The sequence below is a fragment of the Streptomyces sp. NPDC005263 genome, from assembly GCF_042872365.1.
Classification (GTDB): domain Bacteria; phylum Actinomycetota; class Actinomycetes; order Streptomycetales; family Streptomycetaceae; genus Streptomyces.
In genome coordinates this window covers 171,024-286,366 of record NZ_JBIAKJ010000006.1, presented here as the reverse complement: position 1 = coordinate 286,366, position 115,343 = coordinate 171,024, and the positions used below count along the sequence as shown (strand labels likewise).

Annotated in this window: 83 protein-coding genes and 1 pseudogene (2 of these 84 cut by a window edge); 49 read left to right on the top strand and 35 right to left on the bottom strand. The window is 71.5% G+C overall.

The window, feature by feature from the left end:
* Window positions 1-584 carry the 3' portion of an SDR family oxidoreductase gene (locus tag ACFYRY_RS27285; RefSeq protein WP_389150907.1) on the top strand. It extends 103 nt beyond the left edge of the window, so 584 of the gene's 687 nt are visible here — the last part of the coding sequence; its start codon lies off the left edge, out of view; the stop codon is at window positions 582-584.
* A 128-nt stretch (window positions 585-712) separates the two neighbouring features.
* On the opposite strand, the gene ACFYRY_RS27280 is transcribed toward ACFYRY_RS27285, so the two are convergent.
* Window positions 713-2,056 (bottom strand): glycoside hydrolase family 32 protein, encoded by a 1,344-nt coding sequence (locus ACFYRY_RS27280; protein WP_389150904.1) that lies wholly within the window; start codon window positions 2,054-2,056, stop codon window positions 713-715.
* 103 nt (window positions 2,057-2,159) lie between these two features.
* Between ACFYRY_RS27280 and ACFYRY_RS27275 the strand changes: the two genes are divergently transcribed.
* From ACFYRY_RS27275 to ACFYRY_RS27245, 7 genes are all read left to right on the top strand, one after another.
* Window positions 2,160-3,218 (top strand): LacI family DNA-binding transcriptional regulator, encoded by a 1,059-nt coding sequence (locus ACFYRY_RS27275; protein WP_389150902.1) that lies wholly within the window; start codon window positions 2,160-2,162, stop codon window positions 3,216-3,218.
* Window positions 3,219-3,432: 214 nt separating this feature from the next.
* Complete coding sequence (locus tag ACFYRY_RS27270) at window positions 3,433-4,725, top strand: ABC transporter substrate-binding protein (protein ID WP_389150900.1); 1,293 nt, start codon at window positions 3,433-3,435, stop codon at window positions 4,723-4,725.
* Between the two features lie 85 nt (window positions 4,726-4,810).
* Window positions 4,811-5,791 carry a sugar ABC transporter permease gene (locus ACFYRY_RS27265; RefSeq protein ID WP_356762902.1) on the top strand — a complete coding sequence of 327 codons (981 nt, stop codon included), beginning with the start codon at window positions 4,811-4,813 and terminating at the stop codon, window positions 5,789-5,791.
* The gene (locus tag ACFYRY_RS27260) at window positions 5,788-6,714 is read left to right on the top strand and encodes a carbohydrate ABC transporter permease (RefSeq protein WP_389150896.1); all 927 of its coding nucleotides are present in this window, start codon (window positions 5,788-5,790) and stop codon (window positions 6,712-6,714) included. The genes ACFYRY_RS27265 and ACFYRY_RS27260 overlap by 4 nt, the downstream gene beginning before the upstream one ends.
* Window positions 6,715-6,786: 72 nt before the next feature.
* Window positions 6,787-8,418: a glycoside hydrolase family 13 protein gene (locus ACFYRY_RS27255; protein WP_389150893.1), complete on the top strand. Its 1,632-nt coding sequence runs from the start codon at window positions 6,787-6,789 to the stop codon at window positions 8,416-8,418.
* Between the two features lie 416 nt (window positions 8,419-8,834).
* Window positions 8,835-9,155, top strand: a complete 321-nt coding sequence (locus tag ACFYRY_RS27250) for a carboxymuconolactone decarboxylase family protein (protein WP_389150890.1) — start codon at window positions 8,835-8,837, stop codon at window positions 9,153-9,155.
* Between the two features lie 56 nt (window positions 9,156-9,211).
* Window positions 9,212-9,625 carry a cupin domain-containing protein gene (locus ACFYRY_RS27245; RefSeq protein ID WP_389150888.1) on the top strand — a complete coding sequence of 138 codons (414 nt, stop codon included), beginning with the start codon at window positions 9,212-9,214 and terminating at the stop codon, window positions 9,623-9,625.
* 132 nt (window positions 9,626-9,757) lie between these two features.
* Here the strand turns inward: ACFYRY_RS27245 and ACFYRY_RS27240 are convergent, their stop codons facing one another.
* The gene (locus ACFYRY_RS27240) at window positions 9,758-10,582 is read right to left on the bottom strand and encodes an ABC transporter permease (RefSeq protein WP_389150884.1); all 825 of its coding nucleotides are present in this window, start codon (window positions 10,580-10,582) and stop codon (window positions 9,758-9,760) included.
* Entirely contained in the window at window positions 10,579-11,499 is a 921-nt protein-coding gene (locus ACFYRY_RS27235; RefSeq protein WP_389150882.1) for an ABC transporter ATP-binding protein, read from the bottom strand. Before ACFYRY_RS27235 ends, ACFYRY_RS27240 begins: the two co-directional genes overlap by 4 nt.
* A gap of 209 nt (window positions 11,500-11,708) precedes the next feature.
* On the opposite strand from ACFYRY_RS27235, the gene ACFYRY_RS27230 reads away from it, so the two are divergent.
* Both ACFYRY_RS27230 and ACFYRY_RS27225 read left to right on the top strand, forming a co-directional pair.
* Complete coding sequence (locus ACFYRY_RS27230) at window positions 11,709-12,881, top strand: sensor histidine kinase (protein ID WP_389150879.1); 1,173 nt, start codon at window positions 11,709-11,711, stop codon at window positions 12,879-12,881.
* The gene (locus ACFYRY_RS27225) at window positions 12,878-13,540 is read left to right on the top strand and encodes a response regulator (RefSeq protein WP_389150877.1); all 663 of its coding nucleotides are present in this window, start codon (window positions 12,878-12,880) and stop codon (window positions 13,538-13,540) included. Before ACFYRY_RS27230 ends, ACFYRY_RS27225 begins: the two co-directional genes overlap by 4 nt.
* A gap of 79 nt (window positions 13,541-13,619) precedes the next feature.
* Here the strand turns inward: ACFYRY_RS27225 and ACFYRY_RS27220 are convergent, their stop codons facing one another.
* Window positions 13,620-13,997: a winged helix-turn-helix transcriptional regulator gene (locus ACFYRY_RS27220; RefSeq protein ID WP_389150874.1), complete on the bottom strand. Its 378-nt coding sequence runs from the start codon at window positions 13,995-13,997 to the stop codon at window positions 13,620-13,622.
* A 143-nt stretch (window positions 13,998-14,140) separates the two neighbouring features.
* Between ACFYRY_RS27220 and ACFYRY_RS27215 the strand changes: the two genes are divergently transcribed.
* On the top strand, window positions 14,141-14,548 hold the full coding sequence (locus ACFYRY_RS27215; protein ID WP_389150871.1) for a RidA family protein: 408 nt from the start codon (window positions 14,141-14,143) through the stop codon (window positions 14,546-14,548).
* Between the two features lie 39 nt (window positions 14,549-14,587).
* Here the strand turns inward: ACFYRY_RS27215 and ACFYRY_RS27210 are convergent, their stop codons facing one another.
* The 5 genes from ACFYRY_RS27210 to kdpF all read right to left on the bottom strand — a co-directional run bounded on the left by ACFYRY_RS27210 (window position 14,588) and on the right by kdpF (window position 20,010).
* Window positions 14,588-15,277 (bottom strand): response regulator, encoded by a 690-nt coding sequence (locus ACFYRY_RS27210; RefSeq protein WP_389150868.1) that lies wholly within the window; start codon window positions 15,275-15,277, stop codon window positions 14,588-14,590.
* Between the two features lie 113 nt (window positions 15,278-15,390).
* Entirely contained in the window at window positions 15,391-16,059 is a 669-nt protein-coding gene (locus tag ACFYRY_RS27205) for a potassium-transporting ATPase subunit C (protein ID WP_389150866.1), read from the bottom strand.
* 5 nt (window positions 16,060-16,064) lie between these two features.
* Complete coding sequence (gene kdpB / locus ACFYRY_RS27200; protein ID WP_389150863.1) at window positions 16,065-18,197, bottom strand: potassium-transporting ATPase subunit KdpB; 2,133 nt, start codon at window positions 18,195-18,197, stop codon at window positions 16,065-16,067.
* Window positions 18,194-19,888, bottom strand: a complete 1,695-nt coding sequence (gene kdpA / locus ACFYRY_RS27195) for a potassium-transporting ATPase subunit KdpA (protein WP_389150861.1) — start codon at window positions 19,886-19,888, stop codon at window positions 18,194-18,196. The genes kdpB and kdpA overlap by 4 nt, the downstream gene beginning before the upstream one ends.
* Window positions 19,889-19,920: 32 nt before the next feature.
* On the bottom strand, window positions 19,921-20,010 hold the full coding sequence (gene kdpF, locus ACFYRY_RS27190; protein WP_389150858.1) for a K(+)-transporting ATPase subunit F: 90 nt from the start codon (window positions 20,008-20,010) through the stop codon (window positions 19,921-19,923).
* 419 nt (window positions 20,011-20,429) lie between these two features.
* Between kdpF and ACFYRY_RS27185 the strand changes: the two genes are divergently transcribed.
* The 9 genes from ACFYRY_RS27185 to ACFYRY_RS27145 all read left to right on the top strand — a co-directional run bounded on the left by ACFYRY_RS27185 (window position 20,430) and on the right by ACFYRY_RS27145 (window position 27,922).
* A complete protein-coding gene (locus ACFYRY_RS27185) occupies window positions 20,430-22,385 on the top strand; it encodes an amino acid transporter (RefSeq protein WP_389150855.1) in 1,956 nt (651 codons plus the stop codon).
* A gap of 103 nt (window positions 22,386-22,488) precedes the next feature.
* Complete coding sequence (locus ACFYRY_RS27180) at window positions 22,489-23,007, top strand: hypothetical protein (RefSeq protein ID WP_389150852.1); 519 nt, start codon at window positions 22,489-22,491, stop codon at window positions 23,005-23,007.
* Between the two features lie 193 nt (window positions 23,008-23,200).
* Window positions 23,201-23,872, top strand: coding sequence for a hypothetical protein (locus tag ACFYRY_RS27175; RefSeq protein ID WP_389150850.1), 672 nt, complete (start codon window positions 23,201-23,203; stop codon window positions 23,870-23,872).
* An 82-nt stretch (window positions 23,873-23,954) separates the two neighbouring features.
* Entirely contained in the window at window positions 23,955-24,623 is a 669-nt protein-coding gene (locus ACFYRY_RS27170; protein ID WP_389150847.1) for a DsbA family protein, read from the top strand.
* A 19-nt stretch (window positions 24,624-24,642) separates the two neighbouring features.
* Entirely contained in the window at window positions 24,643-25,203 is a 561-nt protein-coding gene (locus ACFYRY_RS27165; protein ID WP_389150845.1) for a carbonic anhydrase, read from the top strand.
* 153 nt (window positions 25,204-25,356) lie between these two features.
* Window positions 25,357-26,202: a hypothetical protein gene (locus ACFYRY_RS27160; RefSeq protein WP_389150842.1), complete on the top strand. Its 846-nt coding sequence runs from the start codon at window positions 25,357-25,359 to the stop codon at window positions 26,200-26,202.
* Window positions 26,084-26,833 (top strand): DUF1775 domain-containing protein, encoded by a 750-nt coding sequence (locus ACFYRY_RS27155; protein WP_389150839.1) that lies wholly within the window; start codon window positions 26,084-26,086, stop codon window positions 26,831-26,833. The genes ACFYRY_RS27160 and ACFYRY_RS27155 overlap by 119 nt, the downstream gene beginning before the upstream one ends.
* An 89-nt stretch (window positions 26,834-26,922) precedes the next feature.
* Window positions 26,923-27,444, top strand: a complete 522-nt coding sequence (locus ACFYRY_RS27150; RefSeq protein WP_389150836.1) for a DUF6174 domain-containing protein — start codon at window positions 26,923-26,925, stop codon at window positions 27,442-27,444.
* Between the two features lie 25 nt (window positions 27,445-27,469).
* Complete coding sequence (locus tag ACFYRY_RS27145; RefSeq protein ID WP_389150833.1) at window positions 27,470-27,922, top strand: flavodoxin family protein; 453 nt, start codon at window positions 27,470-27,472, stop codon at window positions 27,920-27,922.
* Between the two features lie 81 nt (window positions 27,923-28,003).
* On the opposite strand, the gene ACFYRY_RS27140 is transcribed toward ACFYRY_RS27145, so the two are convergent.
* The gene (locus ACFYRY_RS27140) at window positions 28,004-28,471 is read right to left on the bottom strand and encodes a DUF6299 family protein (protein WP_389150831.1); all 468 of its coding nucleotides are present in this window, start codon (window positions 28,469-28,471) and stop codon (window positions 28,004-28,006) included.
* A 226-nt stretch (window positions 28,472-28,697) separates the two neighbouring features.
* On the opposite strand from ACFYRY_RS27140, the gene ACFYRY_RS27135 reads away from it, so the two are divergent.
* Window positions 28,698-28,892, top strand: coding sequence for a DUF5999 family protein (locus ACFYRY_RS27135; protein WP_389150829.1), 195 nt, complete (start codon window positions 28,698-28,700; stop codon window positions 28,890-28,892).
* A gap of 48 nt (window positions 28,893-28,940) precedes the next feature.
* Here ACFYRY_RS27135 and ACFYRY_RS27130 read toward each other — a convergent pair whose 3' ends face one another.
* Both ACFYRY_RS27130 and ACFYRY_RS27125 read right to left on the bottom strand, forming a co-directional pair.
* Window positions 28,941-29,339 carry a RidA family protein gene (locus ACFYRY_RS27130; RefSeq protein WP_389150826.1) on the bottom strand — a complete coding sequence of 133 codons (399 nt, stop codon included), beginning with the start codon at window positions 29,337-29,339 and terminating at the stop codon, window positions 28,941-28,943.
* Window positions 29,336-30,523, bottom strand: a complete 1,188-nt coding sequence (locus tag ACFYRY_RS27125; protein WP_389150823.1) for an acyl-CoA dehydrogenase family protein — start codon at window positions 30,521-30,523, stop codon at window positions 29,336-29,338. Before ACFYRY_RS27125 ends, ACFYRY_RS27130 begins: the two co-directional genes overlap by 4 nt.
* 148 nt (window positions 30,524-30,671) lie before the next feature.
* Between ACFYRY_RS27125 and ACFYRY_RS27120 the strand changes: the two genes are divergently transcribed.
* Together ACFYRY_RS27120 and ACFYRY_RS27115 are read left to right on the top strand one after the other, a co-directional pair.
* The gene (locus ACFYRY_RS27120; protein ID WP_389150820.1) at window positions 30,672-32,288 is read left to right on the top strand and encodes an AMP-binding protein; all 1,617 of its coding nucleotides are present in this window, start codon (window positions 30,672-30,674) and stop codon (window positions 32,286-32,288) included.
* Between the two features lie 15 nt (window positions 32,289-32,303).
* Complete coding sequence (locus ACFYRY_RS27115; RefSeq protein WP_389150818.1) at window positions 32,304-33,131, top strand: PaaX family transcriptional regulator C-terminal domain-containing protein; 828 nt, start codon at window positions 32,304-32,306, stop codon at window positions 33,129-33,131.
* A 52-nt stretch (window positions 33,132-33,183) separates the two neighbouring features.
* On the opposite strand, the gene ACFYRY_RS27110 is transcribed toward ACFYRY_RS27115, so the two are convergent.
* Window positions 33,184-35,490 (bottom strand): bifunctional salicylyl-CoA 5-hydroxylase/oxidoreductase, encoded by a 2,307-nt coding sequence (locus ACFYRY_RS27110; protein ID WP_389150815.1) that lies wholly within the window; start codon window positions 35,488-35,490, stop codon window positions 33,184-33,186.
* Window positions 35,491-35,561: 71 nt separating this feature from the next.
* Window positions 35,562-36,389 carry an enoyl-CoA hydratase family protein gene (locus tag ACFYRY_RS27105; RefSeq protein WP_389150812.1) on the bottom strand — a complete coding sequence of 276 codons (828 nt, stop codon included), beginning with the start codon at window positions 36,387-36,389 and terminating at the stop codon, window positions 35,562-35,564.
* Between the two features lie 329 nt (window positions 36,390-36,718).
* On the opposite strand from ACFYRY_RS27105, the gene ACFYRY_RS27100 reads away from it, so the two are divergent.
* Entirely contained in the window at window positions 36,719-37,180 is a 462-nt protein-coding gene (locus tag ACFYRY_RS27100) for an ATP-binding protein (protein ID WP_389150809.1), read from the top strand.
* A 32-nt stretch (window positions 37,181-37,212) separates the two neighbouring features.
* Here the strand turns inward: ACFYRY_RS27100 and argF are convergent, their stop codons facing one another.
* The 6 genes from argF to ACFYRY_RS27070 all read right to left on the bottom strand — a co-directional run bounded on the left by argF (window position 37,213) and on the right by ACFYRY_RS27070 (window position 44,124).
* Entirely contained in the window at window positions 37,213-38,220 is a 1,008-nt protein-coding gene (gene argF / locus ACFYRY_RS27095) for an ornithine carbamoyltransferase (RefSeq protein WP_389150806.1), read from the bottom strand.
* 126 nt (window positions 38,221-38,346) lie between these two features.
* Complete coding sequence (locus tag ACFYRY_RS27090) at window positions 38,347-39,570, bottom strand: arginine deiminase (protein WP_389150803.1); 1,224 nt, start codon at window positions 39,568-39,570, stop codon at window positions 38,347-38,349.
* A gap of 107 nt (window positions 39,571-39,677) precedes the next feature.
* The gene (locus ACFYRY_RS27085) at window positions 39,678-41,456 is read right to left on the bottom strand and encodes an aKG-HExxH-type peptide beta-hydroxylase (RefSeq protein ID WP_389150800.1); all 1,779 of its coding nucleotides are present in this window, start codon (window positions 41,454-41,456) and stop codon (window positions 39,678-39,680) included.
* 72 nt (window positions 41,457-41,528) lie between these two features.
* On the bottom strand, window positions 41,529-41,765 hold the full coding sequence (locus tag ACFYRY_RS27080; RefSeq protein ID WP_389150797.1) for a hypothetical protein: 237 nt from the start codon (window positions 41,763-41,765) through the stop codon (window positions 41,529-41,531).
* 107 nt (window positions 41,766-41,872) lie between these two features.
* Window positions 41,873-43,021, bottom strand: a complete 1,149-nt coding sequence (locus ACFYRY_RS27075; RefSeq protein ID WP_389150794.1) for a caspase family protein — start codon at window positions 43,019-43,021, stop codon at window positions 41,873-41,875.
* Window positions 43,018-44,124, bottom strand: coding sequence for a hypothetical protein (locus ACFYRY_RS27070; RefSeq protein ID WP_389150791.1), 1,107 nt, complete (start codon window positions 44,122-44,124; stop codon window positions 43,018-43,020). The genes ACFYRY_RS27075 and ACFYRY_RS27070 overlap by 4 nt, the downstream gene beginning before the upstream one ends.
* A 216-nt stretch (window positions 44,125-44,340) precedes the next feature.
* Between ACFYRY_RS27070 and ACFYRY_RS27065 the strand changes: the two genes are divergently transcribed.
* The gene (locus tag ACFYRY_RS27065; protein WP_389150788.1) at window positions 44,341-45,666 is read left to right on the top strand and encodes a cation:proton antiporter; all 1,326 of its coding nucleotides are present in this window, start codon (window positions 44,341-44,343) and stop codon (window positions 45,664-45,666) included.
* A gap of 228 nt (window positions 45,667-45,894) precedes the next feature.
* Here the strand turns inward: ACFYRY_RS27065 and fxsT are convergent, their stop codons facing one another.
* The 10 genes from fxsT to ACFYRY_RS27015 form a co-directional block, all read right to left on the bottom strand.
* Window positions 45,895-50,490 carry an FxSxx-COOH system tetratricopeptide repeat protein gene (gene fxsT / locus ACFYRY_RS27060; protein WP_389150785.1) on the bottom strand — a complete coding sequence of 1,532 codons (4,596 nt, stop codon included), beginning with the start codon at window positions 50,488-50,490 and terminating at the stop codon, window positions 45,895-45,897.
* Window positions 50,491-51,555 carry an AAA family ATPase gene (locus ACFYRY_RS27055; RefSeq protein ID WP_389150782.1) on the bottom strand — a complete coding sequence of 355 codons (1,065 nt, stop codon included), beginning with the start codon at window positions 51,553-51,555 and terminating at the stop codon, window positions 50,491-50,493.
* Entirely contained in the window at window positions 51,552-53,099 is a 1,548-nt protein-coding gene (locus ACFYRY_RS27050) for a hypothetical protein (protein ID WP_389150779.1), read from the bottom strand. The genes ACFYRY_RS27055 and ACFYRY_RS27050 overlap by 4 nt, the downstream gene beginning before the upstream one ends.
* Before the next feature lie 178 nt (window positions 53,100-53,277).
* A complete protein-coding gene (locus tag ACFYRY_RS27045; protein ID WP_389150776.1) occupies window positions 53,278-55,833 on the bottom strand; it encodes a polynucleotide kinase-phosphatase in 2,556 nt (851 codons plus the stop codon).
* Window positions 55,830-57,314, bottom strand: coding sequence for a 3' terminal RNA ribose 2'-O-methyltransferase Hen1 (locus ACFYRY_RS27040; RefSeq protein WP_389150773.1), 1,485 nt, complete (start codon window positions 57,312-57,314; stop codon window positions 55,830-55,832). Before ACFYRY_RS27040 ends, ACFYRY_RS27045 begins: the two co-directional genes overlap by 4 nt.
* A gap of 249 nt (window positions 57,315-57,563) precedes the next feature.
* Window positions 57,564-58,487, bottom strand: a complete 924-nt coding sequence (locus ACFYRY_RS27035; protein ID WP_389150770.1) for an LLM class F420-dependent oxidoreductase — start codon at window positions 58,485-58,487, stop codon at window positions 57,564-57,566.
* A 121-nt stretch (window positions 58,488-58,608) separates the two neighbouring features.
* The gene (locus ACFYRY_RS27030) at window positions 58,609-59,067 is read right to left on the bottom strand and encodes a DUF6099 family protein (protein ID WP_389150767.1); all 459 of its coding nucleotides are present in this window, start codon (window positions 59,065-59,067) and stop codon (window positions 58,609-58,611) included.
* Window positions 59,068-59,271: 204 nt separating this feature from the next.
* On the bottom strand, window positions 59,272-59,598 hold the full coding sequence (locus ACFYRY_RS27025) for a nucleotide pyrophosphohydrolase (RefSeq protein WP_389150764.1): 327 nt from the start codon (window positions 59,596-59,598) through the stop codon (window positions 59,272-59,274).
* Window positions 59,595-60,782, bottom strand: coding sequence for an AAA family ATPase (locus ACFYRY_RS27020; RefSeq protein ID WP_389150761.1), 1,188 nt, complete (start codon window positions 60,780-60,782; stop codon window positions 59,595-59,597). The genes ACFYRY_RS27025 and ACFYRY_RS27020 overlap by 4 nt, the downstream gene beginning before the upstream one ends.
* A 101-nt stretch (window positions 60,783-60,883) precedes the next feature.
* On the bottom strand, window positions 60,884-61,282 hold the full coding sequence (locus tag ACFYRY_RS27015) for a cell division protein SepF (RefSeq protein ID WP_356762837.1): 399 nt from the start codon (window positions 61,280-61,282) through the stop codon (window positions 60,884-60,886).
* Window positions 61,283-61,475: 193 nt separating this feature from the next.
* On the opposite strand from ACFYRY_RS27015, the gene ACFYRY_RS27010 reads away from it, so the two are divergent.
* Both ACFYRY_RS27010 and ACFYRY_RS27005 read left to right on the top strand, forming a co-directional pair.
* Complete coding sequence (locus tag ACFYRY_RS27010; RefSeq protein WP_389150758.1) at window positions 61,476-65,678, top strand: molybdopterin-dependent oxidoreductase; 4,203 nt, start codon at window positions 61,476-61,478, stop codon at window positions 65,676-65,678.
* A gap of 208 nt (window positions 65,679-65,886) precedes the next feature.
* Window positions 65,887-67,560 (top strand): hypothetical protein, encoded by a 1,674-nt coding sequence (locus ACFYRY_RS27005; RefSeq protein ID WP_389151642.1) that lies wholly within the window; start codon window positions 65,887-65,889, stop codon window positions 67,558-67,560.
* On the opposite strand, the gene ACFYRY_RS27000 is transcribed toward ACFYRY_RS27005, so the two are convergent.
* The gene (locus tag ACFYRY_RS27000) at window positions 67,541-68,056 is read right to left on the bottom strand and encodes a YceI family protein (RefSeq protein ID WP_389151639.1); all 516 of its coding nucleotides are present in this window, start codon (window positions 68,054-68,056) and stop codon (window positions 67,541-67,543) included. The two genes, ACFYRY_RS27005 and ACFYRY_RS27000, sit on opposite strands and share 20 nt — an antisense overlap.
* A 132-nt stretch (window positions 68,057-68,188) precedes the next feature.
* Between ACFYRY_RS27000 and ACFYRY_RS26995 the strand changes: the two genes are divergently transcribed.
* From ACFYRY_RS26995 to ACFYRY_RS26980, 4 genes are all read left to right on the top strand, one after another.
* Window positions 68,189-68,689 carry a MarR family winged helix-turn-helix transcriptional regulator gene (locus tag ACFYRY_RS26995; protein WP_389150755.1) on the top strand — a complete coding sequence of 167 codons (501 nt, stop codon included), beginning with the start codon at window positions 68,189-68,191 and terminating at the stop codon, window positions 68,687-68,689.
* Window positions 68,690-68,828: 139 nt separating this feature from the next.
* The gene (locus ACFYRY_RS26990) at window positions 68,829-69,266 is read left to right on the top strand and encodes a Fur family transcriptional regulator (RefSeq protein ID WP_389150751.1); all 438 of its coding nucleotides are present in this window, start codon (window positions 68,829-68,831) and stop codon (window positions 69,264-69,266) included.
* 35 nt (window positions 69,267-69,301) lie between these two features.
* A complete protein-coding gene (gene katG, locus ACFYRY_RS26985; RefSeq protein WP_389150749.1) occupies window positions 69,302-71,524 on the top strand; it encodes a catalase/peroxidase HPI in 2,223 nt (740 codons plus the stop codon).
* Between the two features lie 396 nt (window positions 71,525-71,920).
* Window positions 71,921-72,511, top strand: a complete 591-nt coding sequence (locus ACFYRY_RS26980) for a lamin tail domain-containing protein (protein WP_389150747.1) — start codon at window positions 71,921-71,923, stop codon at window positions 72,509-72,511.
* Between the two features lie 70 nt (window positions 72,512-72,581).
* On the opposite strand, the gene ACFYRY_RS26975 is transcribed toward ACFYRY_RS26980, so the two are convergent.
* Window positions 72,582-72,773, bottom strand: coding sequence for a hypothetical protein (locus ACFYRY_RS26975; protein WP_389151636.1), 192 nt, complete (start codon window positions 72,771-72,773; stop codon window positions 72,582-72,584).
* A gap of 511 nt (window positions 72,774-73,284) precedes the next feature.
* Here ACFYRY_RS26975 and ACFYRY_RS26970 point away from each other — a divergent pair.
* Complete coding sequence (locus ACFYRY_RS26970; RefSeq protein WP_389150744.1) at window positions 73,285-73,938, top strand: DUF4097 family beta strand repeat-containing protein; 654 nt, start codon at window positions 73,285-73,287, stop codon at window positions 73,936-73,938.
* A gap of 102 nt (window positions 73,939-74,040) precedes the next feature.
* Here the strand turns inward: ACFYRY_RS26970 and sbnB are convergent, their stop codons facing one another.
* The gene (sbnB, locus tag ACFYRY_RS26965) at window positions 74,041-75,039 is read right to left on the bottom strand and encodes a 2,3-diaminopropionate biosynthesis protein SbnB (protein ID WP_389150742.1); all 999 of its coding nucleotides are present in this window, start codon (window positions 75,037-75,039) and stop codon (window positions 74,041-74,043) included.
* Between the two features lie 148 nt (window positions 75,040-75,187).
* Between sbnB and sbnA the strand changes: the two genes are divergently transcribed.
* The 16 genes and pseudogenes from sbnA to ACFYRY_RS26885 all read left to right on the top strand — a co-directional run bounded on the left by sbnA (window position 75,188) and on the right by ACFYRY_RS26885 (window position 111,920).
* Window positions 75,188-76,222, top strand: a complete 1,035-nt coding sequence (gene sbnA / locus ACFYRY_RS26960; RefSeq protein WP_389150739.1) for a 2,3-diaminopropionate biosynthesis protein SbnA — start codon at window positions 75,188-75,190, stop codon at window positions 76,220-76,222.
* A gap of 42 nt (window positions 76,223-76,264) precedes the next feature.
* Entirely contained in the window at window positions 76,265-77,104 is an 840-nt protein-coding gene (locus ACFYRY_RS26955; RefSeq protein ID WP_389150736.1) for a 4'-phosphopantetheinyl transferase family protein, read from the top strand.
* On the top strand, window positions 77,059-78,015 hold the full coding sequence (locus ACFYRY_RS26950; RefSeq protein WP_389150733.1) for an ornithine carbamoyltransferase: 957 nt from the start codon (window positions 77,059-77,061) through the stop codon (window positions 78,013-78,015). Before ACFYRY_RS26955 ends, ACFYRY_RS26950 begins: the two co-directional genes overlap by 46 nt.
* Complete coding sequence (locus ACFYRY_RS26945) at window positions 78,012-79,280, top strand: MFS transporter (protein ID WP_389150731.1); 1,269 nt, start codon at window positions 78,012-78,014, stop codon at window positions 79,278-79,280. The genes ACFYRY_RS26950 and ACFYRY_RS26945 overlap by 4 nt, the downstream gene beginning before the upstream one ends.
* Before the next feature lie 59 nt (window positions 79,281-79,339).
* A complete protein-coding gene (locus ACFYRY_RS26940) occupies window positions 79,340-80,281 on the top strand; it encodes a TauD/TfdA family dioxygenase (RefSeq protein WP_389150728.1) in 942 nt (313 codons plus the stop codon).
* Between the two features lie 143 nt (window positions 80,282-80,424).
* Complete coding sequence (locus ACFYRY_RS26935; RefSeq protein ID WP_389150725.1) at window positions 80,425-80,655, top strand: MbtH family protein; 231 nt, start codon at window positions 80,425-80,427, stop codon at window positions 80,653-80,655.
* A 46-nt stretch (window positions 80,656-80,701) separates the two neighbouring features.
* Window positions 80,702-85,741 carry an amino acid adenylation domain-containing protein gene (locus tag ACFYRY_RS26930; protein ID WP_389150722.1) on the top strand — a complete coding sequence of 1,680 codons (5,040 nt, stop codon included), beginning with the start codon at window positions 80,702-80,704 and terminating at the stop codon, window positions 85,739-85,741.
* Entirely contained in the window at window positions 85,738-96,366 is a 10,629-nt protein-coding gene (locus ACFYRY_RS26925; protein WP_389150719.1) for an amino acid adenylation domain-containing protein, read from the top strand. The genes ACFYRY_RS26930 and ACFYRY_RS26925 overlap by 4 nt, the downstream gene beginning before the upstream one ends.
* A gap of 143 nt (window positions 96,367-96,509) precedes the next feature.
* Complete coding sequence (locus tag ACFYRY_RS26920; protein WP_389150716.1) at window positions 96,510-97,460, top strand: TauD/TfdA family dioxygenase; 951 nt, start codon at window positions 96,510-96,512, stop codon at window positions 97,458-97,460.
* Window positions 97,457-98,206 (top strand): thioesterase II family protein, encoded by a 750-nt coding sequence (locus tag ACFYRY_RS26915; RefSeq protein ID WP_389150713.1) that lies wholly within the window; start codon window positions 97,457-97,459, stop codon window positions 98,204-98,206. Before ACFYRY_RS26920 ends, ACFYRY_RS26915 begins: the two co-directional genes overlap by 4 nt.
* 23 nt (window positions 98,207-98,229) lie before the next feature.
* Window positions 98,230-98,454: an MbtH family protein gene (locus tag ACFYRY_RS26910; RefSeq protein ID WP_389150710.1), complete on the top strand. Its 225-nt coding sequence runs from the start codon at window positions 98,230-98,232 to the stop codon at window positions 98,452-98,454.
* Window positions 98,447-107,728, top strand: coding sequence for an amino acid adenylation domain-containing protein (locus tag ACFYRY_RS26905; RefSeq protein WP_389150708.1), 9,282 nt, complete (start codon window positions 98,447-98,449; stop codon window positions 107,726-107,728). The genes ACFYRY_RS26910 and ACFYRY_RS26905 overlap by 8 nt, the downstream gene beginning before the upstream one ends.
* A gap of 64 nt (window positions 107,729-107,792) precedes the next feature.
* A complete protein-coding gene (locus tag ACFYRY_RS26900; protein WP_389150705.1) occupies window positions 107,793-108,560 on the top strand; it encodes an ABC transporter ATP-binding protein in 768 nt (255 codons plus the stop codon).
* Window positions 108,560-110,521: an FtsX-like permease family protein gene (locus tag ACFYRY_RS26895; RefSeq protein WP_389150702.1), complete on the top strand. Its 1,962-nt coding sequence runs from the start codon at window positions 108,560-108,562 to the stop codon at window positions 110,519-110,521. Before ACFYRY_RS26900 ends, ACFYRY_RS26895 begins: the two co-directional genes overlap by 1 nt.
* A gap of 53 nt (window positions 110,522-110,574) precedes the next feature.
* Window positions 110,575-111,564 (top strand): annotated as a pseudogene (locus tag ACFYRY_RS26890) (hydroxyacid dehydrogenase); the annotation flags it as partial.
* Between the two features lie 50 nt (window positions 111,565-111,614).
* A complete protein-coding gene (locus ACFYRY_RS26885) occupies window positions 111,615-111,920 on the top strand; it encodes a chorismate mutase (RefSeq protein ID WP_389150699.1) in 306 nt (101 codons plus the stop codon).
* Between the two features lie 503 nt (window positions 111,921-112,423).
* Here ACFYRY_RS26885 and ACFYRY_RS26880 read toward each other — a convergent pair.
* On the bottom strand, window positions 112,424-114,319 hold the full coding sequence (locus tag ACFYRY_RS26880; RefSeq protein ID WP_389150696.1) for a BTAD domain-containing putative transcriptional regulator: 1,896 nt from the start codon (window positions 114,317-114,319) through the stop codon (window positions 112,424-112,426).
* Window positions 114,320-114,556: 237 nt separating this feature from the next.
* Window positions 114,557-115,063 (bottom strand): phospholipase, encoded by a 507-nt coding sequence (locus tag ACFYRY_RS26875; protein WP_389150694.1) that lies wholly within the window; start codon window positions 115,061-115,063, stop codon window positions 114,557-114,559.
* Window positions 115,064-115,322: 259 nt separating this feature from the next.
* On the opposite strand from ACFYRY_RS26875, the gene ACFYRY_RS26870 reads away from it, so the two are divergent.
* Window positions 115,323-115,343, top strand: the 5' portion of a protein-coding gene (locus tag ACFYRY_RS26870) for a BTAD domain-containing putative transcriptional regulator (RefSeq protein ID WP_389150691.1). The gene runs 2,970 nt beyond the window's last position; the window shows 21 of its 2,991 coding nt (coding positions 1-21); it begins with the start codon at window positions 115,323-115,325; its stop codon lies beyond the right edge, outside the window.

The window sequence follows — 115,343 nt, the reverse complement described above, 5'->3', positions numbered from 1 at the left end:
CCGCGCGCCGCCCGGAGACCGTCGACCTGGCAGGTGTGACCCCGCTCCGTCTGGACGTGACGGACGAGGAGTCGATCCGGGCCGCGGCCCGCGTCGCGTCCGACGCGACACTGCTGGTGAACAACGCCGGCATCTCCACCGCCACGCCCCTGATCGCCGGCGGCGTGGACGCGGTGCGACTGGAGATGGAGACGAACTTCTTCGGGCCGCTGGCCGTCACCCGGGCCTTCGCCCCGGTCATCGAGGGCAACGGCGGCGGCGCCGTGCTCAACATCCTGTCCGTACTCTCCTGGCTGCACCCCGCCGGTCTCGGGTCCTACGCGGCAGCCAAGGCCGCCGCATGGGCGCTGACCAACGCGACCCGGGAAGAGCTGGCGCCTCGGGGCATCGCGGTCTCGGCGCTGCACGTCGGTTACATGGACACCGACATGGCCGCCGTCATCCCCGCCGAGCAGAAGGTCGACCCCGCCGATGTCGCCGCACAGGCACTCACCGGCATCGAGCAGGGCCTGCCCGAAATCCTCGCCGACGAGACCACCCGATACGTCAAGCAAGGCCTGGCCACGGCGCCGACCCCGGCGTGAGATCCCGTCACTCCGCTCGCGGGTGAACCTCGCGCGAAGGGAGATCCCGCCCGGTGGCGGACGAGAACGGAGCCCGCGATGAGGGTCCTTCACGGTCGAGCGCTACGGCACCAATGCGTTCCTCAGCGTCACGCGGGCGAGGAAGCCCGTCCATGGGGCGCCGTGCCAGGCCCCGCAGCGGCCGCGGGGCCCGACTCGCGCTCCGGGTGGGCGAGTTCCCAGATCTCGGCCCGGCCCGTCGCCGCGCTGCCCGGGGCGCCGTCCAGCCGCAGTTCGGCGACCTCCTCGACGCGCAGGTCGGACCAGGTCCCTGCCAGGCCACCTCGGTAGACCTCGATGATGCCCGCGTCCCAGAACAGCCGGAGCACTCCGTCGCGTCCGGTGAACTCCGTCAGGTCCACGCTCGTCTCGGCTCCGCCCGGGGACCGCAGGGTGACGCGCCGCGTGCCGTCCGCCGTCTCGGCGTCCAGCACCAGTTCGCCGGTGGCCCGGGCCTGCTCGAAGCGGGTCGCACCGGTCGGCCGCACGGGCGTCGCCGTCCGCCGGAGCGAGGCGAGTTCGGCGGCCGGTTCGCTGTACAGGCGGCCGCCGCGTACCGACAGTTCGCGGGGCAGGCTCATGAAGCCCACCGCCGGCCCGTCGAGGCCGGCCGGGTCCTGGTGGGTGCGGATCCAGCCGAACTGGATCCGCCGTCCGTCCGAGGCCCTGTACGACTGCGGGGCGTAGAAGCGGTCGCCCACGTCCACCACACCGCTCGCGCGGACGTCGAAGCCGTCGCCCGCAGCGGAACCGGTCATCCACCAGACGTCGGGACCGTTCTCGCCGTCCTCGTGAATGACCGAGACCAGCACAGCCGCGGTGTCTGCCGAGGTGAAGTAGTCGGGGCACTCCCACACCGCGCCCGGCACCCCCGACGCCGCTCGGTCGACGAGGACGCCGTCGTAGTCCCACGCCCGCAGGTCGGCCGAGGACAGGGCGAACAACGAGCCCCCGTGGTCGTGGCGTGCGCCCGCGACGAGCATCCGCCACCGGCCGTCCGCGCGCCACACGCTGTGGTCGCGGAACTCGGTGATGTCGGCGGCGGGCGGTGCGGGCAGGAGAGGGTTGGCCGGGTCCTTGACGAAGCCCGACAGCGCGTCGTCGGCGGCGCGGGCGAGGCAGGGAAGCTGGGCGTCACCGAGGACGCCGGTGTACAGGATGGAGACGCCGCCGTCGTGTTCGACGGCGCAGCCCGAGAAGCAGGCCGTCGCGTCGTACGGCGCGGTCTCGGCCGGGCCGGGAAACAGGGCCACCTCGTGCTCGGTCCAGGTGAGCAGGTCCGGGGAACTGGCATGGCCCCAGTGCTGGTTGGAGAACTCCGTGCCGTCCGGGTTGTACTGGTAGAAGAGGTGGTGCCGCCCCTGCCAGTGCACTGCCCCGTTGGGGTCGTTCATCCAGCCCTTCGCGGGGGCGTAGTGGAGCGATGCGGGCATGCGGAATGTTCCTCTCATTGCGGATGAAATGTGATGAAGAACGCACGGACTGATGGGTGCGGAAGCCGCTTCTCGAGGCGGGGACGTCTCGTACTCTTGCCGCGTGTCAACCCATGAAGATCACCGCCCACGAGCCGGCCGGCCACGTCGGGCGGACGTCGCGCGACTGGCGGGCGTCTCGCCCGCGACCGTCTCCTTCGTGCTGAACCGGACGGCCGGGCAGACGATCAGCGACGAGACCCGCCAGCGGGTTCTGCGGGCGGTCGCCGAACTCGACTACCGGCCCAACCGTGCCGCGCAGGGGCTGCGCCATGGACGCAGCGCGACCATCGGCTTCGTCAGCCACGACAGCGACTTCGGCGTGTTCGCGGCCTCCGCCATCAAGGGAGCCCACGAGGTCTCCGTACGCCACGGAAACCTGCTGCTCCTGGTGAACACGGGCGGCTCGACGCGCCAAGCGGCGCAACTGGTCGGCGAGTTGCTCGACCGGCAGGCCGACGCCCTGATCTTCGCGGTGGCCGGTACGAAGTCGGTGGTGGTCCCGGAGGAGGCCGCGCGGGTGCCCACGGTCCTGCTGAACTGCTTCGTACCCGACGACGCCCTGCCGTCGATCCTGCCCGACGAGGTGCGCGGCGGGCGGGAGGCCACCCAGGCGCTGCTCGACCTCGGGCATCGCGACATCGCCTACCTCACCGGCGCGGCCAGCGTCTGGGCCACCAAGGCCAGGCTGCGCGGCTTCCGCGAGGCACTGCGCGGCGCGGGGCTCGATCCGCACAACCACACCGTGCTGTCCGGCAATTACCACGCCGACTCCGGGCACGAGCTGACCCGCAAGCTGCTGCGGCAGCGGGGCCCACTGCCCACCGCGGTCATGTGCGGCAACGACCGGATGGCCGTGGGAGCGCTCCTGGCGCTGCTGGAGGCTGGGGTCCGGGTGCCGGAGGACGTGTCCGTCATGGGCTACGACGACCAGTTCGAGCTCGCGGCGGAGATACGGCCCGCTCTGAGCACCGTACGGCTGCCGTACGACGCGATGGGCCGGCTGGCCGCCGAGCAGTTGGCCGCCGCCGGACCCGCCCCGCGGTCCGGGCGCACGCTCGTGCACTGCCCGGTCGTGATGCGCGATTCCACGGCCGCCCCCGCGCGGCGCGCGGGCGCCTGACCCGGTCCGGGCCCGCGGGGACATCCGAACATCCACCGATAACTCCCTTGTAACAAGCCCTTGACGCGAGAAAACCGGGGCGGCTAACTTTCGGCCACTAACCCGAATTAGTAACCCGCCGCGGTGGCCCGGTGCAAGACCCCGCCCCCGGCAGGCGCGGTATCAGGTGCGGGACCTCGGCCCCGACGCCAGCCAACCGTCCAAGGAGGAACAGATGTCCACACGGAAGCTGGTTGTCGGGGTGAGCGCGTTCAGCGCCCTCGCTCTGCTCGTCACCGGATGCGGGTCCGGGTCCGGCAGCGGCGCCGACAAGAAGACGGTCACGATCTGGACCGGCATGGACCAGCCGATCATCGACGGTCTCAAGGCCAAGCTCGCGCCCCGCGCCAAGGCACAGGGCCTCACCGTCCAGTGGCGCAGGGTCGACAACATCAACCAGCTGCTCGTGCAGAAGGTGCAGGCTGGCGACGCGCCCGACATCGCACTCCTGCCGCAGCCGGGCATCATCAAGGACCTCGCGTCCAAGAACAAGATCACCCCGCTGGACGACGTCCTCGACCTCCCGGCCCTGCGGAAGAGCATGACCGCGGGCACGCTGGACGTCGCCAAGGCCAACGGCAAGACCTACGGCCTGATGGTCAGCATGAACGTCAAGGGTCTGGTCTTCTACCCGAAGAAGGCGTTCGAGCAGGCCGGCTACAGCGCGCCGAAGACCCTCGACGAGCTCAACTCCCTCACGGCGAAGATCAAGGCCGACGGGAAGACGCCCTGGTGTCTGGGCATCGAGTCCAGCACGGCGACCGGCTGGCCGGCCACGGACTGGCTGGAGAACCTGGTCCTGAAGTACGGCGGCGTCGACAAGTACAACCAGTGGGTCTCGCACGACATCAAGTTCGACTCGCCGCTGGTCCGCCAGGCAGCCGCCCAGTTCCAGAAGATCGCCTTCACCGACGGCAACGTGCTCGGCGGCCGCAAGTCGATCGCCAGCAACGCCTTCGGCACCGCGGGCAACCCGATGTTCCAGAGCAAGCCGGGCTGCTACATGTACCAGCAGGGCAGTTTCATCACCGGCATGTTCCCGAAGAACGTCCAGAAGAATCTGGACTCCGAGGTCGGCGTCTTCGGCCTGCCCCCGGCCACCGCGGGCGGCGAGAACCCGGTGGAGGGCGGCGGTGACACGGCCTCCATCTACAACGACAGTCCGGCCGCCCGCAAGGTCATGAAGCTGCTCGCGGCCACCGACCTCGGCAGTACCGCGGCGAGCAACGGCTCCTCCTTCGTCTCCCCGCACAAGGACTTCCCGCTCACCAACTACCCGCTGAAGACGACCCAGTCGATCGCCAAGGTGGCCTACGACTCCACCGGCTTCGTCTTCGACGGCTCCGACTCGATGCCCACCGCGGTCGGCACCGGCACCTTCTGGAAGGACATGACGGCCTGGATCTCCGGCGAGGAGTCGCTGGACGCCGCCCTGAAGAACATCGACGCCAGCTGGCCCGCCGGCTGACCACGCGCGGAGGGCCCGCCGGGACCTGACCCCGGCGGCCCTCCGGCCCGAACGACATCGACACGCGTTCGAGGAAGGAACCGCCGTGGTCAGCCAAGTACTCTCGACGGCGCTGACGGTGCTGGCCGGCATCGTCGGCGCCCTGGCCGTCTACTGGGCGCTCAACAAGCTCGCCGAGGCCCTGCCGGGCCGCTGGGAAGCCCGGATCAAGCCCTACTTCTACATCGCCCCCGCGGTTGCCGCGATCGGCGTCTACCTCGTCTATCCCACGGTCGTCACCGTCGTCGACAGCTTCCGCGGCAGCGACGGCTCGAGTTTCGTCGGCCTGGACAACTTCAGCCAGCTCCTGGGGACTCCGGCCTTCCGACAGACCCTGCTCAATTCGCTGCTGTGGATCGCCGTCGTCCCCGCCGCCTGCATCGCGGTGGGCCTGCTCGTCGCCGTGCTGGCCGACCGTCTGTCGTCCACGGCCGAGAAGATGGCCAAGACCGTCATCTTCATGCCCATGGCCATCAGCGCCGTCGGTTCGGCCACCGTATGGCGGTTCATGTACGCCACCCAGCCCGCGGGCCAGCCGCAGACCGGCCTGCTCAACGGCGTCGTCACCGCCTTCGGCCACGACCCCGTCCCCTGGCTCCAGCAGAGCACCGCGCACTCCAACAGCCTGCTGCTCATGGTCATGCTGCTGTGGGGACAGGCCGGCTTCTCCATGGTGCTGCTGTCCGCCGCCATCAAGGGTGTCCCCGCGGACACCCTGGAGGCCGCCCGCCTGGACGGCGCCGGCGAGTCACGGATCTTCTGGCGGATCATCGTCCCGCAGATCCGTTCCACGCTCATCACCGTCTTCGTCACGGTCCTCATCACCGTCATGAAGATCTTCGACGTGATCTACGTGATGACCAACGGGTCCTTCAACACCAACGTCGTGGGCCTGGAGTTCTTCAACCAGCTCTACACGAACTACAACTACGGCTACGCGTCGGCGATCGTCGTCATGCTGCTCATCGCCATCGTGCCGATCATGATCTACCAGATTCGCCAGTTCAGGGCGGAGGAGTCGGCATGACCACCCAGACGACCCCGACGATCACCCCGGCACCGCGCCGCGGCCGTCCGGCCCGGCGGGACGCCCAGACGTCCCGCGGCCGGAGCGGAGGCCGCAGGCTGCCGAGCAAGCTGAGCGTGCTGCTGGTGTGCGCCCTGTGGATCGTGCCCACCCTCGGGGTGGTCATCACGTCCTTCCGCAGCGTCGACGACGCCAACTCCAGCGGCTGGTGGACGCTGTTCGCCCATCCCGGCGGCTTCACCCACCTCACCACCGGCAACTACTCCCGGGCCATGGACCAGGCGGACCTCGGCACGGCCTTCCTCAACAGCATGGCCATCACGCTGCCGGCCGTGTTCCTGCCGCTGCTCATCGCGGCCTTCGCGGCCTACGCCTTCACCTTCATGACGTTCAAGGGGCGCGACACCCTCTTCATCGTCATCGTGAGCCTGCTGGTCGTGCCGAACTACGTCGCTTTCGTTCCGATCATCAAGCTCTACTCCTCCGCGGACCTGAACGGCACCTTCCCGGCCGCCTGGCTCGCCCACATCGGTTTCGGCATGTCCCTGGCCGTCTACCTCTTGCGCAACTTCATGGCGACCCTGCCCAGAGACGTCATCGAGTCCGCCAAGATCGACGGCGCCAGTCACTTCCAGACCTTCTTCCGGCTGATCCTGCCGATGTCCTCGCCCGCGCTGGCGTCCTTCGCGATCTTCCAGTTCCTCTGGGTGTGGAACGACCTTCTGGTGGCCCTGGTCTTCGTGGGTCCCGGCGACAAGCAGCCCCTCACCATCGCGATCACCAACCTCCTGGGTCAGCAGGGCACCGGCTGGGAGATGGTCACGGCGGCCGGCCTGTTCTCCATGCTCGTCCCGATCGGGATCTTCCTGTTGCTGCAGCGGTACTTCGTGCGCGGCCTCACCAGCGGAGCGGTCAAGGGCTGAGGCCCGAGCACGGCGGCCCCGCCCTCTTCCCGAACCCCCACACGCACACCGACAGTCAGGAGCTCCTGCAACGTGAGCAACGCAAGCGACTCCTGGTGGCGCTCCGCCGTGATCTACCAGGTGTACATCCGCAGCTTCGCCGACGGCGACGGCGACGGCACCGGCGACATCGCCGGCCTCCGCTCCCGGCTGCCCCACCTGGCCGATCTCGGTGTCGACGCCCTCTGGATCAACCCCTGGTACCCGTCCCCGCTGGCCGACGGCGGCTACGACGTCTCCGACTACCGCGGCATCCACCCCGCCTACGGCACACTCGACCAAGCCGAACAGTTCATCGCCGAGGCCCACGACCTCGGCCTGCGCGTGATCCTGGACATCGTCCCCAACCACACCTCCGACCAGCATCCCTGGTTCCGCCAGGCACTCGCCGCCGACCCCGGCTCCCCCGAACGTGACCGCTTCCTCTTCCGCGAGGGGAGGGGCGAGGACGGCTCCCTGCCACCCAACGACTGGCACGCGGCCTTCGGCGGCCCCGCCTGGACCCGCACGCCCGACGGCCAGTGGTACCTGCACCTATTCGCCCCCGAACAGCCCGACCTGAACTGGGACAACCCCGCGGTCCGCACCGAGTTCGAGTCGATCCTGCGCTTCTGGTTCGACCTCGGCGTCGACGGCTTCCGCATCGACGTCGCCCACGGCATGGACAAGGACCCCGCCCTCCCCGACCTCGGGCTGCCGCACTTCTCCGTCATGACGGCGGAAGGCCAGGAAGACCACCCGCACTGGGACCGCGACGGCGTCCACGACATCCTCCGTGGTTGGCGCGCCATCGCCGACAGCTACGCCGTCCCCCGGATCTTCGTCGCCGAGGCCCACGTCCGCCCCGGCCGCCTGGCCGCCTACGTGCGCCCGGACGAACTGCACACCGCCTTCAACTTCGACTTCCTCAGGTGTCCCCTCGAAGCCGACCGGCTGCGGGAGGTCATCGACCGCAGCATCACCGACCTCGCCGCCGTCGGTGCCCCCGCCACCTGGGTCCTGTCCAACCACGACGAGACCCGCCACGTGACCCGCTACGGCCGTCCCCACACCGGCGTGACGACCCCCCTTAGCGACCCGCACCAGCCCTCCGACCTGGACCGCGGCACCCGCCGCGCCCGCGCGGCCGCCCTGCTCATGCTCGCCCTGCCCGGCGGCGCCTACATCTACCAGGGCGAGGAACTCGGCCTCCACGAGGTCGAGGACCTCCCCAAAGAGGCCCTCCAGGACCCCATGTGGGAACGCTCCGGCCACACCGTCCGCGGCCGCGACGGCTGCCGCGTCCCCCTCCCCTGGAGCGGCGACACCCCGCCCTTCGGCTTCGGCCCGCCCGGCACCACTCCCTGGCTTCCCCAGCCCGGCGACTGGAAGTCGTACACCGTCGAAGCCAACGAGACCGACCCCGACTCCATGCTCAAGCTCTACCGCCAGGCCCTGCGGCTGCGCCACCTCGACCCCGACCTGCGGGGCGAGGAACTGCACTGGCTGGACAGCCCCGACGGCACACTCGTCTTCCAGCGCGGCAACGCTCTGGTGTGCGCGGTCAACCTCTCCGACCGACCGATTCCCCTCCCCGACGCCTGCACCCCCCTCCTCTCATCCGGGCCACTGGGCGACGCCCCGCTGTTGCCCCCGGACACCGCGGTCTGGCTGCACCGCGACTGACGCGCCGGCACGGGCGGGACACGTCACGAACGCCCACCCCGGACCACACCGATCCACCAGGGCCTGCCCGGTGTTCCTCCCCGCCCAGCGGACAGGCCCTGGTCCATCCCGCCTGCCGTACTGCCGTCCCCGACGGCAGTGGCCCGCACCTGCGCATCCCGTGATCCACGTGTGGGCGGTGTCCATACCGCCACGCTGAACACGCCTCGCCCGGCTGGGGGGTTCTGTCAGTACCTGTAACGACAGGACCTTCCGCACGCCCGTGCCCTGCGGTTTCCTCGATGTCGAAGGCAGCCGGCAGACGCCCCGGACCACATCGCGGAGATCGCGGAGATCGCTGCGGCTGCGGGGCAGACCCTCCCGTCACAGAGCGGCACTGCCGGTCACGTGTTTGGATCATGGCAAGGAGTCACCGCATGGCGAAGCAGTCCGCACCCCAGGAGCTGGCACAGGTCGCGCCGAAGCTCGTCGAGATCACCGACGACGTGCTCTTCGGCGACGTGTGGGAGCGCCCCGGACTCTCCCCCCGCGATCGCAGCCTGGTGACGGTGAGCGTGCTGGCCGCGCTCTACCGCAGCGAGCAACTCCCGTACCACCTGGGCAAGGCCCTGGAGAACGGGCTGAGCGTCGAGGAGCTCTCCGAGGCCATCACCCATCTGGCGTTCTACGCCGGATGGCCCAACGCCATGACCGCGATCACGCTGCTGAAGAAGATCGCCGACGAGCAGGCCACCTGACCGGCCGCTCCGCCTCACCCCCACACCCTCCCCCCTCACATCCAGGAAGAGCCGCCGTGGAACACATCACCTCCACCCCCACCGCCAAGGCCCCGTCCGAGCGCTTCACCGGCGACGTCTACCTCAACCCGATCGAGACGCCCTCCGCCCCCGCCCACCTGGTCGCCGCTCTGGTCCGCTTCACTCCCGGCGCCCGCACCAACTGGCACTCCCACGTCAAGGGCCAGACCCTCTACATCACCGACGGCGTCGGCTTGGTCGGCACCCGCGACGGCAGTGTCGTGCTGGCCACCGCCGGTGAGACCGTCAAGTGCCCGGCCGGTGAGGAGCACTGGCACGGCGCCACCGACACCACGCTCATGGCCCACATCGCCATGCTCGTCGGCGACGAGAGCGGTGACGCCACCACCTGGCTGGAGCCGGTGACCGACGAGCAGTACGCCACGGCACTGAAGTCCACCGGCCGCTGACCAGCCCTTCGAAGGCTGTCGGCGCGGGCAGATCCCGGGCGGACCTCGCAAGGTCGGCCCCGCGTTGTTTCCCCCCTCGCCGTCAGGAGCTGCCGTCCGCCCGCGCCACCGCACGGCACCCTGGAGGCACGATCACACGTCGCGGCGTTTCACGACGAGAACCGCGAGTGCGACCGTGATCAGCGGCCAGAGCGCGTACACGATCCAGGAGCCTGGGACCGTGGCGGTGTAGCCCAGGGATCGGGGCTCCGGCCCCCAGATTTGGATCAGACGGTTCCAGGCGGCCGACACCAGCGCGTGTTTGATGTCCGCCGACCAGCGGCTGCTCTCCGAGAACATGGGGGGCAGCATCACCAGGATGAAGACGCTGGTGACCATGGTCGCGGCGGCATGCCGGAGCAGAACACCGAGACCCAGACCGACCAGGGCACAGACCGGAGCCAGCAACGCTGATGCCACCAGCGCCCGGAACACCCCGGGGTGGGTGATCGGAAGGCCGGCGTGGTGCCCGTCCAGAATGGCCTGGGAGACCAGGAAGGAACCGGTCGAGGCGGCCGTACCGACCGCGGTCCACAGTGCGGCGGTGACGGCCGCCTTGGCCAGCACGACCGAGCCGCGGGCCGGGACGGCCACGGTGGTGGTGCGGATCAGCCCGCTGCTGTACTCGCTCACGACGGTGAGGGCGCCCATGCTGCCGGCGACCAGGATCAGCGTCCAGTAGCCGGCCGGCGGGTAGGCGTCGTAGGGCCGGAAATCAGCGGAGCCGGAGGACGCCGCTTTGTCCGCCAGCGTGGCCACGGCAGCGGAACCAATGACGAACAGGAGGGTGAGTGCGATCGTCCACGGTGTGGACCGCAGGGACCGTATCTTGATCCACTCGGAGGCGAGCAGGTCGCGGAAGCGGGCGGGCGGCGCGGTGACGGGGGTGGTCCGGGGGGCGGGGGTGAGCGTGGTCATCGGGGCTGTCCTGCCTGGTATTCGATGCTGTCGGCGGTGAGTTCCATGAAGGCCGTCTCCAGTGAGGCGTTACGGGTGGTCAGTTCGTCCAGCCGGATACCGTTGTCGAAGGCGAGCGCCCCGATCCGGTCGGCCGGGAGCCCGGTCACGACGAGCCTCTCGGCGGCCGCCGATCCCTCCGGCTCGACCGTGGCGCCCGCCGCGGTCAGCACGGCTGCCAGCTCGGCGGCCTGCGGTGTCCCGACCACGACGCCGCCACGGGTGCTGCGGGCCGCGAAGTCCCGTAGCGGCTCGGCGGCGAGGAGGCGGCCCCGTCCGATGACGACCAGCTGGTCGGCGGTGTTCTCCATCTCCGACATCAGGTGGCTGGAGAGGAAGACCGTGCGTCCCTCGCCGGCCAGGCGCCGGAAGAGCCGGCGTACCCAGAGGACGCCCTCCGGGTCCATGCCGTTGATCGGCTCGTCGAACATGAGCACAGGCGGGTCGCCGAGCAAGGCGGTGGCGATGCCGAGGCGCTGCTTCATGCCGAGGGAGAATCCGCCGATGCGGCGGTTGGCCACCTCGGCCAGTCCCACCTCCTGAAGCACCTCGCCCACCCGGTGCCGCGGGATGCCGTTGCTGCGGGCCAGAGCGGACAGGTGGGCCGCAGCGCTACGACCGCCGTGAACCTGTCCGGCTTCGAGGAGGGCACCGACGTACCGCAGTCCGCGCGGGTGGCTGCCGAAGGGGACGCCGCCGACGGTGGCGGCGCCGCTGGTGGGCGCGTCCAGGCCGAGGATCATCCGCAGGGTCGTGGACTTGCCGGCTCCGTTGGGGCCGAGGAATCCGGTGACCTGGCCCGGCCGCACGGTGAAGGACAGATGGTCGACGGCCGTCTTGCTGCCGTAGCGCTTGGTGAGTTCGCTGACTTCGATCACGGCACCCACACTGCCGAGCGGGCCTTGTTGGGGCATGGGGCCGTGGGCGGCAATCGAGCGGCCGGCTCCAGCCCGTGGGCGTACGTCCCCGGGCTGATGCCGCGCTGGTGGTGGCCCAGTTAGTCTCGCGGCGTGAACCCCATGACGACCATTCCGTTGCCTGCGCGCGTCGCGCACCGTGGCTTTGTTCCCGGGAGGGCACACCGGCGATGACGAGAACCAAGGCCGTGGCCTGGGCGGGGGGTGCCTCCTACTTCCTGGTGGTGGGTCTGCTGGTGGGGGCCGCGCCGCGGGCGTCGGGCACGGTCCACGGTGTTGGGGCGCTGCTGGCTCTGAGCCTGCTCGCCGGCGTGGTGCGACGGATGCCGATGCTGGCTCTTGCCATGGCACTCATCGGCTCCACCGTTGTGGTGGCGGGCCCTCCGAGCTCCCACGAGAGCCCGGCGTCGTCGTATCAGGGTCAGTTTCTGTCGTACGTGGCGGTGGACGTCATCCTGGTCTTCGTCGTCGCCACCTGCGCACGGCGGGCTTCGATCGTCGCTGTTGCCGTCTCCTTAGCCGTGCAGCTCCTGATGATCGGCTTGTTCGCGCACGGGGACAGCCTGGCGGCCAACGAGGTGATCGCCTTCCTGACGATGGCCGCAGCGTGCATGGCCGGTCTGCTGAGTCGCGAGCGTCGAGAGCACGCGGTGGCGCTGCGCGCACAGGAGGTGGTCGAGGCGGTGACCGCCGAACGGCTGCGGATCGCAAGGGAGTTGCACGACATGGTTGCGCACAGCATCGGCATCATCGCGATCCAGGCCGGTGTGGGCAGCCGGGTCATCCAGACCCAGCCGACGGAAGCGCGCGAGGCCCTGCGGGCCATCGAGGCCACCAGCAGAGAGACCCTGTCGGGCCTTCGACGCACGCTGGTGTCACTCCGTCAGGCCGGCCGGGGCGCGACCACCTCGGAGCAGTCACCGCTCGCACCCACGCCAGGGCTGGCGGACGTCGAACGGCTGGCGGCAGCGACCGCGGACGCGGGGGTACGCGTCGACGTACGCAGCAGCGGGAAGCAGCGTCCTGTGCCGGCCGACATCGACCTGTCCGCGTACCGCATCGTGCAGGAGGCGCTGACCAACGTGGTCCGCCACGCAGGCACCGGGCGTTGCCGGGTGGCCATCAACTACGGGGACGAGGAACTGTCCGTGGAAGTCGTCGACGACGGGTGCGGCGCCACCGAGATCGGCTCGGCCCACGGCTTCGGCATCATCGGCATGCGGGAGCGAGTCGGCCTGCTGGGCGGCCACCTCAGCGCCGGGCCGCGCCCTGAGGGCGGCTTCCGGGTGGCGGCCAGGCTGCCGCTGCCCGCGCCCATCGGAGTTCCGGTGGAGACCCGATGACCGTCCGGGTAGTGCTCGCCGACGACCAGCCGTTGGTTCGGTCCGGTCTACGTGTGATCATGGCCGATCACCCCGACCTGGAGGTCGTCGGTGAAGCCGCCACCGGCGCCGAGGCCGTCCAACTGGTCAGGGATACCGGCCCCGACGTCGTGGTCATGGACATCCGGATGCCCGGCATGGACGGGATCGAGGCCACCCGCCTGATCACGGCCGGTCCGGCAACCACACGCGTCCTCGTCCTGACCACCTTCGACGAGGACGACCACGTCTACGGCGCACTCCGGGCCGGCGCAAGCGGCTTCGTGGTCAAGGACATGGCACTGGACGACATCCTCGCGGCGATCCGCGTGGTCGCTGCCGGCGACGCACTGATCGCGCCTGGCGTGACGCGCCGTCTGATCGCGGACTTCATCGGGCACCCCGCAGCTGCCCCGGAGCGCTCCCTACGGCCGGTCGAGGGCATCACCCAGCGGGAACAGGAAGTACTGGCCCTGGTTGGACGAGGCCGGTCGAACACCGAGATCGCCGAGGACCTCTTCATCACGGTAGCCACCGCCAAGTCGCACGTGTCCCGGCTACTCACCAAACTCAACGCCCGGGACCGGGTCCAGCTCGTCATCACCGCCTATGAAATGGGGCTCGTCACCCTGCCTCGCTGACGGCGTCCCTGGCCCCGCGTGTCGGACATGCGTGTCTTCGCCCCGCACCAGAGCCTGGAACAGGCTCAGTGACCGCCCGTCAGGCTTCGAAGCGACGCCGGGCTGACTCGATGTGCGGGAAGTACCGGTAGGTCCATTCGCACATCCCGTCGACCGTCGCCCGCAGTCCGAGGCCCGCTTCGGTGAGGGTGTACTCGACACGCGGCGGGACGGTGGGGTGGACGGCACGCTCGGCCAGGCCGTTGCGTTCCAGCATGCGCAGGTTCTGGGTGAGCATCTTGTGGCTGATGCCCTCGACCCGGCTGCGCAGCTCGCTGAAGCGCAGGGTGCCCTCCCCCAGAGCTTCGATGATCAACAGTGCCCACTTGTTGGCGACGTCGGAGAAGATCTCCCGCGCCAGGGAATCGGCGCGCCGCAGGTTGGCATTCTCGGCCGAGTCGCTGAACTGCTTGGTCACCGTGAGGTTCCCCAGTCACTTAAAAGTGCGTTCTTCCATGTCAACGCACACTCTCCTACGGTTCCTGAGTAACTACAAGAGACCACATTGGTCTGGTTCGACGAAGACGGGCTTTCAGGAGCCCGGACAAGGAGACGGACGGCATGGCCATCACCCTGAAGAACCCCGAGGGACTGCCGAAAATCGATGTCTACCGGCAGGTCGCGATCGCCTCCGGTTCGAAGCTGGTCTTCATCGCCGGGCAGGTCGCCTGGGACGCGGAAGGCGTCACGATCGGCGAGGGCGACCTCGCCGCCCAGGTGGAGCAGAGCTACCTCAACATCGCCACCGCGCTGGCCGAGGCCGGCGGTTCCTTCGACGACGTGGCGAAACTGACCTTCTACGTCGTCGACTGGACGGCCGACAAGATGCCCCCGCTCCTGGAGGGAATCTCCCGGGCGGCCGCGAAGCTGGGGGTCACTCCGGTGCCGCCGGCCACGCTGATCGGCGTCGCGGCGCTGGACGTCCCCGAGCATCTGGTTGAGATCGAAGCCACCGCGGTCCTCGACTGAACATGTACCCCCGAGCGCCGAAGCGGCCGGCTACGGGACTCAGTTCCAGCCTTCGAACCGGTAGCCCATGCCCGGCTCGGTGATGAGGTAGCGGGGGTGGGCCGGATCTGTCTCCAGTTTGCGCCGCAGCTGGGCCATGTAGACCCGCAGGTAGTTGGTCTTGGTGGTCTGGGAGGCGCCCCAGACCTCCTGGAGCAGGTGTTTCTGGGAGATCAGCCGTCCCGGGTTGGTGGCCAGGATTTCCAGCAGGTGCCACTCGGTGGGCGTGAGCCGGACGTCACCGCCGCCCCGGTTCACCTTCTTGGCCAGCAGGTCGATGGTGAAGTCGGGCGTCTCGACGAGCGCCGTTCCCGGGGTGAGCGGTGTCTCCTCGGTGCGGCGGACGGCGGCCCGCAGCCGGGCGAGCAGCTCGTCCATGCTGAACGGCTTGGTGATGTAGTCGTCGGCGCCCGCGTCGAGGGCGACGACCTTCTCCTCGGACGCCTGCCGGGCGGACAGCACCAGGATCGGCACCCGGGACCAGCCGCGCAGGCCCTTGATGACGTCGACGCCGTCCATGTCCGGCAGCCCGAGGTCGAGCATCACCACGTCGGGCCGGCGGGCGGCCGCGAGCCGGAGTGCGGTGGCGCCGTCGGGGGCCTCGTCGACCCCGTACCGGCGTGCCTGGAGATTGATGACGAGGGCCCGTACGAGCTGCGGGTCGTCCTCCACCACCAGCACCCGTGTCATGGGCGTGCGCCTTCCTGTCGTACGTCGTCGGGCAGTACCCGCTTCGTGACGGCGGGAGTCGGCGGGCCCGGATCACTCCCGGCCCGCCCACTCACCGGTGGACGTGAGCGCCGTCAGCTCTTCGCCACGAGTTCCTTGAGTGCGATGTTGAGTTCCAGGACGTTCACCCTGGGCTCTCCCATGAAGCCCAGGGTGCGCCCGTCGATGTGCTCGTCGACCAGCTTCTGGGTCCGGGCGACGGACAGGCCGTTCCGCTCGGCGATCCGGTGGACCTGGAGGTCCGCGTACTGCGGGGAGATGTCCGGGTCCAGACCGGAGCCGGAGGAGGTGACCGCGTCGGCGGGGACGTCGGCGGGGCTGACCTTGTAGTCGGTGGTCGAGTTGTCCTTGATGACGGCCTTCTTGGCGGCGGTCACCCAGTCGATCAGGTCCTTGTTGTCGGCGGACCGGTTGGTGGCGCCGGACAGGATCAGGCTGTACCGGGTGTTGACGCTGTTGACGCCGAGGCCGTTCTGCGGGCGGCCCTGGAACCACTTGAGGTCGGGCTGAGGGGTCTTCTGGCCCTTCTTCAACGGCAGGTTGTACGACTGGCCGATGAGCGAGGACCCGACGACCTTGCCGTTCGCCGTGATCTCGGAGCCGTTCGCCTGGTGGTTGAACAGCCCCTGGGCGATGCCGGTGACGGCCAACGGGTAGATGACGCCGGTCACCAGGGTCAGCACGAGGAGGGCGCGCAGGCCCGCGCCGAGCAACCGGGCGGTGTTCACAAAGGAGTTGTTCATCGCGATCAACCGATTCCGGGAATGAGGGAGATGAGGAGGTCGATGAGCTTGATGCCGATGAACGGGGCGATCAGGCCGCCGATGCCGTAGATCGTGAGGTTGCGCCGCAGCATCTTGTCCGCGCTGACCGGCCGGTACTGGACGCCCTTCAGGGAGAGCGGGACCAGCGCGATGATGATCAGCGCGTTGAAGACGACCGCGGACAGGATCGCCGAGTCGGGCGAGGACAGGCCCATGACGTTGAGCTTGTCCAGGCCCGGGTAGACCGCCGCGAACAGCGCCGGGATGATCGCGAAGTACTTCGCCACGTCGTTGGCGATGGAGAACGTCGTCAACGCTCCCCGGGTGATGAGGAGTTGCTTGCCTATCTCGACGATCTCGATGAGCTTGGTCGGGTTGGAGTCCAGGTCCACCATGTTCCCGGCCTCCTTGGCGGCCGAGGTACCGGTGTTCATCGCCACGCCCACGTCGGCCTGGGCCAGCGCCGGCGCGTCGTTCGTGCCGTCACCGGTCATCGCGACCAGCTTGCCGCCCGCCTGCTCCCGCTTGATGAGGGCCATCTTGTCCTCGGGGGTGGCCTCCGCGAGGAAGTCGTCGACCCCGGCCTCCCGCGCGATGGCCTTCGCCGTCAGCGGGTTGTCGCCCGTGATCATGACGGTCTTGATGCCCATCCGGCGCAGCTCGTCGAACCGCTCCCGCATGCCGTCCTTGACGACGTCCTTGAGGTGGATGACTCCCAGCACCCGTGCGCCCTCGGTGTCCTCGACCGCCACGAGCAGCGGCGTACCGCCCGCCTCGGAGATCCGGTCGGTGAGCGCGCCGGCGTCCTCGGACACCTCGCCGCCCTGTTCCCGGACCCAGGCGACGACCGAACCGGCCGCGCCCTTGCGGACCTTGCGCCCGTCGACGTCCACGCCCGACATCCGGGTCTGGGCGGTGAAGGCGATCCATTCCGCACCGGCGAGTTCGCCCTGGTGACGCTCGCGCAGTCCGTAGGTCTCCTTCGCGAGTACGACGATGGAGCGGCCCTCGGGCGTCTCGTCGGCCAGGGACGACAGCTGGGCCGCATCGGCGAGTTCGGCTTCGGTGGTGCCGCTCACCGGCACGAACTCGGACGCCTGCCGGTTGCCGAGGGTGATGGTGCCGGTCTTGTCCAGCAGCAGGGTCGAGACGTCACCGGCGGCCTCGACGGCCCGCCCGGACATGGCCAGCACATTGCGCTGCACGAGCCGGTCCATGCCGGCGATGCCGATCGCGGAGAGCAGCGCGCCGATGGTGGTCGGGATGAGGCAGACCAGGAGCGCCACCAGCACGACCATCGTCAGGTGGGTGCCCGCGTAGTCGGCGAACGGCGGCAGCGTGGCGACGGCCAGCAGGAAGACGATCGTGAGCGAGGCGAGCAGGATGTTCAGCGCGATCTCGTTCGGCGTCTTCTGCCGGGCCGCCCCCTCGACCAGGTTGATCATGCGGTCGATGAAGGTCTCACCCGGCCTCGTGGTGATCTTGATGACGATGCGGTCGGAGAGGACCTTGGTGCCGCCGGTGACGGCGCTGCGGTCGCCGCCCGACTCACGGATGACCGGTGCCGACTCGCCGGTGATGGCGGACTCGTCGACCGAGGCGACGCCCTCGACGACGTCACCGTCGCCGGGGACGATGTCGCCCGCCTCGCAGACGACCAGGTCCCCGATGCGCAGCTCGGTGCCGGGTACCCGCTCCTCGCGATCCCCGACGAGCCGACGCGCGACGGTGTCGGTCTTGGCCTTGCGCAGGGTGTCGGCCTGCGCCTTGCCGCGGCCCTCGGCGACCGCTTCGGCGAGGTTGGCGAAGACGACGGTCAGCCACAGCCAGACGCTGATGGTCCAGCCGAACCAGTCGCCCGGGTCCTTGAACGAGAACACGGTGGTCAGCACCGAGCCGATCCACACCACGAACATCACCGGCGACTTGACCAGCACCCGCGGATCCAGCTTGCGGAACGCGTCCGGCAGCGACTTCACCAGCTGTCCGGGGTCGAAGAGGCCCGCTCCCACGCGGCCTTCGGCGGGCTTGTGTCCGGTGGGTACGTCGGTGTGCGGCGCCCGGGTCGGGGTGGCTGTGGACATCGTGTCCTCGTGCTTCGTCGTGTCGGCCGTCATGACGCCAGCCCCTCGGCCAGCGGCCCCAGCGCCAGGGCCGGGAAGTAGGTGAGACCCGTGATGATCAGGATCGCCCCCACCAGCAGCCCCGTGAACAGGGGCTTCTCGGTGCGCAGGGTGCCCGCGGAGGCCGGCACCGGCTTCTGCTCGCCCAGCGAACCGGCCAGCGCCAGCACGAAGACCATCGGCAGGAAGCGGCCCAGCACCATGGCGATCCCCAGCGTGCTGTTGAACCACTGGGTGTCGGCGTTCAGACCGGCGAAGGCCGAACCGTTGTTGTTGGCGGCCGAGGTGTAGGCGTAAAGGATCTCGGAGAATCCGTGCGCGCCGCTGTTGGTCATCGAGTTGCCGGGGGTGGGCAGGGCCATCGCGGCGGCGGCGAGGACGAGGACCAGGGCCGGGGTGATGAGGATGTAGCAGGCGGCGAGTTTGATCTCACGGGTGCCGATCTTCTTGCCCAGGTACTCGGGTGTGCGGCCGACCATGAGGCCGGCGATGAACACCGCGATGATCGCCATGATCAGCATGCCGTAGAGACCGGAGCCGGTGCCGCCGGGCGCGATCTCGCCCAGCTGCATGCCGAGCATGGCGATGCCGCCGCCCAGGCCGGTGTAGGACGAGTGGAAGGAGTCCACCGCGCCGGTGGAGGTGAGGGTCGTCGACACCGCGAAGATCGACGAGGCGCCGACCCCGAAGCGGGTCTCCTTGCCCTCCATCGCTCCCCCGGCGATCTGGAGCGCCGGGCCGTGGTGCGCGAACTCCGTCCACATCATCAGCGCGACGAAGCCGACCCAGATGGTGGCCATGGTGGCGAGGATCGCGTACCCCTGCTTGACGGAGCCGACCATGATGCCGAAGGTGCGGGTCAGCGCGAAGGGGATGACCAGCAGCAGGAAGATCTCGAAGAGGTTCGTGAACGGGGTCGGGTTCTCGAAGGGGTGGGCGGAGTTGGCGTTGAAGTAGCCGCCGCCGTTGGTGCCGATCTCCTTGATGGCCTCCTGTGAGGCGACCGCGCCGCCGTTCCACTGCTGGTGCCCGCCAAAGAACTGGCCGACCTCGTGGATGCCGGAGAAGTTCTGGATGGCGCCGCAGGCGACCAGGACGATCGCGGTGACGACGGAGAGCGGCAGCAGGATGCGGGTGACGCCGCGCACCATGTCCGACCAGAAGTTGCCCAGCTCGCCGGTTCGGACGGGGGTTCCCCCGCCGGAGCGAAGCCTGGAGTGGGCGAACCCGCGCACCAGTGCCACGGCGACGGCGATGCCGACCGCGGCCGACACGAAGTTCTGCACCGCGAGACCGGCCGTCTGCACGACGTGGCCCATGGCCTGCTCGCCGTAGTACGACTGCCAGTTGGTGTTGGTGACGAAGGACACCGCGGTGTTGAAGGCCTGGTCCGGGTCGATCGACTTGAAGCCCAGCGAACCGGGCAGCACGCCCTGGACCCGCTGGAGCAGATAGAGGAAGAGGACGCTCACCGCCGAGAAGGCCAGGACGCCGCGCAGGTACGCGGGCCAGCGCATCTCGGCGTCCGGGTTGGCTCCGATGCCCTTGTAGATCCACTTCTCCACGCGCCAGTGCTTGTCGGAGGTGTAGACCTTAGCCATGTAGGTGCCGAGGGGGGCGTAGGCGAGCGCCAGCGCCGCCATGAGCGCGAGCAGCTGGAGCACGCCGGCGAGTACGGGACTCATGTCACCCGCTGCGGTGGCAGCTGATGTCATCGTCAGAACCTCTCCGGGAAGATCAGGGCGATGACCAGATAGCCCAGCAGGGTGACGGCGACGACGAGGCCGACGATGTTCTCGGCGGTCACAGCTTCGTCACCCCCTTGGCGACGAGGGCCACCAGCGCGAACACCGCGATCGTGATGAGGACGAAGGCCAGATCGGCCATCGCGAACTCCTAGAGCTAGACGAGGTTCCGAAGAGCAGCGGACACTCTCAGGAAACCCGCCCCTGGCCGGAATCGGGCGGTCGTTGACGACTCCCTGACGGCGGTCCCCGCACCTTTGACGGGACCCTTACGGCGGCTCTGTCAGCCGGCTCATGGCGGACACGCGGGGTACGTGGCCCGGCGGAGCTCACCGGCGTGCTCGCAGCCGGTCTTAACGCAAGATTGACGCCCGCGTGTGATCCAGCCCTCGGCTCTCACGTCACGCTCTGCATACGCTGGTGGTGCCGTCCGCGTCATGGCCGGATCCCATCCTGAGCCGCACACCTGGAGAGCCCGCCGATGGCCACCACGCAACACCCGCCGCCGAGCCGTATGCGGACGTGGATGCTTCAGGGCCTGTCCGACATGGGCAAGGAGGGCGGCCACACCGGACCGCACGCCGCTCCCGAGGCCCCGCACAAGGGCCAGCCCTGGTACCGGGTGATGTGCCTGACCGGCGTCGACTACTTCTCCACCCTCGGTTACCAGCCGGGCATCGCGGCCCTCGCGGCCGGTCTGCTCTCCCCCGTCGCGACCATCGTGCTCGTCATCGTCACGCTGGCCGGTGCCCTGCCGGTCTACCGACGCGTGGCCGAGGAGAGCCCGCACGGCGAGGGCTCGATCGCGATGCTGGAGCGGCTGCTGTCCTTCTGGAAGGGCAAGCTGTTCGTCCTGACCCTGCTGGGCTTCGCCGCCACCGACTTCCTGATCACCATCACGCTCTCGGCGGCCGACGCCTCGACCCACCTGGTCGAGAACCCGCACCTGAACAGCGCACTGCACGACAAGCAGATGGTGATCACACTCATCCTGGTGGCCCTGCTCGGCGCGGTGTTCCTCAAGGGCTTCCTGGAGGCGATCGGGGTCGCGGTCGCCCTGGTGGGCGTCTATCTCACGCTGAACGTCGTGGTCATCGCCGTCGGCGGGTGGCATGTCGCCACGGCGGGCCATGTGATCACCGACTGGGCCGACGCGCTCACCGCCGAGCACGGCAACGTCTTCGCCATGGTCGGCGTGGCGCTGCTGGTCTTCCCCAAGCTGGCCCTCGGCCTGTCCGGATTCGAGACCGGCGTGGCGGTCATGCCCCATGTGAAGGGCGACGGCGGCGACACCGAGGAGCACCCCCATGGCCGTATCCGCGACACCAGGAAGCTGCTGACCTCCGCCGCTCTCATCATGAGCGTCTTCCTCATCGCGACCAGCTTCATCACCACCCTCCTCATCCCGGAGAAGGAGTTCGAGCCCGGCGGTCAGGCCAACGGACGCGCCCTCGCCTACCTGGCCCACCAGTACCTGGGAGGTGCCTTCGGCACGGTCTACGACGTGTCGACGATCGCCATCCTGTGGTTCGCGGGCGCCTCGGCGATGGCCGGTCTGCTGAACCTGATGCCGCGCTACCTGCCCCGCTACGGCATGGCCCCGCACTGGGCACGGGCCGTCCGGCCGATGGTCATCGTCTTCACGCTGATCGGTTTCCTCGTCACCTGGGTCTTCGACGCGGACGTGGACGCACAGGGCGGCGCCTACGCCACCGGCGTGCTGGTCCTCATCAGCTCGGCGGCGATCGCCGTGACCATCGCCGCCCGCAAGGCCGGCCAGCGGGGCTGGACGGTCGGCTTCGCCGTCATCTCGGCGGTGTTCCTCTACGTCACCGTCGCCAACGTCATCGAACGCCCCGACGGCGTCAAGATCGGCGTCTGTTTCATCGCGGGCATCATCCTGGTCTCCCTGCTCTCCCGCCTGGCCCGCGCCTTCGAGCTCCGCGTGACCAGCGTGACGCTGGACGACATGGCGGAACGTTTCATCCGTGACATGGCCAGCCGCAAGTTGCGCTTCATCGCCAACCAGCCCGACCGGCGCGACAAGGCCGAGTACCGCGACAAGATCGAGCAGATCCGGGCCGACAACGACATGCCGGAGCAGGACGACTTCGTCTTCGTCGAGGTGACGGTGACCGACCCCTCCGAGTTCGAGGCGGGCCTGACGGTACGCGGCGAGGTCCTGCACAACCGCTATCGCGTGCTGACCATGGAGTCCTCCTCCATCCCCAACGCCCTCGCCGCGCTGCTGCTGCACGCCCGCGACACGACAGGCGGCATCCCGCACATCTACTTCGAGTGGACCGAGGGCGGACCCTTCGCCAACTTCCTGCGCTTCTTCCTCTTCGGCCAGGGCGAGGTCGCCCCGGTCACCCGGGAGGTGCTGCGCGAGGCGGAACCGGACCGCACCCGGCGGCCCCGCGTCCACACCGGCTGAGCCCGCCGTCCGCGTCAGGATCACATCAAAATTCACCCGTACGGCGTCAGGACCCCGTCAGCGACCGTTTCCCGGCCCCGCACAGCCGCCTAGCGTCAGTGCCATGACACCGATGGCGCCATGCGCCCCGGCCGGCGACCACCACTGGCGCGGCAGCGTCCGGCTGGCCGCGACCTGCGCCCTGGTGTTGTGCGCCCTGTTCCTGCTCGTGGACTGGGACGCGGGCAGCCTGACGCTCCCGCGCACCCTGCTGTGGCTGACCCTGTCCGCCACCGTCTTCGCCGTCCTCCTCCCGCACCGGGTGACCGCGGGCCCCGGCTGGCTGGCGGCCCGCACCCCCTGGCGCCGGTACCTGGTGCGCACGGACGCACTGGTGGCCGTACGGCAGTACGGCAACGTCTCCTCGCACCTGGTGCTGCGCGACGTCCACGGCGGACGCCTGGAACTCGACCCCCGCGTCCTCACCGCCAACCCCCTGATCTGGCACGAGCTCGACACCGGCGTCCACCGCTCCGTCGAGCGCGGCACGCTCCTGCACGGCGCGGACGTCCTGGAACGGCTCGGCCACCGGATCGACGACGAGATCACGCGAGCGGTCCTGAGGGTGTCCGGGCTTTCCTGAGCGGGCGCTGCCCGTGCCCCACCCTGTCGTGCGGCCCCGAACAGGTCGGTCGGTACGCTGCCGGGGGTGCGGGGTGCGCGGTCGCGCCCTCCGTCATCCGATTCGTCTGCTCCGTCTGCTCCGTCTGCTCCGTCTGCTCCGTCGTCCGCTCCGTCCGTTCCGTGACGGACCGACCGTCCGAAGGTCCGATCTGATGCGCACGCACTGGTTGCGAGGAGTCGGCTCGCCGGCGTCCGGTGTGCTGCGCGGGGTTCGGGCCGGAGTGCTCGCGGTGCTGTGTGTGCTGCTGCCGCTGGCCGGACACGTGCTGTCGCAGGGCCATGCTCCCCGGTGGGTCAGCGTGGTCGCGACGGCGGCCGTCGCGCTGCCGAGCGCGACCGTCCTGTCCCGGCGTCGCATGACGGACGCCCAGCTGCTGGGCGTGCTCGCCCTCGCCCAGTTCGCCTACCACATCGTCTACTCGCTGCCCGGCGCCTGCGCCGCGGTGACCGGGCAGGGCGGCTCGTCGGGCGCGCCCGCCTGGCTGCTCGCCCACGACACGGTCGCCGGGCCGCCGGCCTCGGTGCTGCTCGCCGGGCACCTGGTCACCCTGCTGCTCACCGCCCGTCTGCTGGGCGTCACCGAGCGGCTGTTGTGGCAGAGCACCTCGCTCCTGGTGCTGGTACGGCGGCTGCTGCTGTTCCTCTGGCCGCTGCTCGGCGGCCGGCCCAGCACCGGACCGCGGACCGCGTTTCCGCCGCGCGCCGCGCCGCTGCGGTCGGCGTTGCTGGTGCGGTTCCACGAGGGCAGGGCGCCGCCGCGCGTCCGGCACGGTCTGTCCGCCCTTCTCCGGCCGACGCCGGTCGGCGCTCTCAGCCTGCCCTGACGGGGTGGTGCGAGGGCCGCACGACGGGCGAGTCCGCGCGCCCGCGACCGGCGCCCGCCGACCCCCGTACCACCGAGGAATCATGAACAAGCTGAAGAGACACCTGATCGTCGCCGCCGTCCTCATGGCCGGCTTCGCCGCCGCGATCGGCTCCTACCTGCTGCTCGCCCCGGACGACCGGGGCGGCGGTGGCCTGGACGTGCAGCCGGCCGCCGAGGCACTGCCGGTGCGCGCGTCCAGTCACCGGCTGACCGAGCCGGAGAAGAGCGAGCTCACCGTCGTGGAGTTCCTGGACTTCGAGTGCGAGGCGTGCGGGGCGATGTACCCGGTCGTGGAGAGACTGCGTGAGGAGTACGGCGACCGGGTCACCTTCGTCGCCCGCTACTTCCCCATGCCGGGCCACCGCAACGGCGAACTCGCCGCCCGCACCGCCGAAGCCGCCGCCCGTCAGGGCAGGTTCGAGGAGATGTACACCAAGCTCTTCAACACCCAGCAGGAGTGGGGCGAGTCGCAGGACTGGAAGCAGTCCGTCTTCCGGAACTACGCCAGGCAACTCGGCCTGGACATCGCCCAGTTCGACGCCGACCTCGCCGACCCGGAGGTGGCCGGACGCGTCCAGGACGACCAGCGCGACGGCCTCGCCTTGGACGTGCAAGGCACCCCGACCTTCCTCGTCGACGGCACCAGGATCCAAACCCCGGGCTCCTACCGGGAGTTCAAGGCACTCATCGACGACCGGCTGTCCGACTGACCCGCTGGGAGGCAGCACCATGCAGTACCTGACCGACCAGGCGCGCGTGTTCCGTGCGCGCGCCGCCGCCCACGCCATGCCCCTGGACAGCGCCGCCCGCCAGCCGCGGGCGATGTTCATCTCCTGCTCCGACGCCCGCCTCGTACCCGGCCTGCTCACCGCCGCCCGGCCCGGGGACCTCTTCGAACTGCGCACGTACGGAGGGCTCATACCTCCCTACGACGAGAAGGCGCCCACCGCCGAGTCGAGAACCATCGAGTACGCCGTCAACGAGCTGAACGTCTCCGCCATCATCGTCTGCGGCCACTCGCGCTGCGACGTCGTCACCGCGGCGATGCTCGACAACCTGGCGATCGCGGGCGTCACCGGATCCGACGGCGAAGCAGCACCGCTGGCCGGAGACGTCACGGCCGCCGACCACTGGCACGTCCTCAGCCAACTGGACGCGCTCAGCGACCACCCGTGCGTCGCGCCCCGGCTGGCCGACCGTTCGCTGCACCTGCACGCCTGGTTCCACGACATCGACACCGGCGCGACCCTGGCCCACCACGCCCGCGCCAACACCTTCCTGCCGCTGTGAACGGCCCCACCGGATCTGACGTATACGACGAGGTGAACGCCCGTCACCTGCCCCGCTCGGCTCATCCACGCCGAAGGACCGCCTCGCCGGTCACCGGAGCGACTCGCCGAGGCGCCCGGTAGGGAATGATGGACGACCGTGCCGCGTGATCACGTGACCGGACATCAGCTGCCGGCAACAGGCCGGGCCGGCCGCGCGGGAACCTGCGCGCGGGCCGGCCTGTTCGCGGTGCTCGGTACCGTGCTCGCGACCTTCGGCCACCACGCGATCGCCGAGGGCACGGTGCCCTGGCGGTCGGCGGGTGCGATGGCGGTGGCCCTGTTCGCGGCCGTCTGGCCACTGGCGCGCCGTCGCTACACACCGGCCGCGACCGTCGCCTGCACACTGGCGACGCAGGGCCTGCTGCATCTCGTGCTGTCCTTGACGGACGGCGACATGCGGACGGGCATGCCCGGGCACACGGCGCACACCGGGCACGGCACGGAGGTGGCCGGTGACGGCCACACCTGGCATCACGCCGGCGCGGCGATGACGCTCGTCCATGTGGTGGCCGCGCTGGTGGTGGCCTGGCTGCTGCAGCGGGCGGACGCCCGGATGACGGCCGCGCTCGACGCGCTCTCCACGCTGGCCAGGGCGGCCGTGGAGGCCCTCGCTCAGGCGCTGCGGCGGCCGGTCAGCGGCCCCGGCAGGCTGGTGTCCGCGCTGCCCGGCCGCGGGCCGGGCTCCTCCTTTGAGGCAGCGGCACCCGCCTGGGACGACGTACTGGAGCACTCGGTGGTACGCAGGGGACCACCGCCACGGGAGCACCTCCGGTCCGTCATCCGGTCCCCGCGTCCAGGGGGCCGTTCTTCCCGTACCCGCAAGGAGTCCCCCTGTGTCCATGTCCATCCGCTCGGCTGCCCGCGTCGGCCGTCGCGCAGCTCTCGCCGGTGCCGCCGCGCTGACGGCCACCCTCGCCCTGGCCGCGCCGGCCGCCGCGCACGCGGAGGTCGAGGCTGACACCTCGCAGGCCCTCGCCGAGAACGTCACCCTCAGCTTCGTCTCCGAGGCCGAGTCCGACTCGGCGGGCTTCACCGAGGTGCGCGTCGTGCTGCCCGAAGGCATCGCTCCCGGGGACGTGACGCTCGACGAGGCCCCCAAGGGCTGGAAGCTGAAGGCAACCGGCGACGGCTACAGCGTCGCCGGTCCGGCCCTGAAGACCGGCGTCGACGCCGAGCACAAGATCAAGGTCCGTCAGCTGCCGGACGCGAAGGAGATCGCCTTCAAGACGGTCGAGACCTACAGCGACGGAGAGGTCTCCCGCTGGATCGAGCTGCCGGGCGGCGGTGCGGAGCCCGAACAGCCCGCGCCGGTCCTGAAGTTGAAGGCGGCGGCGCCGGGTGCCAAGCCGGTGAGCCCGAGCCCGAGCGCGACGGAGAGCTCGGCGGGCTCCGAGGCGCCCGAGCCGGGCCCGTCGGCCACCGTGTCCGGGGCCTCGGCCGAGGCCAAGGACACCGACACCGAGGCCGCGGAGACTGACGACGACAGTTCGACCGGCTTGATCATCGGCGGGGTTCTCGTGGTGCTGGCCGTTGTCGGTGGCGGTGCGTGGTGGCTGGTGCGCAGGCGCGGCGCGTCGTCCGGGAGCTGACCGCTCGAAGGCGGTGGCGACGCCGGTCGGTCCGAACGTTGTCGGGCCGGCCGGCGTCGTAGCAGTAACCGTCGTCGAAAGGGGCCCTCATGACCGCCGTACGCTCTCCCGCTCGGTTCACCTCCGCCGCACTGCTGCTCGTGGGACTCGCGGGGCTCCTGGGCTCGACTGCCGCCTGCGGGAACGAGGCGGCGACGCCGCCGGGCTCCGAAGCGGAGCCCGCCCCGATGACCGTGGAGCCGCACAGCGAGTCCTCCTGGGAGGAACCCGCCTCGTACGCGTACACACTGACGTCGAGTGAGGGGGAACGGGCCCTGATCGGGGCCTTCCGGGTGACGGTCCGGGACGGGGCGGTGGCCGAAGCGGTCGGCCTCGACGACAGCGGCCGGCGGGTGGTGCGGCGACTTCCCGATGAGGTCCCCACTCTCGGCAGGCTGTTGGACGAGCTGAAGCGGGCGCGGCACGACAAGGCGGACGTCGCCGAGGCTCGGTACGCGGCGGACGGCCACCCGGTGCGGATCTTCCTGGACTGGGAGACGAACGCCGTGGACGACGAGGCCCTGTATGTCGTCAGCGCCTACGAAGTCGCGCGCAAGCAGCGACATCGGTGACGTCCGCTCGTGACAGGGTGGGAGGGTGGCTACCTTGCTGATCGTGCATCACACGCCCTCACCGAACTGCCAGGCGCTTTTCGAGGCCGTCGTGGCCGGTGCCACGCACCCGGAGATCGAGGGCGTCCGCGTCGTGCGGCGGGCCGCGCTGGCCGCCACGGCGTCCGACGTGCTCGCCGCCGACGGGTTCCTGCTCGGCACACCGGCGAACCTCGGCTACATGTCCGGCGCGCTGAAGCACTTCTTCGACCAGGTCTACTACCCGTGCCTCGATACGACGCGGGGCCGCCCGTTCGGCTACTACGTGCACGGCGGCAACGACGTCACCGGGGCGGTCCGCGGTATCGAGGCGATCACGACGGGCCTCGGCTGGCGACGGGCCGCCGAGGCCGTGACCGTGACGGGCGAGCCCGGCAAGGCGGACATCGAGGCGTGCGGGGAACTGGGCGGCACGGTCGCCGCGGGGCTGATGGACTGACCGGCCGACGGGCTGACCGGCTGACCGGCTGACGGATGACCGCCGCGGGTCAGCCCTGTCAGCCCTCGATTCAGGCCGCCATCAGCCCGCCATCAGCGTGATCTCCTGCTCCGCGGTCGCGTGGAACACCGGCAGCGGCAGGCCGCCCTGCGGGTGCAGCTCCATCAGGGTGACCTCGACGTGCGCCGCGCCGAGTCTCGGCGGACTCAGCAGCGGCCTGCCGCTGTTCTGCCAGGGGTGCTCCGCGCCGTCGCACACCGCACGGGTGCCGCCGATGCTGTGGCGGATGGGTGAGGAGGCCTGGTCGACGGACGAGCTCACGAGCACCGGGCCGGTGCCGGGGGTGCAGCGGTAGGTGCCGGAGAGGGTGACGGTGCCGTCGGACGCGATCCGGCCGGTCGGGTCGACCGTCACCGTTTCGGACGAGTCGGCGGGGGCCGGGTCGCCGGGGGCCGGGTCGGTGGGGACCGGGGCGGCGAAGGCCGCGGGCGCGGCCAGCAGGAGCAGTGCGGCACCGGCGGCGGTGCCGAGGGCATGGCGCACGGACATGAGAAGACCTCCTGGGTCGGGTCTCCCACTGGTACCGGTCCCACTCGTCCACATCCGTGATCGTCACCCCTTCGGTGGCGAGTTGGATCCGAGGGTCGTCAAACCGTCCGGGTGTTGTCCGCGTGTTGTCACGCTTCGCGGCGAGCTGTTCCGGTGAGTTCACTCCGGGAGGATGGTCTGTCCATACGGACCCGCTCTGATGGTCCTACCGACGTGGAGGTGCGCCATGTGTTCCCACCAGCCCTCGACCCACCCCGCCGGCAGCCCTGCCCCGCACGTCGTCGCCGCCCACCCCGAGCAGGGCTGGAGCCTGCTCTGCGACGGCTCGATCGTCTTCGACGACACCGGCGAGCTGCTGCCGGACGGCCGGATCGTCGCCCCGCACCGGGTGCCTGTCGAGCGGCTGACGATCGCCGCCTGACGACTGGTCGGCGCGGGCCCCGCAGGCCCTCGCAGGCCTCACGGGCGGCTACGGCAGCACGGCGAAGCCGTCGAGTTCCACCGTCGCCTGCTCGTCCCACAGACGTACCACCTCCACGACCGCCATGGCCGGATAGTCCCGTCCCGCCAACTCCCGCCAGATGCGGCCCAGTTCGGGCGCGTGGGTGCGGTAGGCGACGACGTCCGTGGCGTAGACGGTGACGCGGGCCAGGTCGGACGGGGTTCCGCCCGCCGCCCGCAGCGCGGTCAGCAGGTTGGTGAGCGCCCGCTCGAACTGCTCGGGCAGGCTGTCACCGACGACCTTGCCGTTGACGTCGAGAGCGGTCTGGCCCGCCAGGAACACCGTCCGGGACCCGGTGGCGACGACCGCGTGGGAGAAGCCGGTGGGCGGGGAGAGTTCGGGCGGGTTGACGCGCTCGGCTGTCACCTGTCCTCCAGACTCGCGTACAACTCCTTGGCGATGATGCCGCGTTGGACTTCGCTCGCGCCCTCGTAGATCCTCGGGGCGCGTACCTCGCGGTAGAGGTGTTCGAGGAGGTGGCCGCGGCGCAGGGCGCGGGCGCCGTGCAGTTGGACGGCCGCGTCGACGACGTACTGCGCGGTCTCGGTGGCGAGCAGTTTCGCCATCGCCGCGCGCCGGGGGACGTCCGGTGTCCGCTCGTCGTACGCCGTCGCCGCCGCGTACACCATCAGGCGGGCCGCTTCGGTGCGCAGGGCCATCTCGGCGACCCGGTGGGCGACCGTCTGGAGGTCCCGCAACGTGCCGTCGAAGGCGTTCCGTCGGGCGGTGTGGTCGAGTGTGGCGTCGAGGGCGGCCTGTGCCATGCCGACCGCGAAGGCGCCGACGCTGGGACGGAAGAGGTTGAGGGTGTTCATCGCGACCCGGAAGCCGCGGTCGGCCTCGCCGAGGACGTCGTCGGCCGTCACCGGGACGGCGTCGAAGTCGAGGCTGCCGATGGGGTGCGGCGAGAGCATGTCGAGGGGGGTGCCGGTCAGCCCCGGCCGGTCGGCGGGGACCAGGAAGGCGGTGACACCACGCGCTCCGGCCCCGGGGGTGGTGCGGGCGAAGACGGTGTAGAAGTCGGCCTCGGGGGCGTTGGAGATCCAGCACTTCTCGCCGGTGAGCCGCCAACGGGCGGGGCCGTCGGGCTCGGCGTCGAGGGAGGCGGCGGGTCCCTCGTGGGCGGCCCGGTCCGGCCCCTCCCCCGGCTGTGCCCGCAGCGACAGCGCCGCCGCGTCCGACCCGGCCCCCGGCTCGCTCAGGGCGAAGGCCGCCACCGCGGTGCCGTCGGCCACCCTGGGCAGCCAGCGTTCGCGCTGGGCCGGGGTGCCGTGGGCGTGGACGGGATGGGCGCCCAGGCCCTGGAGGGCGAGCGCGGTCTCGGCCTCGGTGCAGCCGTAGGCGAGGGACTCCCGCATCAGGCAGAGGTCGACGGCGCCGGAGGTGAACAGGCGGGCCAGCAGGCCGAGTCGGCCGAGTTCGGCGACCAGCGGACGGTTGACGTGACCCGGTTCGCCCTTCTCCGCGAGGGGACGCAGCCGGTCCGCGGCCAGGGCACGCAGCTGGGCGCCCCACGCGGTCCGTACTGGTTCGAGCGAGAATGCGGGCATCGCCGGTCCCCTCTCCCCCGCGGCTGCGCGGTCCTCTCCCGACGGTATCGCGAACCGTTGACTGTCGTCACCAACACGATACGCTCGTTGCGCGAACCCGCCCGGGATGCCCACCACCGATGCCCACGAGGCAAGGGGGCGAACCGTCTTGAACCCCTCGGCCCATGTCGACACCTTCGCGCGCGACCACCTCCCGCCCCCCGACCAGTGGCCGGAGCTCTGCTTCGACCTGCCGGAGCTGGACTACCCCGAGCGTCTGAACTGTGCCGCCGAACTCCTCGCCGGGCAGGCCCCGGACCGGCCGGTGTTCCACACGCCCGCCGGGGAGACCTGGACGTACGGCGATCTGCGCGCCCGCGTGGACCGCATCGCGCACACCCTCACCCGCGACCTCGGGATCGTCCCCGGCAACCGAGTCCTGCTGCGCGGCCCCACCACCCCCTGGCTGGCCGCCTGCTGGCTGGCGGTCCTGAAGGCCGGCGCGGTCGCCGTCACCGCGCTGGCGCAGCAGCGGCCGCACGAGCTGAGCACCATGTGCGAGATGGCCCAGGTGCGGCACGCCCTGTGCGACACCCGAGCCCTCGCCGACCTCGTCGGGGCCGGGATCCCGGGGCTCAGGATCACGGCGTACGGCGGTGACGCCCCCGACGACCTGCTGCGCCGCAGGACGCCGGAACAGCCGTACGACGCCGTACGGACCGCGGCCGACGACGTCGCGCTGATCGCCTTCACCTCCGGTACCACGGGCCGCCCGAAGGGCTGTATGCACTTCCACCGGGATGTGCTGGCGATAGCGGACACCTTCTCGCGCCACGTGCTGCGGCCACACCCGGACGACGTCTTCACCGGCAGTCCCCCGCTCGGTTTCACCTTCGGGCTGGGCGGCCTGGTGGTCTTCCCGATGCGGGCCGGCGCGAGCGCCCTGCTCCTGGAACAGGCGGGGCCCAAGCAGTTGTTGCCCGCGATCGCCGCACACCGGGTCTCGGTCCTGTTCACCGCTCCCACCGCCTACCGCGCGATGCTCGGCGACCTCGACGGGTACGACACCTCGTCCCTGCGCCGGTGCGTCTCCGCCGGCGAGAACCTGCCCGCCGCCACCTGGCGGGCCTGGCGCGAGCGGACCGGCCTCGGCATCATCAACGGCATCGGCGCCACCGAACTGCTGCACATCTTCGTCTCCGCCGCCGACGAGCGGATCAGGCCGGGGACGACCGGAGTTCCGGTACCGGGGTGGTACGCGCGCGTGCAGGACGGGGACGGCGAGCCGGTGCCCGACGGCGAACCCGGACTGCTGGCCGTGCGCGGGCCGGTCGGCTGCCGGTATCTCGCCGACCCGCGGCAACGGGAGTACGTGCGCGACGGCTGGAACCTCACCGGCGACACCTACGTCCGTGAGCCCGACGGCTACTTCCGGTACGTCGCCCGCGCCGACGACATGATCATCTCGGCCGGGTACAACATCGCCGGACCGGAGGTCGAGGACGCCCTGCTGCGGCACCCGGACGTGGTGGAGGCGGCGGTCGTGGGCCGGTCCGACGAGGCGCGCGGGCAGATCGTGGTGGCGTACGCCGTCCTCAAGGAGGGCGCGGACCGGGACACCGAGGCGTTACGGGCGTTCGTCAGATCCGAACTGGCGCCCTACAAATGCCCTCGCGAGATCGTCCTGCTGGACGCGCTGCCGCGCACGGCGACCGGCAAACTCCAGCGGTTCAGGCTGCGCACCGCGTCCGGCGACGAAGGTGACACCCTTGGTGACCAGCTGTGATGGCGACGACCTAAGATGATCAACGTGTCCGACCAGCATGCACCCCGGTCTCTCATCGTCACGCTCTACGGCGCCTACGGCCGCTTCGCGCCAGGCCCGGTACCCGTCGCCGAGCTGATCCGGCTGCTCGCCGCGGTCGGAGTGGACGCCCCCTCCGTACGCTCGTCGGTGTCCCGGCTCAAACGGCGCGGGCTGCTCCGCCCGGCGCGTACCGCGCAGGGCGCCGCCGGATACGAACTGTCACCGGAGGCCCGCCAGTTGCTCGACGACGGTGACCGGCGTATCTACGGCACCCCGTCCGAGCAGGACGAGGGCTGGGTGGTCGCGGTGTTCTCGGTGCCGGAGCCGGAGCGGCAGAAGCGGCATGTGCTGCGTTCCCGTCTGGCCGGTCTCGGCTTCGGCACGGCGGCGCCCGGCGTGTGGCTCGCCCCCGCGCGGCTGTACGAGGAGGCCCGGCACACCCTGGAGCGGCTGCGTCTGGATCCGTACGTCGACTTCTTCCGCGGCGAGCACCTCGGCTTCGCACCGACCCTGGAGGCGGTCACCCGCTGGTGGGACCTGGCCGCGATCGCCAAGGAGCACGAGGCGTTCCTCGACGACCACGCCGGGGTGCTGCGCGACTGGGAGCGGCGCACGGACACCCCGCCCGAAGAGGCGTACCGCGACTACCTCCTCGCCCTGGACTCCTGGCGCCACCTCCCCTACGCCGACCCCGGCCTGCCGGCCTCGTTGCTGCCGGAGGGCTGGCCGGGTGGCAGGTCGGCGGCGGTGTTCCGGGGACTGCACGAGCGGCTGCGCGACGCGGGGGCCGGGTTCGCCGGGGTGCGCGCCGAGGGTGCGTGAGCCACCGGACGAGATCCGCCGCTTCCGCGCCGCCGCAGCGGAACGTCCCGCTTCAAGTCCCCATGTTCAGGCGGGGCTTGGGGGCCTCCTCGGACCGTCCTGTCCTTGGCCGGCGGCTGCCCGCCCGATAGGGCGCCGGCCAGCGGACGCCAGGCCCGTCGTATCCCTGCTCGGCGGCCGCGTGCAGCGTCCAGTGCGGGTCGTAGAGGTGCGGGCGGGCCAGGGCGCACAGGTCCGTACGCCCGGCCAGGATCAGCGAGTTGACGTCGTCCCAGGAGGAGATCGCGCCGACCGCTATCACCGGGACGCCGGCCTCGTGGCGGATCCGGTCGGCGAACGGCGTCTGGTACGACCGCCCGAACTCCGGCCGTTCGTCGGCCACCACCTGACCGGTCGAGACGTCGATCGCGTCGGCGCCGTGCGCGGCGAAGGCCCGGGCGATCCCGACGGCGTCCTCGGCCGTGGTGCCGCCCTCGGCCCAGTCGGTGGCGGAGATCCGGACGGTCAGGGGCTTCTCCTGCGGCCACACTCCCCGTACGGCGTCGAAGACCTCCAGCGGGAAACGCAGTCGCCGCTCGAGTGGGCCGCCGTAGGCGTCGGTGCGCAGGTTGGTCAGCGGGGAGAGGAAGCCGGAGAGCAGATAGCCGTGGGCGCAGTGCAGTTCGAGCAGGTCGAAGCCCGCGCGGGCGGCCCGTCGGGCGGCTGCGGCGAACTGCTCGCGGATGTCGGTCAGTTGGGCGCGGGTGAGGGCACGGGGCGTCTGGCCGGAGGGCTTGTACGGGAGCGGGGACGCTGCCACCAGCGGCCAGTTGCCGTCCTCCAGGGGCTCGTCCATGCCCTCCCACATCAGCCTGGTCGAGCCCTTGCGCCCGCTGTGGCCGAGCTGCACGCCGATCGCGGTGCCGGGCGCCTGCGCGTGCACGAAGTCGGTGATCCGTTTCCAGGCCTCGGCCTGCCTGCCGGTGTACAGGCCGGTGCAGCCGGGCGTGATCCGCCCCTCGGGGGACACGCACACCATCTCGGTCATCACCAGACCGGCCCCGCCCAGTGCCCGGGCCCCCAGGTGGACGAGGTGGAAGTCGCCGGGGAGGCCGTCGGTGGCCGAGTACATGTCCATGGGCGAGACGACGACCCGGTTGCGCAGGGTCAGACCGCGCAACCGGAACGGGGTGAACATCGGAGGCGTCGCGGGCGGGCAGCCGAACTCGCGCTCCACGGACTCGGTGAAGTGGGCGTCGCGCAGACGCAGGTTGTCGTGGGTGACGCGGCGGCTGCGGGTGAGCAGGTTGAAGGCGAACTGGCGGGGCGGCTGGTCGAGATGGAGATGGAGGTTCTCGAACCACTCCAGGCTGGCGCGGGCCGCGCGCTGGGTGGAGGCGACGACGGGGCGCCGCTGCGTTTCGTAGGCCGCCAACGCCCGTTCCAGTGACGGCTGTTCCTCCAGGCAGGCGGCGAGAGCCAGCGCGTCCTCGACGGCGAGCTTGGTGCCGGAACCGATGGAGAAGTGGGCGGTGTGGGCGGCGTCGCCGAGGAGCACCAGGTTGCCGTGCGACCACCGCTCGTTGACCACCGTACGGAACGTGGTCCAGGCCGATCTGTTGGACCTGAGCGGCCTGCCGCCCAGCGCGTCCGCGAAGATCTTGGCGCAGCGCTCCACGGACTCTTGCTCGTCGAGGTCCGCGAACCCGGCGGCCCGCCACACCTCCTCCCGCATCTCGACGATCACGGTGGAGGAGGCGGCCGCGTACGGATAGGCGTGCAGTTGCATCACGCCGTACTCGGTCTCGGCGATCTCGAAGCGGAAGGCGTCGAAGGCGAAGTCGGCGGCCAGCCAGACATAGCGGCAGCGGTGGGCGGCCACCTGGGGCCGGAACACGGGGGCGTAGGCCTCGCGGGTGGTGCTGTGCACACCGTCGGCGGCGATGACGAGGTCATGGGTCCCTACGAGCCGGGCCGGGTCCGGCGCCTGGGAGCGGAACCGCAGCTCCACCCCGAGCGAGCGGCAGCGCTCGTGCAGGATCTCCAGGAGCCGGCGTCTGCCCAGGGCGGCGAAGCCGTGTCCCGTGGAGGTGTGGCGGGTGCCTCGGTGGACGATGTCGATGTCGTCCCAGCGGACGAAGTGCCGTTGCAGGGCCTCGTGAACGACCGGGTCGGCGTGTTCTATGCCGCCGAGGGTCTCGTCGGAGAGGACCACGCCGAAGCCGAAGGTGTCGGTGGGGGCGTTGCGTTCCCAGAGGGTGATTCTGCGGGTGGGGTCGAGGCGTTTGAGCAACGCGGCCGCGTAGAGGCCGGCGGGGCCGCCGCCGATGATCGCTATGCGTCGGGGGTGATTGATCGCCGTCGGCGGGTGCCGGTTCATGGAGGCTTGTCGCCCGGTTCCCCGCGGCCCTGAGGTACGTGCCCCTGAGGTACGTGCCCCTGAGGTGGGCATCACCGGCCCCGCCACTTCGGTGGTCGCCTTTCCGTGAACGCCGCGTGGAACTCGGCGTAGTCCTCGCCGTTCATGAGCAACGCCTGGGTCGAGGCGTCCAGCTCCACCGCCGCGGCCAGCGGCATGTCCAGTTCGGCCGTCAGCAGGGCCTTGGTCTGGGCGTACGCGAGGGCCGGGCCCTCGGCCAGGCGGTGGGCCAGGGTCCGTGCGGCCTCGTCCGCGTGGCCGTCCTCCGCCAGTTCGCTGATCAGGCCGATGCGCTCGGCCTCCGGCGCCCGCACCGGCTCTCCCAGCATGAGCAGGCGGGTCGCGTGGCCGAGGCCGACCACCCTGGGCAGCAGATAGGCGGCGCCCATGTCGCCGCCGGAGAGTCCGACCCGGGTGAAGAGGAAGGCGAAGCGTGCCGTGGGGTCGGCGACCCGGAAGTCCGCCGCCAGGGCCAGCACCGCGCCCGCGCCGGCCGCCACCCCGTGCACCGCCGCGATCACCGGGAAGGGACACTCCCGTACCGCCCGCACCACCTGTCCGGTCATCCGGTTGAAGTCGAGGAGCTGGGCGGTGTCCATGGCCAGGGTGGCACCGATGATCTCGTCGACGTCGCCGCCGGAGCAGAAGCCACGCCCCTGCCCCGCCAGCACCAGGGCGCGCACGGACCGTTCCCGGGACAGCTCGGCGAGCAGGTCGCGCAGGTCGGCGTAGGCGCCGAAGGTGAGCGCGTTGAGTTTGTCGGGGCGGGCCAGGGTGACGGTGGCGACACCGTCGGCGAGGTCGACGCGGAGGTGCTCCCAGCGCGGGGTGCGGGCGGCGGAGCCGGTGAAGGGACTCACGAGGTGCGGCCTCCTCGTTCGAGCGGCGGGCACTGCCTCCGGAGCTCTACCCGTTGAGGCTGTCACTCATTCGTGACTGTCGTCATGAGTACGCGATACGCCGCGATATGCCACCGACTTGGACGCGAACCTTCCGGATGACCCGGCGCCGTCACAGCCGTCACGGATCGTCCACATCCCGGTAACGGTGGGAGCAGCCGTGCGAGGCGGGACGTTCACCCGGGTAAGCCGCCCAGCAGTGGGGCCGACGGTCCCGCACGGTGCCCGTCGGAAGCCTCCGCCAAGCGCGCCGCTACCATTCATCAGGTTGAAAGCAGGACAGCCTGCTCATGAACGGAACCGCCTTGCACGAACGCCCCTCCGCCCCGGCCTCCGCCTCCTGGCGTATCGCGCTGCCGCACTCCGCCGCGGCGGTGCCGGTGGCCCGAGCCCTGGTGCGCACCGCGCTGGCCGAGCTGGACCACGGGGCGGACAGCGACACCGCGGAGCTGCTGACGGCGGAGCTGGTGGCGAACGCCGTGGAGCACACCACCGGGGACGCGCCGATAGAGCTCGTGGTGGAACTGCTGCCGACCGGTTGCCAGGTCGAGGTGCACGACCCGGACCCGGCACCGCCCGGCAATCTCACCCGCCCGTTGGACATCGAGCCCGATCCCTGGCAGGAGCACGGGCGGGGCCTGCTGCTGATCCGCACGCTCAGCTCGTCCTGCGGTCACCGCCCGACCGGGTCCGGCAAGGCGGTGTGGTTCAGGCTGCCGGCGATGCCGGCGATGCGGCGGCCGGTGGAGTAGGAGCGGACACCGCTCGGACTCGCGAGCTCCGCTCAGGCCAGCGTGGCGACGAGGACCGCCTTGATGGTGTGCAGCCGGTTCTCCGCCTCGTCGAAGACGACCGAGTGGGCCGACTCGAAGACCTCGTCGGTCACCTCCAGGGACTGCAGCCCGTGGGTCTTGAAGATCTCCTGCCCGACCTTGGTGCCGAGGTCGTGGAAGGCGGGCAGGCAGTGCAGGAACTTCACGTCCGGGTTGCCGGTGGCACGCAGGACGTCCATGGTCACGGCGTACGGGGAGAGGGCGGCGATCCGCTTGTCCCAGACCTCCGTCGGCTCCCCCATGGAGACCCAGACGTCGGTGGCGACGAAGTCGGCGCCCTGGACGCCCTCGTCGACCTTCTCGCTGAGGGTGATGCGGGCACCGCTGGTCTCGGCGAGCTCCCGGGCACGGCCGATGACCTCGTCGGCAGGCCAGTACGCCTGCGGGGCGACGATCCGGACGTCCATGCCGAGCAGGGCACCGGTGATCAGGTAGGAGTTGCCCATGTTGAAGCGGGCGTCGCCGAGGTAGGCGAAGGCGATCTCGGTCAGCGGCTTGGCGGTGTGCTCGGTCATCGTGAGCACGTCGGCGAGCATCTGCGTGGGGTGCCAGTCGTCGGTCAGACCGTTGTACACGGGCACGCCGGCATAGGCGGCCAGCTCCTCCACCTTCTGCTGACTGTCCCCGCGGTACTCGATGCCGTCGTACATCCGGCCCAGTACGCGCGCGGTGTCCTTCACGGACTCCTTGTGCCCGATCTGCGAACCGGAAGGGTCGAGGTAGGTCGTGGAGGCACCCTGGTCGGCGGCGGCGACCTCGAACGCGCAGCGGGTACGCGTCGAGGTCTTCTCGAAGATCAGCGCGATGTTCCTGCCGCGCAGGTACCGCGTCTCGGTCCCGGCCTTCTTGGCGGCCTTCAGCTCGGCGGCCAGCTCGATCAGGCCGCGGAACTCCTCCTCGGTGAAGTCCAGCTCCTTGAGGAAGTGGCGGCCGGCGAGGGCGGTCGGGACTGTCGCCATGGGGGCGTCTCCAGAGGTGCAGTGACAGGGAACCCTCGGAAGTCTATACGACCTTTAGCATTTTTATACAGATGCCCGCACGTGCATACGGCACTGCGTCTGTACGGCGCCGCGTTCGACCTATACCTATACGGCACTCCGTTCGACCGGGCAGCTCATGCAGCGCGGGCCGCCTCTGCCGCGCCCCAGCTCGCTGCCCGGGATCTCGATCACCTCGATGCCCTGTTTGCGCAGGTGGGTGTTGGTGGTGGCGTTGCGTTCGTAGGCGACGACGACGCCCGGCTCCACGGCGAGGACGTTGCAGCCGTCGTCCCACTGCTCGCGCTCGGCGGCGTGCACGTCCTGGGTGGCGGTCAGTACCCGGATCGCGTCCAGCCCCAGCGCCGCGGCGATCGCTCGGTGCATGTGCTCCGGCGGATGGTCGGTGACCTTGAGCTCCTTCTCGCCGACGCCCGGTTCGATGGTGTACGAACGGAGCATGCCGAGGCCCGCGTACTGGGTGAAGGTGTCGCCGTCGACCATCGTCATCACCGTGTCGAGGTGCATGAAGGCACGGCGCTTGGGCATGTCGAGCGCCACGATCGTTTGCGCGGACCCGGCGTCGAACAGCTTGTGGGCGAGCATCTCGACGGCCTGCGGGGTCGTGCGCTCGCTCATGCCGATGAGCACGGCGCCGTTGCCGATCACGAGGACGTCCCCGCCCTCGATGGTGGACGGGTAGTCGGCCTGCCCCTCGGACCAGAGTCGGAACGTCTCTTCCCTGAACAGCGGATGGTGCCGGTAGATCGCCTCGAAGTGCACGGTCTCCCGTTGCCTGGCCGGCCAGCGCATGGCGTTGATGGAGACGCCGTCGTAGATCCAGGCCGAGGTGTCCCGGGTGAAGAGGTGGTTGGGCAGCGGGTCGAGCAGGAACTCGTCGAGTTCCATGACGTGGAAGCGCACCGAGGTCGGCTCCTCGTGCGCGTCCAGGAACTCCCGCTTGGTCATGCCGCCGACGAGTGCCTCGGCCAGTTCGGCCGCGGGCAGGGTCTCGAACACCGCCCGCAGGTGGTCGGTGGCGAGGACGCCGTACTCCTTCTCGTCGAAGACCCGGTCCAGGACCAACTCCCGGGCCGCCGGGATCTCCAGGGCCTCGGCGAGCAGGTCACCGAAGAGGTGCACGGCGACCCCGCGGTCGCGCAGCACGTCGGCGAACCCGTCGTGCTCCGCGCGGGCCCGGCGCACCCACAGCACGTCGTCGAAGAGCAGGGCGTTCTTGTTGCTGGGGGTGAGCCTTTTGAGCTCCAGATCCGGCCGGTGCAGGATGACGCGGCGCAGCCGCCCGGTCTCGGAGTCGACGTGGAATCCCATGCCTCCATCCTGACCAACCGCGGACGCGTTCACCCGTTCGTCGGGCGTTTCGGAGATGTCTTGTTTTCGTCGAATTGACGACAAACGGGAGCGCGTGCGCGGCCCGGTCAGCCGCTCGGCAGGGGGGCGAGCAGTTCCGGCCGGGCCAGCATGCGGCGGGCGGCGCGGCCCGGGTCCAGGGCCGCTCGGGCGACGATCCAGCCCGCCAGGGCGTGCGGTTCGGCCGGGTCGGCGGTCAGTTCGTCGGCGTACCGGGCGAGGGCGGCGGCCGGGTTCCCGGCGGCGAGGTGCTCGTCGCCGGTGTGCGGGGCGGTGGGGCGGGTGGCGAAGGCGTGGGTGCGGACGTCCGGCCAGGGGGCGCGGTCGGGGCGGAAGCGGGGACCGTCCGGCCCGTACCCGGAGTCGGTCACGGGGACCACGTTGCGCAGCCGCCACTCGGTGCGGTGCAGCGCGGCGGCCGTACGGGCCCGGGCGAGGGAGGACTGGGGGACCCGCTCGCGCAGCCAGCCGTCCAGGGTGCGGGCGAGGCCCGACACCAGGGCCCGGCCCTGCGGGGTGAGGCTGCCCTCGGCGAGCAAGGTGCGGACCACCAGACGGCTCTGCAGCCGGCGCAGGGCGAAGTGGTAGCCGGCGAGCTCGGTCGCGCCGTCGTCCGGCGCCCCTCTGCGGTCGTCCCGCGCGGCCGCCAGTCGGTCCCGCCAGAAGCCCGCGACGCCGGTGAAGGCGTAGGCGCCGTGCAGCAGACCGGTGAGGTGGCGCGGGTCCGGACGCCACGGGGCGTAGTAGCGCTCCCGCCGGTCGTCGTCGAGCAACGGGAAGAGATGCAGCAGCGCGGCCAGCTTGCTGTGCTGGAACTCGTGGACGAGCGTCTCGGCGAGCGCGGGCGCCGAGGAGGGACGGGAGATCACCATGGCGCCGAAGGAGTCACCGCTGGACGCGGAGACCCGCACGGACGGCGGAGGGGGCGGCATGGTGCTGGTCCTGCCCCAGGGCACGACGGCGCGGATCGCGGCCGGGTCGAACCGGCCGGGCCCGGTGCCGCCCGGCTCGGCGAGCAACGCGACAGCCTCCTCGAACAACCGCTGCCATTCCTCAGCCTCGTCCTGGTCCAGCCGGGCCGACGGCAGCGGGTCGTCGAGGTCGCGGTAGGGGTCGAGGTCGTCGAGCGGGATGGCGACGGATCCGGTGGGGGTGGAGTGGGTGAGCGTGCGCAGCGGCAGCCAGGAGGCGTACGGCTGCCCTGGGCCCGCGAGGTCTTCCCGGGCCGGCGCCGCGAACCGATGTCCTGGGTCTCCCCCGCCCCCCAGTGGCTCGGTGGCCGGACGCAGGGTCAGCGTCCTGGTGCCGCCGTCGCGAGCCGGTCCGGCGAGGGTCAACAGTCCGTCGTCGGCGCCGGCCCGCCCCACCGTCAACCCGTCTTCGGCGTCGGGGAGTTGGACCAGACCGAGTCCGGGGAGATACAGGCCCCCGTCGGCGAGGGGGACCCTGAGCTCGGAGCGGGTACCGGCGTTCAGGGACGCCGCCACGGCCAGGGCGCACAGGTGGCCGGCCTCCGCCCACAGCGGCGGGCCGGTGGCCGTGCCGTGGATGCGGCGCAGCAGGTGGGCGATCCAGCCGCCGGTCGCGGGGGCGAGCAACAGCCGGTCGACCGGCTCGGGTGCCCGCGCCGCCGCCTCCTTCAGGGCGTGCCAGGCCTCGGCGGCCGGGGTCAGCGGCGTGGGCAGCGTGCCGAGCCGGTCCAGCAGCGTGCGCAGGAGCAGCAGTCGGCGCGCGCGTTCCGCCCGTGCGAGAAACTCGACGGCAGCCTCGGAGCCGCCACCTGCGGCCAGTTCCTCGAAGACCCCTCCCGGCATCCGGAACGGGGCGGGGCGCGGCTCGCTGGACATTCCCGGGAACCTCCGTGTGTGGGCGGGCATACGGGGACCCGGCCGGGCCCTGCCGTCGAAGCGGGCGATCGGCTATTCGGCGCGAGCTCCGCCGCCGGACTCACCCCCGCCCTTGACGCTGCTCCGGGGGCGCAGGACCTCCTCCAGAAGGCGCGCGGTGGGGCCGAGCGGGGCGAGCCCGTCCACGGCAGTCAAGGGCAGTGCCGCGACGTCCGCCAGATCCGACTCCCATACGTCGGCCCCGGCTGGGGCGGCCGACTGACGTACCGCTGCCTCGGCGTGGCGCAGAGCGGACGGCTGGTCCAACAAGATGGTCCCCCTTCTCGCACGGTGGCACGCGATGCCCCGTGGCCGTGTCCCATTTCCATCATGGCCATTCCGGCCCGGGTCGAAAACCGTACGATCACGCCACTGGATCATTTCCGATCGCGGGGCCGCCTCACCGAGGCCGCGAACTCACGCAGCGCGACGCCCAGTTCGTCCTTGCGTCCGGGGTCGTCGTCGATGGCGACCACCGCGTCGAACAGTTCCCACAACGCGTCAGGGTGGTGCCGGGCCAGCCAGTTGAGCATGCCGGCGGCGTCCGTGCGGGCCCTGGTGTTACGGGGCAACATCGCGGTGACCCGCGGGTCGAGCGTGGCGACCACCGTCTGCCGTTCGACGGGATCGCGCATCAACGGGTAGGCCAGCAGGGCCTCCACGGCCCGCTGCAACGGCGAGACCGGACGCGTCCCGGCGGCCGGACCGATCGGGGCCAGGTACTCCGTGCGCCCCGGGCTGCGCAGCTGGATCTCGGGATGCTGCAGAGTACGGCCCGCTTCCCTGAGGGCCGCGATGCGTGCCCGTACGGCCGGAAACAGTTCCTCCGGATCGGGCGGGGCGGGCAGGAGGGCGGCCCGGTCGGCCAGCAGGGCGAGCAGGACCTCGGAGAACAGCCCGGTGGCGCGCACCGGGTCGTTGGCGGCGGCCCGGCCCCGCCCGGCGGCCCGCAGCACGGTCTGGCGGTGGACGAGGTCGGGCCGCCCCACGGGTAGCGCGTCCGGCGGCAACTGCTCCCGGAAGGCGAGGTCCTCCTCGAAGGTCTCGCAGGCGTCCACGATCCACAGCTGCTCGGCGAAGCCGGGCACGGCGTCCCCGGTGTACCGGGCGAGCGCCGAGTCAAGGTCGATGCCCAGTTTGTCGGTGGCGTGGGCGTCCGCGCAGAACAGCCGCAGCCGCCCGGCCCGGTCGAGGACGCCGTGCCCGCCCCACCAGACCCAGAGGATGTCGCCCTGGGCGGCGGGCAGTTCGCGGACGAGGACCCGGCGCAGGGTGGCGTGGTCGGCGGGCAGGTGGGGGACGTCGGGGACGTACGGCGGCAACGGGGCGAGGTGGAGGCGGAGTTGGGTGTCCGGTACCCCGGCCGCCCGCAGCAGCCGGTGGAAGGCGACGGCGTCCCGGGCGGGCCCCGGCAGCTCCCAGCCGGACCCGGCCTCGTACGTCTCGACGCCGACGATCAACGCGTGCACCCGGGCGGGATCCACCCGCGGAGGCAGCGCTCCCCCCAGGGGACCGTGGCCGTTCACGGCAGCCGGTCCACGATGTGGCGGTACACCTCGGGGTTGGTCCAGTAGGCGCTGTGCGCGGCGGGGAACGGCTGGCGGCTGTCGACCGCGATGTCGGTGACCCGGCCGGGGAAGAGGCCCGCGCCGACATAGGAGAGCAGGTCGCGCGGGTCGTACAGGTTGAGCCAGGGGGGAACGTGGTCCGGCAGTGGGGCGGGGTGTTCCAGCGTGGGCAGGGAGCCGGACTCGTACAGGAAGGGCCCCTGGGAGCCGGCCGTCACCAGGAGGCGGACCTGGGGCAGTGGTGCGGCGATCAGGGTGTCCAGGGCGATGATGCCGCCGAGGCTGTGGCAGACGAGGACCACGGGCGGCTCGAGCCCCGTGACGAGGGTGCGCAGGTCGGCGCGGACCGCCTCGCCGCGACTGAGGTAGCGCAGGATGTCCGCGGCGGCGGGGTGGGCGGCCTCGGTGAGGGCGCGGCGACGGCGCACCAGCGCACGGGAGGCGGCCGATCGGGCCGTCCGCAGCAGCAGGGAGCGCAGCCCGCGTTCCGTGCCCCGGGGCGGTGCGCCGAGGGCTTCGGCGAGCCGGTCGGCGACCGCGTCACGGGTGTCCCCGACCGGGACGAGCGGCGCGTCGGCGTCCAGCAGGTCGGCGACGATCCGGGCGGTCAGGCTGCGGGCGGCCAGCACCGCGAGGTCGTCGGGGTCGAGGGCGTCGGCGGCGGGGCCGAGCAAGGGATGGGCGGCCAGGCCGGTCGCGGCACGGGCCAGGCCGGGGCCCAGCTCCGCGGCGGGCGCGTCTCCTTGCGCGGCGAGCGCGGCCAGCCGCGCCTGCAGCCGCTGCTGCGGCGGTACGGAGCCGGGCGGGCGCTCGACGACGGGCGCGGTGCCCGCGGCGGCCAGGGCCAGTTCGGCGTACGGGTCGGCGTAGAGGGCGGCCCAGGCGCCGGTGTCGTCGTCGCCCTGGGATGCCGCCGGGGTCTCGGCGAGCCCGCGTACGGTGCCGCCGGGGTGCGCCGGAAGGCTGGCCCCGCCTGCGGCGAGCGTGGCGCCGTGCGCGTCCGCCCAGTAGTAGGGCACGATGCGAAGTCCGTCGCGCAGTGCGGTCAGACCGGCCGCCACACGACCCGCAAGCCTTGAGAAATCCGGTTCGCGCACCCCTGTGCCATGAATGAAGACGAGCGCCGTCATGTGCCCCCCGTGACACCCGTGCAGCCTTGTGTACGACTTCCGTCAGGACGTCAAGTTACCAGTATCATAAGGAAGTTGGGGTCGAGCAAACGTGCGAAGACCCTCCATCGGCCGGTCCCCGGCCTCAGGTGAACACAGGGGGACTCCGTGAGCCCTGATTCGATGGTCATGCACTTCGTGGGTGCGTCGGCGCTGATTCTGGTGGCCGCGCACGGGGCCGGGTGGCTGGCCCGGCGCCTGAAGCAGCCCTACATCGTCGGGCAGTTGACGGCGGGCATAGCTCTCGGCCCGTCCTTGCTCGGCAGTGTCGCACCCGGCGCGTACGAGGCGTTGTTCCCGGCGGGCATCTCGCCTGCGCTGACCGGGTTGGCCCAGTTCTCCCTCGTGGTGTTCCTGTTCGCGGTGGGCTACGAGCTCGATCTGAAGCTCCTGGGGGCCCGGGCGAGCACGGCGGTGACCGTGGCGCTGGCGGCCTTCGTGGTGCCGATGGCAGTGGGCAGCGGCTGCGCGCTGCTGTTCCGGGACCAGCTGGCCGACCTGGGAATGCCGAGGCATCTGACCCCCGGCATGGTGGTGTTCGCCGGGGTCGCCCTGTCGATCACGGCGGTGCCCGTGCTGACGGCGATAGTGCGTGAGAACGGTCTGTCCCGGACGGTGCCCGGGGTGGTGGCGGTGTCCGCGGCCGGTCTGCTCGACGTGATCGGGTGGACGGTGCTGGCCGGGACCATGCTGAACAGCGATCACTCCGGGATCGCGCTGGGCTGGCCGTGGCGGGCGCTGCTCGCGGCCGGCTTCACCGCGCTGATGCTGGTGGGGGCCCGCCCGCTGCTGCGCAGGCTGCTGTGGGGGACGCGGGCGCGGATGGAACCCTCGCTGAGGCTGGCGCTGCTGGTCGGTTTCGCCCTCGGGTCGGCGTGGGTGACCCACTCCCTCGGACTGCACGTCATCTTCGGCGCGCTGCTCGCCGGGGTGGTGGCGCCGCGCGAGGAGGGCGGGACGCTGGACCCGGACCTGCTGCGGCCCCTGCACGACGTCAGTTCGCTGTTGCTGCCGTTCTTCTTCGTCGTCTCCGGACAGTCCGTCGCCCTGAACAACATGACCGCCACGGGGTGGGTCGCCCTGCTCGTGGTGACGTTCCTGGCGGTCACCACGAAGATCGGCAGCGGGACGGCGGCCGCCCGCCTGAGCGGACTGGACCGGGACGACGCGCGGACCGTGGGGGTGCTGGTGAGCGCGCGGGGCCTCACCGAGCTGATCGCCCTCAACGCGGGCCTCCAGGCGGGCCTGCTGAGCGAGCCCCTCTACACGGTCCTGGTCTTCATGGCACTGGCCACGACCCTGCTCACCCAGCCCCTGCTGCTCCTGGTCGGCCGACTCGCCGAACGGCGGCAGGCGAAGGGGACATCCGAGACCCCGGCCGTCCAACACCCCCAGGACGGAACGCCGACAACATCGGTGGCGGACCTGAGCTGACCGACGGCGGCGTCTGCGAGTCGGGGGCGGTATCGCCCCCGACTCAAGGGGCGCGGGGAACTGCGCGACCAGCCCCCCACCGGCCCGCAGGGAATCCCGCACCTGACGCCGACCCGCCACCCGGCACCCGGCACCCGGCACCCGGCACCCGGCACCGCCGAACGGGCTTACCCCAAGCGTCGACCGCCCGTCCCCCGCCGGGACCCCGGCAGGGGACGGGCGTCGTCACTACAGCGGCATCGGCGCCATGTCGCACTCGATACGGCGCCGCTGCCGCGCCGCGAGAAGCCACGGGTGGTCGACCCGGACCACGCGGGTGAGCCCCTCCACCGCCTTGCGCTGGAGTTCGTCCGCCTCGGGCCCACGGCCCAGACCACGCAGGTCGAGCGCCAGGTTCGCGGTGCACGACAGGGTCAGCGGGTGGTCCGCGCCCGCGACCTCGGTCAGCAGGGGCAGGTTGGCGTCGTCGATCTGGTGGGCCCGCTCGAAGTCCAGCCGGGCGTAGGCCGTGTTGGCCTGGCCGATGGCGACCGTCAGCGTGGTGACGTGTCGCGGCCCGACGGTCGCGGCCAGCCGCTCGGCCGCCTCGTCCTCCAGATCCGCGGCGGCGTCGAGCGAACCCTGCACCCGCAGCGTCGCGGCGAGATTGGCCTTGGCCAGCAGGGTGTAGGCGTGCTCCTCGCCCAGGCGCGCCGCGTAGCGCGACACGGCGTCCTCGCCCAGCGTGCGGGCGGTGTCGAGGTCGCCGGCGAGGCGCAGGTCGACGGAGTAGTTGAGCGCCGTGGACACGGAGTCGAAGTGGTCGGGCCCGTACCGTGCGACGAAGCGCCGCAGCGTCTCCTCGGAGAGCTTCGTGGCCTCGGCGAGGGCCCCGTCACGGCGTCGGCAGACGGCGAGGTTGCGGCCGATGCGCAGGGTCAGCGGGTGTTCGTCACCGAGCGCGGCCCGGGCCCGCCGGTAGGCGTCCTCCTGGAAGTCGCGCGCGCCGGGATAGTCGCCACTCTCCCGCATGTCGATGGACAGCGCGTTGAGGGAGTTGAGGGTGAAGAAGCTGGCGGAGCCGTACATCTGGTCGCGCAGCCTGGCGTTCTCCTGGTCCAGCGCCAGTGCCTCGTTGAACTGGCCGCACAGGCGCAGATCGACGCCGAGGCTGTGCACGGCACGCAGGGTCGTGGGGTCCTCCAGCCCGAACTGGGGACGCGCCAGCTCCGTGGCCTCCCGCCCCAGATCCCGGGCCTCCTCGAACCTTCCCTGGTAGCGGCGGGCGTCCGCCGTCTCGCACAGGGAGTCGATCATCTCCTCGGCCTCGACGTCGACACGACGGGAGACCTCCAGCGCCTTCTCGGTGAGCGGGATGGACTCGGCGACCTGACCGATCTGGCGCAGCAGGAAGGAGAACCTCTTCGACATGCGGATGACGTAGATGTCGTCCTCGCCGGAGGCCGCGAGCCAGGCGTTCCAGGCCTGCCGGCCCAAATTCGCGGCACCGATGTGGTCACCCCAGTAGTAGAGGAACAGCACCGTGTCGTGGACCATTTCGCGCACCCAGTCGTCGGTGCTGGTCACCGCGTGCGAGGCGAGGACGTGCGGCAGCAGTTCCTGGTAGGCGCGCCACTCCAGGGACGAGGCGTAGTGGCCGGGCTTGGCGGCCGACAGCAGCTGGTGGGCGGCGCTGCGCATGCTCTCCCGCTCCTGCTCCCCCAGCTTGGCCAGGAGCACGGTCTGCAGCAGACGGTGCATCTGCAGGGTGTCGGACCGCGGGTCCACCCTCACCAGGGAGAACTGGCTGAGGTCACGGATGGCCCGGTTCAGTTTGATCGACTCGCGCAGCAGCGGGTCGACGTCGGGCGTGATACTGACGCCCCGGCTGCCGCGCAGGATGGACCGCGGGATGGGCTCGGGGGCCATACTCGCGCAGATGTCGAGGAGTTGCCGGGCGCCGGGGTTGCTCGCCGCGATCCGGGTCAGCGAGATGTCCCACGCGGCCGCCACCGACGTCGGGTAGTCGGGCGGGGTGTCGAGTTCGAGGATCTCCAGGCTGCGCTGCTGCAGCAGATCGAGGTACTCCTCGACCAGCATGCCGGTGACGGCGCGCCACGCGCCCGCCTGCTCCACCGCCAGCGGAAGGTCCCCCAGCGCGTGGGCGAGCCGGTCGGCGTCCCCGGGCTCCAGGTCGGGGGAGCGCCTCTGGAGCAGCTCGACGGACTCCTCGCGCTCGAAGACGTTCACCGGCAGCGGGGTGGCCACCCGCTCCCAGGCCCGGTTGCGGGAGGTGACGATGACCTTGCCCGGGCCGTTGGGCGGGAAGTACTTGCGGGCCACCTCGATGTCCTCGGCGTTGTCGAAGACCAGCAGCCAGTTGTCGTACGGCGCCCCGGTGCGCAACGCCTCCAGGACGGCGGGCACCGCCGTGTTGGCCGTCGGGGCGCCCGCACTCTCCTGGCTGACGGGGGCGACGCCCAGCTGCGCGGCGAGGGTACTGAGCGCGGTGAGGATGAGGCTCTCGCGCTCGGCGGGGATCCAGCAGATCACCTTGTAGTCCTGCTGGTGGGTGTAGATGTACTCGAGCGCCAGCTGGGACTTCCCGACGCCGCCCAGTCCGTGCAGCGCGTGCGGCAGCACGGCCGCGGTGTCCTGAGCGCCGAGCTGCTCCTCCACGGCCCTCAGCAGCGCCTGCCGGCCGACGAACGAGGTGTTCCGGAGCGGAACGTTCACCATGATGGCGGGCGTCCTGGTCGTGGTGCTCGTCATGAGCTGCTCGTCCTCCGAGGCATGGGGTCGGGTCTCGTCGATTACCGGGCTCGGCACGGGTTCTCCAGTTTCGTCGGAATGGTTCGACGCTGGATCACTGCCCTTTCCATCGGGCGATCCTCCGCCCTCCGACCGGTTCACCTCAGTGGGCGTACCGGTCGGCAAACCGGCGGGCACCCGTTCGGTCGTACCGGTTCCGAGCCTGGAAAGGTTGGGTTCTATGCGCTTGGCGCGCTCGGAGTAGGGCCCCGACAACGCGCGCATCACCGCGAGTTCACTGCGTGCCCAGCCGAGTTCCGCCGGGTCGGGCAGCTGGGCGCCGTGCGGGTCGCGCAGGGCGGCGCGCAGTGCGACGCCGCGCTCCCCCGCCGCGGGCAGCTCGCCCACCACGCTGACGGTGCGGGCGAGTTGACTTCGGGTGGTGGTGGCGAGCAGCGCCTCACGGACTCCGTCGGCGAACTCCGGGCGCCCCTGGCCGCCGCTGTCCCAGTCGATCAGGCCGCCCATCAGGATCTCGGCGAGATGGTCGGGGCCGGTCTCCGGCATGGTGTGCCGACGCAGCTGTTCCATGAGGTCGAACTCGAACGGAACGGCGGCCAGTTGGGTGGCGAGCCGACGCGCGGCCGGAGTGGCGAGGGTGAAGAAGCGGCGCACGGCCGCGGTGGCGGCGCGTGGGAAGCGCGGGGCGCGCAGACCGGGCGCCGGGGCGCCCTTGGTGAGGGTGCCCGCCAGCACGACGGGCAGCGAGCGGCGTACTCCGCGCTCTCCGGTGACGAGGTCGGCCCAGGCCGCGATGGAGCCGGCCTTCAGGGACAGGACCGGTACCGGAACGGAGCCGTCGCCGGTGGCGGGCAGCGGCCGCAGCGGGTCGGGTCCGCCGGGCGGGGCCCAGTGCGCCAGGCCGTTGTTGGGGGCGCCGAAACCGCCGGCCTCCAGGACCGCCTGGTACGGGTACAGGGAGGAACGGTGCCGCAGATGCGGCGGCAGCAGGTGGACGAGGGCGGTGGGGCCGGCGTGGGCGAGCCGGCCGAGCAGGTCGTCGGCGGCGGACGCGGCCCAGCCGTGGGCGAGTCCGTCGGTGACGACGAGGAAGACGCGCCCGCCGCGTCCGTCGAGGAGTTCGGCGGGGTCGGCGGCGGCCCGGCCGGTGCTCCAGCGCAGGGTGGCGGCGCCGGTCCGGGGCACGTTGACCCGGACCGTGCGTACCCCCCGGAAGGCGCCGCTGTGTTCGGCGGCCTCGGCGAGCCGGGCGGCGGCGTCCTCCCAGATGCGCATGGTGGGTGCGTCGTCGATGAGCAGCACCAGGTCGAAGGCGGAGGTGCGGGCCGGACGGAGGAAGGGCAGCCACATGCCGTCCACGACTCCCTGCTCGGCGGTGGTCTCCTCGTCGAGTTCGAGGGTGTCGCGGGAGGGGATCCGCCGGGCCAGCCGGTGCAGGGCGCGCGCGAGCACGGCGGTGGCCCGCCCCGGCCCGTGCTGGGGGCGGTCGTCGGCGGGCAGCAGCGGGCGTCCGACGTGCAACGCGTAGGGGCCTTCGGGGTGAGGTGACAACTCGGCCGGGGCCCCCTGTCCGCCGGTGGCCCCGCCGCGCGCCGCGCCGGGCCGGTGCGCGGTGTCCGGGGCCGGGGTGGCCGCACCTGACGCCCCGTCGGCGGCGGGGTCGGGGCGGGGTGGCCGCGTCGGACGTAAGGCATCGGTGCCGGTGGCGGGCGGGACCGCGGGGGGTTCCTCGCCGTCCGGAGGCGGGGGCGGGGGCGGGGGCCGTACGTCCTCGGCGAGCCCGATCGGTGCCGGGGGCGGGCCGGGTGGCCGGCCGGGCACCGGGCGGCCGTGGCGGGACCAGTACGCGGCGAGCCACACCGCGTCGGCGACCTCCTGCCAGCGTGGTGCCGCTTGTTCCTCGGTGTTCGGGCCGGTGCGGACCGGTGCCGTCTGCTCCAGGTCGGCGGCCAGCCGCGCTCCGTGCTCACGCCCGTGCTCGACGGGCTCGGGGAACGCCGAAGGAGGCGACGACCCCGATACGGGGCCTCCGTCGCCGAGCCTGGACGCACGCTCCCTGGGAAAGCCGGTCATTCAGCGGCCCTTCGCGAGGTCGCGGAGCAGCATTTCCACGAGCTTACGCCCGTCACCATGGACCTGGAAACCACCCGCAGTAGTCATCTGGACAGCGTTGAGTAGCTGGTCCAGTGAGTGTGTACCGCCGGCCTGGACCTGCTGTACGAACAGGTCAACCAGGTCCTCGGTGCTCTCCGGGCGGGTCCCCAGGTGTCCCTCCACCATGGCCAGAAGCTGTTCACGGGTGGGTGTGCGCATCTCCAGCGGCAGGCAGCGCCGACGGAAGGCGGCGGGAAACTCACGTTCGCCGTTGCTGGTGATCACCACGACGGGGAACTCCCGGCACTCGACCCGTCCGCTGTGCACGGTGGCGCGACCGGAGGGGTCGCTGGTGTGGACGCGTGCGGTGTCCGCGGCGTCACGCACCAGTTCCGGGACGTCATAGCTTCCGTTCTCCAGGACGTGCAGCAGGTCGTTCGGCAGGTCGATGTCGCTCTTGTCGAGCTCGTCGACGAGAAGCACACGGGGACGATCGTAGGGCAGCAGCGCGGTGCCGAGTGGCCCCAAGGTGATGAAGTCACCGAGAACCGGGGGAAGTTGACGATCACTTGACTCGGGAGCGGAGTTGACGTCCGCTTCCGGCGCGTTCCGCAGACCGGCCTGCCAGGCGGCGATGGCCTGGGCGCGGCCCATCGCGTCGTGCACGTACAGGCCGTCCCGCAGCGTCGTACGGCTGACGATGTTCCACTCCAGGACCCGGCCCAGCCCCAGTTCGCGGGATATCAGGTAGGCCAGGGTCGACTTTCCGACGCCGGGCGGTCCGGTGATCAGCAGGGGTCGGCGCAGCAGCAGGGCGGCGTTGACGGTGTCGATCTCGTCCTGGCCGAGCTGGAGGGTGATGTCGTGCGGGCCCAGGCGGCGCTGGGCGGCCTCGGGGTCGTCGGGCGGAGCGGGCTGGGCGGGGGCGCCGCGGAACCGGCGCCAGGGCGGGGGCTCCGGCAGCCGGGGCGGGGTGGCGGGGGCGTTGCCCGTGGCGTGGAAGACGCGCCAGCCGTTCGGGGACGTCTGCTCCTGCGCGCTCATGCCGGTGCCTCCTCGCCGGCGAGATCGCCGGGGTCGATGTCAACGAGTCGGGTGGGGTCGTCCCAGAGGAAGCCGATGTTGCGGCCGAGGAACCGGGCCGGCCCCTTCGTGTGCAACTCGGCGTTCTGCCGCAGCCGGTGAATGGCGATCGGGATCTGCGCGGGCGTCGGCACAGCGGCGAACACGGCGGTCACCACCTCCCGGCGTTCCTCGTCGAAAACCCCTCTGCGGTCCCAGACCGCCAAACCGATCCCCTCCGCGATGGCTGCCTTGAGCGCCTCCATGGCGAGACGGTCGGCCGGGGCGTCCAGCACCACGGCCGTATGTCTGTTCTCCCCCGCGAGTACCGCCTGCCATGCGTTCAGGCGTGAACCGTCCGGTTCACTCCAGCCGTGCACCGTGACCCCGTGCCGCCGCAGCGTGCGCCAACGCTCCCGCCACTGCTCCCGCACCTGCGCGTCGTCGCTGCGCATGCGCTCCAGGCTCCGCAGGTGCACCCCGTACTTCAGCCCGAGCGGCATCGGCAGTCCGTCGCCGATCCGGTGCGTCAAACCGGCCAGGTCGTGGTTCAGCAGCTCGTACGGCAGGACGAACTCGATGTAGGGCGGCGGCTGGACCCGTCCGCCCGGCTCCGGCTCGCGCGGGGAGGCCCACAGCCGGGCGCCCTGCCGCAGTGCCTGGTCGACGGCGGTCTCGAGGTCGTCGAGGGTGGTGGTGGAGGGTGCGCCGGGCTGGGGGTTCCAGTGGCCGGGCACGGTGTTGAGCCACGGGCGTACGACGACCTCGCCGCTGCCGTCCCGGGCGGGCTCGACGGCGACGATCAGACAGCGCGGCACGTCCGGGTCGCTCACCACCTCGGCCCGCGCGCCCCGGCGCCGGTCCAGTTCCTCGGTCAGGTCGGCGCGGGCGGCCCAGTCGTCGACCCAGCCGGCGAGGGCGGCGCGGTGCGCCGGGGTGACGGCGAGGCGGGCCGCACGGTCCATCAGCAGGACCGCGGGCGGCAGGCCGTCGGGCTGCGTGTTCCACTCCAGGACGTGGGACAACAGCTGGTCGGGGGCGAGGCCGATGGGCAGGTCGAGGCCGTGCAGCTCCTCGACGAGGTCGTCCCGGACCCGGCTCGCGGGCAGCTCGCCCTTGGCCAGGACGGCGCGGGCGCTGTTCTCGTCGTCACGGGTGAGCGGGCCGGGCGGGTCCCACGGCAGGTCGGGCACGACGGCGGGGGCAGGGGTGATCAGCCGGTCGAGTTCGTCGCCCGCCGGGGCGCCCTCGAGGATGCGGACCACGTCGACGAGTACGTGTTCGCCGCCCGCCACGTTCAGGGCGGCGCGCACCAGGGCGGCCACGTCCTCGCGCTGCCGGACGCCGCGCAGGTCGACCGGTCGGCCGAGTTGTTCCGCGAGGATGGCGGCGAACTGGATGCGCGCCTGGGCGTCCTCCGTGCAGCTCAATAAGCACAGGCTCTCGGTCAGCTCGACCATGACCTGGAGCCCCCGCGGGCGCACGGCATCGTCGACGAGCCTGTCCAACCCCGTGCCTGTCTCCACCGACTGTCCCCCATGAGCCGGTATGCCTGCCTGACCGACCTGCGAAGTTAGCACGGCAACGGGCGGTTAACCAGGGACATGTGAGACCTCGGGGCGCGAAGTCCGGCCGTGCGCCCCCGGTGGGGCAACTCGGCCGGAAATCGATCCTCGTGGCCCGCGTGGGGGCCCCGCGGCCACGCTACAGCCGCGGGTCGACCGGCTCCGACTCCAGCGCCAGCACCCCGAACACCGCCTCGTGCACCCGCCACAGCGGCTCGCCCTCGGCCAGCCGGTCGAGCGCCTCCAGGCCGAGCGCGTACTCACGGATCGCGAGCGAGCGCTTGTGGTTCAGGAAGCGGCCGCGGAGCCGGGCGAGGTTGTCCGGGCGGGTGTACTCCGGACCGTAGATGATCCGCAGGTACTCACGGCCCCGGCACTTGACGCCGGGCTGCACCAGACGGCCCTGCGCTCCGCGCACCACGGCGTCGACGGGCTTGACGACCATGCCCTCGCCGCCGCGTCCGGTCATCTCCAGCCACCAGTCGACGCCCGCCCGCACGGACTCCGGGTCGCCGGTGTCGACGTACAGACGACGGGTCGTCTGCAGCAGGCCGCTCGCGTCGTGCTCCACCAGCCGGTCGATGAAGGTGAGTTGCTCGTCGTGCGGCAGGGCGGCGAGGCTGCGGCCCTGGGCCGCGAGGATCTGGAACGGGGCCAGCCGTACGCCCTCGAGGCCGTCCGTGGTCCAGCAGTAGCGGCGGTAGGCGTCCGTGAACGCCGAGGCCGAGTCGGCTCGTTCGCGCTGGCGGGCCAGCAGGTCCGAGACGTCCACGCCCCGCGCCGCCGCGCCCTCCAGGGCGGCCAGCGCGCCCGGGAAGACCGCGCCGGCGGCCGCGCCGACGGCCGCGTACTGACCGCGCAGCAGCCCCATGGCCTTCAGCGACCACGGCATCAGCTCGGCGTCCAACAGCAGCCAGTCAGTGTCGAGTTCGTCCCACAGGCCGGCCTCGTCGATCGCCGTGCGGACCCGGCCGAGGATCTCCTCGGTGGCCGACTCGTCGTCGAAGAAGGGACGGCCGGTGCGGGTGTACAGCGCCCCGGTGGGTCCCGACCCGACGCCGAACCGCTTGCGGGCCGCCTCCGCGTCCCGGCACACAAGCAGCACGGCCCGCGAGCCCATGTGCTTCTCCTCGCACACGACCCGCGCGACGCCGTCCTCCTGGTACTGCGCGAACGCCTCCGCCGGGTGCTCCAGGTAGCCCTCGACGCGGGAGGTGGCCGTCGGGGCCATGGTCGGCGGCAGGTACGGCAGCAGACGCGGGTCCACCGCGAAGCGGCTCATGACCTCCAGGGCCGCCGCCGCGTTCTCCTCGCGGATGGCGACGCGGCCCTGGTGCCGGGTCTCGACGACCCGGCGGCCGTGCACGTCCGCGAGGTCCAGCGGGCGTCCGTCCTGCCCGCCGGGCGCCTCGGCCCGCAGCGGCCTGGCCGGCTCGTACCAGACCCGCTCAGCCGGTACGTCGACCAGTTCCCGTTCCGGCCAGCGCAGCGCGGTCAGCTTGCCGCCGAAGACGGCGCCGGTGTCGAGGCAGATGGTGTTGTTGAGCCAGCTGGCCTCCGGAACCGGGGTGTGCCCGTAGACGACCGCCGCCCGCCCCCGGTAGTCCTCCGCCCACGGGTAGCGCACCGGCAGCCCGAACTCGTCGGTCTCACCGGTCGTCTCGCCGTACAGGGCGTGCGAGCGGACCCGGCCGGAGGTGCGGCCGTGGTACTTCTCCGGCAGTCCGGCGTGGCAGACCACCAGCTTGCCGCCGTCGAGGACGTAGTGGCTGACGAGGCCGTCGATGAACTCCCGTACCCGCTGGCGGAACTCCTCGCTCTCCCCCTCCATCTGCTCGATGGTCTCGGCGAGCCCGTGGGTGTGCTGGACCTTGCGGCCCTTCAGGTGACGCCCGTACTTGTTCTCGTGGTTGCCGGGTACGCACAGCGCGTTGCCCGACTCGACCATCGACATCACCCGGCGCAGCACGCCCGGGCTGTCCGGGCCGCGGTCGACGAGGTCGCCGACGAAGACCGCGGTACGGCCCTGCGGGTGGACGCCGTCGACGTAACCCAACGCGCCGAGCAGTGCCTCCAGTTCGGACGCGCAGCCGTGGATGTCGCCGACGATGTCGAAGGGGCCGGTGAGGTGGGTGAGGTCGTTGAAGCGCTTCTCGGTGACGACGGTGGCGGTCTCGACGTCCTCGACGCCGCGCAGGACGTGCACCTTGCGGAAGCCCTCCCGCTCCAGGTGCCTGAGCGAGCGCCGCAGTTCACGGGTGTGCCGCTGGATGACCCGCCGGGGCATGTCGGCACGGTCGTCGCGGGTCGCGTTGCGCTCGGCGCACACCTCCTCGGGCACGTCGAGCACGATGGCGATGGGCAGCACGTCGTACTGCTTGGCCAGGTCGATCAGCTGGCGCCGGGCGTCCTGCTGCACGCTGGTGGCGTCCACGACGGTGCGACGGCCGGCAGCCAGGCGCTTGCCCGCGATGTAGTGCAGGACGTCGAAGGCGTCCCGGGTCGCGCTCTGGTCGTTCTCGTCGTCGGAGACCAGGCCGCGGCAGAAGTCCGAGGAGATCACCTCGGTCGGCTTGAAGTGCCGCCGGGCGAAGGTCGACTTGCCCGAGCCGGAGGCGCCGACCAGGACGACGAGGGAGAGGTCGGTGACGGGGAGGATCCGCCCCTGCCGCTGGGAAACCTGAGTCTCGGTCATGCTGCCTTCGCCTCCTTCTCGTCCGGGGTGTTCGTCGTCGTTGTACGCAGGGTGAAGACGGCCATCTGGGTCGGTGGCCCCACCTCGGGGTCGTCCGGTCCGACGGGGACGAACGCCACGTCGTAGCCGTGCCGTTCGGCCACCGTGTCCGCCCAGGACCGGAACTCCTCGCGCGTCCACTCGAAGCGGTGGTCGCCGTGCCGGACGTGGCCGGCCGGGAGGCTCTCCCAGCGGACGTTGTACTCGACGTTCGGGGTGGTCACCAGGACCGTGCGCGGGCGGGCCGCGCCGAACACGGAGTACTCCAGGGCGGGCAGCCGGGGCAGGTCGAGGTGCTCGATGACCTCGCTCAGCACGGCGGCGTCGTATCCCTTGAGCCGCTTGTCGGTGTAGGCCAGCGAGCCCTGGATGAGCCGCACGCGTGCGGCCTGCCGCTCTCCCATGCGGTCCAGTTTCAGCCGCCGGGAGGCGATGGTCAGGGCCCGCATCGACACGTCGACACCGACGATCTCGGTGAACCTCGGGTCCTTCAGCAGCGCCTGCACCAACTGGCCCTGTCCGCACCCGAGGTCGAGCACCCGGGCGGCGCCGGACGCGCCGAGCGCGGCGATGATCGCGTCCCGGCGCTGCACGGCGAGCGGGGTGGGCTTCTCGTCCGCCTCGCTCTCCGCCGCGACCGCGTTGTCGATCTCCTCGACCTCGCTGTCGTCGGTCTCGGCCAGCCGCACCAGCTCCAGCCGCTCCATCGCCTCCCGGGTCAGCGACCAGCGGCGGGACAGGTAACGGCTGGTGATCAGCTTCTGCTCCGGGTGGTCGGGCAGCCAGCCCTCGCCGGCCCGCAGCAGTTTGTCGACCTCGTCGGGCGCCACCCAGTAGTGCTTGGCGTCGTCGAGCACGGGCAGCAGGACGTACAGGTGCCGCAGTCCCTCGGCGAGGGTCAGCTTCTCCGACTCCAGGACCAGGCGCACGTAACGCGACTCGCCCCACTCCGGGAACGCGCTGTCCAGGGCGACCGGTGCGACGCTCGCCGCCCAGCCGAGCGGCTCGAAGAGACGTCGTACGAGTTCGGGGCCGCCCCGGGCGGGCAACGCGGGTACCTCGACGCGCAGCGGCATCGGCTTCGCGGCACGCTCGGGCCGGGCCTTGCACACCCCTCGCATCGCGCTGGAGAACACGCCGCTCAGCGCCACGGCGAGCAGCGAGGAGGCGGCGTAGGGGCGGTCGTTGACGTACTGCGCGAGCGCCGCGTCGGGGGCGCCGCCGCGGCCCTTGCCCTTGCCGCGCCGGACCAGTGCCACCGCGTCGACCTCCAGCAGCAGCGCGGCCGTGCAGCGCTCGGCGTCCGCCTCGGGGTAGACGACGTGCGCCGTGCCGTAGGACAGCGTGGCCGAGTACGGGTTGTCGGGGTGCTTGTGGAGGAGGAAGCCCAGGTCGGTCGCCGGGTGCTGCTCGTCGCCAGAGGTCGAGATCGTCAGGAACACGCGTCCGAGTATGGGTGTCGGCGAGCCCCGGACGGTACTGGATTACCCGCGGCCATCCCTTCGTCGACGTCACTCGTAGCCGGGACGGCGGTTCTCGAGGTCGGGTGCCGGAGATCACCTCCGCCTGGGCACGGCACCCACGTCGGGGACCGGACTGTCACAAAGGCGCCCGGCGGACGCCGGGCGCCTTTCTCGTGCGTTCACCACACTCCGTCAGCGCGACATGAGGGTAGGACTGACGGGCCTCGCCTACGACAGCTGCGACTGCACCTGGGACGAGATCAGCTCCAGGTGGTCCAGGTCGGCGAGGTCGAGGATCTGGAGGTAGATCCGCTCGGAGCCGGCCTCGGCGTAGTGGCCGATCCGCTCGACGACCTCGGACGGGGTGCCCGCCAGGCCGTTGGCCTTCAGCTCGTCGACCTCGCGGCCGATCGCGGCGGCACGGCGGGCGACCTCGGCGTCGTCCTTGCCGACGCAGACGACGAAGGCGTTGGAGTAGGTGATCTCGTCGGCGTCCCGGCCGGCCTCCTGCGCGGCGGCGCGGACCCGGCCGAACTGGCGCTCACTGTCCTCGAGCGAGCCGAACGGCATGTTGAACTCGTCGGCGTACCGGGCGGCCAGTCGCGGGGTACGCCTGGCCCCCTGGCCGCCGACCAGGACGGGGACCTTGCGCTGCGCGGGCTTGGGCAGCGCCGGCGAGTCCTTGAGGTCGTAGTAGGTGCCGTGGAAGTCGAAGGTCTCGCCGAGTTCGGTCGCCCACAGGCCGGTGACGATCTCCAGCTGCTCCTCCAGGCGGGCGATCTTCTCCTTCGGGAACGGGATGCCGTACGCCGTGTGCTCCTCCTCGTACCAGCCCGCGCCCAGGCCCAGTTCGACGCGGCCGCCCGACATCTGGTCCACCTGCGCGACCTGGATGGCGAGCACGCCGGGCAGCCGGAAGGTGCCGGCGGTCATCAGCGTGCCGAGGCGTATGCGCTTGGTCTCGCGGGCCAGGCCGGCGAGGGTGATCCAGGCGTCGGTGGGGCCGGGCAGGCCGTCCACGGAGCCCATCTTGAGGTAGTGGTCGGAGCGGAAGAACGCGTCGAAGCCGAGGTCCTCGGTGGCCTTGGCGACGGTGAGGAGAGTGTCGTAGGTGGCGCCCTGCTGGGGCTCGGTGAAGATGCGGAGGTCCATGCTTCCATCCTGCACGCCGCGGTGACGGCCGACCGAAGCGGTCCCCTCGGACCCTGGCCCCGGAGGCCCTCGGTGCCCGAAGCGACCCGCCGCCGCCTCTCGCCTCTCGTCCCAGGGGTCCTTACGCCGGTAGTGCCTCGTCCCGGTCCGCGAGCCTGCGCAGCATCTCCCGCACCCGGTCCCTCGACTCGTCCGCCGCGTCGATCGCCTCCATGCACTGCCAGTACGTGCCCTCGTCCGCCGCCGCGGAGGCCAGGCCGACCAGGGCGATGCTGACCTCCCCGAGGAGGCTCCCCAGGGAGGTGAGGGCCTGGCGGGCGTCCCCCAGGTCGGTGAGCCGGGCCGCCAGCATCGCCTCGGTGTCGATGTCCGGACGGTCCAGGACCCCGCATCCCCTGCCCGCCAGTTCGGTCAACCCCAGTGCCTCGCCGCGTAATTCGGGCGGGCCGGAGACCGCGAGGCGACTGCCGATCGCCTGGGCCAGGGCCTGTGCCTGCCACACCTCCGCCATGATCTGAGGCGGGCTACCGCTCCCCGCCAGGGCACGCCTGCTCATCCCTATGAGCCGCATCGCTTCCATGCGTCGCCCCCGTCTGTCCGACGCGCCGTCGGCACGTCCGCCTGAACTCCCTTGTTCACTACCCAGAGTGAGGGGGCTTGAGACGAAAAACCAGAGGAAGGTGGAAATCTTCGGACAACGAATCGGTCTCAGACGGTCTTTCGACTCCGGAGAGTAATAATGGAGCTGATCGCTCCCGATGAGCGGTGGGCAGTCAGCACCCTCCTAGGGCGCCGGAAACCTCCGCTCGTTCCGGTCGATCTTCGCGTCCAGCGCCGCCAGCGGGTCGATGCCGAGCACCTCGCACAGCTGGAGCAGATACGCGAGCACGTCGGCAACCTCGTCCGTGACCCGGTGCGCGGTCCCGGGGTCGGCCATGACGCGTTGCGACTCCTCGGGCGTCAACCACTGGAAGATCTCGACCAGTTCGGAGGCCTCCACGCTCAGCGCGGCGACGAGGTTCTTGGGGGTGTGGTACGGCTGCCAGTCGCGCGCGGCCGCGAACTCGGCCAGTCTGCGCTGCAGTGTCGCCACGTCGAGAGGTTCGGTCACGGCTTCAGGTGTACCACCGTCACACCGTCCACCCCCGCCGCCCACGACGCGTCGCTCACCGCGCCGACGAGCCTGATGTGCCCTCGGTCGCACATCCGCGCGGCGAGCCGCAGCAGTTCGGCCCGCTGCCGGGGGTCCAGGCCCCGGTCGAGGTGGTCGGCGAGCACGGTGAGCGCCTGCATGGCCGCCGGCACCTCACCGACCGGGTCGACCTCCAGCACACCGGGCCCGGTGAACAGCACCAGCGCCAGCGCGAGGTACCGCAATTCCCCGTCGCCCAGCCGCCCGCAGTCCGTGCGGGTGCCGTCGCCCCGGTCGAGCAGCGCTCGGACCGCCCCGTCGGCGCGCGGTTCGGCGAGCACGTCGGCGACTGGGCCGGCGCATCCGGCGCGTACCGCGGTGACGAACTGCGCGTGCCGTCTGGCGCACTGCGCGCGGGTGCGCCACAGCACGTCGGCGAGGTTGTCGCAGCCGCCGAGCAGCCGTCCGGAGCCGGTGGGCACGGGGACGCGCATCCGGCCGGGCCGCGGGTCGCAGGCGAACACCGAGCGCAGCGCGACCACCGTCTGTTCGGCGGCGGCCAGCACCCGGCGCTGCCCGTCGGTCTTGCCGGCCACCCGCAACGGGAGCAGCGCGGTGCCGAGTCGGTCGTCGGGCAGTGGGCCGCGGGTGACCGGCGACTGGCCCGCCGTGTGCCAGGCGGCCTGCACCTGGCGCCGGCTCGGGTCGCGCAGGGCGGTCTCCAGCAGGACCTGACCGCCCCCAGTGCTCAGCCGCTCCCCCACGATGCGCAGCGCCGGCTCGGCCTGGACGGCGACGTCGAGCCGGATCGGCCCCTCGGGACCGTCGGTCGTGCAGCCGATGCGGAAGCCGCGGCGGCGCTGGGAGTCAGGCCGGGCCCGCTCGGGCACGCAGGCCAGCGGATCCGGGAAGACCTCGGGCAGGCGGGTGCCGCCACCGAGTCTGGCGAGCGCCTCGTACGCCCGTAGCGCACTGGTCTTGCCGCAGCCGCTGGGTCCCGTGAACAGGGTGAGCGGACCGAGCGGGAGGCGGGCGCCGCGGTGGGCGGCGTAGGCGGACAGCCGCAGTTCGGTGACGCGCGGACGCTCCGGAAGGTCCTCGTCGTGGCCGGGTAAGGCCGGGAGCGGCGAGGGGTCCGGGAGCAGCGCGGGGGGCACGGTCATATCCGGACGGTAGGTCTCCGCCGCCGGGCGAACCGTTTTGCCCGAAGGACCTTCCTACGATCGGGCGACCGGCGCCCCTGACGCCGGGCGGCCGTCACCTCTCATACGCCGGGGACGCCTGTCCCCTCCTCCATCAGCCCGGTCACCTCGGTGCCGGCCGGCGTGAGAAGGAACACGTTCCGGTCGACGCGGTGCATGCTGCTCGCCAGTCCGAAGACGACGCCGGTGCTGAAGTCCAGGACCCGCTTGGCGACCTCGGTCTCCGCGTTGGTCAGGTCGAGCAGCACGGGTATGCCCGCCATCAGCGTCTCGGCGACCTCGCGGGCGTCCGCGAACACCATGACGCGCAGCACCACGAAGCGGCGCCGCAGCTCCGTCTCGGCCTCCGGCATGGACCGGTGGCCGACCGAGGAGGGCCAGGCGTCCCGGCCCCTCAGCGGCACGACCTGGGCGAGCCCCTCCCACTGTTCGTCGGTGACATCGTGGCTGTTCACCGGCATGCTCCGTCCATGGCTCGCACTGCTGTCTGCATCGGGCAATTCTTACCCATGGTCACCCGTTCGGCCCAATGCGACACGCTCCGCGACCCCGGTGCACCTCACACCGACCGGGGGACGGCTGTGCAGCGGGCGTAACTCCTCAAGATCAAGCCGTGTCACACAGGCGTAACGGGCAATTCGTAGCGTCGACGGCATGACGACGCCCCCGCGGAGAAAGCAGACGCAGAGGACACAGCCGCAGCAGACACAGCAGGTGCGGACCGTCTGCTCGTACTGCGGTGTGGGCTGCGGTCTGGTGCTCGACGTCGGGATGGGGCCGGACGGCAGGCGTACCGTCCTGAAGGCGTCCGGGGACAAGGAGCACCCGGCGAACGCGGGCCGGCTGTGCACGAAGGGCGCGACCACGGCCGAGATGCTCGCCGCGCCCGGCCGGCTGACCAGCGCCCTGGTGCGGGACGACCGCGGCGAGGAGCCGGTGCCGGTGCCCACGGCCGACGCGATCGCCGACACCGCGCGACGGCTGCGCGCCGTCATCGACGAGCACGGGCCGGACGCGGTCGCCTTCTATGTGTCCGGGCAGTTGAGCCTGGAGGCGCAGTACCTGGCGAACAAGCTGGCCAAGGGGTTCGTGCGGACCAACCAGATCGAGTCCAACTCCCGGTTGTGCATGGCCAGTGCGGGGGCCGGCTACAAGCTGTCGCTCGGTGCCGACGGCCCGCCCGGCTCGTACGAGGACTTCGACCGGGCGGACGTCTTCCTCGTCATCGGTTCGAACATGGCCGACTGTCATCCGATTCTGTTCCTGCGGATGATGGAGCGGGTCAAGGCGGGGGCGAAGCTCATCGTCGTCGATCCGCGGCGCACCGCCACGGCCGCGAAGGCCGACCTGTTCCTCCAGGTGAAGCCGGGCACCGACCTCGCGCTCCTGAACGGTCTGCTGCGTCTGCTGGTCGAGAACGGGCACACCGACCCCGAGTTCGTCGCGGCGCACACCACGGGCTGGGAGGGGATGGAGGAGTTCCTGGCCGACTACCCGCCGGCCACCGTCGCGGAGCTCACCGGTGTCGCCGAGGACGACCTGCGTGCGGCCGCCCGGCTGATCGGCGAGGCGGGCGAGTGGATGAGCTGCTGGACGATGGGGCTCAACCAGTCCACGCACGGCACCTGGAACACCAACGCCCTGGTCAACCTGCACCTCGCGACGGGCGCGATCTGCCGTCCGGGCAGCGGGCCGTTCTCCCTGACCGGCCAGCCCAACGCGATGGGCGGACGCGAGATGGGCTACATGGGGCCGGGGCTGCCCGGGCAGCGGTCGGTGCTGGTCGAGGAGGAGCGGACGTTCACCGAGGACGTCTGGGAGCTGCCGCCGGGCACCCTGCGCGGAGACGGGGTCGGCCGGGGCACCGTCGAGATGTTCCAGAAGATGGCCGACGGGGAGATCAAGGCCTGCTGGATCATCTGCACCAATCCGGTCGCCTCGGTCGCCAACCGCCGTACCGTCATCGAGGGCCTTGAGGCCGCCGAGTTCGTGGTCACGCAGGACGTCTTCGGGGACACCGAGACCAACGCGTACGCCGACGTCGTCCTGCCGGGCGCGATGTGGACGGAGGCCGAAGGGGTCTACGTCAACAGCGAGCGGAACCTCACCCTGACCCGGGCGGCGTCCGACCCGCCCGGGGAGGCCACGGCGGACTGGCGGATCATCGCGGCCATCGCGCGGGAGATGGGGTACGAGAAGGGCTTCTCGTACGACAGTGCCGAGCAGGTCTTCGAGGAGATCCGGCGCTTCTGGAACCCCGTCACGGGCTGGGACCTGCGCGGGGTGACCTACGAGCGGCTGCGGTCGACGCCCGTGCAGTGGCCGGCCGCCGGCGAGGACGGGCCGGAGCGCAATCCGGTGCGGTACGTGTCCGGTGAGGGCGAGTTGCGGTTCCCGACGGCCGACGGGCGTGCCGTCTTCCACGCGCGCCCGCATCTGCCGCCCGCCGAGCTGCCGGACGACGACTTCCCCTTCCTGCTGAACACCGGGCGGGTGCAGCACCAGTGGCACACCCTGACGAAGACCGGGAAGGTCGCCAAGCTCAACAAGCTGAATCCCGGGCCGTTCGTGGAGGTGCATCCCGAGGACGCGGGGGCGCTCGGGATCACCGACGGCGACCGGGTGGAGGTCGCCTCGCGGCGGGGCCGTGCCGTCCTGCCCGCGGTGGTCACCGACCGGGTGCGGCCGGGGGCCTGTTTCGCGCCGTTCCACTGGAACGACCTGTTCGGGGAGTATCTGAGCGTCAACGCGGTGACCAGCGACGCGGTGGATCCGGTGTCGTTCCAGCCGGAGTTCAAGGTGTGTGCGGTGTCGCTGGCGAAGGTGGCCTCACCGGTGCGGCCCGCGGGGGTGACCGCGCCTACGGCGGCGGCCGCGACCGGCGGGGCCACGACCGCCGTAGCTCCCGCCTCCGTCACTCCTGCCGCCGTCACTCCTGCCGCCGTCACTCCTGCCGCCGTCACTTCGAGCACGGTCACCCCGGGGTCGAATCCCTTCGGTCTCGACAGCACCCCGCCGCCCGTCCTCACGGCCCAGGAGCGGCTGTATCTCACCGGCTTCCTCGCCGGCATCGACTCCGGCGCCCCCGGTGTCCCCGTGCTCCCGCCGGACGCGCCCTTCAGCGCCGAGCACGCGCTGTGGGTGAACGGCGTGCTGGCCGGCATGTACTCGCGGACGTCGACGCGACCGGCCTCGTCCGGCGAGCGGTCGGGCCGTGAGGTCGTCATCCTGTGGGCCTCGCAGACCGGTAACGCCGAGGAGTTCGCGGGGGCCGTCGCCGACCGGCTGTCCGCCGGGGGACACACGGCCACGCTCGTCGGCATGGACGAGTCCGACCCCGGCGCCCTGCCCTCCGGCGCCGATCTGCTGCTGATCACCAGCACCTTCGGCGACGGCGACGCGCCCGACAACGGCTCCGGGTTCTGGGAGACGCTGACCGGACAGCAGGCCCCGCGCCTGGACGGCGTCCGGTACGCGGTCCTGGCCTTCGGCGACTCCTCGTACGACGACTTCTGCGGACACGGGCGCCGACTCGACGCACGCCTCGACGAGCTGGGCGCGGTACGGCTCGCGCCGCGCACCGACTGCGAACCCGACTACGAGTCCTTGGCGGGTGTCTGGCTGGACCAGGTGCTCTCGGCGCTGGACTCCGGGACGGAGACGGCCGAGCCCACCGAGCCCACCGTCGAGGTCGCCCCACAGCTCGCCACCCGGGCCGCCCCCGAAGCCGACCGTGCCGCCAGGCCCGCGCCCACCACCGCCCGCCTGGTCGGCAATCGGCTGCTCAGCCGGACCGGCGCGGGCAAGGAGGTCAGGCGGTTCACCTTCGACACGAGTGGGTCCCCGCTGACGTACGAGACGGGGGACGCGCTCAGCGTGCGGCCGGTCAACTCGTCCGCGCTGGTGGAGGAGTGGCTCGCGGTGACGGGCCTGGACGGCACGGCGGCCGTGCGGGTGGAGGGGGTCGGCGAGGTCCCCGTCGCCGAGGCCCTGCACCGGCACCTGGACATCACCCGGATCACCCCGGACTTGCTGCGTTTCGTCGCCGAACGGGTCCGTGACGACCGGGAGTTGCGCAGGCTGACGCGGCCCGACAACAAGGACGGTCTGGCGCAGTGGAGTTGGGGGCGGCAGACGGTGGACGTGCTCGCCGAGCATCCGGTGCGGGCGAACGCGCAGGACTGGGCGGACGTACTGAAGAAGCTTCAGCCGCGCCTGTACTCCATATCGTCCAGCCCGCTGGTCGACCCGTGTCTGGTCTCGCTGACGGTGTCCGTCGTGCGGTACGAGAACCTGCACGGCCGGGCGCGCGGCGGGGTCTGCTCGCCCTTCCTCGCCGACGCCGAGGCGGACACCGAGGTGCCGGTCCTGGTGCGGCGTGCGCCGCACTTCCGGCCGCCCGCCGACGCCTCGACGCCGATGGTCATGGTCGGGCCGGGCACCGGGGTCGCGCCGTTCGTCGGCTTCCTCCAGGAGCGGCGGGCGCTCGGCCACCGGGCGCCCAACTGGCTGTTCTTCGGGGAGCAGCACCGCGCCACCGACTTCTACTACGAGCGGGAGCTCACCGAACTGCTCGACGAGGGCCTTCTGACCCGCCTCGACACCGCCTTCTCCCGCGACCAGCGCAACAAGGTGTACGTGCAGGACAGGATGCGTGAACACGGCCCCGAGTTGTGGCGCTGGCTCCAGGACGGCGCCCACTTCTACGTCTGCGGCGACGCCTCCCGGATGGCCAAGGACGTGGACCGGGCGCTGCGGGACATCGCGGTCGCGCACGGCGGGCTGGACGAGGCCGAGGCGTCGGCGTGGGTGAAGCAGCTGGCGTCGGCGAAGCGGTACGTGCGGGACGTGTACTGAGAGTCCTTGACCGGGAGGTGCCTGACGAGGGTTGGCGGTGCCTGACGAGGATTGAGGGGGTTTCTCCCTTTACGGACTGTTCACACCGCCCTCATACCGGAATCTTCACCTCCGAGGAGGTGGCGCTCACCGGGTCCGATTAGCGTCCGGTGCCGTGCTCCTGACAGATACGCAGCTGCCGGCGCCCGGCGGGCGGACGCGGTCGGCGGTGTCCGCCCGCCCGGAGGAACCCCCCGCGCAGTGGCATCGCGTCCTCACCCTGCTCGCCGACATCAGTCTCTTCATCGGGACCCGGTCGGTGTGGGCGCAGGCGGCGACCCACCGGCTCCCCGTGGCCGTGGTGATCTCGGTGTGCTACGCCACGATCCTGGTGAGCGGGGTGCTGATCCTGGTGGTGCGCCGTCGGCGGGCTCTGGCGCGGCTGGACCTGGTGGTACTGGTGACCGCCGTGACGCTGGTCCTGTGCACCTGGGTCATGAACCACCACGGCTCCGACGAGGCGGACCTCACCACCCAGGCCGCCCGGGAGCTGGTCGCCGGGCACGCCGTGTACGGACATCCGTGGCCCTGGCTCTTCGGCCACGACGTCGCCCTCACCCCGACCGTGACGGGCGGCTACGACTACACGTACGGCTATCCCCCGCTGGCCCCGCTGCTGACCGCGCCGCTGCTGTGGCTGGGCCCCGGCGGCGTTCCGGCGACGGCGGTGGCCACGGGTGCGCTGGTCGTCGGCGCCGTGGTGCTGTGGCGGCTGCTGCCCGGTCCGTGGCGTTCGACGGCGACCATGGTGTGCCTCGGCTTCGGCATGCTCCCCACGTACGGGCGGCTCGGCTATCCGGCGGTCCTGGCCCTCGCCCTGCTGGTGCCGGTGGTGGCGCGCTGGCCGCGGATCGGGCGGGGCGGTCGGCTCGGCCCGGCCGGGCTGGCGCGGGCGGCCTGCCTGGGGGCGGCTTGCGCGGCCCAGCAACTGCCGTGGTTCCTCGCGCCGTTCCTGCTGGCCGGGATCTACGCCGTCCGGCGCGGTGAGTCGGGGGCGCGGGCGGCGGCGCTGGTGGTGCTGCGGATCGTCGGGGTCGCCGTCACCGTATGGCTGCTGATCAACACGTACTTCGTGGTGAGTGAGCCGGCCGCCTGGTTCAGCGGGATCGCGCTGCCGCTGACGCAGGGCGCGGTGCTGCACGGGCAGGGCCTGGTGGACGTCTCGCTGTATCTGACCGGCGGCGGCGACCGGCTCGACTGGTACTCGCGGGCGAGCGTGCTGCTGCTCGGCGGTCTGCTGGCGGTGTTCGTGCTGTTCGTCCGGCGGCTGGGGCCGGCGGCGACGGTGCTGCCGTGGCTGGCCTTCTACCTGGCGACCCGTTCGCAGGACGGCTACTACCTGTTGATGACCCCGCTGTGGCTCACCGCGGCGGTCACCGCGCCCGCGACGGAGTTCGCCGGCGCCTGGCAGCCACGCCCGCGCCCGCTGTCCGGTCCGCACCGGCGTCCGGCGCGGATCGCGGCGGCCGTGCTGCTGCTCCTGCCCGCCGTGACCAGCGCCGCGCTGGCGGTCACGGGGTCGCCGCCACTGCGGATGCGGGTGACGTCGGTGCGGCGGGTCTCGGCGACCGCCCTCTCCCGGCTGACCCTGCGGGTCACCAACACGGGCGGCGGCACCCTGAGGCCGCACTTCACGCTCACCGCGGGCCAGGGCATGGACCCCTACTGGACGGTCGTACGGGGCCCGGCCGCGCTGCCGGGCGGCGCCACGGCGACGTACGAACTCCGGCCGCCGGCCGGGACGTACGGCCTGCCCCGGCCGGGCGCGCGGATCCGGCTGCGGGCCTTCACGGCCTCCCCGCAGACGCTGTCGAGCAGATACGTCAGGCTGCCGCCCGGGTGAACCGGAGCGTGGCGGTGACCGTCGTCAGGCCGCGGATCATGCCCATCTGGTTCCAGCCCATGCCGAACTGGTCGCGGTCCACGGGGAATTCGGCCTCCAGGGTGAGCGTCTCGGCGCCCGCCCCGACAAGGCGCGCGTCGAGGGACAGGGGCCTGCTGATGCCGCGCACGGTCAGCTGACCGACGACCTTGACCGTGTCGCCGTCGCGGCGTTCGGCGCTGCGCACCACGAAGGTCAGCTCGGGGTGGTTGTCCACGTCGAAGAAGTCCGCGCCGCGCAGATGGGTGTCCCGCTTGGCGTTCTTGGTGTCCAGGGAGGCGGCGTCCAGGGTGAGGGTGCCGACGGCCGACCCGTCGGCGCGCACCTCGCCCTGGCCGGCGACACCCGTGAAGGCGCCCTTGACGGTGACCAGGCCCCACATCGTCTTGTGCCGCAGCGCGACGGTGGTGGCGGTCGGGTCGAGCTGCCAGAGCCCGGTTTCCACGGCAACGGTCATGGTGGTGCCCCTGTTCATGGTCGTTCATGCTGGTGAGGTTGGTGATTCAAATTTGGATGACCTCACGCTAGCCCACTATCCAAATCTGGACAACCATCTTCTTCAAAATTGGACAACAGGTACACTCGAACCATGGCCGCCCCCGACGAGCACCCCACCGACCTGCCCGAATGCCCCTCCGCACAGAGCGGCGGACTCCTGCCGGACGAACTGCGGGCCTGGATGGTCCTGCTCGCGGCGACCGGGGCCGTGGAGCAGCGGCTGCGCGCGGTCGTCAAGGAGCAACTCGACGTCTCGCACGACGAGTTCCTGGTCCTGTGCCTGCTGGCCGAGCAGCCCGCGGGCCTGCGGATGACCCGGATCGCGGAGCTCCTGGGCCGCCCCAAGACCCGGCTCACCTACCAGATCGCCTGCCTCCAGCACGCCGGCCTGGTCACCCGCAAGTCGGTCTGCGGCGACAAGCGGGGCGTCGAGGTCGTCCTCACCGAGAAGGCCCGGCTCCTGCTGAAGGAGGCCTCGGAACCCCTCTCCGAGACGGTCGTGCAGGCTCTCGGCCGGATCATGGGACCCACCCAGCGCGAGGCGATGCGGGCACTGCTGCCCGACGTCACGGAGCCCTCCGGCACCGAGTAGTCCGTGCACCTGGGGTGATTTGACAGGTTATGTCGGAAAAGCGGGCAGTTTCGTGAACGTCAGACGCCCACAACATGGCCAAGAATTGGACCCAATCCATTTCTTGAACCATTCGTGTTTGTGGGGGTAGGTTGTGCGCATGACCGCACCCCGGAGTTCGAGCACCGCTGAAGAGCTGCGTGGTGTCGGCCTGCGGGTGACGGCCGCCCGCGTCGCGCTGCTGGAGACCGTCCGGGTCGGGGACCACCTCGACGTCGAGGCGATCGCCTCCGGTGTGCGCGACCGTGTCGGCCACATCTCCGTCCAGGCCGTGTACGAGGCACTCCACGCCCTGACCGCGGCCGGGCTCATACGTCGCATCGAGCCGGCGGGCAGCCCGGCCCGGTTCGAGGGTCGTGTCGGGGACAACCACCACCACGTCGTGTGCCGGTCCTGCGGTGCCGTCGCCGACGTCGACTGCGAGGTCGGCGACGCCCCCTGTCTGACCGCGTCCGAGGACCACGGCTTCGCCATCGACGAGGCCGAGGTCATCTACTGGGGCGTGTGCCCCGCCTGTTCCACCAGCCCCAGTTCCTGAGCACCCGAAATACACCCGTTCGGAAGGACCCCCCTGTGACCGAGAACCACGATGCGATCGTCACCGAGTCGAAGCCCGAGGAGACGGGTGGCTGCCCGGTCGCGCACGGCCGTGCCCTGCACCCGACCCAGGGCGGCGGCAACCGCCAGTGGTGGCCGGAGCGGCTCAATGTGAAGATCCTGGCGAAGAACCCGGCCGTGGCCAACCCCCTCGGTGAGGACTTCGACTACGCCGAGGCGTTCAAGAACCTCGACCTGCCGGCCGTGAAGCAGGACATCGCCGAGGTCCTGACCACCTCTCAGGACTGGTGGCCCGCCGACTTCGGCAACTACGGGCCGCTCATCATCCGGATGGCCTGGCACAGCGCGGGCACCTACCGCATCAGCGACGGCCGTGGCGGCGCCGGTGCCGGTCAGCAGCGCTTCGCCCCCCTCAACAGCTGGCCGGACAACGCCAACCTGGACAAGGCCCGCCGTCTGCTGTGGCCGGTCAAGAAGAAGTACGGCCAGAGCCTGTCCTGGGCCGACCTGATGATCCTGGCCGGCAACGTGGCCCTGGAGTCGATGGGCTTCGAGACCTTCGGCTTCGGCGGCGGCCGCGTGGACGTCTGGGAGCCCGAGGAGGACGTGTACTGGGGCCCCGAGACCACCTGGCTCGACGACCAGCGCTACAGCGGTGACCGTGAGCTGGAGAACCCGCTCGGCGCGGTCCAGATGGGCCTCATCTACGTCAACCCGGAGGGCCCGAACGGCAACCCGGACCCGATCGCCGCGGCCCGTGACATCCGCGAGACGTTCCGCCGGATGGCGATGAACGACGAGGAGACCGTCGCCCTGATCGCGGGCGGTCACACCTTCGGCAAGACGCACGGCGCCGGCCCGGCGGACAACGTCGGCGACGACCCCGAGGCGGCCTCGCTGGAGCAGCAGGGCCTGGGCTGGAAGAGCTCCTTCGGCACCGGCAAGGGCGGCGACGCGATCACCAGCGGTCTCGAGGTGACGTGGACGAACACCCCGACCACCTGGGACAACAGCTTCTTCGAGATCCTCTTCGGCTACGAGTGGGAGCTGACCAAGAGCCCCGCAGGCGCCAACCAGTGGCGGCCGAAGGACGGCGCCGGAGCGGGCACCGTCCCCGACGCGCACGACGCGTCGAAGACCCACGCCCCGCAGATGCTGACGACCGACCTCTCGCTCCGCTTCGACCCGGTGTACGAGCAGATCTCCCGTCGCTTCCTGGAGAACCCCGCCGAGTTCGCGGACGCCTTCGCCCGCGCCTGGTACAAGCTGACCCACCGTGACATGGGCCCGAAGTCCCTGTACCTGGGCCCGGAGGTCCCGGCGGAGACCCTGGTCTGGCAGGACCCGCTGCCCGAGGCCGAGGGCCCGGCCATCGACGCCGCCGACATCACGGCCCTCAAGGCCAAGCTGCTCGACTCGGGACTGACCGTCTCGCAGCTGGTGTCCACCGCCTGGGCGTCGGCCTCGACGTTCCGCGGCAGCGACAAGCGCGGCGGGGCCAACGGCGCCCGCATCCGCCTGGAGCCGCAGCGCGACTGGGAGGCCAACGACCCCGACCAGCTGGCCTCGGTGCTGCGCACCCTCGAGGGGATCCAGCGGGAGTTCAACTCCGGCGCCAAGAAGGTCTCGCTGGCCGACCTGATCGTCCTCGGTGGCACCGCCGCCGTGGAGAAGGCCGCCAAGGACGCCGGCTTCGACGTCGAGGCGCCCTTCACGCCGGGCCGCGTGGACGCCTCGCAGGAGCAGACGGACGCCGAGTCGTTCGCCGCGCTCGAGCCGACCGCCGACGGGTTCCGCAACTACCTCGGCAAGGGCAACCGCCTGCCTGCCGAGTTCCTGCTGCTCGACAAGGCGAACCTGCTGACCCTGAGCGCCCCCGAGCTGACCGTCCTCGTCGGCGGCCTGCGTGTCCTGGGCGCCAACCAGGGCCAGTCGTCGCACGGCGTCTTCACCGACACCCCGGGCACGCTGACCAACGACTTCTTCGTCAACCTGCTCGACCTGGGCACGACGTGGACGTCGACGTCCGAGGACCAGACCACCTTCGAGGGCCGCGACGCCGCCACCGGCGCGGTCAAGTGGACCGGCACCCGTGCCGACCTCGTCTTCGGCTCGAACTCGGAGCTGCGTGCGCTCGCCGAGGTGTACGCGGGTGACGACGCGAAGGAGAAGTTCGTGAAGGACTTCGTCGCCGCGTGGAACAAGGTCATGGACCTGGACCGGTTCGACCTGGTCTGATCGTCCGATTTCCACCGTCAGGGCCGGCCCACTCGGGCCGGCCCTTTCGTCTGCGAAGGGCCACAGGAGCCGGCAGGCCCGCGCCGTCCCGTTCCGCGCTCCCCCTCGGGACACGGGCGGTCGTTACCCACTTTCGAGTGACAGCCCGCGTCGCGGTGGGGTGGCGTGACCTGGCGGGTAAGCGATCATTCCCCGCGCCGCACGGGTCCCGGGACGCCCGCCGGCGTCAACATCGTGCATTCAGCGCATAGATGGACGTTGCAGGCGAGAGTCACGGAGATGTGGACAGGCTGTCACATGGTTCACGTCTCATCCGTATCGCCCGCACACCGAGGCCAAAGTGTGGGTGTGCGGCCGACCGGCCGCCACCAGCACACCGCACACTCAGGGGAACTCATGCCTGTTTCCAAGCCTGTCACCGCCCGCCGTCTGGTCGCCGCCGCGCTCGCGGCCGGAGCCGTGGTGGGGGCGGTGACGCTGCCGGCGTCCGCGGCCGACCACCGCCCGCACCAGCCGAAGGTGGAAATCAGCAAGGCCCAGTACGACTCCCCGGGCCGCGACGACCAGTCCAACCGCTCCCTGAACAAGGAATGGGTGGAGATCACCAACAACAGCCGCCACAGCGTGAACCTGGACGGCTGGACCCTGTCGGCGAAGGACGGTCGCACCTACACGTTCCACCACTACCGCCTGGACGGACGCGCCACCGTCCGCGTCCACACGGGCGTGGGCAGCGACACCCGCACCGACGTGTTCCAGGACCGCCGCACCTACGCGTGGGACAACTACTCCGACACCGCGACCCTGAGCAATGACCGGGGCCGCACCATCGACGACTTCTCCTGGGGCCGCCACCACCGCGACGGCTCGAGCGAGGACTCCTGGGGCCGTCACCACCACCGCGGCGACGACTCCCGCGGCCGCCACGACCACCGCGGCGACGACTCCCGCGGCCGCCACGACCACCGCGGCGACGGACGCCACTGACCTGCCCCGCTGAAAACCCCTGTGGGCCCCGGATCATCCGATCCGGGGCCCACAGGGGTTACACGTGTTGTCACACAGCGGTGGTGTGGACTCCCGCGGCGAGACCCTCGGGCGAAGCGACGGCCGCGAGGTCGGCGCAGAGGCTCCCGAGCGGCGTCTCGAGGGAGAGACCGCCGGAGCCACCGGCGGAGAGTCCACCGGAGACGTTGTCCAGGTCGGCGTCGGAGATCTCGGCTGCTTCGACCTGGAAGGCAGTGTTCATCACGTGCGGTTCCCTTCGTATGGGGTGCTGCTGGGGGTGCTTCTGGGGTTCTGCTGGGTGCTTCCGGGCTTCTGCGGAATGACAGAGCTCACCTGATTCCCGAAACGATGGCCCTCCCGGCGGCTTGCGCCACGCGCTGGATCAAAGCACGCCGACACGGTGACGGCCAGCGGCCCGAGGCTCAGCCGGTAACGCGAGTTCACCGGTGTGACCAGGCGGTGACCGGCCCCACCGACTCCTTCACGCGGCCCGCCTCTTGGCTGCACGCACGACGGGTCGCCACCCTGTATCCGCGCCGGACGACCCCACGCCGAGAGCGACGCGATCAGGCCCGCTCGTGACCACGACTCACCTTCCGTGCGCGCTACCAGTGAACGGTGTGCAGGTTTACCGGATCTTCGGCAACCTGCCCGCGACCACAGCCGCCGCCCGGAACGCGGATGTAGGGATTTCATAGACGCGCGGATGAACCTGGCGCTACTGGCCGGGTAACCGTCTCAAGGGAGATTCGATGAAGCCCCCGTTCCGAACCAAGACCGCGGTGTATGTCGTGGCCGCCGTGATCTCCGGGGGCCTCGTCTCCGGCTGCATGGGCGAGACCAGCGAGGAGTCCGCCTCGTACACCGTCGACGGCAAGGTCAGCGCACTGCGCGTCAAGGCCTCGGGCGGCCGTATCGACGTAGTGATCGGCGGCGGGAAGTCGATCAAGGTGACCGAGGAGATGCGGTACGACGACGAGAAGCCGGCGACCCGGCACTCCACGCAGGGCGGGGAGTTGATGCTGACCGCGCCCTCCGACTGCGGGGGCGGCTTCGGCGGTGGGACCTGTGAGGTGAACTACCGGGTGGAGGTGCCCAAGGCGCTCGCCGCGAATCTGGAGAGCGACGGCGGGGACATCGAGGTGGACCGCGGCGCGGCCGGCCGGCTCACCGCGCGCTCCGACGGCGGCAGCGTGGAGGCCGGCTTCGCCGAGACCCCCGACGCCGTGGATGTCGCGAGTTCCGGTGGCAACGTCACCATCAGGGTGCCGGACAGCGGATACACGGTGGATGCCTCGACGGACGGCGGCAGCCAGCAGGTGAAGGTGCGGACCGACCCCGGATCCGCCCACAAGATCCGGGCCCGGTCGGACGGTGGCGGCATCTCCGTCCTGCCGAACGACTGACCAGGCCGGCCGACGGCAGGCAGGCAGGCAGCGGTACCGCGCACCGCGTGGATGTGCCCCCTCCAAGGAGGGGGCACATCCACGCGGGGTCAGGACCAGTGGTCAGGACGCCAGGAAGTCGTCCACCCGGACACCGAGACCCTGCTGTTCGGCCTGTTCCCGTACGAACTCGGCCAGGGAGATGTCGAGCACACCGAGGCCGAACGGGGAGTACACCACATGCTGGTCCGCGCCACGCTCCACGGTGGCCGTGCCGCGCACCAGCGCGCCGATCGGCGCCGCGACGAACTCCCGCCCGCCGGCGCGCTGTTCGGCCAGGTGCAGAGAGGTGCGCTCTCGGCACACATGGTCCGCGTCGTCCACGATGTTCACCGCGTCCAGGATCGTCTCCACCGTCAGGTCACGGAGCGAGATGTGCAGGACCGTGGTGCCGGGGGCGCAGGCCGAGAGGTCCAGGTGCGGCTCGGCCGCCGTGGTGGCGAGCGAGACGAGCGGATGGGTGGCGAGGGCGGCGGCCAGGTCCGTCACCGGGTAGGCCTTCACGCCCGGGACCTCCGTGGCGCAGGTCCCGGCGAAGGCTTCGGCGCGCGCCGGATCGGTGTCGTACAGCGCCGCTTCGCGCAGTCCGGGCAGCGCGGCGGCCAGGAAGCGCAGGATCTCCAGGTTGATCACTCCGCAGCCGATGAGGACGACCCCGGCCGGCGGGTCCTGCTCGGTGAGTACCCGGGCGGCCAGCGCGGCGCTCGCCGCGGTGCGTTTGGCCGAGATGACGGAGCCTTCGATGAAAGCGGAAGGCTGTCCGTTCTCCAGGGAGTTGAGGATGATGCTCGCGCTCGCCCGCTCCAGGCCCGCCGTGACATTGCCCGGGAAGGAGGCGATCCATTTCATCCCCGCCGCCGGCGATTCGCCGCCCCGGTAGGCCGGCAGACCGATGATCCGGTCCCGTTGGTGCCGCTCCTCCGGAAAGCGCAGGAAGGTCGAGTGCGGCAGTGCGGTCCTGCCCTCGTCGTGCAGTCGGTACGCCTCGGCGACAAGGTCGATGATCTCCAGCTCCCGGCCCGCCAAGGTCTTCGTTACGTCGGTTCGCCGAAGGATCAGCATCCCGGCCCCTTCCCATAGTCCAGCCCGTAGTCCAGTTCTGCGGCGACCCTGCACAGGTGTTCTATAGCGCTTCTCTAATAGAACGCACATAGAACAACTCCTCACTCTTCGTTCCGGAAAGTCGATACGGAGAGCGAAGGGCAGCCACATGAGCCGTCCCGTACTCAATGGGATTCTGGACACCATCGGGAATACCCCGCTGGTGGAACTGAGCAACGTCTTCCCGGGATTCGGTTCCCGGGTCTTCGCGAAGATGGAGAGGTTCAACCCAGGGGGAAGCATCAAGGACCGGTCCGCCCTCGGCATGCTGCTGACGCGGATACGTGAGGGAGTTCTCGTCCCGGGACGCTCGGTGGTCGTCGAGTCGAGTTCCGGGAATCTGGCCATTGGAATAGCGCAGATCTGCCGGTACTTCGGGATCGACTTCATCTGTGTCGTCGACGCGAAGACCACGGCGCAGAACCTGGCGCTGCTGTCCGCGTACGGCGCCCGCGTCGAGGTGGTGCAGACCCCGGACCCGGTCACCGGGGAGTACCTCGGCGCCCGGCTCGACCGGGTGCGGGAACTGGTGGACACGGTCCCGGGCGCGTACTGGCCCAACCAGTACGCCAATCCCCTCAATCCGCAGGCCCACCACCAGACGATGCGGGAGATCGCGGAGGCCCTGGACGGCAAGGTGGACTATCTCTTCTCGCCCATCAGCACGTTCGGAACCCTTCGGGGCTGCGCCGGATACATCCAGCAGCACCTGATGTCCACCACGGTGGTCGCGGTGGACGCGGTCGGCAGCGCCGTCTTCGGACAGCCTCACACCCGCCGTCTCATTCCGGGGCACGGTGCCTCGGTGACGCCGGCGTTGTTCGACCCGTCCGCCGCCGACGCGGTGGTGCACGTCAGCGATCTCGACTGTGTGGTCGCCTGCCGGCGCATGGTGAATCGCGAGGGAATTCTCGTCGGTGGCTCTTCCGGTGCTGCCGCCGCCGCGCTGGAGAAATTCAGCGCCAACATTCCCGAGGGGTCGAACTGCGTCCTCATATTCCCGGACGGCGGCGACCGATACCTCAACACCATCTATTCCGACGTCTGGGTCAGTTCGCATTTCGGAGAAGTCTCCCATCTCTGGAAGCGCGCCCTCACGCCCCCGGACGGGCTGCGGCTGACCACGGCCGGCGCCGTCGCCTGAACCCGACGTGGGACAGAACCGATCAGAAAGGGGGTGCCACCCATGAACGCCGAGGACTTGTCGGATGTCTTCGACGTCGGTGTGACGCATGTGTGGTGGGGGACGGTCGCCGAGCCGCTCGGCCTGGATGCCGTCTTCACGCTGTCCGCGGAGGAACGGGAATCGGCGCACACGATGACCGCCGAGGCGGGCCTGCACTACTCGGGCGCGCATGTGGCCGTACGCCGCATCCTCGCCGGCTATCTCGGCACCGAGCCGGCCGACCTGCGCTTCGGCCGGCTGCGCTGCCCCGAGTGTGCGGACACCGGCCACGGAGCGCCGTGCATCGTGTGGCCGCCCACCGAACTGAGCTTCAGTCTGTCCCGGTCGGGGCCGCACTGGCTGCTCGGGGTCACGGGCGGCGGCCGTCGCATCGGCGTCGATCTGGAGCAGGTCCTGGGCTTCGACACCGCGTCGGTGGCCCCGGACGTGCTGTCCGACCGTGAGCTGGCGCATCTGCGGGAGGCGGACGGGCCGGCGGCACAGCTGGCCGTCTTCCTCCGCTACTGGACCCGGAAGGAGGCGGTACTCAAAGCGAGCGGTGTCGGCCTGATGACCGATGTCCGCGCGGTGGACGTGCACGCGCCACCGGACAGCGGTCCGCTGCTCGTCCGGCACGCGGCGGCCACCGGTCCCGGCACCTGGGTGGTCGAGGATCTCGCGGTCGGACCCGGCCGGTACGCCGCCGTCGCCCGGGAGGCCGCGGCAGCCGGGCCGGTCCGGCTGATCGGCGGACAACACCCGATGGGACAACGCCACCCGGAACCTCCGGACCACGTCCAGACAAGGAGCACATCGTGGCCAGCACAGCCGCCCGCCACCTCATCTCGCTCGATGACCTGACCGACAGCGAGCTCCGTTCCCTCGTCGCCCGCGGAGCGGAGTTTTCCTCGGGGCGGGCCGGACGGGTCCGTCCGCTGGACGGGGCAGTCGCCGGCGTCTATTTCCGGAAGACCTCCACCCGTACCCGTACGGCCTTCTCGGCGGGCGCGCTGCGGCTCGGGGCGCAGATCGTCACCTTCAACGGCGGGGACCTGCAGACCAATACCGGAGAGACCAGCGAGGACACCGGGCGGGTGTTCTCCCGGATGCTCGACGTGCTGGTCGCCAGGACGTCCGGCGATCCGGCCGAACTGCGCGCCTGGGCCGCCCAGTCACGCATGTCGGTCATCAACGCCATGAGCGCCGACGAGCACCCGACCCAGGGGCTCACGGATCTCACCACCCTGCTGGCGCACTTCGGACGGGTCGACGGTCTGCGGGTGCTGTACGTCGGTGAGGGCAACAACACGGCGGCCGCGCTGGCCCTCGGGCTGACCCGGTTCCCGGGGACCGAACTGGAGCTGCGCACCCCGCGTGGTTACGGGCTCGGCGCCGACGTACTGGCCCGCGCGCGGGCCAACAGCGAACTCCACGGGTCACGGATCGCGGAGCGGCACGACATGGCCGCGCTGCCGGCCGACGTGGACGTCGTCTACACCACGCGTTGGCAGACCACCGGCACCAGCAAGCCCGACCCGGGCTGGCGGGCGGCCTTCGCCCCGTTCCAGGTGGACGAGGCGCTGTGGAGCGGCAGTCCGAAGGCCGTCTTCATGCACGACCTGCCCGCCCACCGCGGCGACGAGGTGACGGCCGAGGTGCTGGACGGGGAGCAGAGCATCGCCTTCGACCAGGCCGAGAACAAGATGCACAGCGCGATGGCGGTACTGGAGTGGTGCCGGGGCGGCGCCGGGGACCATGGTGAGCAGAGGTGAGCCTGCTCGACAAACCCGTCCAGGAGCCGCAGTCGGCGCCCGGACCGCTGAGACGCAACAGGGACTTCCTGCTGCTGTGGACCGGCGCGGGCATCTCGCTGCTGGGGCTGCGGGCCAGTGTGGCCGCGTACCCCATGCTCATGATCTTCTACGAGAGCAGTCCGGCCGGTGCCGGAATGGTGGCGTTCGCCGCGCTGCTCCCGCAGTTGGTGGTGCAGCTGCCCGCCGGGGCCCTGATCGACCGGTGGGACCGGCGGCGGCTGCTGATCGTCTGCGATCTCGCCGGGCTGCTCGCGATGGCGGCCGTGGCCGGTTCGCTGGCGGCCGGACGACTGTGGCTGCCGCTGGTGATGGCCGCCGCCTTCGTCGACGGTACGGCGGGGCTGTTCTACCGGCTCGCCGAACGGGCGGCCGTCAGCCACGTCGTCCACCCCGCGCACCTGTCCTCGGCGCTCGGCCAGAACGAGGCGCGCGGACAGGCGGCAGGGCTGATCGGCCAGCCCGCGGGCGCCGCGCTGTTCTCGTTCGGGCGGTGGATGCCGTTCGCCTTCACCGCCGTCACGCATCTGGTCGCGCTCGGCACCCTGCTGCTGATCCGTAAGCCGCTCCAGGGTGAACGGACCACTCCCACCGGCTCGTTGCGCACCGAGGTGGCCGACGGCGTCCGCTGGGTGTGGCGGCAGCGTTTCATGCGGACCGCCGTCGGGCTGATCGCCGGCAGCAACCTGCTCTTCCAGGTGCTGGCACTCACCCTCGCGCTCATCGTCAAGGAGGACGGAGGCTCCGAGATGACGGTCGGGCTCATCTTCCTGGTCGCCGGGCTCGGCGGGGTGGCGGGCGCGCTGGCGGGTTCCCGGGCGGCGGGACGGGCCCGGCCCGCCGTCGTGCTGGCCGGATCGCTGACCGTCTGGGCCGCCCTGATGCTGCCGGTCGCCCTCACCTCCGATCCGTACCTGCTCGGGTCGCTGCTCGCCGGGATGAGCTTCGCCGGGGCGCTGATGAACGTGGTCGCCGGTGTGCACCAGGTGCGGATCACCCCCGAACCCATGCAGGGGCGGGTGACCAGCGTCTTCGCGCTGCTCGGCTCCGGTATGGCGTCGGCGGGCGCGTTGGCCGGCGGGGGGCTGCTCGCCGCGTTCGGCACACAGCGGACGGCCCTCGGTGCCGCGGTCGCGATGGGGCTCCTCGCCCTGGTCGCGGTGACGGCTCCGGCCCTGCGGGACCCGGCCGGCCAGGTCCGTATGCCGCGTAGCGAAGAAATATAGGCCCGCCTCAGAGGGTGGGTTCCAAGGGGCGAGGCCCCTGTCGAGAAGGAGAAACACGGATGGAGAACGACATCTCCTGGACCCCTGCTCAGATCAGCCCGGCCCAGGTCGGCGCGGCGCCGACCGCACAGGGCCTCGCCGAGCACCTGCGCTCACTGCCGGACCTCGGCGGACTGCTGGCCCGCGAGAAGGCCCTGGTCTTCAGGGGGTTCGGCGTCGACCCGGCGGAGCTGGACGAGGTGATGGACCTGCTGCTGCCGAACCGGCTCGCGTACGTCCACGGCAACTCGCCACGCACCAAGGTCGGTTCCAATGTCTACACCTCGACCGAGTACCCGGCCGAGTACAGCATCTCGATGCACAACGAGATGAGTTACGCCCATCAGTGGCCGGCCCGCCTGCTGTTCTTCTGTGAGACCGCGCCGCTGACCGGCGGTGCCACCCCGGTGATCGACGGCACCCGCTGGCTGGGCTGCCTCGACCCCGAGGTGCGCGAGGCCTTCGCCGACGGGGTCCGCTACAGCCAGAACCTGCACGGCGGGATGGGGCTCGGCAAGAGCTGGCAGGCGACGTTCGAGACCGAGGAGCGCGACCGGGTCGAGGCCTTCCTCAGCGATTCGGGCGCCGACTGGAAGTGGCTGCCGGACGGCTCGCTGCGGGTCAGTCAGCTGCGGCCCGCCATCGTCCGCCATCCGGTCACCGGTGACGAGGTCTGGTTCAACCAGGCCGACCAGTGGCACCCGGCCTCACTCGGCGACGACACGGCGGCGGCGCTGGCCTCGATCATGCCGGCCGAGGAACTGCCGCAGTCCGTCAGCTTCGCCGACGGGTCGCCCATTCCCGACGAGTACGTGATCCAGGTCCGCGACCGGGGTCTCGACAACGCCGTGGACGTGGACTGGCACGCCGGGGACCTGCTGCTCATCGACAACGTGCTGGTGGGCCACGGCCGCCGGCCGTTCACCGGCCCGCGACGGGTGCTCGTCGCGATGTCCGACTGAGCACCTCGCACCCCCTGCGCGTCACGCCCTTCACGCCACGCACCGCGCACCACGCCCTGCGCGCATCACACCCTGCGCGTCACGCCCTGCGCATCACACCGTTCACCTCAGACATTTCACTTCAGACATTTCAGGAGACAACCGTGTCCGCTGACAGCGTCGAGAACACCGTGCAGACCGCCCCCGCCTACCGCGTCGTGCTCAACGACGAGGAGCAGTACTCCGTCTGGTGGGCCGACCGCGACCTGCCCGCCGGCTGGCACGCCGAGGGCACCGAAGGCAGCCGCGAGGAGTGCCTCGCCCATGTCGGCCAGGTGTGGACGGACATGCGCCCGCTGAGCCTGCGCCGCCGTATGGACCACCTCGCCGGCTGACCCCGATCACCCTCACTGCCGATCATCGACAAGGAGCAACGAAGACATGAATCCCGAGTCGTGCACGGGCGCCTCCCCCAACGGGCCACTTCTGGCTCATGAACTCGTAGCGAGCCGCGCGGCGGCGACTCCGGATGCCGTTGCCGTGGTCGATGGCGCGCGGGAGATCAGCTACGCCGAGCTCGACACCCGCGCCAACCGGCTGGCCCACCGGCTGCGTGGTCTGGGTGTCGGGCCGGGGTCGGTGGTCGGCGTCTGCCTGCCCCGCACCGCCGAACTGGTCGGCACGCTGCTGGCCGTGTGGCGGGCGGGAGCCGGTTACCTGCCGCTCGACCCGGCCCAGCCGCCCCTGCGCTCCTCCTGGATGCTCCAGGCCGCCGGGGCCGCGTACGTCGTCACCGACCACGACTCGGCCCAGGTCGCGGCCGGGTCGGGCGCCCAGCCCCTCGTACTGGCCGAGTTGACCGACACGTCGGCGGACCTGCCGGGCCACCCTCCGGTGTCCGACGCCGGTCCGCAGGACGTCGCGTACGTCATCTACACCTCCGGATCCACCGGGCAGCCCAAGGGCGTGGTCGTCAGCAACGCGGGCATCGCCAACCGCATCGCCTGGGCCACCGGAACGCACGGCCTCGGTGCCGACGACCGGCTGCTGCACAAGACCGCGATCACCTTCGACGCCCACGTGTGGGAGGTCTTCGCGCCTCTCGTCAGCGGCGGCACCGTGGTGCTCGCGCCGGAGGGCGCCGAGCGCGACGCCGCCGCCCTGCTGCGTACCGTCGCCGAGCAGCGGATCACCGTCCTGCAGGTGGTGCCCTCCGTGCTGCGGCTGCTGGCCGAGGAGACCGGCTGGCAGGACTGCGGGGCGTTGCGGCTGCTGTTCTCGGCCGGTGAGCCGCTCCAGGCCGAACTGGCCCAGCGGGTGCTGCGCCGGGCGGTCGGCCGTGAGGGCCGCGCCGAGCTGGAGATCTGGAACACCTACGGCCCCACCGAGTGCGCGATCGACGTGACCGCGCACCGCTTCGACCCGGCCCAGCTCTCCGGGCCGGTGCCCATCGGCCGCCCCATCGGCGGAATGCGCGTCCTGGTCGCCGACGCGGGCGGTACCCCGGTCGGCGTCGGCTCGCCCGGGGAGCTGTACGCGGGCGGTGTGGGGGTGGCCCGCGGCTACCTCGGCAGCCCGGAGCAGACCGCCGACCGCTTCGTACCCGACCCGTTCGCCAAGGACGGCTCACGGCTCTACCGCACCGGCGACAAGGTGCGCTGGCGCCGGGACGGCGTCCTGGAGTACCTCGGTCGCATCGACCACCAGGTGAAGGTCAACGGTGTGCGGATCGAGCCGGGTGAGATCGAGAGCGCGCTCAGCGCCCACCCGCGCGTCAACGGCGCGGTCGTCACCGCGTTCACCACGCCCGACGGCGACAAGCGTCTCGCCGGGTATGTCACCTCCGACTCCGACGACATCGTCGCGGGTCTGCGTGCCTTCCTCCAGGAGCGGCTGCCCGACACGCACATCCCCGCGGTCTTCATCCGTCTCGACGCCTTCCCGCTGACCTCCAACGGCAAGGCCGACCGGGCCGCGCTGCCGTCCCCGGAGCCGGCCGCGGGCCCCGGCCGCCCCGCCTTCCGGGCGCCGGTCACCGAGGCCCAGAAGCTGGTCGCCGAGGCCTGGCAGAAACTGCTGAAGACCGCGCGGGTCGGCCTCGACGACGACTTCTTCGGACTCGGCGGCACCTCCCTGCAACTGACCAGACTCGCCAGCCAGTTGCGTGCCGCCACCGGGCAGAAGATCCAGCTCCGCGGCCTGTTCACGGCCACCACGGTCGAGGCTCAGGCCCAGTTGATCGCCCCGACCCGGGAAACCACGCCGGTGGACCGCGCCGAGGCGCCGATCAGCACGGTGCGGCGCGACGGCGGGCCGCTGCCGCTCTCCTTCGGGCAGCGCCGGCTGTGGTTCCTGGACCGGATGAACCCGCGAAGCCCCGAGTGGGTCGCCGGCATGTTCCTGAAGGTCCCCGACGGCACCCATGTCAGCCATGTCCAGCGCGCGCTCAACGCCCTGGTCGAGCGGCACGAGGCGCTGCGCACCCGCTACGGCGTCGTGGACGGCGAGTCCGTCCAGTTCGTCGCCGAACCTCACCGGGTCGAGCTGCGCCATCTGCACGCCGACCGTGACGAGTTCACGGAGATCCTCAAGGAGGAGTTCGGCCGCGGCTTCGACCTGGAGAACGGTCCGCTGCTGCGCGCCGCGCTCGTCCGGCTGCGCCACGGCGACCACATCGTCACCGTCGCGATGCACCACATCACCACCGACGGCTGGTCGTCGAACATCCTGGAGCGCGAGTTCCACCAGTTGCTGGCCGCCTACCGCGCCGGCGAGCGGGACGCCGGGCTCCCGGAGCGGACCGTCGACTACGCCGACTACGCGGCCTGGCAGCGCGCACGTCTCACCGACGAGGTGATCGCCACCGAGATCGCGCACTGGCGCGGGGTGCTGGCCGGTTCCGTGCCGCTGGAGCTGCCGACCGACCGGCCGCGCGCGGCGATCCGCGACGGCCGTGGATCCGTCGTCCACTTCTCCGTCCCGGCGCCCGTGGTCACGGCCCTCACCGAGCTCGGGCGGCGGCACGGCGCGACCCCCTTCATCACCCTGCTGACGGCGTACGCCGCGCTGCTCGCCGCGCACGGCGGACAGTGGGACGTGCCGGTCGGCACTCCCGTGGCGGGACGCGACCGGCCCGAGACCGAGAACGTCGTCGGCTTCTTCCTCAACAGCCTGGTACTGCGCTGCGCGCTCGACGGCACGCTCAGCTTCCGCGAGGCGCTGGAGCGTGTCAGGGAGACCGGCCGTGAGGCCTTCGCCCACCAGGACCTGCCGTTCGAGCGGCTGGTGGAGGAGCTCGCGCCGGACCGCGATCTGTCCCGTACCCCGCTCTACCAGGTCGCCTTCGATCTGCACGACGAGTCGTTCAACGGCGCGGTGGAGGCGGAGGAGGACATCGCGACGCTCAAGGAGATGTGGAACGTCGCCCACACCGATCTCACGCTGTACATGCGCCGGCATGCCGACGGCACCATGTTCGCCAGCCTCGAATACGCGACCGCTCTCTACGACGCGGCCACCGTCGAGGCTCTCGCCGAGCGTTTCCAGCGGCTCCTCGGCTCCGTCGCCGCCGACCCCGACGTACGTCTCGACGCGGTCGGCATGATCTCCGACGCGGAGTACCGGCGTCTGACCGACACCTGGGCGAGCGCCCCGGCCGAACCCGTCACCGCCGCGGTGCACGAGGTGTTCGCGGCACAGGCCGCGGCCACCCCGGACGCGGTCGCGGTCGAGGAGGAGGGGCGCGCCATCTCGTACCGGGCACTCGACGCCCGGGCGAACCGGCTGGCCCACCATCTCAGGTCGTTGGGCGTCGGCCCGGAGACGGCGGTCGGTGTCCTCCTGGACCGGGGCGCCGAGCTGACCGCCACCCTGCTGGCCGTCTGGAAGGCGGGCGGCGCGTACATCCCGATGGACCCGGCCTGGCCGGCCGAACGCGTCGCCGGGATGTGCACGGACGCCGGGGCGCCGGTGGTGGTGACCACCGCCGGGTACGGCGAGCGGTTCGACGGGTACGACGGCGAGCTGGTGCTGGCCGACGCGGACGCCGACGACGTCTCGCTGGCGGCCCTGCCGGTCACGGCCCCCGATGTGCCGGCCGATCTGGACCGGCTGGCGTATGTCATCTACACCTCGGGCTCCACCGGCCGCCCCAAGGGGGTCGCGGTGGAACACCGCGGTCTCGCCAACCACCTGGCGTGGGCCGTCGAGGAGCTGGTGGCCCGGGGCACCGGCGGCAGCGCGGTCTTCTCCTCCACCGCCTTCGACCTGGCGGTGCCCAACGTGTGGGCGCCGCTGCTGGCCGGGCAGCGCGTGGTGATGCTGCCGCAGGACATGGACCTCACCGAGCTGGGCGACCGGCTCGCCGCCTCGGGACCGTTCAGCTTCCTGAAGCTGACCCCCGGTCATCTCGACATCCTCACCCGGCAGTTGGCGCCCGAGCAGGCCGGGGCGCTGGCCGCGGTGATCGTGGTGGCGGGCGAGGCGCTGCCCGGGGCGCTGGCCCGCCACTGGGCCCAGCTGCTCGGCGCCGGCCGGCTCATCAACGAGTACGGGCCGACCGAGGCGTCCGTCGGCACCTGTGTCCACCCCGTGCCGGAGGGCGAGCTCGCTCCGGTCGTGCCGATCGGGCGGCCACTGCCCGGGATGGCGATGTACGTCCTCGACGAGGCGCTGCGGCCGGTGCCGACCGGCACCGTCGGTGAACTGTATGTCGGCGGTACCGGGGTGGCACGCGGCTACGCGGACCGTCCGGAGGCGACCGCCGAACGCTTCGTGCCGGATCCGTTCGGCCGGGCCGGGGCGCGGCTGTACCGCACCGGGGACCTGGTGCGGTGGCTGCCCGGCGGGGATGTGGAGTTCCTCGGCCGCTGCGACCATCAGGTCAAGATCCGCGGTTACCGGGTGGAGCCCGGCGAGGCGCAGGCCGTCCTCGCGGAGCACCCGGGGGTGCGGGAGGCGGCCGTCGTCGCGCACACCGACGAAGCGGGAACGGTCCGCCTGGCCGGGTACTACGTCCCGGCCTGCAACCCGGAGGGCGGTGCGGAGCTCGCCGCGTACTGCGCCGAGCTGCTGCCCGACTATCTGGTGCCGTCCTCGTTCACCGCGCTCGAGGCCCTCCCCCTGAACGCCAACGGCAAGCTCGACCGGGCCGCGCTGCCGGACCCCCGGGCCCGCGCCCAGGAGGCCGAGTCCGGGGACGAGCCGGAGAGCGCGCTGCAGGAACGTATAGCCGAGATCTGGACGGAGCTGCTCGGCACCCGTGTCGGAGTGCGCGACAACTTCTTCCACTCCGGCGGGAATTCGATTCTCGCGATCCGGCTGATCGCGGCGATCCAGTCCGAGTTCGAGATCGCCCTGCCGATCCGGGAGATCTTCGAGCATCCCACCGTCGCCGGCCTCGCGGACGCCGTCGAGTCCCGTGTCCGGGCGGAGATCGAGCAGCTGTCCGACGCCGAGCTGCTGGAGGAGCAGAGCGCATGAGCATTCAGGAATCGACTCCTGTGGAGCAGAGAGCCGCGACCGCCACCGAACTCCGTGCCGAGCTGCTGCGCAGCCGGCTCGCGGGCCGGCGTGGCGGCAGGCGCTCGGCGTCCGCGTCCCTGTCCATACCGCGCGCCGACCGTGACGCGCCCCTGCCACTCTCCGCCGGACAGCGGCAGATGTGGTTCCTCAACCGTCTCGAGCCCGACAGCGCCGAGTATCTGGTGCCGATGGTGCTGCGGCTGCGCGGTGCCCTCGATGGGGCCGCGCTGGCCGGGGCCTGGCAGGCGATGACCGACCGGCACGAGATCCTGCGCACCCGGTACGCGCTGTCGGGCGTCGAGCCGGTCCAGCTGATCGACTCCCCCGCGCCCGTCGCCCTGCCGGTCACGGATCTGACCGGCGAGCCGGCGGCCGACCGGGAGCGGCTCGCCGCCGAGCTCGTCGAGCATGAGGTCACCACGCCTTTCGACCTGGCCGCCGCATGGCCGGTCCGGGCCCGGCTGGTGAAGCTGGCCGAGGACGAGCACGTCCTGGCCGTGGTCTTCCACCACATCGCCTGCGACGCGTGGTCGACCCGGGTCTTCGCCAGTGAACTGAGCGGCCTCTACTGCGGCACGCCGCTCGCGCCGCTGTCCTCGCAGTACGCCGACTTCGCGGCCTGGCAGCACGAGCAGCTCTCCGGGCCCGCCCTGGAGCGAGCGCTGGCGCACTGGCGGCAACGGCTCTCGGGAGCCCTGCCCACCGAGCTGCCCAGCGACCGGCCGCGGCCCGCCGTCCGTGACACGTCCGGCTCGGATGTACGGTTCACCTTCCCCGCGGGGCTGGCCGAGCGGGTCCGCGCACTGGCCGACGACCACCGCACCACGCCGTTCGCGGTGCTGCTGACCGCGTTCCAGGTGTTGATCTCGCGCTACACGGGGCAGTCCGATGTCTCCGTCGGCACCGTCGTCTCCGGCCGCACCCGCCCCGAGCTGCAGCGGCTCATCGGGTACGGCATCAACACCCTCGTAATGCGCGGCAGTTGGTCCGACGACCCGGGGTTCGCCGAGCTGGTCGGCCGGACCCGGGACGCGGTGCTCGACGCGTTCGACCACCAGGAGGTGCCGTTCGCGAGGCTGGTGGACGAACTCCAGCCGGAACGCGACATGTCCCGCACGCCGCTGCACCAGGTCGCCTTCACCATGCACGAGCAACGCGTCGACGCGTTCGCGCTGCCCGGTCTGACCGTCGAGCCCTACCAGCGGCCCGAGGTCGTCGCCAAGTACGACCTGACCCTCCAGATCGAGGAGGGCGCCGACGGCTCACTGGGCGGGGCGCTCAACTACGCCACCGCGCTCTTCGACCCCACGACGGTGCGGCGCATGGTCGGTCATCTGCTGCGGCTGCTCGACGAGGCCACGGGCTCCCCCGCGCTCCCGGTCTCCCGGCTGCGGATCCTCGACGACAACGAGTTCTCCGTCGTCACCGGCACGGGGCACGGGCACCGCGCGGGCACGCCCGTGGACCGTTGTGTGCATCAGGCCTTCGAGGAGCAGGCCGCCGCGACGCCCGACGCCGTCGCCGTCACGGCGGGCGGCCTCTCGCTCACCTACCGGCAGCTCAACGAGCGCGCCAACCAACTCGCCCACCATCTACGCGAGTTGGGGGCGGGCCCCGAGCAGTTGGTCGGCCTCTGCCTGGAGCGCGGCGTGGAGCTGCTTCCGGCCCTGCTCGGCATCCTCAAGTCCGGGGCCGGCTATCTGCCGCTGGACCCGGCCAACCCGGCCGACCGGCTCGGCTATGTCATCGAGGACGCGGGCGCCCGCATCGTCGTCGCCACCTCGGGAACCGCCGCGGTCCTCCAGGGGGTGCACGACGGCGATCTGGTCGTCCTGGACAGGGACGCGGAACGCATCTCGGCCCGCCCCACCACGGACCCGGAGCCCCTGGCGGGCCCGGACTCCACCGTCTACGTCATCTACACCTCCGGCTCGACCGGCCGGCCCAAGGGTGTCGTGCTGGAGCACGGCAACGTGCTGCGGCTGCTGTCCACCGCCCACGAGCACTACGGCTTCAGCGCGGACGACGTGTGGACGATGTTCCACTCGTACGCCTTCGACGTCTCCGTGTTCGAGATGTGGGGCGCCCTGCTGCACGGCGGCAGGCTGGTCGTCGTGGGCCAGGACATCACCCGCTCCCCGTCGGACTTCCTGGACCTGCTGGTCTCGGAGCGGGCGACGATCCTCTCGCAGACTCCGACCGCCTTCCGCTCACTGGTGACCGCGGCCGCGTCCGGCGATCCGCGCATCGACGAACTGGCCCTGCGTGCCGTCGTGTTCGCCGGGGAGAAGCTCGAAGTGCCGGAGCTGCGGCCCTGGCTGGACCGCGTCGGCGCGGACGGACCCGCGCTCATCAACATGTACGGCATCACCGAGACGACGGTGCACACCACCTATTACCGGATCGGGGAGCAGGACTTTGAACCGCTCGCGGGTAATCGGGTGGGCCATCCGCTCAGTGACCTATCGGTGTATCTGCTGGACGGGTCGGGAAACCCGGCGCCCATCGGCGTTCCGGGCGAGATCCACGTCGGTGGTCCGGGAGTAGCCCGCGGCTATCTGGGCCGGCCCGATCTGACGGCGGAGCGCTTCGTGCCCGACCCGTTCGGGCCACCCGGTTCCCGGCTGTACCGCAGCGGTGACGCGGCACGGCGACTGCCGGACGGCAGCCTGGAGTTCATCGGCCGGATCGACAGCCAGGTCAAGATCCGTGGCTACCGTGTGGAGCTGGGCGAGATCGCGCACGCCCTGCTGGAGCACCCGGGCGTCGGCGAGGCCGTCGTCGTGGTCCGCGAGGACACCCCCGGCGACAAGCGGCTCGTCGGCTACCTCGTCGCGGCGAGCACCGACGGCCTGCCGGAGGCGGGTGAGCTGCGGACCATGCTGCGCGGCACGCTGCCCGAGTACATGCTGCCCGCCGCGTTCGTCCCCCTCGACGGCATCCCGCTCACCGTCAACGGCAAGCTCGACCAGCGGGCGCTGCCCGCGCCGGACCAGCAGACACTGCGCGCCGGGGCCGCGTACACGGCACCTCGCACGCCCGTCGAGGAGCGCGTCGCCGCGGTCTGGGCCGAGGTCATCGGGGTGGCACGGGTCGGGGTCGAGGACAGCTTCTTCGACCTCGGCGGCGACTCGATCCGGGCGATCGCTCTGGTCGGCGCGCTGCGTGCGGCCGGATACGACGTCGCGGTCCGCGACGTCTTCGACTTCCGTACGGTCGCGCAGCTGTGCGAGTCCATCACGGGCCGGCCGGCCCTGGCGGCCGGCACCGAGACCGTCGAGCCGTTCGCGCTGATCACGCGGGAGGACCGGGCCGCCCTGCCGTCCGGCGTCACCGACGCGTATCCGCTGTCGCAGATGCAGCTCGGCATGGTCGTCGAAATGCTCGCCGACACCAGCCGGAACCTCTACCACAACGTCTCGACGTTCAAGATCCGCGACGACCGCCCCTTCGACGCCGCGGCGTTCGCCGAGGCCGGCCGGATCGTCACCGCGCGCCATGAGGTGCTGCGTACCTCGATCGATCTGACCGGCTACTCACGCCCCCTGCAGCTGGTGCACGCCGAGGCCGTCATGCCGCTCGGCCACCAGGACCTCGGCGGCCTGACCCCGGCCGAAGTCGACGCCGCGCTGCGGGAGTTCACCGTGCGGGAGCGCGCCGACGTCTTCGATCTGACCGTCCCCTCCCTGATGCGGTTCTTCGCGCATCTGACGGACTCCGACGACGGCTGGTGGATCTCGGTCACCGAATGCCACCCGATTCTGGAGGGCTGGGGACACCACTCCCTGCTGATGGAACTGGTGGAGTGCTACCGGGCGGTCCGTGACGGACGGGAGCCCGATCCGTACGACACGCCGGCCGTGCGTTTCGCCGACTTCATCGCCTCGGAGCTGCGCGCCCTGGAGTCGGACGAGGACCGCGACTACTGGCGGTCGGTCGTCGAGAACCACGCACCGCTGCGGCTCCCGCAGGGCTGGGGCGACAGCCCCGAGGTGCCCCGGCAGACCGTCCAGGCGGGGATCCAGTGGACCGATCTGGAGGACGGGCTGCGGGCACTGGCCGCGCGCACCAGGACCTCGCTGAAGAGCGTCATGGTGGCGGCCCACCTGACGGTGATGAGCCGGCTCACCGGCGAACCCGCCTTCCACACCGGCCTGGTGTGCGACGCCCGGCCCGAACTGCTGGGCGCCGACCGGGTGCTGGGCATGTACCTCAACACGCTGCCGCTCGCCCACGACCGCTCCGCCCGTACCTGGTCGGAGCTGGTGCGGGGGGTCTTCGCCCGCGAGGTCGACCTGTGGTCGCACCGCCGGTATCCGATGGCCGCGATCCAGCGCGAGTGGGGCGGCTCACGCCGGCTGCTCGACGTGTACTTCAACTACCAGGACTTCCGGCAGGTCGACGCCGGTCTGGTGGACCACGAGGGCGGTATCGACGACAGCCCGTCGGAGTTCCCGCTCACCGTCTCCTCGCGGGTCGGCCACATCATCGCGACCGCCGACTCGCACACGGTGAACCAGGCGAACGCCGAACGCCTGGTGGCGATGTACCGCACCGTGCTGGAAGGCATGGCCGCCGACCCGGACGGGGACGCCACCGGCGATCTGCTCGCCGACGACGAGCGCGCCCGACTGCTGGAGGACTGGAACGCCACCGCGGTGGAGCGCGCCGCGACCCCGGCACACGCCCTCTTCGAGGCGCGCGCGGCGGCCGCCCCGGACGCGGTCGCCCTGGTTCACGGCGACCAGGAGTTCACCTACGGCTGGCTGAAGGAGCGATCCGACCGGTACGCGGCGCGGTTGCAGGTTCTCGGCGCGGGTCAGGAGTCGGTCGTCGGCCTGCTGCTCGACCGTACGCCGGAGCTGGTCGCGGCGATGCTCGGCACCTGGCTGACCGGTGCCTCGTACGTGCCGCTCGACCCGGCCTTCCCCGTCGACCGCGTCGGCTACGTCCTCGGCGACGCGGGCGCGGACATCGTGGTGACCGACTCCGCTCATGCCGCCGCCCTGGACGGGGTGTACGAGGGCGAGCGACTGGTCCACGACCTGCCGTGGACCGGTGCCCAGGCGGGTACGCCGGTCGCGGGCCGCCCCGACGACCTCGCGTACACGATCTACACCTCGGGCTCGACCGGCCGCCCCAAGGGCGTCGGGATCGGCCACGAGGCACTGGCCAACCTGCTGCTGGCGATGGCGGAGCAACTCGGCTCCACCGAGGCCGACACCTGGCTGTCCCTCACCTCCGTCTCCTTCGACATCTCCGGCCTTGAGCTCTTCCTGCCGCTGGTCACCGGTGGCCGGCTGGTGCTGGCCGACAGCCTGCAGACCAAGGACGGCGCGGGCGTGTCCCGGCTGGTGGAGCGCCACGGCATCACGCACGTCCAGGCCACCCCGTCCGGCTGGAACCTGCTGCTGCGCTCCGGCTTCGACCGGGCCGCCGTCACCGCGCTCACCGGCGGCGAGGCGCTGCCCGCCGAACTCGCCGGTGAACTGCGCTCCCGGGTCGGCCGCTTGGTCAATGTCTACGGGCCGACGGAGACGACCATCTGGTCGACTAGCTGGGACGTCCCCGAGGAAACCGGCCAGGTCTCCATCGGCCGGCCGATCGCCAACACCACGCTCTACGTCCTTGACGCCCTGATGCGTCCGGTCCCGGTCTCGGTCCCCGGCGAGCTGTACATCGGCGGCGTCGGGCTCGCCCGCGGCTACCGCAACCTGCCGGAGCGCACCGCCGCGTGCTTCGTCCCCGACCCGTTCTCCGCGGTGCCGGGGGCCAGGCTGTACCGGACCGGCGACATCGTACGGTTCCGTCCCGACGGCTCCCTGCTGTACACCGGCCGGGCCGACAACCAGGTCAAGATCCGCGGCGTACGGATCGAGCCCGGCGAGATCGAGGCGGTCCTGAGCGGGCTTCCCGCGGTCGCCCACGCCGCCGTGACCGTTCGCGAGGACACGCCTGGCGACAAGCGGCTCATCGCGTACGTCGTGCCGACCGGCACAGACGCCCTCGAACCCGGCGAACTGCGCGGCCGGCTGGCCTCGTTGCTGCCCGAGGCGATGCTGCCCTCCGCGTTCGTCCTGCTGGACGCGCTCCCGCTGAACGCGGCGGGGAAGATCGACCGGCGGGCCCTGCCCGCGCCCGATCAGGACGCCCTGGCCGCGGCCGCCTACGTGGCACCCCGCACCCCGGTCGAGGAGCGCCTGGCCCGGCTGTGGGCCGAGGTGCTGGGGATGGACCGGGTGGGGGTCGAGGACTCCTTCTTCGATCTCGGCGGCGACTCACTGCGCGCCATCAATCTGGTCGGCACCCTGCGTGACGCCGGGTACGACATCGCGGTCCGCGACGTCTTCGAGCACCGTACGGTCGCCAATCTGGCACACGCGGTCGACGGACGTCCCGCGCTGGACGAGTCGATCACCGCGGTGGCGCCCTTCGCTCTGGTCGACGCCGACGACCGGGAGCTGCTGCCGGCCGGCCTCCTCGACGCCTACCCCGCCTCGCAGCTCCAGCTCGGCATGCTGGTGGAGATGCTCGCGGACACCGAGGGCAGCACGTACCACCAGTGCGTCTCCATCCGGGTGCGGGACGACAACCCGTTCTCCGAGTCGGCGCTGCGCACGGCCGTCGCCCACGTCACGGCACGCCATGACGTCCTGCGGACCTCGTTCGATCTGGTCGCCTACTCCGTGCCGCTCCAACTGGTGCACGAGCGTGTCGATGTCCCGGTGCGCGTGCACGACCTGCGCGGCCAGGACGCGGCGGCACAGGACCGGACGATGACCGACTTCCTCGCAGCCGAGCGGGACGACCCCTTCGACCCGGCCACGGCCCCCCTGCTGCGGGTGGCGGTCCATCTGGAGAGCGACACCGCCTGGCGGGTCACCTTCAGCCAGCCTCATGCGATCACCCAGGGCTGGGGCCAGTTCGCGCTGCTCACCGAGCTGGTCGACCGCTATCGCGAGATCCGGGACCAGACCGCGGACGCGGAGCCGTATCAGGCGCCCCCGGTGCGGTATGCCGACTTCGTGGCCGGCGAGCTGGAGTCCCTGGCCTCCGGTACGGACCGTGCGTACTGGAAGGGTGTCACCGGCTCGTACGCTCCGCTGGAGCTGCCGGCCGGCTGGGGGGAGACGGGCGAACGGCGCACCCATGTGGTGCCGGTCGTCCTCACCGACCTGGAGCAGCCGCTGCGCGCCTTCGCCTCGCGCAGCCGGGTCTCGCTGAAGAGTGTGCTGCTCGCGGCGCATCTGAAGGTGATGAGCCGGCTCACTCAGGAGGATGCCTTCCACACCGGTCTGGTCGCCGACGCGCGGCCCGAGGTGCTCGGTGCCGACCGGGTGCTGGGCATGTATCTCAATACGCTGCCGTTCGCGTACGACCGCTCGGCGCGCACCTGGCACGAGCTGGTCCAGCAGGTCTTCGACCGCGAGGTCGAGGTGTGGCCGCACCGCCGCTACCCGATGGCCGCGATCCAGCGGGACGCGCCCGGCGTCCGCCGCCAGATCGACGTGATTTTCAACTACCACGACCTGCGGATCTTCAACAGCGAGCAGATCGACGCCGGTTCGAGCATCGGCCGGACCACCACCGAGTTCGCGCTGAGCGTGGCCACCGGAGGGGAGGGCCTCAACCTCACGGCCGACTCGCGGGTGCTGAGCCGGGCGAACACCGAACGGCTGGCCGGGATGTACCGGGCGGTGCTGGCGTCCATGGCCGCGTCGCCCGACGGTGACCCGCGGTCGGTCTGCCTCGACGAAGGGGACCGGGAGCGCCTAGACGCCTGGACCGACACCCGGCGCGAGCCGGAGTGGGTGGCGGTCGAGGCGGAACTGGACCGGTACGCGGTGGAGCATCCGGACCGGCCCGCGATCACCGCGGACGGGGTGGAGCTCGGCTACGCCGAGGTCGCCGCGCACACCAGCCGGCTCGCGCACCACCTCAGGGCGCTCGGCGTCGGCCCCGACACGGTCGTCGGGGTGCACGCCCGCCGCTCCCCGGCCACGGTCCTGGCGGTCCTGGCGGTGCTGAAGGCCGGCGGCGCCTACCTTCCGCTCGACCCGGACCACCCGGCCGAGCGCCTCGCGTACATGGTGCGGGACGCTGGCGCGGCCGTGCTCCTCACCGAGGACACACTGCCCGCGCTCACGGTGACCGGGGTGACGACGGTGGCACTGGACCGGCCCGAGGTGTGGGCCGGTAGCCCGGCCACCGCTCCGCCGCCGGTCGCGGAGCACGACCACCTGGCGTACGTCATCTACACCTCGGGCTCCACCGGCCTGCCCAAGGGGGTGCACGTCACCCGGCGGGGCATGGCCAACCATCTCCTCGCCAAGGTCGAGGACCTGTCGATGACCGAGGCCGACTCGGTGGTGCAGAACGCCTCGATGGCCTTCGACATCTCGGTCTGGCAGATGCTGTCGGCCTTCGTGGTCGGCGGCCGGGTACGGGTGGTCGGCCCGGAACACGCGGTCGATCCGGAGGCCCTCTTCGGGCGGACGGCCAGCGAGCGGATCAGCGTCCTGGAGGTCGTGCCGTCGCTGCTGCGGGCGTCGCTGGACGCCTGGGACGCGGGGACGCCGCAGCCTCAGCTGCCGGATCTGCGGTGGCTGCTGGTGACGGGCGAGGCGCTGCCGCCGGACCTGTGCCCCCGGTGGTTCGCGCGCTACCCGGCGGTTCCCCTGGTCAACGCGTACGGACCCACCGAGTGTTCGGACGACATCACGCACGCGGTGATCCGCGCCGGCGATCCGGTCGGCGAGGCTCGGGTGACCATCGGGCGGCCGGTGCGCAACACCCGGCTGTACGTTCTGGACGCCGACATGGCGCCGGTGCCGGTGGGTGTCCCGGGCGAGCTGTACGCGGGCGGCATCGGTGTCTCCCGCGGTTACGGCGGCCGGCCCGCGCTCACGGCCGAGCGTTTCGTGCCCGACCCGTTCGGGCCCGCCGGTGCCCGGCTCTACCGCACCGGCGACGTGGCCTCCTGGAACGAGGACGGCAGCATCGAGTTCCTCGGCCGGGTCGACCACCAGGTCAAACTCCACGGTGTCCGGATCGAACTCGGCGAGATCGAGTCGGCGTTGACGGCGCTGGACGCCGTCACGGACGCGGCGGTCGCCGTGCGGCGCGGGCCCCTCGGGCGCGAGCAGCTCGTCGGCTACGTGGTGACCGCCGACGGGGCCGACCCCGACCAGGCCGCGCTGCGCGAGGAGCTCTCCCGCGCACTGCCCGAGTCGATGATTCCCTCGGTCCATGTCGCGCTCGCGGCCTTGCCGTTGACGCCCAACGGCAAGGTGGACCGCAAGGCGCTGCCCGACCCGGCCCAGTGGGCCGGCCAGGACGACCGCCCGTACTCCGCTCCGCGTACGGACACCGAGCGGAAGATCGCGGCCATCTGGTCGAAGACACTCGGCATCGAGCGGATCGGCCGCCAGGACGGGTTCTTCCGGCTCGGCGGCGACTCGATCCTGGTGATCCGGGTGATCGCGGCCGGACGCCGGGCCGGACTGCCGATCTCGCTGTTCCTGCTCTTCCGGCACGACACGCTCGCCGCGCTCGCGGCGGCGGTCGACGCGGAGCGGGCACCCGAGCCGGTGGCGACACCCTCCGGCGCGGTCGATCCCCGGACGGTGCTGGCCGCGCTCGTGGAGAGCAAGGTGCCCGGGGCGAGCCTCGCGGTGATCGAGGGCGGCGAACTGGTCGCCCTGGAGGGCATCGGGACGCTGAGCGCGGACTCCACCGAGCCCGTCACATCCGACACCCTGTTCCAGGCCGGATCCTGGGGCAAGCACGTCACGGCCTTCGCGGTCATGCGGCTGGTGGACCAGGGCGTGATCGACCTGGATCTGGACGCGAACACCTATCTGCGCTCGTGGCAGCTGCCTCAGGGCCAGGAGCCCATCACCGTACGGCAGTTGCTCAGTCACCTCGCGGGCCTCGCGGAGACGCCACGTCAGGGCGTACGGCGCGGCGAGCCGGTACCGGCCCTGCTCGACCTGCTGCGCGACACCGCGGTGCGTGAACTGGCACCGGGTACACGGTTCCGCAAGTCCAATGCCCACTACTCCGTGGTGCAGCAGCTGCTGACGGACGTCACCGGCGAGGATTTCGAGGCGCTGATGCGCCGACTGGTCCTCGACCCGCTGTCGATGAGCGGCAGCAGTTTCGACCAGTCCTTCCCCGAGCGGGCCGGACGACCGGTGGCGCTCGGCCATGACGAGAGCGGCCGTCCCCTGGAGGGCGGCTGGCTCGTCCATCCCGAGCAGTCCGCGGCGGGGCTGTGGAGCACCGCCGCCGATATGGCCACGCTCGAACTGGAGGTGCGCCGCAGCGCTCTGGGCCGTCCGCTGGCCCTGCTGTCCCCGCACAGCGCACAGCAGTTGCTGACGCCGCACAGCGACAGCTTCTACGGCCTCGGCACCATCGTCGACGCCGGCCAGGCCGAGGTGGAGTACGGGCACGGCGGTTCACCGGGCGGCTACCAGGCCGTCTCCATGTCCCAACTGCACCGCGGCGGCGGAGTGGTGGTGCTCACCAACGGTGAGTTCAACGCCCAGGTCCTCAAGGCGGTGGGCGTCGACCGCTAGCGGTGCAGGACGCCGCGTCGAAGTATCGAAGATTTATAGCCCCCGGCCGGAGAGTGATCCGGCCGGGGGTTCCTCGTGTTCCCGTTCCCCCACTTCGCACCAGTGGATCACCAGTGGATCACCCGTAGAGAAGGAAGTGGCCGATGACCGCAGACACGCTCGCGTTCGTCCTGGAGCGCGAGGCCGGCAGCCCCGGCATCGTCGAACTGATCGGCAAGGAGGCCGGCCACATCCGCGAGCGGCTCCTCACCCATGGAGCGGTCCTGCTGCGGGGCTTCGACATCGGCGGCGTCGACGGTTTCGCCGAGGTGGTACGCGCGCTGTCCGGCGAGCCCCTGAAGTACACGGAACGCTCGTCACCGCGCTCCACGATCAAGGGGAACGTCTACACCTCCACGGACTACCCGCAGGAGGAGGAGATCTTCCTGCACACCGAGAACTCCTACCAGTCGTCGTGGCCGCGGCTGCTGTACTTCCACTGTGCCGAGGAGCCCGAGACGCTGGGTGCGACCCCGCTGGCCGACATCCGTCGGATTCACGGGCTGATCGACCCGGCCGTCCGTGAGGAGTTCGAGCGCCGGGGCTGGATGGTCGTACGCAACTTCCACGACGGCTTCGGAGTCGACTGGCGGCAGGTCTTCAACACCGAGGACCGCGCCGAGGTCGAGGCGAACTGCCGCGCGAAGGACCTGGAGTTCGAGTGGACGGCCGACGGCGGACTGCGCACCCGCGGCATCCGTGAGGCGGTACACACCCACCCCGACACCGGTGAGCGGGTGTGGTTCAACCACATCACGTTCTTCCACCACTCGACGCTCGCCGCCGACGTCGGGGAAGGGCTTCTCGAGCTGTTCGGCGAGGAAGACCTGCCGAGCAACACCTATTACGGGGACGGCGGTTCCATCCCGGCCGAGGTGATGGACCACCTCCGTTCCTGCTACCGGGCCGCGTCCACCCGCTTCGACTGGCGCCACGACGACGTGCTCGTGGTCGACAACATGCTGGCCGCGCACGGCCGGGAGCCCTTCACCGGGCCACGCCGGATCGCGGTCGCGATGGCCGAGCCGTACGCGCCGACGCGGGAGGCGAAGTGAGCGCCTGGTTCCGCACGTTCACCCCACGGCCGTCGGCGGCGGTACGGCTGATCTGCTTCCCGCACGCCGGCGGCGCCGCCAGCGCCTTCCGCGGCTGGGCTGAACTGCTTCCGCCGTCGGTGGAGGTCACCGCCGTCCAGTACCCGGGACGGCAGGACCGCGTCATGGTGGACCCCGCCCCCGACATGGACACCCTGGTCCGGGACATCACCGCGGCCATCACGCCGTTGCTGGACCGGCCGGTGGCGTTCTTCGGGCACAGCATGGGCGGTACGGTCGCCTTCGAGGTGGCCCGCGCCCTGCCCCGTGACCTGCGCCCGGCGCTGGTTCGTCTCTTCGCCTCGGCCCGGAAGCCACCGCACGCCTGTGAACCGCTCGCGCCCGAGTTCCGGGGCGACGAGGGAGTCCTGCGGTACGTCGCCGGCCTCGGCGGCACCGGAGCGGCGCTGCTCAGGCACGAGGAACTGCGGGAGATCGCGCTGCCCGTGCTGCGCGGCGACTTCCACCTGATCGACACCTACGCGTACCGGCCAGGGGCCCCGCTGACCTGCCCGGTCACCGCCATCGCCGGGGCGTTCGACACCTCCTGCACCCGCACCGAGGCCGAGGGCTGGGCGCGGTACACCACCGGTCCCTGCGACGTACGTGTGCTGCCGGGCGGCCACTTCTACCTGGAGACCGTCCCCCGGGAACTCATGGCGCTGATCGCCGCACAGCTCACCGTCCCCGTTCCGGCCGCTCGCTGACTATTGCCCAAGGAGTTCTCACCATGGCGAACAATCCCTTCGACGACCAGGACGGCACCTTCCTCGTGCTGGTCAACGGCGAGGAGCAGTACTCCCTCTGGCCGGCGTTCGCCGAGGTGCCCGAGGGCTGGGCGGTGGCACTGGCTCAGACCGGGCGTGCCGCATGCGTGGAGTTCATCAACAGCCGGTGGACGGATCTGCGTCCGCTGAGCCTGCGCGAGTCGATGGCGGGGCCCTCCCATGTCTGAGCGGAACACCGACTCGGTACGGCTGCCGCTGTCCGCGGCCCAGACGGGCATCTGGTTCGCGCACGATCTGGACCCGACCGGCCGCCGCTACAACGTCGCCGAATACAAGGAGATCCTCGGTCCGCTGGACCCGGAGCTGCTGGCCGCGTCCTGGTACCAGCTGGCCCGGGAAGCCGACGTGCTGCGCATCAGCCATGTCGAGCGCGACGACAGCGGACTGTGGCAGATCGTCGACGCCGAACCGGGCGAGAGGCGGCTGCGGTGGTTCGACATGACCGAGCGGGACGACCCGGAGGGCGCCGCCCTCGCGTGGATGACCGCCGAGCTGGCCACACCCGTCGATCTGGCGGCGGGTGGGCTCTGCACCCTTGCCCTGATCAGGGTCGCCCCCGAGCGGTTCTTCTTCTATCAGCGCTACCACCACCTCGTGATCGACGGGATGGGGGCGGCCCAGTTGGACGCCCGTTTCGCCGAGCTGTACGCACAGGCACTGGCCGGCGAACCCTGGGGGCCCAGCCCCTTCGGCACGCTGGCCGAGGTCCTCGCGGAGGATGCCGACTACCGTCTCTCGCAGGCGGCCGCCGACGACAGCGCCCACTGGGCCGAGCACCTGGCCGCGCTGCCCCAGACCCCCCGGATCGCCGAGAGCCCTGCTCAGGGTGCGCCCGAACCCGTCCACGCCGCCGTCCCGTTCGTGCGCCGCAGCGTCTTTCTGCCCGCTGCCGAGGCGGACCGGGTACGCACGGTGGCACGCGGTGCCCGTACCCGCTGGTCACTGCTGCTCATCGCGCTCGTCGCCGCGTATGTGCACCGGGTCTCGGGCAAGGACGAGCTGGTGCTCGGCCTTCCGGTGACCGGCCGGACCACGGAGCTCACCCGCCGTACCCCGAGCATGTCGTCGAACGTGGTGCCGCTGCGGGTCGGCGTACGGCCCGGGCAGCCTCTCGCCGAGCTGGTCCGCTCGGTCGTCCAGGAGGTCCGCCATGGCCTGGCGCACCAGCTGACGCGTTACGAGGACCTGTGCCGCGATCTCGGCGCGAACGGACCGGCGGGGCGGATCGCGGCGCCGATGATCAACATCATGGCGTTCGCGCCGGGACTCGGCTTCGGCGGCCTCCCCACCGTTCAGCACAACCTCAGCAACGGGCCCGTGGACGATCTGTCCATCGGCATCTACGACCTCGGTGACATGGGTCTGCGGGTCGACTTCGACGCCGCCCCCGCCGTCTGCGACCTCGACGCCGTCGCGGCACACCAGGACCGCTTCCTGCACTTCATCGGCTCGGCGCTCGACAACCCCACCGCGCCGCTGGCCCAGTTGGAGCTGATCGGCGAGGAGGAGCGCCGGGAACTCCTCCTCGGCTTCGACGCGCCCGATACCGACTCCGTCGCCGCGGCGCCCGCCGAGGACCGCACCCTCGCCGCCCTGTTCGAGGAGCAGGCCGCCCGGCACCCCGAGCGCGTCGCCCTCACCGACGGCGACGCCCACATCACCTACGCGGAGCTCGAAGCCCGCGCCAACCGGCTGGCCCGGCTGCTCACCTCACGGGGCGCGGGGCCCGAGGGCTATGTCGCGGTCGCCGTGGACCGCTCCGCCGAGCTGGTCACCGCCCTGCTCGCGGTCGTCAAGTCCGGTGCGGGCTATGTGCCGCTGGATCCGCACTACCCGGCCGACCGGCTCGCGTACATGCTCTCCGACGCCGCCCCGGCCCTGGTGGTCACCACCACGGCGGACAGCGCCGGCCTGCCCGACACCGAGGTCGAGCGGCTGGTCATGGACGCTCCTCAGACCGTCGCCGCGCTGGCGGCGGCCGACCCGGGCGCGCTCGGCGACGCCGACCGCACGGCACCGCTGACCTCCGGCAACCCGGCCTACGTCATCTACACCTCGGGCTCGACCGGCCGCCCCAAGGGGGTCGTCGTCCCGCACTCCCAGGTGGTGCGGCTGTTCACCGCCACCGAGCACTGGTTCGGCTTCGGGCCCGATGACGTGTGGACGCTCTTCCACTCGTACGCCTTCGACTTCTCCGTCTGGGAGCTGTGGGGACCCCTGCTGCACGGCGGCCGCCTCGTCGTCGTCCCGCACTCCGTCAGCCGCTCCCCCGCGGAGTTCCTCGCCCTGCTGGCCGACGAGCACGTCACCGTCCTCAACCAGACGCCGTCGGCCTTCTACCAGTTGATGCGGGCGGACTCCGAGAACAGTCCGGTCCGCCCGCTCGCCCTGCGCCGGGTGATCTTCGGCGGTGAGGCGCTGGACCTGGGCCGGCTCGCGCCCTGGTACCGGAACCATCCGGACGCCGTGCTGGTCAACATGTACGGCATCACCGAGACGACCGTGCACGTCAGCCATCTGGAACTCGACCCGGAGAGCATCTCGGGACAGACCCGCAGCCTCATCGGACGAGCCATCCCCGACCTGCGGATCCATGTCCTCGACGCGGCCCTGCATCCCACGCCCGTGGGTGAGCGCGGCGAGATGTACGTCGCCGGTGCGGGCCTGGCCCGCGGCTATCTCGGCCGGCCCGACCTGTCCGCCGACCGGTTCGTCGCGAATCCGTACGGCGAGCCGGGATCGCGGATGTACCGCACGGGCGACCTGGCACGCCGGCTGCCCGACGGCGGTCTGGAGTACCTGGGCCGGGCCGACCACCAGGTGAAGATCCGCGGCTTCCGCATCGAACTGGGCGAGATCGAGAGCGTGTTGCTCGGCCTGCCCGAGGTCGCCGGTGGCGCGGTCGTCGTGCGGGAGGACCGGCCAGGCGACAAGCGGCTCGTCGCGTACGTGGTCCCGGCCGCCGGATCCGGGCTCGGCTCCGAACGACTGCGCGGCGCACTGGGCGAAGCCCTGCCCAGCCACATGGTGCCGGCGGCCTTCGTGATGCTCGACGCCCTGCCGCTCACCGCCAACGGCAAGCTCGACACCAAGGCGCTGCCCGCCCCCGCCGTGACCGCGAGCGGCACCGGCCGCGCCCCGCGCACGGCACGCGAGGAGGTGTTGTGCGCCCTGATGGCCGAGGTGCTCGGCATGGAGCGGGTGGGTGCCGATCACTCCTTCTTCGACCTCGGCGGGGACAGCATCATGTCGATCCAGCTGGTGTCGGCGGCCCGTGGGGCCGGTCTCGTCATCAGCCCGCGCGACGTGTTCCGGCTGAAGACCGTGGCCGCGCTCGCCGAGGCCGCCACGGCCCTGGACGAGCAGCCCGCGGAAGCGGCGGACGCCGGCCTCGGCACCGTGCCTCTCACGCCCCTCATGCACTGGGCGACGGACCGCGGCGGGCTCGACGGCTACAACCAGTCGATGGTCCTGCGGGTACCGGCCGGAACGACCCGCTCGCATCTGACGGCCGCACTCCAGGCCGTGCTCGACCACCATGACGCGTTGCGCGCGCGGCTCACCGACGACGGCCTGTCCATCGGCGCCGCCGGTACGGTCGACGCCGCGGACCGCGTACGCCACGTGGAGGCGACCGGACTCGACGACACGGCCCTCGACGCCCTGGCGGGGACGGAGGGCCGCAGGGCACTCGCCTCGCTCACGCCGCGCGACCCCGACGGCGGCGGCATGGTGCGAGCCGTCTGGTGCGACCGCGGGCCCGACCGGTCCGGACTGCTGGTCCTCGTCATCCACCACCTGGTGGTCGACGGGGTCTCCTGGCGGGTGCTGGCCCCCGACCTCGCCCAGGCGTACGCCTCCGTCGCGCAGGGCCGCACAGCGCGGCTCCAGCCTGTCGCCACCTCGCTGCGCACCTGGTCGCGGCGGCTCACGGAGGCCGCGAGTTCACCCGAGCGCGAGGCCGAACTCCCCTACTGGCGGGAGATACTGACCCGCCCGGAACAGCCGCTGGGCGCCCGCTCACTGGACCCCGCACGCGATGTGCTGGGCACGGCGGGACGGCTGACGCTGCGGCTGCCGGCCGAGGTGACGCGGCCCCTGCTGACCGCGGTGCCCACCGCCTTCCACGCCGAGGTCAACGACGTCCTGCTGGCCGCCTTCGCGCTCGCGTACCGGCGGTGGCGGGGCGGCGAACAGGTCCTGGTCGATCTCGAGGGTCACGGCCGGGAGGAGTCCGCCGCACCGGGCACCGATCTCTCCCGTACCGTCGGCTGGTTCACCAGCCTGCATCCCGTACTGCTCGACGCGGTCTCCACCGACCCCGGCGCGGCACTCAAGGCGGTCAAGGAGCAGCTGCGCGCCGTACCCGACAAGGGAATCGGCTACGGGCTGCTGCGTCACCTCAACCCCACGACGGCCGAGCACCTCGCTCCGCTGGCCACGGCCCAGCTCGGCTTCAACTACCTGGGCCGCTTCGCGGCGCTTGGAGCGGAGGCCGACTGGGCCGTCGTCCCCCGCATCGAGGACGGCATCCCCGGTGGCGACGACGGGATGCCGCTCGGGCACGCGCTGGAGCTCGACGCGCTGACCCAGGACGGGCCCGACGGACCCGAACTGGTGGCCAGGTGGAGCTGGGCATCCGGGATCCTCGACGAGGACGAGGTCACGGAGTTCGCGACCGCGTGGTTCGACGCGCTGCGGGCCCTGGCCCGGCAGGCCTCCCTGCCGGGTGCCGGCGGACGCTCCCCGTCGGACGTCGCCCCAACCGGGCTCTCCCAGCCCGAGATCGAGCTGCTCGAACACCGCAGGCCGGGCCTGGTCGATCTGCTGCCGCTCTCCCCGCTGCAACAGGGGCTGCTCTTCCACAGCCTTCAGGCGGGCGACAGCGACGTCTACACCGCACAGCTCGAACTCGACCTGGGCGGACCGCTGGACGCCGGGCTGCTGCTGACCGCTGCCCGCACTCTCCTGGATCGGCATCCGAACCTGGGCGCGGAGTTCCATCACGAGGGCCTGAGGCAGCCGGTCCAGCTCATCCCCGCCGACGTCGACCTGCCCTGGACCGAAGTGGACCTGACCGGACTTCCGGTCGGCGACCGGGCCGCGGCCGCCGACACCCTGGCGGCCGGTGAACGCGCCGTGGGCTTCGAGCCGGACCGCGCGCCGCTGCTGCGCCTCACCCTGGTCAGGCTCGGTCCACTGAGCCACCGGCTGGTGCTCACCAACCACCACCTGCTGCTCGACGGCTGGTCCATGCCGATTCTCATCCGTGAGCTGCTGACCCTGTACACGGCCGGCGCCGATCCGTCCGCGTTGCCCCGCGTGCGCCCCTACCGGGACTTCCTGACCCATCTGGCGGGCACCGACCAGCAGGCCGCGCGCGCCGCGTGGCGCGAGGCGCTCTCCGGGTTCGAGGAGCCCACGTTCGTACGCCAGGCGGAGCCGGACCGGACCCCGCAGGTGCCGCAGCGGCTGGAGTTCACCCTGCCCGCCGACTGCGCCCACGCCCTGGCGAACCGCGCCCGGACCGCCGGGCTGACCATGAACACCGTGCTCCAGGGCGCCTGGGCGCTGGTCCTGGCCCGCCTCACCGGCCGGGACGACGTGGTCTTCGGCGCGACGGTTTCCGGACGTCCGCCGGAGCTGGAGGAGGTCGGGGGCATGGTGGGCCTGTTCATCAACACCCTGCCGGTCCGACTGCGTCTGCATCCGTCCGAGCCGCTGGAGTCGCTGCTCGCACGGATGCAGCAGGAACAGTCCGCGCTCCTGGGCCGGCAGCACCTGGGCCTCGCCGAGATCCAGCAACTCGCCGGAATCGGGGCGCTGTTCGACACGGCGATGGTGTTCGAGAACTATCCCCTCGATGTGGCCGCGCTCGCCGCGACCACCGCGGGCAGCGGGCTGACGCTGGACGACGTGCGGGGCCATGACGCCGTCCACTACACGCTGGGCCTGGTGGCCCGGCCGACCGATGACGGGCTGAGCTTCCGTCTCGACCACCAGCCGGATCTGCTGGACCGCACCGAGGCGGGCGCGGTCGCCGACATGCTGCTGCGGGTCCTGCGAACGGTCGCCGAGCGGCCCGAGACCCTCGTCGGCCGCCTCGACGTCCTCTCCCCGGCCGCCCGCGAGAAGCTGCTGACGGGCTGGAACGACAGCGAGGTGCCGGACGCGCTCCCCGGCGCCACGATCCCCGGCCTGTTCGAGGCCCAGGTGGCCCGTACCCCGCAGGCCGTGGCCCTGGTGCACGGCGCCACCACGCTCACGTACGCCGAACTCGACGCCCGTGCGGGCCGGCTGGCCCGGCTGCTGGCCGAGCGCGGTGCCGCTCCCGAGCGCTTCGTCGCCATCGCGCTGGAGCGCTCGGTGGATCTGGTGGTGGCCCAGCTGGCCGTCCTCAAGACGGGCGCGGCGTTCGTGCCGCTCGACCCGGGCTATCCCGCCGACCGGCTGGCGTACATGCTCGACGACGCCGACCCGGCACTGGTGATCACCAGCAGCGCGGTGGCCGATGGGCCGCTGCCCGTCAGTGACGCACCGCGGCTGCTCATCGACCGTACGGACCTGAGCGGTGACGCCGGGCCGGAGCCGACCCGTACGGACATGAGCGGAGACACCGGCCTGGAGCCACCCCGTACGGACGCGAGCGGAGACACCGGCCCGGAGCCGACCCGTCCGCGCGATGCCCGCCACCCCGCGTATCTCATCTACACCTCGGGATCCACCGGTCGGCCCAAGGGGGTGGTCGTCACCCACTCCGGGATCGCCTCCATGGTCGCCGGACAGCGGGAGGCACTGGCCGTCGTCCCCGGCAGCCGGGTGCTGCTGTTCGCCTCGCCCAGCTTCGACGCGGCGGTCTGGGAACTGTGCATGGCCCTGCTCACCGGATCCTGCGCGGTACTGGCCGACGCGGACCGGCTGCTGCCGGGCCCGACGCTGGCCGCGCTGATCGCCGAGCACCGCGTCACCCATGTGACGCTGCCCCCCTCGGCACTTCCCGTCATGCCCGAGGACAGCCTGCCGCCCGGCTCGACGCTGGTCGTGGCGGGCGAGGCCACCGCTCCGGATCTGGTGGACCGCTGGTCCCGGGGCCGGCGGATGATCAACGCGTACGGTCCGACCGAATCCACGGTGTGCGCCAGCATGAGCGCTCCGCTGGAGGGGCCCGTCCTCGCACCGATCGGCCGGCCGATCGCCAACACCCGGCTCTACGTGCTGGACGGCCACCTCCAGCCGGTGCCGGTGGGCACGGCGGGCGAGCTCTATCTCGCCGGTGCCGGGGAGGCCCGCGGCTATCTCGGCAGACCCGATCTGACGGCCGACCGGTTCGTCGCCAACCCCTTCGGGGAGCCGGGGTCGCGGATGTACCGCACCGGTGACCTGGCCCGCAGGCGGCCCGACGGCAATGTCGACTATCTGGGGCGGGCGGACCACCAGGTGAAGATCCGCGGTTTCCGGATCGAGCCCGGCGAGATCGAGTCCGCGCTCGCCGCCCATCCGCGGGTCGGCCAGGCGGCGGTGCTGGTCCGTGAGGACCAGCCCGGTGCGAAGCGGCTGGTGGCGTACGTCGTCTGCGCGGACGCCGACACCACCGAACTGCGCGGCTTCCTCGGCGCCTCACTGCCGGACTACATGGTGCCGTCGGCCTTCGTCGCTCTGGACGCGCTGCCGCTGACCGCCAACGGCAAGGTGGACCGCAAGGCGCTGCCCGCCCCCGATCTCAGTGGTGCCGAGTCGGGCCGGGAGCCCGCCACGGCCCGCGAGGCGGTGCTGTGCCGGCTCTTCGCCGAGGTGCTCCACGTGGCCCGGGCCGGGGCCGACGAATCGTTCTTCGACCTCGGTGGCGACAGCATCATGGCGATCCAGCTCGTCTCCCGGGCCCGCGAGGCGGGACTCGTCCTCTCCGTGCGGGAGGTGTTCACCCACCGCACGGTCGCGGCGCTGGCCTCCATCGCCGATCAGACCGACGAGGAAGGCCCGGGTGCGGCAGCTGCCGGAGAAGCCCGGCCGGGCGGCGACGATCCGTTCCTCCGCGGGCCCTTCCCGGGGCTGGAGGAGGAGACGGAGCTGCTGATGCGCTCGGACCCGGACCTTCTCGACGTACTGCCGCTGACCCCGCTCCAGGAGGGATTCCTCTTCCACGCCCTGCTCTCCGGAGACGAGGCGGACGTCTACACCACTCAGCTCAGCCTCGACCTCGAAGGCCCCCTGGACCCTGCCGCCCTGCGGTCCGCAGCCGAACGGCTGCTGGCCCGGCAGCCCGCGCTGCGCTCGGGATTCCGGCACGAGGACACCGGCCGGCCGGTCCAGGTGGTGCACGGAAAGGTGCCCCTGCCCTGGCTGCACGCGGACCTCTCCACCACCACGGACAGTGCGGCCGCGGCCGGCCGGCTCGCGGACGAGCAGCGGCTGCGCGCCTTCGACCTGGCGGCCCCGCCGCTGCTGCGTCTGCTGCTCATCACGCTGCCGGGGGCCCGCCACCGGCTGGTCCTGACCGCCCATCACATCCTGTGGGACGGCTGGTCGGTACCGGTGCTGGTGGAGGAACTCTTCACCCTGTACGGGCAGCGGGGCACGGACGCCTCCCTGCCCCAACCGCCGCCGCTGCGCGCCTACTTGTCCTGGCTGGACGGACAGGACCGTACCGCCGCACAGGAGGCGTGGACGGCCGCGCTGTCCGGACCGGCCGCCCCCACCCTCGTGGCGCCGGCCGGTCCGCCCGGGCACAGCGGAGGGGCGGCCCAGGAGTCGGCGCGTACCGAACTGTCCGCGGAGCTCACCGCCCGGCTCCAGGAGAGCCTGCGCGGGCGTGGCCTCACCCTCAACTCCGCCGTCCAGGGCGCCTGGGGCGTGGTGCTGGCGCGGCTCACGGGACAGGACGACGTCGTCTTCGGTTCCACCGTCTCCGGACGGCCGGCCGAGGTTCCCGGCATCGAGCGGATGATCGGCAACTTCATCAACACCCTGCCGGTGCGTGTGCGGGTGGACGACGAGGAGTCACTGTTCACGCTGCTCGCCAGGGTCCAGGAGGAACAGGCGGCGCTCATCCCCCATCACCACCTCGGGCTGGGCGACATCCAGCGGCTGGTCGGCAGCGGACCGCTCTTCGACACCACCACGGTGGTCAAGAACACGCCCCTCGACGCCGGTACCCTGCTCGCACGGACGGACGGGCTGCGTCTGGTCGGCGGCGACAGCGAGGACGCCACGCACTATCCGCTGCGCATGCAGGCGGTACCCGGACTCGACACCTCCACCCTCGGACTGCATCTGGGATATCTCCCGGATCTCTATCAACCCGCCGAGGCGCAGGCGCTGTTGGACCAGATGGTGCGGCTGCTCGAAGCCGTCGCCGAGGGTCGGGAAACTGCGGTAGGACTGCTGGAGCCGATCCCGGCGGACAGCGAACAGGATCTGCTGGCCCAATGGGGCGGCTACTGAACTGGCCCCATGACCATGGCGAGTTCATCCGACTGGCACGACATCACTCGATAGGCGTTGACGCATGGCAGACAATCAGGCAGTCCGGCTCGAACAGGTCAGCAGGTGCTATGCATCCGGCTCCTCCGCGGCGGTGCGTGCCCTCGACGAGATCTCGGTGGGCTTCGAACGCACCACGTTCACCGCGATCATGGGCCCCTCCGGCTCGGGAAAGAGCACCCTCCTGCAGTGCGCGGCGGGACTCGACCGGCCGGACTCCGGGCGGGTGGTCGTGGACGACGTGGATCTCGGCCCGCTCGGGGAGAAGGCCCTCACCGAACTGCGCCGGGACCGGATCGGCTTCATCTTCCAGGCGTTCAATCTCCTCGGCGCGCTGACCGCGGAGCAGAACGTGGGGCTGCCGCTGCGGCTCGCGGGCCGCCGGCCCGACTCGGCCGAGGTCCGCGCCGCCCTCGCACAGGTGGGACTCGGCGAGCGCGGCGGGCATCTGCCCTCCCAGATGTCCGGTGGCCAGCAACAGCGGGTGGCGATCGCCCGGGCCCTGATCACCAGGCCCAAGGTCCTGTTCGCCGACGAACCCACCGGCGCCCTGGACAGCAGCAGCAGCCGGACCGTGCTGGAACTGCTGCGGACCCTGGTGGACGAGCAGGGGCAGACCACGATCATGGTGACGCACGACCCGGTGGCCGCCTCGTACGCGGACCGAGTCGTCTTCCTCGTCGACGGACACATCACCGACGAGATGCTGCGGCCGACCGCGCAGGGCGTGGCCGAGCACATGGCCCGGCTGGAAGCGGGCTCGGCGCCGGCACGCGTGGGCGGTGGCGAGTGATGGGGAAGGTCTCCACCCTGCTGCCCGTCGCGGTGGCCACCCTGCGCAAACGGTGGCTCGGCTTCGCCGGCTCGTTCGTCGCCCTCACCCTGGGGGTGGCCCTGATCGCCGCCTCGGGGCTGCTCGTCAGTACGTCGGCCGGGCTGGAGAACAACGATCCGACGGCGCCGTCCCTGAAGAAGCTGCTCACGTTCATGGCGGGCATGTCCGGCTTCGTCTCGGTCTTCGTCGTGGCGTCCACGTTCGCCTTCGCCGTGGCGGGCAGGCGCCGTGAGACGGCCCTGTTACGGGCCGTCGGTGCCACCCCGCGCCAGATCAGACTGCTGGTGATCGGCGAGTCGGTGGTCGTCTCGCTGGTCGCCTCGGTCGCCGGCACCCTGCTCGGCCTGGCCCTCGCGCCACTCTTCGCCCGCTGGCTGGTGGCGCGCGGCGCCGCCCCGGAGGGCTTCACCGTCGAGTTCTCGGCGGGGCCCCTGCTGATCGCCGCGGCGATCGAGGTGGCGGTGGCGGTGCTCGGCGCCTACGCCGCGGCCCGCCGGGCCGGCCGGGTACGCCCCGTGGAGGCGCTCAGCGCCGCGGCGGTGGACGGCAAGGTGATGACGCTCGGCCGCTGGGTGTGGGCCGTCGCCTATGTCGCGCTGTTCGCCACGGTGCTGGCGCTGTTCGCCACCATGCCTCCCGGTCTGGAGCGGGACCCGCAACTGCGTGACCCGCAGAACCTGCCGGTCTGGTCCCTGCTGATCGACGTCATGGCGATCATGGCGCTCGCGCTGTTCGCCCCGCTGTTCGTGCCCCCGCTGGTCCGGCTGCTGACCCTGCCGGTGCCGCTGGCGGCCGGCGCGGTCGGGCTGCTGGCCCGGCAGAACGCGCTGGCCGCGGTGCGCCGTACGGTGTCCACCGCGACCCCGATGTTCCTGGTGATCGGCCTGACCGGCACCGTGGTGGGGTCCACGCTCACGTTCGGCGAGGCCAGGGCCGTCCAGTCCCGCGAGGCGCTCAGCGCGCAGTACGTGGTGGAGCCGGACGGCGGGTCCACGCTCTCAGGGGCCCAGGTGCGACGGCTGCGGGACCTGCCCGACAGCCGGACCACCACCATCCGCCCCACGCTCGTCTCGGACCTGGGCGGCGGGATGACCGGTGGTACGACCGCCGCCACCGCCATCGACGGTGACGCGGCCAGGACCTGGAAGCTGAAGACCGAGGGGGGTTCGCTCGACGGCCTGAAGGGCAACACCGTCGCCGTCTCCAGCGGCCTCGCCGAGTCCAACGGCTGGCGGGTCGGTGACCGTCTCGGCGCTGCCCTGGCCGACGGCACCCCCGTCACCGTGACACTGGTCGCCCTGGTCAGGACGCCGCTGAGCCTCGCCGAGGTGCTGCTGCCGTACCCCCTGGTGGCGGCGCATCTGACCGGCGACAAGCAGCCCACCGCGGCTTTCGTCTCCACCGCGTCCGGCGCGCCCGCTCCGCCGTCGGCCGCCACCGCCGGAGCGAAGGTCACTCCGACCCAGCGGTGGGGCGACGGCGACGACGATCCCCGGGCACGCAGCGACTGGATCACCATGATCGCCATCCTGGGCCCGGCCCTGCTCTACGCCCTCATCGCGATCGTCAACACCATGATGATGTCCACCGGCGACCGGCTGCGGGACTTCGCCACCCTCCGGCTGACCGGAGGCAACGACCGGCAGGTCCTGTCCATGGTCGCGGTGGAAGCGGTCCTCACCGCCGCGACCGCCACCGTGCTCGCCCTGCTCGTCACCACCGGCACCCAGGCCGCGAGCCTGATGCTGATCAACCGCCGCGTCCTGGACGCCGGTTCGGCGCTCTCGCTGAGCATGCCGTGGACGGCGATCGGCAGCGCCGCGGTCGCGGGGCTCGCCCTCGCGCTCGTCTCCAGCGTTCTTCCGGCCAGGCTGGCCCTGCGCGCTCGCGCACTGGACCTGGCCGGTGCCCGGCAGTAGCACCTGTCGTCCGAGCACTCCTGACTGAGCCCACTCCCGAGAGAAGGCTGTCCATGAGCTCTGCCACGCCTGCCCTGTTCGCCGACGCCGCACCCCTGAGACCCGTCGACCGTCCCGTCGTCCTGCTCGCCGAGGAACTCTCCCCGGCCACCGTGGAAGCCCTCGGCAGTGAGGTCGACGTCCGGCATGTCGATGGCACGGACCGGCGGGCGCTGCTGGCCGCGCTCGCCGACGCGGACGCGGTACTGGTCCGCTCGGCCACCGCCATGGACGCGGAGGCCATCGCGGCCGGCCGCCGCCTGAAGGTGATCGCCCGGGCCGGCATCGGACTGGACAACGTGGACGTGGCCGCGGCCACCGCCGCGAACGTCCTGGTCGTCAACGCGCCCACGTCCAACGTCGTGAGCGCCGCCGAGCACACGATCGCGCTGCTGCTCGCCGTCGCCAGACAGGTGCCACCGGCCGACGCCTCGCTGCGGGCCGGCCAGTGGCAGCGCTCCCGGTTCACCGGGGTCGAACTCTCCGGAAAGGTGCTGGGCATTGTCGGCTTCGGCCGGATCGGCGCGTTGGTCGCCCGTCGGCTGGCCGCCTTCGACATGGAGATCGTCGCCTACGACCCGTATGTGGACGCCGAGATCGCCGCCGGCGCCGGAGTACGGCTGGTGTCCCTGGACGAGCTGCTGACCGAGGCCGACTTCATCACGGTGCACCTGCCGAAGACCCCGCAGACTCTTGGTCTGATCGGCTTCGACGCCTTCGCGGCGATGAAGCCGGGCGTGCGCCTCGTCAACGCCGCCCGCGGCGGGATCGTGGACGAGAACGAGCTGTACGCGGCCCTCAAGGAGGGGCGGGTCGCCGGGGCGGGCCTCGACGTGTTCGCCACCGAACCCTGCACCGACTCCCCGCTGTTCGGGCTGGAGAACGTGGTGGCCACCCCGCATCTGGGCGCGAGCACGCGGGAGGCCCAGGAGAAGGCGGGCACCTCGGTCGCCGCGTCCGTGCTCCTGGCGCTGGCGAGCGAGCCGGTGCCCGACGCCGTCAACGGCTGAGCCTCCCGTACGTCCCGTACCTCACCTTCGAGAAGGAGCACATCATGCAGACCCTGCCGGCGCTCGAGGAGCTCACGGACACCGACGCTGTCATCGCGCGGTTGCGCAGCCGCATCGACGGCCTGGACGCCGAGATCCTGCGCCTGCTCGACCGACGGCGCGAACTCTCCGGTGCCGTCCAGCAGGCCCGTATCGCCGCGGGCGGGCGACGTACCGCCTTCGGCCGCGAGAACGAGATCATCAAGCGGTACGCCGACCGGCTCGGCCGGCCGGGAGGGGCCATCGCCATGACGGTGCTGGAGATCTGCCGGGGAACGGCCTCGGCGCCGGCCGGTGGCACGCCGCGCTGACGACGAGCATGTCCGGACGGGCACCCTCGGAGGGGCGCCCGTCCGGCGCGGACACGCTGAGAGCCATCCGCCGGCCCGAAGGGGCCTGCGGATGGCTCTCAGCGTGAAGGGCCGAAGGGTCCACGTGGAAGAGCAGCGGTCCGACCGCCGGGGGCCTCCGGCCACCGGGACGAAGAGCACGCCGTGCCCCACTGCGGAAGGGAAGGTGGACCGTGCGCGGTGAGGCGCAGGGGCTCGCGGTGCGCGCCGAGGAGACCTTCGCGGCCTCGGGACGTCGTAGCCGCGGACCGCGCCCAGAACCCGGCATCACGACGCAAGCCGCACGCGAGGCGTCGTAGACGCGAGCCCGGCCTCCGGGCGACGAGGCGTGGCAGGGCGGCCGCTCCGCACCGGTTCCCGCATCCGGTCACGGTCGGTCGCGGGAATCGCCATGACGTCCGGCTCCTGGCTCGGCACGGGCAAGGAGTCCATCGGCGGCCTGCCCGGCGACAGCGCCGCCGCCCTCAGCCTGCCTGCGCCAGCACGGCGCGGACGGGCCGGTCCACGGGAGGCGCCTGCGCGTACAGCAGGACGAGACGGTGGAAGCGGTACTGGAGCGCGCCGTTGCCGCTGATCCCCATCCGCCCCGGCGAGCGGCGTGGTTCGATCAGTGAGCCGTCGGCGAGTTGCTCCAGCAGATCCTCGGCGCGCTGGTCCGGCAGGCCGAGGACCGTGGCGGCCGAGGCCGCGGAGAACGGCCGCTCGCCCAGTACGGACAGCTTCGACAGGACCTCGTGGCTTTCGTTGTCCGCCCGCCGCAGCCAGTCCCGCAGGGTGCGGTCGACGTCCAGGTCGCCGAAGCTCAGTTCACGCAGCCGCCCCTCGGGGTCGGCGAGCCGCCGGGCCAGCCGGGCCGGGGTCCAGTGCGGTCGTGAGGCGAGCTTGGCTCCCACGGTCCGAAGCGCGAGCGGCAGCCCGGCGCAGTGGCGGACGAGTTGGGCGGCGGCCTGCGGGTCGGCCGCCAACCGTCCGGCGCCGACGATCGCTGAGAGCAGGTCGAACGCCGCTCTGTCGTCCAAGGGCCCGACCGCGAGGTTGACCGGACCCATGGCGACGGCGAGATGGCCGCGGCCGGTGACCAGGGTGGCGGAGTGCGGACTGGCGGGCAGCAGCGGGGCCAGCTGATCGCTGTCCGCCGCGTTGTCCAGCAGGACGAGCAGCCGGAGGTCGGCGGTGCGCGTGCGGTAGATCCGTACGAGTTCGTCGAGATCGCCCGAGATCCGCTCGGACACCTCGTGGCCGAGCGCCCGCAGCAGCCGGACCAGGACCGGGCGCGGGTCCTTCGCGCTGCCGTCCCGGTCGACGAGATCGGCGTACAACTGCCCGTCGGGGAAGTGTTGTTGGTATTCGTGGGTGGCGCGTACGGCGAGGGCGGTCTTGCCGACCCCGGCCATCCCGGTGATCAGGCAGTGGCGTGGCCGGCGGGCGGCCGCCGCGTCCGGGCCGGGGACGATCAGCTCGCGCAGGACGGCCAGTTCGTGTTCCCGGCCGGTGAACGCGGCGATGTCCGGCGGCAGCATGGCGGGCGGCCGGTCCTCGGGGTCGGAGCGGACCACGGTGAGCTCGACCGGGGCCACGGCGGCCGGACGCCCGAGAGTGCGTGCGGCGGTGTCGGGCTCGGCCTCCCAGCCCAGGCTCCCGCAGAGGACCGCCTGGTGAGTTTCCGTCAGGTCAGTACCGGGGTCCACACCGAGCTCATCGGCGAGCACCTTGCGGCCCTCGTGGAAAACCTGGAAGGCCTCGGCCTGCCGGCCGCACCGGTACAGGGCCGTCATCAGCTGGGCCCGCATGCGCTCACGCAGCGGGAACTCGGCGACCAGCCGGGTCAGTTCGGCGGTGACCTGTTGGTGCCTGCCCAGGGCGAGGTCGGCCTCCAGACGGTTCTCCAGAGTGGCGGCGCGTCCCTCCTGCCATTGCGGAGCTTCCTCGTCCGCGAGGAATTCGGTGACGTTCGCGAGCGCCGGGCCGCGCCACAGATCCAGCGCGTTCCGCAGCAGGGTGCCCGCCTCGTCGTAGCGGCGTTCCTGAAGGGCCTGCCGACCGAGCCGGTCGAGCCGCTCGTACTCCACCACGTCGAGCCGGCTGCCGGCCGTGACGATCGCGTACCCGGGCGACCGGCGCTCCAGGCAGACCTCGGGTTCCAGAAGTTTGCGCAGCCGGGAGACATACGTATAGATCTGGGCGTGCATGGTGGCCGGCGGGTTCGCGCCCCACAACAGGGAACTGAGTCGCGAATCCGGCACCACCCGGCCCCTGGCGAGCAGCAGCGCTGCCAGCAGGGTGTGCATCTTCGCGCCCGAGATGGCGATCCGCTGGCCTTCGCGTCTGGCCTCGACCGGGCCGAGCAAGTGGAAATCCATGGTTCCCCGTTCAGCGATTGGTCAGGTGTGCTGTATGAGCCACCTTGACGAGCCGCTTTTTTCTCCCAATTTTGGTTTGATTTCGTCGCCGCACTTGCTATATGGAGGGCCTGTCCAGGGGAACGAGGACGGGTCCATGACCGCTGCCTTTCCAGCCATTTCGAAGAGCGCCGATCGTCCGAAAGGGCGCCCCTTGCCGAGAGTCGGCCGGGAGCGCCCCACGGATTGACAACGTCGTCAATGAGCGGCGGGAGACCCGGCGCCCCGGACCGTGGCCGAACCGTCGACGGCGACGGAACTGCCCAATGCGCTGACGGCCTGGTAGTACGTCCACGCCGTGGCGTCGCAGGTGGTGCGCTTCACGCCTGAATACGCCGCACAAACGCGCTTGAGGTCGGCGTAAAAGGCACTGTCGAGGCGGTCCTTGTTCGCGGCGAAGGAGCCGGCCGCCTTGTAGTTGCGGTAGCCGAAGTCGTGGCGCGCGCAGGAGGTCTCGAAGGGGAAGCCCAACGGGTTGTCGGGGGACGAGGAACAGTAGTCGGTGGACCAGTCGAAACCGTACGATGACCAGGCACTTTGGCTCTGACGTGCCGCGATCCAGGAGTTCTGGCCGGCGGCGCTCGTCTGGGTCCAGCCACTCAGCACCTGCGACTTGTCCGCGGGGGCGGCGGGGGCCGGGCTCGCGAGGGACACGACGCCGGCCAGGGCCGCCACGGCGAGGACGGGCGCGATACGACGGTTCATCACAGACCTCCGGGAGGCGAAGACGCCGCCGGGATTCCGGAGGCGTCCTCAGGCTCGGCGCGGGACATATGACGAAACCCCGCCGTCTCTATAGCGCGGCTCACCGCCGGGGGCCGAAAGCCTCCTGCGCCGATCGCGCCCGGCGATGACCAAAAACAGTCCCTGCACGGTGAATCGGGAGGTGGATCTACTGGCCGGTAACTGTTCACAATGAAAGGCACACCTGGGGGGTGCGCGGTGAACCAGGGGGGTTCTACAGATGCAACAGGTGGTTTTCAGG

What these genes read in the sequence shown, in the direction of transcription:
- ACFYRY_RS27225 (WP_389150877.1), top strand. Translation starts at nt 12,878, where the DNA reads ATGACCGTCCGGGTAGTGCTCGCCGACGACCAGCCGTTGGTTCGGTCC.
- ACFYRY_RS27175 (WP_389150850.1), top strand. Translation starts at nt 23,201, where the DNA reads ATGCGCACGCACTGGTTGCGAGGAGTCGGCTCGCCGGCGTCCGGTGTG.
- ACFYRY_RS27020 (WP_389150761.1), bottom strand. Translation starts at nt 60,782, where the DNA reads ATGACCGTGCCCCCCGCGCTGCTCCCGGACCCCTCGCCGCTCCCGGCC.
- ACFYRY_RS26990 (WP_389150751.1), top strand. Translation starts at nt 68,829, where the DNA reads ATGACCGCACCCCGGAGTTCGAGCACCGCTGAAGAGCTGCGTGGTGTC.
- ACFYRY_RS27100 (WP_389150809.1), top strand. Translation starts at nt 36,719, where the DNA reads ATGAACGGAACCGCCTTGCACGAACGCCCCTCCGCCCCGGCCTCCGCC.
- ACFYRY_RS27015 (WP_356762837.1), bottom strand. Translation starts at nt 61,282, where the DNA reads ATGCCGGTGAACAGCCACGATGTCACCGACGAACAGTGGGAGGGGCTC.
- ACFYRY_RS27185 (WP_389150855.1), top strand. Translation starts at nt 20,430, where the DNA reads ATGGCCACCACGCAACACCCGCCGCCGAGCCGTATGCGGACGTGGATG.
- ACFYRY_RS26940 (WP_389150728.1), top strand. Translation starts at nt 79,340, where the DNA reads ATGGAGAACGACATCTCCTGGACCCCTGCTCAGATCAGCCCGGCCCAG.
- ACFYRY_RS27240 (WP_389150884.1), bottom strand. Translation starts at nt 10,582, where the DNA reads ATGACCACGCTCACCCCCGCCCCCCGGACCACCCCCGTCACCGCGCCG.
- ACFYRY_RS27085 (WP_389150800.1), bottom strand. Translation starts at nt 41,456, where the DNA reads ATGTCCAGCGAGCCGCGCCCCGCCCCGTTCCGGATGCCGGGAGGGGTC.
- ACFYRY_RS27180 (WP_389150852.1), top strand. Translation starts at nt 22,489, where the DNA reads ATGACACCGATGGCGCCATGCGCCCCGGCCGGCGACCACCACTGGCGC.
- ACFYRY_RS27125 (WP_389150823.1), bottom strand. Translation starts at nt 30,523, where the DNA reads ATGCCCGCATTCTCGCTCGAACCAGTACGGACCGCGTGGGGCGCCCAG.
- ACFYRY_RS27090 (WP_389150803.1), bottom strand. Translation starts at nt 39,570, where the DNA reads ATGGGATTCCACGTCGACTCCGAGACCGGGCGGCTGCGCCGCGTCATC.
- ACFYRY_RS27000 (WP_389151639.1), bottom strand. Translation starts at nt 68,056, where the DNA reads ATGACCGTTGCCGTGGAAACCGGGCTCTGGCAGCTCGACCCGACCGCC.
- ACFYRY_RS27010 (WP_389150758.1), top strand. Translation starts at nt 61,476, where the DNA reads ATGACGACGCCCCCGCGGAGAAAGCAGACGCAGAGGACACAGCCGCAG.
- ACFYRY_RS27030 (WP_389150767.1), bottom strand. Translation starts at nt 59,067, where the DNA reads ATGGAAGCGATGCGGCTCATAGGGATGAGCAGGCGTGCCCTGGCGGGG.
- ACFYRY_RS26900 (WP_389150705.1), top strand. Translation starts at nt 107,793, where the DNA reads ATGGCAGACAATCAGGCAGTCCGGCTCGAACAGGTCAGCAGGTGCTAT.
- ACFYRY_RS26895 (WP_389150702.1), top strand. Translation starts at nt 108,560, where the DNA reads ATGGGGAAGGTCTCCACCCTGCTGCCCGTCGCGGTGGCCACCCTGCGC.
- ACFYRY_RS27210 (WP_389150868.1), bottom strand. Translation starts at nt 15,277, where the DNA reads ATGACACGGGTGCTGGTGGTGGAGGACGACCCGCAGCTCGTACGGGCC.
- ACFYRY_RS26925 (WP_389150719.1), top strand. Translation starts at nt 85,738, where the DNA reads ATGAGCATTCAGGAATCGACTCCTGTGGAGCAGAGAGCCGCGACCGCC.
- ACFYRY_RS27165 (WP_389150845.1), top strand. Translation starts at nt 24,643, where the DNA reads ATGCAGTACCTGACCGACCAGGCGCGCGTGTTCCGTGCGCGCGCCGCC.
- ACFYRY_RS26880 (WP_389150696.1), bottom strand. Translation starts at nt 114,319, where the DNA reads ATGGATTTCCACTTGCTCGGCCCGGTCGAGGCCAGACGCGAAGGCCAG.
- ACFYRY_RS27135 (WP_389150829.1), top strand. Translation starts at nt 28,698, where the DNA reads ATGTGTTCCCACCAGCCCTCGACCCACCCCGCCGGCAGCCCTGCCCCG.
- ACFYRY_RS27140 (WP_389150831.1), bottom strand. Translation starts at nt 28,471, where the DNA reads ATGTCCGTGCGCCATGCCCTCGGCACCGCCGCCGGTGCCGCACTGCTC.
- ACFYRY_RS27170 (WP_389150847.1), top strand. Translation starts at nt 23,955, where the DNA reads ATGAACAAGCTGAAGAGACACCTGATCGTCGCCGCCGTCCTCATGGCC.
- ACFYRY_RS27150 (WP_389150836.1), top strand. Translation starts at nt 26,923, where the DNA reads ATGACCGCCGTACGCTCTCCCGCTCGGTTCACCTCCGCCGCACTGCTG.
- ACFYRY_RS27250 (WP_389150890.1), top strand. Translation starts at nt 8,835, where the DNA reads ATGGCGAAGCAGTCCGCACCCCAGGAGCTGGCACAGGTCGCGCCGAAG.
- ACFYRY_RS27110 (WP_389150815.1), bottom strand. Translation starts at nt 35,490, where the DNA reads ATGAACCGGCACCCGCCGACGGCGATCAATCACCCCCGACGCATAGCG.
- ACFYRY_RS26995 (WP_389150755.1), top strand. Translation starts at nt 68,189, where the DNA reads ATGGCCGCCCCCGACGAGCACCCCACCGACCTGCCCGAATGCCCCTCC.
- ACFYRY_RS27035 (WP_389150770.1), bottom strand. Translation starts at nt 58,487, where the DNA reads ATGGACCTCCGCATCTTCACCGAGCCCCAGCAGGGCGCCACCTACGAC.
- kdpA (WP_389150861.1), bottom strand. Translation starts at nt 19,888, where the DNA reads ATGAGTCCCGTACTCGCCGGCGTGCTCCAGCTGCTCGCGCTCATGGCG.
- ACFYRY_RS27055 (WP_389150782.1), bottom strand. Translation starts at nt 51,555, where the DNA reads ATGAGCGCGCAGGAGCAGACGTCCCCGAACGGCTGGCGCGTCTTCCAC.
- ACFYRY_RS26980 (WP_389150747.1), top strand. Translation starts at nt 71,921, where the DNA reads ATGCCTGTTTCCAAGCCTGTCACCGCCCGCCGTCTGGTCGCCGCCGCG.
- fxsT (WP_389150785.1), bottom strand. Translation starts at nt 50,490, where the DNA reads ATGACCGGCTTTCCCAGGGAGCGTGCGTCCAGGCTCGGCGACGGAGGC.
- ACFYRY_RS27260 (WP_389150896.1), top strand. Translation starts at nt 5,788, where the DNA reads ATGACCACCCAGACGACCCCGACGATCACCCCGGCACCGCGCCGCGGC.
- ACFYRY_RS26930 (WP_389150722.1), top strand. Translation starts at nt 80,702, where the DNA reads ATGAATCCCGAGTCGTGCACGGGCGCCTCCCCCAACGGGCCACTTCTG.
- ACFYRY_RS26910 (WP_389150710.1), top strand. Translation starts at nt 98,230, where the DNA reads ATGGCGAACAATCCCTTCGACGACCAGGACGGCACCTTCCTCGTGCTG.
- ACFYRY_RS26875 (WP_389150694.1), bottom strand. Translation starts at nt 115,063, where the DNA reads ATGAACCGTCGTATCGCGCCCGTCCTCGCCGTGGCGGCCCTGGCCGGC.
- ACFYRY_RS27215 (WP_389150871.1), top strand. Translation starts at nt 14,141, where the DNA reads ATGGCCATCACCCTGAAGAACCCCGAGGGACTGCCGAAAATCGATGTC.
- ACFYRY_RS27270 (WP_389150900.1), top strand. Translation starts at nt 3,433, where the DNA reads ATGTCCACACGGAAGCTGGTTGTCGGGGTGAGCGCGTTCAGCGCCCTC.
- sbnB (WP_389150742.1), bottom strand. Translation starts at nt 75,039, where the DNA reads ATGCTGATCCTTCGGCGAACCGACGTAACGAAGACCTTGGCGGGCCGG.
- sbnA (WP_389150739.1), top strand. Translation starts at nt 75,188, where the DNA reads ATGAGCCGTCCCGTACTCAATGGGATTCTGGACACCATCGGGAATACC.
- kdpB (WP_389150863.1), bottom strand. Translation starts at nt 18,197, where the DNA reads ATGACGGCCGACACGACGAAGCACGAGGACACGATGTCCACAGCCACC.
- argF (WP_389150806.1), bottom strand. Translation starts at nt 38,220, where the DNA reads ATGGCGACAGTCCCGACCGCCCTCGCCGGCCGCCACTTCCTCAAGGAG.
- ACFYRY_RS26955 (WP_389150736.1), top strand. Translation starts at nt 76,265, where the DNA reads ATGAACGCCGAGGACTTGTCGGATGTCTTCGACGTCGGTGTGACGCAT.
- ACFYRY_RS27230 (WP_389150879.1), top strand. Translation starts at nt 11,709, where the DNA reads ATGACGAGAACCAAGGCCGTGGCCTGGGCGGGGGGTGCCTCCTACTTC.
- ACFYRY_RS27155 (WP_389150839.1), top strand. Translation starts at nt 26,084, where the DNA reads ATGTCCATCCGCTCGGCTGCCCGCGTCGGCCGTCGCGCAGCTCTCGCC.
- ACFYRY_RS27115 (WP_389150818.1), top strand. Translation starts at nt 32,304, where the DNA reads ATGATCAACGTGTCCGACCAGCATGCACCCCGGTCTCTCATCGTCACG.
- ACFYRY_RS26975 (WP_389151636.1), bottom strand. Translation starts at nt 72,773, where the DNA reads ATGAACACTGCCTTCCAGGTCGAAGCAGCCGAGATCTCCGACGCCGAC.
- ACFYRY_RS26885 (WP_389150699.1), top strand. Translation starts at nt 111,615, where the DNA reads ATGCAGACCCTGCCGGCGCTCGAGGAGCTCACGGACACCGACGCTGTC.
- ACFYRY_RS26970 (WP_389150744.1), top strand. Translation starts at nt 73,285, where the DNA reads ATGAAGCCCCCGTTCCGAACCAAGACCGCGGTGTATGTCGTGGCCGCC.
- ACFYRY_RS26920 (WP_389150716.1), top strand. Translation starts at nt 96,510, where the DNA reads ATGACCGCAGACACGCTCGCGTTCGTCCTGGAGCGCGAGGCCGGCAGC.
- ACFYRY_RS27205 (WP_389150866.1), bottom strand. Translation starts at nt 16,059, where the DNA reads ATGAACAACTCCTTTGTGAACACCGCCCGGTTGCTCGGCGCGGGCCTG.
- ACFYRY_RS27280 (WP_389150904.1), bottom strand. Translation starts at nt 2,056, where the DNA reads ATGCCCGCATCGCTCCACTACGCCCCCGCGAAGGGCTGGATGAACGAC.
- ACFYRY_RS27045 (WP_389150776.1), bottom strand. Translation starts at nt 55,833, where the DNA reads ATGACCGAGACTCAGGTTTCCCAGCGGCAGGGGCGGATCCTCCCCGTC.
- ACFYRY_RS26905 (WP_389150708.1), top strand. Translation starts at nt 98,447, where the DNA reads ATGTCTGAGCGGAACACCGACTCGGTACGGCTGCCGCTGTCCGCGGCC.